Genomic DNA, 99225 nt, shown 5'->3' on the forward strand with positions numbered 1-99225 from the left:
GGGCACGAACCGGAGATCGACGTGGATAAGCCAGAGCCCCGGCTGGCAGAACACGCACGCCCGCCCGCCGAAACAACTCAACGAAAAGCGAAACGCGGCTCAACCGAATCGCGACGGTGGATCAGGGCTGAGAACGTCCTCAGAGGCGAACAGGTACTTGAGTGCCCCGGCTTCGTCGTCGCGACGCGTCGGGATGCGGTAGTTTTCCAGATCGAGCAGGAGCTTGTTGAGATCAACCTCAACAATCGGTAGCTGTTCGTATGCCATTCCAGTCCTTCGCTCCATTGACCCGCCTGGCGGTGACACTCCCGAGAAGATCAGGTGAGAGACCGCACTCAGGGTAACCATAGCTAGAGCTTGCGGCGATCCCGATCAGACACGACGTGATCGCCGAGCTAATCGGTAGGTGCCGAGTCGGAGCGGTCCGCATTGCGTATGCCATCGTCCTGCCAGCCAGCCCACCAACGCCAGGCTAGAAGGATGCAGAACAATCATCAGCGAATGAACTCTGACGACCATGGCATGTCGTCCGTACCCGTACGAGATGAGGTGCGAGGTGGGTAGACCCCGGACACCAATCGGCACCTTCGGGAAGATCAGCCACCGCATGACCCAGAACGGATTGCGCGAGGCGCGAGCGCGATACCGCGACTGGGATGGAAGGCTCAGAATAGTCCAGCGCACAGGTGTGACGAAGGCAGCTGCAGAGCTTGCGCTCAAGCGTAAGCTCTCGGAACGATCCCTTTATCAGCCAGGGTTCGCTGGGCTCTGTGCTGACAGCAAGTTCTCCGCGCTCGTGGAGTACTGGCTCGAAGACATGGAGGCCGAGGACAGGCTCACGCTCACGACCCGTCAACTTTACGAACGGAACATGCGCACGCTCGTTGCCCCGATGTTCGCCGAACTCACACTGCGCGAGATCGGTGTCGCTAGGTGCGACTACTTCTTGAAACAGCTCGCTAAGCAGAGCTACAACCGTGCCCGTCAAGCCCGAGTTGTCCTCCGTCTGGCGCTTGGGCTCGCAGTCCGGCACGAGGTGATCCCTCGCAATCCGATGGATCACGTCTCACGGCTGCGCCGGCCCGCTCGGGTGCCCGATGCGTTCAAGGACTCGGATGTCGACTTGATCCGGGAAGCGGTGCGCGCGTGGGAGGAACGCAAGGTCGTTGCTGGTCCCAAGCCCGACGGGCAACTTGGGCAGATCGTCGAGGTACTCCTCGGCACTTCGGTACGGATCGGAGGAGTTCTCGCGATCCGCATCCGTGACGTGGATCTCCGGAGCACGATCCCGACCGTGAGGATCTCGGGCACAATCGTCAGCAACACGGGCCAGCCGACTCGACGGCAAGATCATCCGAAGACCTCGCGGTCGGTGCGCACGATCGCGCTGCCGAAGTTCGTGATCGTGGCGATTAGGGGACGGCTCAAGTCGCGTCTGTCGATCGACCCGGATGCGCTGTTGTTCTGCAATCGCAACGGCGATCCCTTGACGACGAACAACGTGCGTCGTCGGCTTCGCGATGTGATGGACAAGGCTGGCTTGAAAGGTGTGACGCCGCATCGCTTCCGTTGAACGGGAGCGACGGCGATCAACGAAGCGGGCGGCATCGATCTCGCCGCCGAGCTCCTCGGCCACACCGATTCGAGGATCACCGCCCAGCACTACATCGCGCGCAACGACTTGGTGAACCCTGCCACCGCGAGGATGCTGGAAGCACGTTTCGGCAGCACCGGATAGGACATGACGAAGCCCTCGGAGCGGTCGCCTGGAAGTCACCACAAACACGGTTCGGGGGTCGCTCCCGTATAGGTAACAAGTGGGCCAATCTAGTGGTCAACGTCCCTGCAACGCATACAAACCTGACGCGCTCTGCAACGTATGGAACGGGAAAAAGCCCGGTTCCATGTCCAAAACGGCAGTTCCGCCTACCTGGGGGTCAGGGGGTCGCAGGTTCAAATCCTGTCAGCCCGACCACAAAGGGAAGGGCATCTGCTTCGAGCAGGTGCCCTTCCCTTTTCCTTTCCCCAGATTTCGCGCAGCCCATAGCCGGTAGGCTGGTGGAGGAGTGTCGGGAAGCCTGGTCGACGTCTGCGTCGGCCGACCCTGGACGATGCAGATCGACCAGAGGAGAGCTCCTTGAGTGCACTGTCACGAATCTCGACCGCGCGGAATCGCGCCCGCCGCTGGGTCACCGCGGAGACGACCAGCGGCATCCTCCTCATGGTCGCCGCGGCCGTGGCGTTGCTGTGGGCGAACTCGCCCTGGCGCGACAGCTACCGGGCGCTCTCCGAGATCACGATCGGACCCGCGGCCATACACCTCGACCTGAGCCTCGCGACCTGGGCAGCGGACGGCCTGCTCGCGGTGTTCTTCTTCGTCGTCGGAGTCGAGCTCAAGCACGAGATCGTCGCGGGCAGCCTGCGGAACGTGAAGCACGCCGCCGTCCCTGTGCTCGCGGCGGTGGGAGGCATGGTCGTCCCCGCCCTGATCTTCCTCACGGTGATCGTGTTCGCCGGCGACCGCACCGCGGCGCACGGTTGGGCGATCCCCACCGCCACGGATATCGCGTTCGCCCTCGCGGTGCTGGCGATCTTCGGGCGCGGGCTTCCCCGCGCGCTGCGGACGTTCCTTCTCACTCTCGCCGTCGTGGACGACCTCCTCGCGATCATCGTCATCGCCGTGTTCTACACCACCGACATCAACCCGCTCATGCTGCTGCTGGCGCTGGCCTGCGTCGCCGTGTTCGCCGTGCTCGCACGCATGCGCACACCGCGCTGGTGGCTCCTCGTGCCCGTGGCGGTCGTCGCGTGGGTGCTCGTCCACGAATCCGGCGTCCACGCCACGATCGCCGGAGTGCTCCTCGGCTTCACGATCCCCGCGCGCAGGATCCACGGTGAGACCGAGTCGCGGACCCACCGCTTCGACGCCGCGATCCGGCCCTTCTCGTCCGGTGTCGCGCTGCCGATCTTCGCCTTCTTCGCCGCCGGCGTCACGCTCGTCGGCGGGGACGGCGCGGGATCCATCCTGCTGCAACCCGTCGTCCTCGCCATCGTCGCGGGCCTCGTCGTCGGCAAGGTCCTGGGCGTCCTCGGCGTGACCGCGCTCGTCACCCGGCTCACCCCGCTGCGACTTCCCGACGCGATCGGGATCCGCGACCTCCTCCCCGTCGGGCTGCTCACGGGGATCGGGTTCACCGTGTCACTGCTGATCGCCGAACTCTCCTTCGCCGACAGCGAGCACACCGCCGGCGCGAAGGTGGCCGTGCTCATCGGCACCGTGCTCGCCGCGACCCTCGCCGCGATCCTGCTCCGATGGGACGCCCGCAAGGCGCGGTCCGCGGACATGAACGACGACGGCGCCGCGGACGTCGACACAGCACGCATCGGCGACGACACCTGAGGCCGCCTGCGCCGGTCGGTCACCGCCCGTGCGGGAAGCGACCGTAGGAGCTCGCTCACCGCGCGTCAGAGGGAGCCGTCGTCGATCCCGCATCGCCCTTCACCGCGGCGCGGAGTTCGCGGAGGAGGTCAAGCTGGAGACGGTTGATCTCCATGAGCTCCTCGATCTCCTTCTTCGCGGCGAGGTTCGTGTCGTAGTCGTGCTGGGCGAGAGCAGCGGCGATCGCATCCTGACGCTTCGCGGCGATCAGCAGGATCGCTCCCTGGAGCCCGGCGAGCATGCTCAGGAAAAGGTTGAGCAGGATGAACGGGTAAGGATCCCACGTGCTCGCGGTGGTGTTCAACACTGCCCAGGCAGCCATGAACACCACGAACCCGGCGATGAAGGGCCACGACCCCATCCCGTTGCGCAGCCGATCGGCCGCGCGCTGCCCGGTGGTGAGATGCTCGGCTTGAGCCGTGTGCCAGTTGGTGAGCGGTCGCGTCATCGGGCCATGCTACGCCGCGCATCGCCGCACTCGGGTGACCGCTCAGACCGCTCAGACCGCCGCGGTCGCGGTCGCGGTCGCGGCCGTGCGGTTCGCCCGCAGGATCAGGCGCCAGCCGAGCGTTCCCATCAGGGCGGACACCACAGCGATGCCGAGCATCAGCGCACCGAAGCCGTCCTGGTAGGCGGCGACCGCCGCATCGAACACCGCCGCGTCGGGGCGCGTGCCGTCTTTCGCGAAGGCGCCCACGTCGGCCAGCGCCGCCGCGACCTGGGCATCGGACATGCCCGCGTCATGGAGCCGCGCGCTGATCCCCACGATCGTGAGCTGCGTGACCACGACCGTCGAGAGCGCCGTGCCGAGTGAGTAGAACAGCTGGCCGAACGTCGTCCGCGAGCTCGTGACCGGCCCGTAGTACTCGGCCGGCGCCTCGCTGAGCACGAGGGTCCCATAGGGGAGCGCTGCCGCCGTCGCCCCCAACGCGATCAGGATGCCGGCCGGCACGAACGCCAGAGGAGACATCGCCTCCCGCGCGAGCGCTGCCGCCACGAACCCCGCAGCCGAGAACAACCCGCCCAGCAGCAGCGAGGTCTGCGCGCTCATGCCCTTCGTCATCAGACGTCCGAGCACGACGGCGCCCGCGATCGAGGTGACCGTGATCGGCAGCTGCCACAGCGCGACGGCGCTCGGGGTGAGACCCAGCACGTACTGCCACAGGTTCGTGAGCTGCAGGAACGAGGCCGCGACCCCGAAGTTGAACACGAATCCGGCGCACAACGCGGCGAGGAACAGCGGACGGCGGAACAACGCGATCGGGAAGAACGGATGCCGGACCCACGTCTGCGACCACGCGAAGCCCGCGAGCAGCACGGCGCCGGAGAGCATGATGCCCCAGGTGACCGGACTCGACAGCGACGTCGCCAATTGCGACACCCCGTACAGGAACGCCACCATGCCCGCGATGAGCAACAGCTGCCCCCACACATCGCGCTTCTCGGTGACGCTCGGAGGCACAACCGGGAGGACGGCGAGCACCGCGACGATCGCGAGAGCCGACAGTACGGGTACCAGGAGGAACGCGGCGCGCCAGTCGACACTCGCGAGCATGCCGCCGGAGAACGTGATGAGCACAGCGGATGCGCCCGACACCGCCGCGAACGCGGCAACGGCGGCGGGGAGTCGGCCCGGCTTCGCGAGCACCTGGATGTACGCGAACGCGGCGGCGTAGACCGCGCCGAGCCCGACGCCGGACATGGCCTGCCCGACCACATATACCGCGGCGCTCGGCGCGGCCGCGACCACCAGCTGCCCGACGATTCCCGTCACCAGCGCGACAACCAGCATCCGCCGTCGTCCGATGCGATCCGCGAGCAGGCCCGTGGTGATGACCGACGCCGCGATCGCAAGAGTCTGCATGGATGCCGCGAGCGCCTGCGCGCCGCCCACCAGGTCGAGGCCGCGGCTGGCGCCGACGAGTGCCGTCGCGGCGATGTTGGGCGCGGAGCCCTGGATCGCCGCGAGCACCCCGAGCAGCGGGATCGCGAGACGGGAGGTCGCCCGGGGAACGGCGGTCGTGGTGTGCATCGGGATCCTTCGACGGCGAGAGGGGGAGGGAGGGGGACGAGCGGGGCTCAGGCCGAGAAGGCGGAGACGCCGCCCACGACCGTCTCCTGCACGGAGATGCGATCCCACCCCGCCGGATCGCTCGTCCACGGGTCGATGTCGACGACGGCGTAGTCCGCGCACATTCCGACACGCAGCATCCCGCGGTCGTCGGCGTGCGACTGCCACGCGGCATGGGTCGTGATCGCGGCGAGCGCCTGGGCGGGGGTGGCGCTGTCGGTCGCGCCGAGCACGGTCCCGTCGGCGTCGAGGCGTCGCAGCACGGCGGTCTGGGCACTGCGCAGCGGCCGCACCGTGGTGACGTTGTAGTCGGAGTGCAGACTCGGACGCAGCCCGGCACGATACGCGGAGGCGACGCGGTCGAGGCGCCCCGCGCGATCCGGACCGAGGATCGTGTCGCGGAAGGCCGCACCCCAGTAGCGCACATGGTCCATGAGGAAGCTCGGGGAGACCCCGACCGCCGCCATGCGCCGCAGCTGCTCGTCGGACGTGACGGAGGCATGCTCGAAGCGGTGACGGAGTCCGGGAGGCGCGCTGGGCAGGAGCTCTTCCGCGGCGTCCAGGGCGAGATCGATCGCCGCGTCGCCATTGGTGTGGATCATGAGCTGCCAGCCGTCGTCGAGCCCCGCGCGCATGACTTCCCGGAGACCCTCCGGCGTCCAGTTCGGGTGCCCGCCGTCAGCCTGGCCGAGGTACGGCTCGCGGAAGTAGCCCGACCGGCCCTGGTTCGACCCGTCGGCGACCAGCTTCCACGCGTCGGCGCGCACCATGTCGTCGCCGCTGAACGGCGTCACTCCGGCTTCCCGCCACGCCGCGGCAGCCTCGGCCGGAGTCGCGCACCCCTGGAGGGTGGAGAACTGCGCGGTCGACACGCGTACCGGCAGCCGCTGGGCGCCGTTGAGCCGGTGCAGCAGCGCGACCTCGCTCACGCCCGCGATCGTGCCGGTCATCGCCTCCCGCATCGAGGTGACGCCCTGACTGGCGAACTCGGTCAGGATCTGACGCACGCCGCGGGCGATATCGGCCGCATCGGGGCGGGGCAGGTTCGCCAGCAGAAGCGTGACCGCGGGAGCCTCGCCGACGACACCCGTGAGACGACCGTCGACCTTCTGCAACGTGCCACCGGCGGGGGCCGGCGTGCGATCGGTGAGGTGTGCGGCATCCAGCGCCGCCGAGTTCGCGTAGGCGAAGTGCATGGACGCGTTGAGCACCACGACGGGGTTGTCGGGCGCGACCCGGTCGAGGATGTCGCGCGTGAGCCCCGGCTCGCCCGGGTAGAGGCTCGGGTCGAACAGCTTGGCGAGGACGTACTGTCCGGCGGGGGTCGTGGCTGCCGCGTGCTTCACCGCGACGACGACATCGTCGAACGTCGGGCAGGTGTCGTGCGACACATCGACCCAGTCGAGCGTGAGCAGCGACACCCAGACGTGGGCGTGGGGCTCGATCAGTCCCGGGATCACCACGCCGTCCGGTGCCACCCGTGTCGTGGAGGGCCCGATGAGACCGTCCACGTCGGCGAGCGAGCCGAGTCCGATGATCCGTCCGCCGGAGATCGCCATCGCCTGCGCGGTCGGGGCATCCGGGTCGCCGGTGGAGATGCGGCCGGCCACGAGCAGGTCCGCGCGGCCTCCGGGCGATGGCGCGCCCTGGTGCCCGACCGGCGTGATGTCGGTGCCGGCGGCGCCGATCGCGGGTGCGAGGTGCGCCCGCATGGTGTCGGTGCCGGCGCAGCAGTCGTCGGACATGGTGATGCTCCTCGAAGGGGATGGCGGATGGATCAGCGGAAGTCGAGGACCTCGTCGCCCCAGGCGGCGCGTAACGGACCGTCGAGATCGGGGACGAGCGTGTCCTGCCGCTCGATCACAAGCGTCTGGCGGGACTCGTGTGCGGCATCGACGGAGTAGGCGGCCCACGCGGGAGCATCCGTGGCGTCGGGTGTGCGACCGTGCGCGAAGGCGGTCCACCGTTCCTGCATCCGCACCGAGATCTCCTGTGCCGCGCGACGGCCACCGAGCCGGAACGTGGGATCCTTCGGCCCGCTGGACAGGTTTCCCCACAGGTACGGGAGCTCGGTCGCATGCGTCGCCCCCAGGCCGATCAGCCGGAGGAACGGGGCGGCATGATCGAAGCGGTACAGCCACACCTCGGCGACGGTGCTGTGTCCTTCCGCGATCCACAGCGTCGGCATCCGGAACCCGATATCGCGCGCGATCCCGAGCCCCACGGTGCGCTGCCGCACGTTCTCGTATGCCGTCTGCACCTGCGCGACCGAGGGGAGCTCGATGGTCGGGTTGTCCTCGGCCATGTCGGTGAACATCTGCCGGATGCGGTCGTCGGTGATGGGGATCAGCGGCGACTTCATGAACTTGAACAACGACGCCTCGTCCTTGTTCGTCCCGATCATGAGAGGAACGCGGATGCCGCGGCCCTCGCGGAGCACGCTCACGGGCGCTTCCGGCAGCAGGTCGCCGTCGATGACGGGTGCGAAGGCGAGAGTACCCGGTGCCTCATCCGGCACGGCAGCGTAGATGGTCATCCCCGCCGTCACGATGTCATCGACGGATGCCGCGCGCAGTGCCCCCGCGGCTGCCGCAGCATCCGTCGAATCGATGCCCAGCTCATGCACGAATCGCGCCGCGACGTCACGCGCCCGCTCGATCCCGTACATGCTCGAGGCGGGGGAGGACTGCGCGATGGCGCGGGCGAACAGGCCTTCGGCCGAAGGCGTCGCCAGCAGCGTCGTCACGAGCCCGCCTCCCGCGGACTCCCCGAACACCGTCACCCTGTCCGCGTCGCCCCCGAACGCGGCGATGTTCCGCTGCACCCAGCGCAGGGCCAGCAGCACATCCTTGAGGGCGAGGTTGCGATCGAAGTCGCCGTCCGGCAGGAGACCCATGAGGTCCAGGAAACCGAACGCGCCGAGACGGTAGTTGACGGTCACCACCACGACATCCCCGCGCGCGGCGAGCGAGGTCGCGTCGAACAGCGGCTGACTCGACGACCCGAACGTGTAGGCGCCGCCGTGCAGCCACACCATCACCGGACGCGGGGTCTCACGCGCCTCCTGCGGCACCCACACGTTCAGGACGAGGCAGTCCTCGTCCATCACGGCGTCGTCGCCGAGCGGCACTGCCGGGTTGGCCTTCTGCGGACACACGTTCCCGTAGGAGGTCGCGTCGACCTCTCCGGCGACGGTCGGGGCGGCGACCGGGTCACGCCAGCGCAGCGGTCCGACCGGAGCCTGCGCGTAGCGGATGCCGCGCCAGGCATGCACGCCGTCAGCGGTGCGTCCGCGGAACGTGCCGGCGGGGGCGGTGGCGAGGGGTGGGGTGGTGAGTGGGGACATGGCGGCTCCTGACGAGGTCACGAGGAAGAGGAGACGAGGTGGTGGAGGACCTGTGCGGCCTCGTTCGCGGCGAGGATGGCGAACAGCACGGTCATCATCGCGGCGTTGTGCGTGATCATCTCGGTCTTGAGGCGTCTGAGCGCCGCGGCCACTCGTGGCGATCCGCCCGTGGCGACCGCGGTGGGGAGGATGAGGAGCAGGGATCCGGCGACGGCGAGTGCGAGGCACAGTCCGACCGCGGCGATGAGGGGGAGGTGGGCCTCGCCGATCAGCGCACCGCCCTTGAGTGCGAGCGGGATGTTCTTGGTGTTGGTGAGGGCCATGACCAGCCCGAGGGCCGCCGCCTTGGCGGGGGTGACGGTGTCGATCGCGGCCAGCCAGCTCGGCGCCTTCGGCTGCTGGCCGTGTTGTGGTCGCGACAGCCAGCTGGCGACCGCGAGCACGGTGAACCCCAGCGCGAGCACGATCGCCAGGACGAACGACACCGTCCGGGCCGTGCCGGTCGGAGATGCCGACGAGGCAGCCGCAGACGACAGCGCCCCGACCACGATGAACACGAGGGACACGGCGGTGAAGGCCAGCGTGTAGACCGGGGCGGCGGCGCGACCGCGCGGTGCCAGCACGATCGCGACGATCGCGACGATGGGCAGCGGGGAGAGGAGCATCCCCACGGCCAGCGGGAGCAGATCGTGCAGCTGGTTCACGTCGGTCCGTTCGTCATCGGCCCCGGGTGGGGCGATGACGACGTTACGGCGGGGTGCGTCGAGCTCAGCCGCGATGTTCGGCTGACGCGACAGCCCGAGCGGCAGCGACGGGGAAGGATGCTTCGAGCGTCATGCCTTCCGCACCGGGGAGAAGCCGTGCGCCGAGCTCGTGCATCCGGGAGGAGGGGCGCAGCACGGCGCTCGGCGCGACGGCACCGGGCGACCACACCCGCACGCGCACCTGAGGTCCGGCACCCGTCGCGACCTGCCGCAACGACACCTCCGCCTGTCGACCGCTGCCGTGCTTCGCGACGTTCAGCAGCCCTTCCGCGACCACGTCGTACGTGTCCCTGGCGATCCACGGCACCGCGCCCAAGGCCGCACGCGACGCATCGTCGATGTCGATGCGGAGGGCGATGACGTGCGCCCAGGTGTCGAACAGGCCGGTCAGCGACACCTGGCCGCCGGGGCCGGGAGCGGCGGAGAAGGTCTGCGGCAGGCGGTCGATGACGGTGTGGAGATCGTGTCGCAGACGCTGCAGTTCGTCCGTGGTCGGTGCCGGGTGGGCGAGGGCGAACACGATGCAGGCGCCCTGCCCGTCGCGGTGCAGCAGTTCGGCCGCGCCACGCAGCCCCTCGCGCGTGGGGCGGGTGCCGGCCCGTGCCGCATGCTGCGCGTCGGCGACCGCACCGGACAGCCGCCGCCGTTCTCGGCGCAGGTCGTGCAGTGCCCCCGCGCAGAAGCTCGCGGCGAGCGCGAACCCGAGGTAGGCGACCGCCGACACGGCGGCCAGGAGCGGGCGCACGCCTTGGGCGATCGCGAGTGCGGAGAGCGCAAGCCCGAGGCCGGCGGACAGGAGGAGGAAGAGCCCGGTCGCGCGGCCAGGGTTTCGGGAGATTCGCCGGTGGCGGGGGAGCGCATCCACGACCGCACCCCCGACGACGAGCACCACTACTCCGGTAAGCAGGTCGATCGGTTCCTGGGTCCGCGCCGCGTAGGGCAGCAGGCTGGCCGCGTACACGACCGTGACGACCGCGCGAGGGGGGACCCGCACGGAAAGGCGGCGGGGCAGCGGCTCGGAGCGGCGGGTCGCGCCAGGGCCGTCGCCCGCGCGGAGCACGCCCCCCTCCTCGGCAAAGGAGGCGAGACGGTGGCTCCACGACCGCAGCTGCTCCGCACCGAGTCGCCGCACGCCGGCGGACGACCCGGGCACGTCATCGATGGCCGCATCGAGTGCGACGACAGCTTCCGCGACGAGGTCGCGCGCCTCCTGCGCGAACGCTGCGGCGCGCGTCTGCGCCTGCGTCAGTGCGGTGGCGACGGATCGGAGCAGCGCGTTCGTGCGCCGCAGCGCGTGGAGGGAGCCTTCGATCACCGCGATCACGCTCAGTACCAGCAGCCAGACCACGAGGTTGGTGACGATGCGGAACGGCAGCTGGTCGACGAGTGGCGTGTCGATCCCGGCGAGGCGGAGCCAGGCATCCTGCACGACTGGGCGCAGGGCGCCGCAGAGCACGATCCCCGTGAGCACCACGGCGGCCCTCACGCTCGTGGTGAGACGGCGGCGCTCCCGCAGCGCGATGGCCGTGAGCCCCGCGGCGAAGCACAGCCAGGTGGCGAGCAGAGCGGGCAGGGACTCGATGCCGACCCCGACCGGCGCCATCACCGTCAGCGACAGCGGGAGAGTGATCGCGATCGACCACACCGTCAGGAACCGCCCGCTGCCCACCGCGGCGACGACCGCGCGGGCGAGTGCCCTCATCGGGCGGGGCCGAACGCGGAGAGGTACATCGCGGCCGCGGCCACACGCGGGTTGACGGTCGCATCGTTGGTCACGTCGAGCCGACCGAACAGACGACTGATGGACCGCTCGACGGCCCGCACCGTGCCTCCCGTCTCCACCGCGATGCGATCGTTCGACCATCCGCGCGCGATCATCGCGAGGATCTCCAGCTGATGCCGGGTCAATGCCCCCAACGGGTCGGGGGAGTCCGCCACCGACGCCGCGGGGACCGGATGCGTGGACAGGGCCTGCTCGAGCGCTGCCAGCAGCGTCGCCGGCGAGTCGAGGTTCTGCTTCGCGACGAACACGGCCTGCGCGATGCCCATGGCGGTGGTGCCGGCCGCTGCACGCGGGTAGCTGCTGAGGAAGACGACCGCGATGTGCGGCGCCAGCTCGACGAGCATCGCCGCCAGTTCCGCACCGGACGGGCGGGAGCCGAGGTCGATGTCGGTCAGCAGCGCGTCCGGGTCGAACTCCGTGAACAGGCGCGTCGCCTCGGCGGCATTCGCCGCCGCAGCGGTCTGGAAACCGTGCCGCTCGAGGAGGTCGCACACCAGCATGCGCAGCGCGCCCTGATCCTCGACGACGAGCACCCGTCTCGTCCACTCCGCGCCCACGTTGTCACCCTAGTGGAGCGGGTGCAGGGTGTGACGGGGCGACCGGCCGGTCGGTGTGCGGGGGCTGCCACCGACCGGCCGTCGCGTTCAGTCGGTCAGCGCACCGCGGCGGCGGCGGGCGACGACCAGTGCGGCGCCGGCGAGGACGGCGAGCGCGGCGGCGGACGCCAGGGCGATCGGCAGCGCCCCACCCGTTGCGGCGAGTGCGGCACCGGTGCCCGTGCCGCCACCGGTTCCCGTGCCGTTGCCGCCCGAGGAGCCCGATGCCGTGGGGCCGCCGACGACGACCGGGGCAGCAGCGACCGCGACGGTCTGGCTCGCATCGTCGATGTCGGCGTGCGTGGCGATCGGGGTACCGGTGGTCGTCGCGCCGACGTACAGGTACTCGAACGCCACGAGGCTCTGACCCGCGTAGCCGGACGGCACCGTGAACGTCACGTCCACCGTTCCGTCGGCAGACGTGGGGGTGAAGGTGGTCGAGCCGACGATGCCGGTCGCCGAGGCGTCGCTCTTGCGCATCAGCTCGCCCGCCACGGTGTACTCGGTCCCCGGGGTGAGTCCGGTGTAGGCGATGGCGTCGACGAGCGTGCCACCCGTCGATGCCAGCACCTTGTCGTCGTCGGCGGCATCGGTCAGCGTCGTACCGATCGCGGGGACGGCGGCTGCCGCCCAGATGACCTCTGCCGAGGAGTCGGTCGTGGCGTCCTGTGCGGCCACCACGCCGATCGTCTGCGCGTGGACGCCCGGGGTGGTCGAGGGGACGGTGACGACCATCCCGGTCCCGGTGGCGCCGTCGACGGTCGCGGTCACCGTGGTGGACCCGGCTGCCGCGACGCTGCGCAGGTCGAGGTACAGCTCCTGACCGTCGACGACGGCGTTCGCGTCGATGGCCATGCCGGTCGCATCCGTGATCGTGTACGCGGGATCCGCCGACACCCGTGCCGTCGGCTGATCCGTGGACACGAGGAACGGGCCGACCAGCGTGCCGGCCGTGGCCGCCGCGGAGGGGCCGGTCACCGATACCGAGACGGTCTGCGCGGCGGGCGGCGTCGAGCCGGCGCCCGCGAGCGCCCCGTCGACCAGGTAGTGGTATACGGCTTCGGAGTTCGGGGTCTCCCACGACCAACCGGTGCCGGGGTCGGACCACAGGTCGGTGAAGTTCCAGATCGCGTACTGAGCCGCCTCGATCGCATCGTTGCGCGACAGCCCGGTGATGCCCGCCGCGACCTCGAGGTCGGCGAGGCTCGCCGCAGGGTAGGCGTGCGTGAGCGTCCAGTGCACGCGGGCCTGGATGACCGGGTCGGTGAAGTTGTTGCTCCCGGGGAAGGCGGCGTACTCGCCGAGCACACCCTCCACGCTTGTGCGGGCGGAGACGTCGTGCTCGATGCAGTAGGCCCAGAGGTCCGGCTCGCCGGGGTTGGAGACATCGGCGGGGGTCTCGGCATACAGCGGGAAGATTCCCGTGCCCGAGTAGCCCTGTCGCGCCCCGATCCACACCGAGTCACCCGACTCCACGGCTGCGGCGGGCGCGGCGAGCGACGCCGGGACCACAGCGGCGATGGCGAGCACGACGGCGGCGATCCCGCGTCCGGCTCTCTGGCGACGAGTCGATTCTGTCGTCTTCACGATCGGTGCAGCATCTTTCTCTCGGCGTATGCGCGGCGGACCTCGGGAATGACGTGCGCCGCGATGGACCCCCACGGTCCCGGCTCATTATCGGACCGCACGGCAGAGCCGTTAGCGGGGGTGTCGCTTTTGACCCACGACGGGTGTCAAAACGGCGAAACCGCGTCATGATCAGCCCGCGACCGTGGTGAGGGGCGGCCGCTCGACCGCGAGGTGATCGATGTCGGGGTCGGCATATCCCTCCGCCCAGGCGATGCGGGCCAACTGGAGCTTCGAGCGTGCGGGCCATCCGGCATCCGTGAACTTGTCCCGCACCCTGGTCAGATACTTGCGCGCGGTGTCGTGGCGCACACCGATGCGCACGGCGACCTCGGCGATCGTGAACCCGGAGGCGTAGAGCGCGAGCACCCGCTCCTCCTGGAGGCTGAGGCGCGGACCCTGTGCGTGGCGCTGCATGTCGACCTGCGCGCGCGGTGTGGTGACCGCATGTCCGGTGAGCACCCGTCCGGCGGCATGGACGAAGTCCGATTCGGCGTCGGTCGTGGAGACGAAGCCCTCGATGCCGTCCGTCATCAGGCGGCGGGAGATGCGGCGCGAGGGAGCCGACGTCACCGCCAGCACCCGGATGCCGGCGGACCGCAGCGCGCTCACGGCCTGCGCGAAGGGGGCCGCCTCGCCCTGCGAGGGCACGCCGAGCACCAGCAGGTGCGGCCACTGCGTCTGATCGACTCCGCGCAGCCATTCCAGCAGCGGACGGATGCCCGCACCGGACTGCACCACGTCGAGCCGCAGCTCCTGGGACAGCAGCTGGCCGACTCGACTGCGCTGCAGCACGGATTCCTCCGCGACCGCCGCACGCCGTCCGTGCCGGGCGCCTTCACGCACTTCGAACACTCGATCACCTTCCCTTCATGAGGGAGTGCGCGGATTGCGCGAAAAGTGTCGCGAGATTCTTCGTGACCTCCGAACGGGGGTCACGGGATGCGCCTCGCGGTGCAGACGGATCCGGCCTCCCGCAGCACCGCTACAGTGAGATCGTCCGACTCCGGGGCCATCGCGATCCACGGCGCACGAGGAGGGCTGCTGCACTGAGGCCGCTTCCGAAGGAGCACCCGCGCTGTGACGACGCCCCGCACGACATCGCCTGATGCGCCGCAGGATCGTGTGGCGAACTCCCTGTCGGAATGGTCGGATGACGACCTCGTCGTCGCGTTGCGCGAGGGTGACGCCGCCGCGTACGAGCAGCTCTGGGTGCGCCATGTCGGCGCGGCCGCGCTGGTCGCCCGGCGCTGGGCGCCGACGCAGGCCGACGACCTGGTCTCCGAAGCCTTCCTGACCGTCTACGACCAGATCCGGCACCAGGGCAAAGGGCCGACGAGCTCGTTCCGCGGCTATCTGTTCGCGGTGATCCGCAACATCGCCGCCCGCTGGTACCGCGAGGGCTCTCGTCTCGTCTACGACCCCGACGCCGATCTCGTCGTGGAGGACGAGCCCCTCGGCGCGCTCGAGCGGGCAGACGAATACGTCATGCTGCTGCACGCGTTTCAGGAGCTCCCTGCGCGCTGGCAGCGCATCCTCTGGCTGACCGATGTCGAGAACGCCGACCGCCCGCTCATCGCCGGCGACCTCGGCATCCGTCCGAATGCGGTGTCGTCGTTGCATCGGCGCGCGCGGCAGGGGTTGCGGCTGCACTGGCTGCGGCAGCATGTGCCGGCGGATCTGCGGGAGGATCCCGCGCATGTGGCCGCCGATCTTCCGCACGCGATCCTGCGCGGACCGTTGCCGCTGAGTCCGCGGATGGTGCAGCACCTCGCCGCGTGCCCGCGTTGCCGCGCGGTCGACGGCGAGCTCCGGGCGTCGTACCGCGACGGGCGGAAGGCAGCGGCATCGGTCGGCGGGCTCGCGGCCCTCGGCGTCGTGCTTCCGGCGGCTTCGGCCTGGTGGGTGGCCCCGGTCACGATCACGGCGGCGGCGGGCATCGGACCGCTGGGCGTCGCCGTCGCGCTCGGACTGCTGGCTGCAGGCATCGGCGCCGCCACCCTGTCGACGATCCAGCCCCCGGCCACACCCGCTGCGGCCGTGTCGGAGTCCGAAGTCGCACCCGAGAGCAGTGGGCTCGCCGGGCCTCCTCGAGAGATCGACCCGTCGCCCGCACCCATCGCTGCGCCGCCATCCGTGCCGGCGCAGTCGTCGACGGGTGCAGCGACGCCGGAGATCCCCATCCGCTTCGACCCGAATGGGACCTTCGGCTTCCCGGCGCGCCCGACACCCACCGCGCCCGCCGCACCGGGAACCGTGCTGTTGCCGGGAACGGGACCTGCGAGTCCGGCCGCACCCGCCGTCGCCTCGGCGACGCCCTCGTCCACCTACTTCGCTCCGGTGTTCAGCGGGGTCGTGTCGCCGGGCGCGACCGTCGCGATGCAGGTGGCCGAGAACACCTACAGCGCCGCGCCCGATGCTGCCGGGGTATGGGCTTTCGACCTGCGCTCGCTGCAGCTCCCGGCCGGATCGCATACCGCGACGGTGTGGACCGTGGCCGAGGGTGTGGCATCGCAGCCGACCTCGATGACCTTCACGATCGAGGAGATCGTGCTGGACGGCTTCGCCGATGAGAACCCTTCCGTGACTCTGCGCGACGGCATGGGCGGCGGCTTGCCGTTCATGATGACGGGAGCGCCCAGCGGGTCGGTCTGCATCGAGTCCGATACCGGTCAATCCGCCGTCGTCCCGTTGGATGCCGCGGGAACGGCATCCCGGGTGCTCCGGTTCTACAACTACGGCATCTACGTCCTGCGCATGTCGGCGTGCGACGGCACCCGTTTCGGTCCCGAGATCCGCCGCGTGGTCACGGTGACGACGGGGCTCTTCGACCCGTACGTGCTCGACGACGAGATGAGCTGGGACATCAGCGAGTTCTGATCCCGGCACCGACCGCATCTTCCCGTGCGCTCTCGTTCGCGGCCGCGATCACCGCGGACAGGGTCGCTGTGAGCACGGATCGTCCTCGCCCCGCCGACCAGCTGCTGCCGTCCGCGGTGCGGTGCTCGATCAGGGTGAGTGCCTCGCTGTCGTTGCCGGAACCCATGCTGGCCTGGTGCAGGTTCACGATGTCGACGGCGATGCCGTGCCCCGAGAGCGCCGAGGTGAGGGCTTCGACGGGCCCGCCGGCCGTGTGGGTGCTGTGCGACTCGCGCCCCGCGATGCGAAGGGTGATGCCGGTGCGCCCGGCTCCGTCCGACTCTGAGGTGCCGTAGGAGACGAGGGCGACGTCCCGAGCGTCGGCACCCCCGAGGTACGCCTGTTCGAACACCTCCCACAGCTCGGGGGCCGTCACCTCCGCGCCGGTGGCGTCCGTGTGCCGCTGCACGTGGCGGGCGAAGTCGATCTGCAGGCGCCGTGGCAGCTCGATCCCGTACTCCGACTCCAGCAGGTAGGCGATGCCACCCTTGCCGGATTGGGAGTTCACGCGGATCACGGCGTCGTAGTCGCGGCCGATGTCGGCCGGATCGATCGGCAGGTAGGGGACGCGCCAATCCACCTCGCGCTCCGCGCGCCCTTCGGCGGCGGCCCTGGCCCGATGCTCCGCGAAGCCCTTCCGTATCGCATCCTGGTGCGTGCCGCTGAAGGCCGTGTGCACCAGGTCCCCCACGTAGGGGTGTCGCGGGTGCACCTCGATGCGGTTGCAGAACTCCACGGTGCGGCGGATCTCATCGATGTCGGAGAAGTCGATCATCGGGTCGATGCCCTGTGCGTGCAGGTTCAGGGCGAGCGTGATGATGTCGACGTTGCCCGTGCGCTCCCCGTTGCCGAACAGGCAGCCCTCCACGCGCTGCGCGCCGGCCAGCACGGCGAGCTCCGCGCAGGCGATCCCGGTGCCGCGGTCGTTGTGCGGATGCACCGAGAGGATCACGGCATCGCGACGGGCGAGGGAGCGGTGCATGTACTCGATCTGGTCGGCGTACACGTTGGGAGTGGCGATCTCGACGGTGGCGGGCAGGTTCAGGATCACCGGTCGCTCCGGCGTCGCCTGCCACAGCTCGGTCATGGCGTCGCAGACGTCGAGCACGTACTCGGGCTCGGTGAGGTTGAAGACCTCGGGTGAGAACTCGAATCGCACGTGCGGCAGGTGCCCGGCGAGTTCCCACACGTCGCGGCCGGCGGCGAGGATGAGCTCCTTCAGCTCGTCGCGGTCGTGGCCCAGGACGGTCTGGCGCCAGGTGGGCGCGGTCGCGGTGTACAGGTGGATCACGACGGGATTCGTGATGCCCTCGATGGAGGCGACCGTGCGCTCGATCAGGTCGCGTCGTGCGGCGGTGAACACGACGATCGTGACGTCGTCCGGCGCGATGTCACTGTCGGCGATCAGCCGCACGAAGTCGTAGTCGGTCTGCGAGGCGGAGGGGTATCCGACCTCGATCTCCTTGTATCCCATGGTGACCATGAGGTCGAAGAGGCGGCGCTTGCGCGCGGGATCCATCGGCTCGGCGAGCGCCTGGTTGCCGTCGCGCAGGTCGACGGGCACCCAGAGCGGGGCGGTGGTCAGGCGGTTCGTCGGCCACTCCCGTGCGGTGAGCGGCACCTCGACGCGCGAGTAGACGTCGCGGTAGCGGTGGGAGGGCATCTGCGAGTGCCGCTGCCGGTTCCACGACGGGGCGTGATCGGGAACGGGGCCGGCGGGGGTGGCGATGCGGGGGAACGCGGTGGTGTGAAAGGGCGCGGCGGTGTGAGATGACGCGGTGGTGCTCATGGCGATGCTGCTTTCTTCTTCATCTTCGGGAGAAGACCGGCGCGTGAGGCGGCTCCACGACGGGGAGCCGGTCCGGCTAGGCCCCGCCGTGGCGGCGAAGAAGAAGGAGCTCGTGCGAGAGCATGGCTAGACTGTAGCACGACTCCTCAGACAAGTAGACGAGAGAACGGAGCTGGGATGGCGCAGGTGACGCGGGAACCGCTGGCGGACCAGGCGGCGGAGCTGCTGCTCGACCGCATCAGGGCAGGAGAGTGGGGACTGGGGGAGAAGCTCCCCGGCGAGACGACCCTCGCGCCCCAACTCGGCGTCGGCCGTTCCACGCTCCGGGAGGCGATCCGCCAGCTCGCTGGCCGTGGCGTGCTCGCCTCCCGCCAGGGAGCCGGCGTGTTCGTCACCGCGCTCGACGCGCCCGAGGACTGGGACACCGTGCTCCGGCGCGCCGGCATCGTCGCGGTGATCGAGGCACGCATCGCGATCGAGACCGAAGCGGCCGCGCTCGCCGCAGCGCGTCGTACTCCCGGCGATCTCCGTGCCATCCGTCGCGCCCTCGCCGAACGCGCCGCGCATCGGTCCGATATCGAGAGCCATGTCGACGCCGACACCGCGTTCCACCGCACGATCGTCGCCGCCGCGCACAACCCGGTGCTCCTCGACCTGTTCGACAGCTTCACGCCGCGTCTGCGCGAGGCGATGATCGAGATGCTCCGCATCCGGCGCGAGTTCGGAGACGACGCGGATCACGACGCCCACGTCGAACAGGCCGATGCGATCGCCGCGCGTGACGAGCAGGCCGCCACCGCTCACAGCCGCGCGCATCTGCTGACTCTGCGCGAGGCGCTGGCATGACCGCGCCCGCCGAGGTGCTGCGCCTGCACGCGGTCGACGTGGTGCGCAGCGCGCGACAGATCCTCACCGGCATCGACCTCACCGTGCGTGCAGGGGAGCACTGGGCGCTGATCGGTCCCAACGGTGCGGGCAAGAGCACCATCCTGAGCATGTGCGGCGCGGAGGCGCATCCCACCCGCGGGGCCGTCGAGGTGCTGGGGCAGCGCCTCGGCCGGGTCGAGATCCGTCGGCTCCGGGAGTCGATCGGCCACGTCAACCCGCGCCACCCGCTGCGCTCGCCCCTGACCGTGCGACAGGTGGTGCTCACGGGGGCCACCGGGACGACGGAGATGATGAACCGGTGGGAGCCGTCGACGGAGGTCGTCGAGCGGGCGGATCACCTGATCGGGATGCTCGGACTCGACGCGCTGCAGGGGGCGACGTGGCCGACCATGTCGCAGGGGGAGCGCGGCAGAGCGCTCATCGCCCGGTCGCTGCTGCCCGATCCCGCCCTGCTGCTGCTCGACGAACCGTCCACGGGGCTCGACGTCGCGGCGCGTGAGCAGTTCCTCGAGACGGTCGACCTGCTGCACGACTCGCAGCCCGAACTCGCCACCGTCCTCGTCACGCACCACCTCGAAGAGCTGCCGCGTTCGACCACGCACGCCGCCCTCGTCGCGCACGGCAGGATCGTCGCTCAGGGAGCTGCGGACGAGGTGCTCACCACCGAGCTCGTCACCGCGGCGTTCGACTACCCGATCCGCATCGAGCACCGGGAAGGGCGGTGGCAGGCCCGCGCCGGTCGCGTGCTGGTCGGCTGAAGCCCCGGTGGGTTGCGCTGGTCATTGCAGCACGACGAGCTCGCGGGTGGTCCTGGTCATCGCCACGTAGCGGTCCACGGCTCCGGTCACGTCGTCGCCGAACTGCTCCGGATCCACGAGCACGACCAGATCGAACTCGAGACCCTTCGCCCCCTCCGGACTGAGCGAGCGCACGCGCGTGGACGGGGCGAACGAGGGCGCGCCGATCACGCACGCCACGCCCTCCGGATGCGCGTCGAGCCAGGTCGCCACCACCGTGTCGAGCTCCGCGACCTCGCGGTACCGCACCGGGACGCCGCTCTCCCGCACCGAAGTCGGCACGTTCGCGTCGGGGATCGCCGCGCGGATGGTCGGCGCCGCCGCGGCCATCACCTCCGCGGGCGTGCGGTAGTTGACCCCGAGGTGCGCGATCCGCACGTCGCGCAGCCCCACGCGGGCGAGCCGTTCGGCCCAGCTCTCGGTGAAACCGGTACGGGCCTGGGCGCGGTCGCCGACGATCGTGAAGCTGCGGGAAGGGCAGCGGGCGATCAGCATCCGCCACTCGGCGTCGGTGAGCTCCTGCGCCTCGTCGACGACGATGTGGCCGAACGGGCCGGCCAGCTCGTCCGGAGTGAGCGCGGGCGGGGCATCGACCCCGATCAGCACGTTCCTGGCGTCCTGGCCGCGCAGGATCGACATCACCTTCATCTCGCTGTCATCGTCTTCGATGAGGTGGTCGACCACGTGCGACATCTGCTCCTGCGCGGACGCGATCACGGCCTGACGGCGGTGCTCGTCGCGCACCCGATCCGGGTCGCCGATCCGACGTCGCGCCGCATCGAGGAACGGCAGGTCGGCGACGGTCCACGCCGAGGAAGGGCCGCGCCGGAGGAGGGCGATGTCGTCGTCGGACAGCGCGGGTGAGCACCGTCGCAGCAGTTCGGGTGAAGACCACAGCCGCTGCACCACGCCGGCGGGGGACAGCAGCGGCCAGGCACGGACGAACGTCCCGGTCAGCTCGTCGTCCTGGCGCAGCCACCGCCGGATGACGTGCGGGGGCACCTCGTCGTCGTCCACCTGATCGACGAGCAGTTCCAGGAGCTCCTCCCACACCTCGTCACGTGCCTCGTTGTGCGAGGCGGCGGGATCGGCGGCCGCGAACAGCTCCGTCCACTCCTCGCGACTCACCCAGAGGTCGGCCCAGGGCGATTCGAGGCGCAGGGCGTGGGCGGGTGGTCGTTCGAAGGCCCGCGCTGCGGCGTCGAGCAGCGCCTGCGGATCGAGCGCTGCCTTCCGCGCTGCGACCGCGGAGTCGGCCTCGTCGACCGCCGTCGCCCCCTCCGGGACGAGATCGCGCAGGGTGCTCAGCCGCACCGTGTCCTCGCCGAGGCTCGGCAGCACGTCCCCCACATATGCGAGGTAGTGCGCGTGCGGGCCGATCAGCAGCATCCCGCCGGCGCTCTGCGTGAGCCGCGGCTCGGCGTGCAGCAGGTGGGCGGCGCGGTGCAGGGCCACGACCGTCTTCCCGGTACCGGGGCCTCCGTCCACCACGAGGGCACCGGGCGAGGGGGCGCGGATGATGGCGTCCTGATCGGCTTGGATAGTGGCGAGCACATCCCGCATCCGCGGTGTCCGATGCGTGCCCAGGCTGGCGATGAACGCGGACTGGTCGTCGAGCGACGCCGCGCCGTCGAAGGCGTCGGCGGTGAGGGCCTCGTCCCAGTAGTCGCTGATCCGACCGCCGCTCCATCGATACCGTCGGCGCGAGACGATGCCGTGCGGGTCTTCCATCGTGGCGGCGAAATACGGCTCGGCGGCTGGTGCGCGCCAGTCCACGAGGAGCCGGGTGCCGTCGTCGGCGGCCAGACCGATGCGTCCGATGTAGACGGGCTCGCCGTCGGCGGGTGTCATCCGGCCCAGGCAGATGTCGATGTCGAAGCGCTCCAGCATCCGCAGGCTCCCGCTCAGGCGACGGATCTCGAGGTCGCGGTCCACCGCGTCGCCACCCGAGCCTGCGTCCTGGCGGCGCGCTTCGGTCAGGCGTCGCGTGAGTTCGGCCCGCTGTGCGGCGAGCGATGCGGCGATGCGGGCGAGCTGTGCGCGATCGGCGTCGAGGAGGGCCGGGGTGGCTTTGGCGTGCAGGGTGGCGGCGAGGTGGAACGGGTCGAGGGGCATGGATCTCCTTCTCGTCCGTGCGCGATTCGCACGAGCGAGGGTCGATTCTGCCCCAGGGTGGGGGCCTTGCGGCAAGCCCCCACCTCGGCGATATCCTGGAAATGCGGGAGGGGACTACGCCTCGTGCACCGTACGGCCCGCGATCACGGTCCGCACCACCACGGCCGTCAGCAGCAGAGCCGGGTCCGTGTCGAACGGGTCCGCGTCGAGCACGACGAAGTCGGCGGCGTGATCGGCGGCGATCCGTCCGCGCCAACTGCCGTCGCCCATCGATGCCGCGGCATCGCGAGTGGCGTGTGCGACCGCGCGTTCGAGCGGGAGCGCCTGCTCCGGATGCACCGCAGCGACACCGGGGGCCAACGCCGAAGCGCGCGTGGCGGCGACGTACATGTTCGCGAGCGCCTCATGTGGCGCGGTCGGCGCATCGGTCGAGAACGCCAGGAGCGCCCCGGCCTGCTCGTACTCGGTCCATGCGAAGGCCCGGTCCGCCCGATGGTCACCGACCTGCGCCGCCCAGTTCGCGAAGATCGCCGGGTCCGCGTGCACCGGTTGCATGGACGCGGTCACACCGAGACGGGACATCCGCTCCGCCGTGCCCGGTGCGGTGTACTCGAGGTGCTCGATGCGGTGGCGCCTCGGTCGGTCGCCGTTCACCGCGATCGCGTGCTCGATCGCGTCCAGGGCGAGCGTGCTCGCGGCGTCGCCGATCGCGTGGAGGGCGATCTGCAGGCCCGCGGCGTCGGCCGCCGCGACCACCGGCAGCAGCCGTTCGGCAGGCCAGATCGGGGCCGCGTTCGTGCCGTCCGCATAGGGTGCGCCCATGGCAGCGGTGCACGCGTCGATGGTGCCGTCGAGCACGAGCTTGATCCCGAGCACCCGCACGCCCGCGGTCGTCGCCGACGCGTGCGCGGCGGCCTGGGCGACCTGCGCGAGGTTCGCCTCATCGTCACCGGTGTTGACGATGAACCAGTGCGCCGCGATGCGCAGGGGCAGCGCGTCACGGTCTGCGGCCCGTCCGAGTGCGGCGAGCCCGAGCTCATCGAAAGCCATGTCCACCGCGCTCGTCACGCCTGCCGCGAGGTAGGCGGCCACGACCCGGTCGACCGCCTGATCTCGCTGTGCGTCGGTCGTGCTCGCATCGCGCTGCGCCCATGCGTGGAGCTGTGCCGCGGTCTCGTAGAGCATCCCGCTGGGCTCGCCGTCGGCGTCACGGGCGATGCGACCGCCGAGAGGATCGGGGGTGTCGCGGGTGATCCCGAGCTCGACGAGGGCGGCCGTGTTCACCCAGCACGAGTGGTAGTCGTTCGCGTCGAGGTAGACGGGGATGTCGGCGACGACCGCGTCGATCATCGCGGCGGTGGGCTCGCCCCCGGGGATCGCGTCGAACAGCCAGCCGCGGCCGCGGAGCACGTCGGTCGCATCGCCCCGTGCCGCTCGCAGCCGCCGTTGGATCTCCTCGAGGGAGGCGGCATCCGTGAGTCCGACCTGCCCGAGCGCCTCTCCCATCATGAGCAGATGCGTGTGCGCGTCGGTGAATCCGGGCAACACGACGCGGCCGCCGAGGTCCACGGTCTCTTCCGTGGGCGCAGCGTCGTCCTCGGTGCCCACGTGGGTGAAGGTGTCGCCGTCGACGACGAGGGCTTCGGCCCAGCGCGACTCGTCGCCGGTGAAGATGCGGGCGTTGCGGTACAGCGTGCGGGTCATGCGGCATTCTCCTGTGCGGTCAGACGTTCCAGACGGGTCGAGACGAGAGCGATCGCGCCTGCCGGGATGGCGAGCACGAAGCTCGCGATGCCGAGGGCGACCGCGAATCCCTGGTACCCGAGGGCGCCGACGAGCGCGGCGCCGATGACCGGGGTGAGGGCCGAGCCGACCAGGTAGACGGCGAGCAGCGGTCCGGACCAGCGGCCGTCCGCGTCCAGGGCGGCAGACGTCGACACGAAGTACATGAACGCGATGGCATACACCGAGTTCCAGGCGATGAAGACGATGATGAACGCGGTCGGGTCGGTCACGAAACCCTCGACGATCTTGAGTGCTCCGCCGGCGAGCAGCAGGACCACGAGCGGGACGGCGCGACCGAATCGGGCGCCGACGATCATCAGCAGCAGCGATCCGAGGAGTCCGCCGGCTGTCGCACCGCTGAGCGCGAGTCCGAGTCCCTCGGGTGTCAGCGCCGCCTGCTCCGCGCCCATCACGCCGGCCATGGCCCAGAGGGAGTCCTCGCTCGCTGCCCAGAGGGCGAAGACGACGAGCAGCCCGAAGCCGGCGATCGTGACGGTGCGCGAGCTCGGCGGGGAGACCCGGAGCGTGCCCGTGGGCGGGATCTCGATCGGCATGGCCTCGGCGGTGGCGGCCCCCGCCTGCGGTGCGATCACGGGCGCAGCGGGCAGCCAGGCGGTGGCGACGAGTCCGATCAGGCTGAACAGTGCCAGGGCCCCGAAGACGTCGATCGGTGCGAGACCGATGAGGGGGATGACGGCGAGGACGATCGTGATCACGCCGCGGTTCGCCAGTCCGTTGAACCCGGCGACCCGGTCCGGGTTGCGGAACGCCGCGAGGGCGGCGCCGGAGGCGGCGACCGCTCCACCCGCGCCGGCCCCGCCGAGGAGCAGCCCGGGCAGCATGGCCGCGGGGGCGAGTGCGGCGGTGGTGAAGCCGAGGAGCGCGAGTCCGAGGCCGGCGCGGGCGACGGTGCGGCGATGCGCTCCGGCGCACAGCGGCGCGATCGCCAGTCCGGTCACTGCGGTCAGCAACAGCGTGGCGGTCACCAGCCAGCTGGCGGTGAGCACGTCGATGCCGAGTCCGGTCTGCGCGGCGGAGATCATGTAGGGCGACAGGTTGACGCCGAGGTAGCCCGCGATGCCGATCGCGAACGTCGCGGATGCTGTCGGGAAGCGGAGGGGGATCCTGGTGCGGAGGTCGAGCGTGGTCATGGGACTCCAGGGATGGGAGGACACGGCATTGTGCCCGGAGAGAAAGTGGTGGATGCGCCTCGGGTGGGGCGCGATGTCGTAAACGAATGGTGTTCGTAAACGAATGGTGTTCATTATTATGCACAGGAGAGGGTTTCCACGGAACCCCCATTCCGTGCCACGTCTCCTCCAGAAAGAGAGTCCCCGATGCCGAGGCCTTCCTCCCCGCTGCTGTCTCCGGAGATCATCGGTGCGGCGGGGCTCGCTCTGGTGAAGGCCGGTGAGCCGTTCGGGGTGAATGCGATCGCCCGTGAGTTGGGCGTGCGACCGTCGTCGCTCTACAACCACGCGGACGGCATGGAGGGGATCGTCGAGCTCATGCGTGGACAGCTCGTCCAGGAGTACCTGGTGCAGTCGAGCGGGGAGCCGTGGGACGAGTTCGTGGTCGCTGTGCTGCGCACTCAGCGCCGGATGTATGCGGATCACCCGCTGCTCGTGCCGCTGCTGGTCGGCAAGACCATCACGCATCCGGCCGTCATCGCGGCATACGACGACCTGGCCACGGTGCTCGTCAGCGGAGGGTTCCCCGAAGACGAGGTGCTCTCGGTCATCGCGGTCATCGATGCGTTCGCGATCGGCTTCGGCCTGGATCTCGCGTCGCCGGACGAGGTCTGGCAGCCCGAGGAGGAGACACGCACCCTCGGGCGTCTCATCGACCGGGCCGAGCGCGGGAGCGCGCGCTCGGATCGTACGTTCGAGTTGGGCGTGGGACTGCTCATCGACTCGCTGCGCGCGCGTCTCGGCCGCTGAACCCTGTGGCGCGAAGAGGGTGCGGCGATATCCTCCCAGTGGAAGGACGCGGGGACCACGCGCGAGCTTCGGGCGATCACACCTCCCCGCGGAGCAGACCATGACGCATCGCATCGGCTATCTCATCGGGAGTCTCGCCCAGGACTCGATCAACCGCGTGCTCTCGAAGGCGCTCGTGCGGCTCGCTCCGCCGAGTCTCGACCTCGTCGAGATCCCGATCCGCGATCTTCCGCTGTACAACCGCGACGATGAGCTCGACCCGGTCCCCGCCGTCACCGAGTTCAAGCGCGCCGTCGAGAGCGCGGAAGGGCTGCTCATCATCTCGCCCGAGTACAACCGCTCAATCCCCGGAGCGCTCAAGAACGCGATCGACTGGGGATCCCGCCCGTGGGGGCACAACTCCTTCGCGCGCAAGCCCACCGGCATCATCGGCGCCTCGACGGGGGCGATCGGGACGGCTGTCATGCAGTCGTCGATGCGCAGTGTGCTGAGCTTCCTCAACGCGCCGCAGCTGAACGCGCCCGAGGCCTACATCACGTTCACACCCGAGGTCTTCGGAGCGGACGGCGAGGTCAAGGACGCCGGCACCGAGGAGTTCCTGCGGCACTACATGCGCGAGTTCGACGCTTTCGTCGAGCGGGTGCTGTCGCTCACGGCGCCCGGGCACGTCGGCGACCAGGGCTGACGCACGAGGAGGAGTGGTGTTCGGGGGAGGTACGCCCTCCCGAACGACCCGCCCCAGACGGTGTCGCCGAGAGGGCTCACCGTCCTTCCCGGACGGTTGGGGAGGCGGCGAAGATCTCGCTGCGCTCGTCGGCTGATTCCCCAGTCCTTCAGCCGTGTAGCCCCCGCTACGGGAGCAGAATATCGCTTAATCGGCTTGTCCGCCATTTGGGGGACAAACATTTTCTCGGAAGATGCCGCGACGAGCTGTCTGTTGTCTTCCCGGCGGCGGTGCCTAGGGTGTACTCATGGACAGATTGCTCGTGCTCACGGCTCAGGTCGCCATCCCTCACGGCCACCGTGTCGAGGTGACCGAGCAGGTCGATCCGCTCGGTGAAGACCCGGTGGTGCTCGCCATCGTCGACCTCGACACGGGCATCCGCTACCGCCGTCCGGAGGAGCCTCGCGGCGACTTCTCCCGCTGGATCGGACGCGTGCTCGAGTGCACCGTCACCTTCGGCGGCAGCGGTGTGCTGACGACCGCGCTGCTGATCGACCCCGTCAGCCACGGTGCCACGGGGGCCAAGGTGGCGCTGCGGGATGCGGATGCCGCGGTCGATGCAGCCAAGGCGGAGGCCGATCGCTGGGGCGGCACCGACCGACCTCCCGCGGAGGAGCCCGAACGCTTCTGGTGAGCGCCCACTTCCGCGGTGGTCGCCGGACCTCGCTCATCAGCGGAAGTCCCTGGATCGATGGGTGAGTCCTGTGCGCAGATCCTCGAATCCGTCGGCGAGGACGTTGACCACGCCTTCCGCGGATCGCTCCAGGATGCCGCGGATGATGAGTGCCGGTGAGTCCCTGGCCACACGGCGATAACGATTCCACACCCCGGCCGAGCACACGACGTTGACGAGGCCGCTCTCATCCTCGAGATTCACGAACGTGATCCCGGCCGCGGTCGCCGGACGCTGTCGGTGGGTGACGAGACCGGCGACCTCGATGCGACGACCGACCTCGTGCGCCTGCAGATCGGCGGCGGTCAGCACGCCGCGAGTGTGCAGCGCCTCACGGAAATGTGCCATCGGATGGTCGTCGGTCGAGACCCCGGTCGCCCAGAGGTCGGCCGAGAGGCGCTCATAGCTGGTCTGATCCGCGAACAGCGGTGGTTGCACGGCGACGGTCGTCCCGGGGAGGAAGCGGGAGCGGTCGTCCGCCGCGGCGCCCGCCATCCAGATGGCCTCTCGACGCTCCAGCCCCAGGCAGTCGAAGGCACCGGCCGTGGCGAGCGCCTCCACCTGAGCGGCGGTGGCATCCGTCCGCCGCACCAGATCGTTCAGGTCGCGGTAGAGCCCGTGTGCCGCTCGCTCGGCGACGATCCGCTCCGCCAGCGGCACCCCGATCCCGCGGATGCCGCTGAGCCCGAGCCGGACCACGAATCCACCGTCTCGGCGATGTGCAGCGGTCTCGTCCGGCGCATCCCGGTCGAAACGGAGGGTGGGTGGCTGCGGGTCGGCGAGGCACTCGTCCCGACCGGTCGGCCCGCTCGCCGCGCCGTCGTCGATCGGCTCCAGCGTCTCCGTCGCACCGGAGAGGTGCAGATCGGGGCGACGGACCTCCACCCCATGCCGTCGTGCGTCCGCCGTGAGGGTCGCGGCGGAGTAGAAGCCCATCGGCTGCGATCGCAGCAGACCGGCGAGGAACGCGGCGGGGTAGTGCAGCTTCAGCCACGAGCTGGCATAGACGAGCAGGGCGAACGACAGCGAATGCGACTCCGCGAAGCCGAAGTTCGAGAACGCCTGGATCTGCGCGTAGATGCGGTCGGCGGCGTCGCCGGTGAGTCCGCGCCTCGCCATCCCGGCGTACAGCTTGCCCCGGACCTTCTCGATCTTCTCCAGCCCGCGCTTCGAGCCCATGGCCCGGCGCAGCAGGTCGGCCTCGTCGGCCGTGCAGTCGCCGATGGCCGTCGCCATCTGGATGAGCTGCTCCTGGAAGATCGGGATGCCCAGCGTGCGCTTCAGGATGTCCTCCAGATCGCTGTGCGGGTAGGGGATCGTGAACCCCACCGGCTCCTCGCCGCGGGCCGCGCGCTCCCGGTTCTCCTCGTCGACGCGGTCCTTGGCCATCTTGCGCCGCACGAACGGGTGCACCGCCCCGCCCTGGATGGGGCCGGGGCGGATGAGGGCGATCTGGATGGCGAGGTCGTAGAAGCACCGGGGCTGCAGTCGGGGGAGCAGGCCGATCTGCGCTCGGGACTCCACCTGGAAGACACCGATCGAGTCCGCGCGGCAGAGCATGTCGTAGACCCCGGGTTCCTCCTTGGGGATCGTCTCGAGCCGCCACTCCTCGCCCGTGGTCTGGCGGATCAGATCGAAGCAGTGCTGCAGTGCCGCGAGCATCCCGAGCCCCAGCAGGTCGAACTTCACCAACCCCATGTAGGCGGAGTCGTCCTTGTCCCACTGGATGACCGTGCGGTTCTCCATGCGGGCATGCTCCACCGGCACGACCTCGCCGACCGGGCGGGCGGTGAGCACCATGCCACCCGAATGGATGCCGAGGTGCCGGGGAGCCTTCAGCAGCTCGCCCGCGTATGCGAGCACGTTGTCCGGGATGTCGTGTCCCTCCACGGCTTCCAGACCTGCGCCCCAGCCGTCGACCTGACGGGACCAGGCGTCCTGCTGGCCGGGGGAATGCCCGAGGGCCCTGGCCATGTCGCGCACCGCGTTCTTCGGGCGGTACTGGATGACGTTCGCCACCTGCGCCGCCCGCTCCCTGCCGTACTCGGCGTAGACCCACTGGATGATCTCCTCGCGGCGGTCGGAGTCGAAGTCCACGTCGATGTCGGGCTCCTCCGAGCGTGTGGTCGCCAGGAATCGTTCGAACGGGAGCCGGTAGAGGATCGGGTCGACCGCGGTGATCCCGAGCAGATAGCAGACCGCGCTTGCCGCCGCCGAGCCCCGTCCCTGACAGAGGATGTCGCGTCGGCGCGCCTCGGTGACGATGCCGTGCACGATCAGGAAGTATCCCGGGAAGTCCTTCTCCTCGATCACGTCCAGCTCGCGCGCGATCCGGTGACGGCCGGCCTCGTCCAGCCGCGGATACTTCGACGGCGCGGCCTCCCAGACCAGGTGGCGCAGCCAGGTCATAGGAGTGTGCCCCTTCGGAACCTTCTGCTGGGGCAGTGCCGGGCGGGCGAGCCGCAGGGGGAAGGCGGATGCCGCCGCCAGCTCCAGCCCGTACGAGATCGCTCCGGGGTACCGCTGGAAGCGGGCCGACATCTCCGCGCCGCTGCGCAGATGCGCGCTGCCGTGAGCGGGCAGCCACCCGTCGAGCTCATCCATGCTGCGCACCGCGCGCACTGCGGCGACGGCTTCGGCGAGCGGGGCCTGGGCCGGGGTGGCGTAGTGCACGTTGTTCGTCGCCACCACCGGCAGCCGCATCCGTCTGGCGCGTTCGGCGAGCGCGTCGTTGCGGCGGGTGTCCTGTGGATCTCCGTGGTCGAAGAGCTCGACCGCGATGTTGTCGCTTCCGAACAGATCGACGAGTGAGCGCAGCGGGGTGGCGGCGTCGCCGGCTTCGAGCCCGCGGCGCACCGCGCCTTTGCGGCATCCGGTCAGGATCGTCCAGTGGCCGCCCGCTCGCGCGGCGAGATCGTCGAGGTCGTACACCGGGCGCCCCTTCTCGCCGCCGCGCAGCTGTGCCGCGGTGATCGCGCCGGAGAGGCGGTGGTATCCCTCCATGCCCCGAGCGAGGACCAGCAGATGCTCGCCCGCGGGGTCGGGACTGCCCCGCTGCGGCGCGGGCAGGTCGAGGGAGAGCTCGGCGCCGAACACCGTCTGCAGCCGGGTCTCCATGAGGTCGGCGACCTCGGCGAAGCGGGCGGCTCCGTAGAAGCCGTCGTGATCGGTGAGGGCGAGTGCGGTCAGGCCCAGCCGCTCGGCTTCGGCGAGGAGGTCTTCGGGGGAGGAGGCGCCGTCGAGGAAGGAGTACGACGAGTGTGCGTGCAGTTCGGCGTAGGGCACCGCCTCTTCGGGTCGTGCGACGGCGGGCGGGGTGCGCGCGCGACGACGGCTCACCGGCCCGGGGTCGGTCCGCTGTCCGCGAGGTTCTGCTCCGGGCGGTGTCGGCGGCGATTCCTCGCCGCTGAGAGTGCGTTCGAGATCGTTCCAGGACAGGGGCGGATTGTGCCAGCCCATCAGCGGTACCTCCCCTCGGCCCACCAGCGCTCCCCGCTGTGGAAGACCAGCCAGGCGCGGTCGCGGTCGTCGACGATCTGCAGGCGGTGTCCTCGTCGGCCGCCGTCCGCCGCCCAGCGCCGCTCGTGCACGGGCCACGGGCCTGCCCAGGCCTGCACGGCCGCTCCGTCGATGCGGGCCGGGGCATGCGTGAGCGCCCCGCGTTCATCGATCTCGACCGTGCTCTCGTCTGCGGCGAGCACACGGAGGGGACGGGGAGGGCGGAACACCTCGGCGGGCAGCGGGTCGGGAAGGCTGCCCGGCCAGGGGGATCCTGCGTCGCGCGGGGGGACCGTGCGCTCGCCCCAGGGGGTGAGCACCTGACGGTCGGCGAGCCAGCGACCACCAGAGACGGCGGCGGTGACCACGCCCTCGTGGCCCAGCATGGTCTGCACGCGCGAGACCGCGTGATGCAGACGCTCATCCGTCCCGGAGCCGAAGAGGCCGGGCTGATGATGGGCGGCGTCGTCGACCGCCGCGGGAATGATGCGCACCTCTGTGATGCCGCCGAACGCCCGTGCCTCGTCGACCGGATCCTTCGCGGTCTCCGCGGCCAGAGCCTCCAGCTGCCAGCGCACCCGGTCGACGAGGTCGGACGCATCGAAGCAGGTCGGATGCAGCCAGGGGCGGGAGAAGACCACCCCGTTGTCGTCGGTCAGGTCGATCCGCACCTCGGTGCAGACCACCGAGGCGTCGCCGAGGGCCAGCATCACCGCGTCCGCCGTCTGCCGCACCGCGAAGGCCACCTGATCCGTTCCCGCCAGAGGGGATTCGAACTCAATGCTCCGCACCAGCTCGGGATCGGGCGGACGCGGTGTCAGCGCGCGCGAGTCCGCCCCGGCGGCGAGGGCGTGCAGACGGGCGCCGTGCTCGCCGAAGCGGTCGCGGACGTCGAGCGGGGCGAGGGCGGTGAACTCACCGAGCGTGCGCACGCCGAGCCGGACGAGGAGGCCGGCGATCTGCTCGTCGCGCAGCACCTGCACGGGGTACGGGGACAGGAACTCCCGAGATCCTCCCGGCGGTACGACGGTGCAGGGGGCCGGGCCGCGTGCGGCGATCTCGGCGGTGAACGGGCCGTCCGCGACGCCGATGCGCACCTCGGGGTAGCCGGCTTCCCCGAGAATGGCGGCGAGTGCCGATGCCGCCTCCGCCTCGCCTCCGTGATAGCGGGAGATTCCTCTGGCACGGAGCACCGCGAGTCCGGGGCGCAGCAGCGTGACGCCGGGGGCGTGCTTCTCGATCAGGTGCAGCACCGGCAGGAAGGCCCGCTCGTCCCGGTCGGGGTCGTGGGGGAGCACCCGCAGGGAGGAGAGGTGCCCCTGCGCGACACGACGCCGTTGGCCGGTGCGCACGCCGTGTTCTCTGGCGGACGCGGTGCAGGCGACGATCGTGTTCGCCTGCACCAGGGCGGTGGGTGGATGCGGGGGTGCGCCGCCGAGCGCAGCCCGCATCGGCCAGTCGGGGAACCACAGCACGAGGACACGCAGGGGAGCGTTCATCCCGCCTCCGCCCAGCGCAGGAGTTCCGCGGGAGCGGACTCGTCGGAGTGGGAGGTCTCGGGAACGATCGTGGGCAGTGCGGTGAGCTCCGCCGCGACGGCCTCGATCGTGCCGTGTCCGCCGGGCAGCTGCACGCGCACGCTCGTCGGGCGGGGGCTGTGCCTGGTCTGCGCGGTCACTGTGACCGTGCGCTCGGAGAGCAGCCCCCAGCCGGCGCCCAGACCGTGCCAGTGCGGGTCGTGAAGACGGATCGTTCCTTCGCTCTGAGGCCATCGGCCGGTGTCGGGCGACTCGGTGATCAGGAGCGTGCACCCGCGGTCGCGCAGGCGCGCGCTCAGGCGGGAGACGTCCGCATCCCGGGCGCGCGTGCCGGGGACGACGACGATCAGGGGCACCACTTCGGCCAGGGCGGAGGTGGCCGCGAGCCACCGTTCTCCGGGAGTGGGGACGAGGATCAGTCGAGCGAGGTCGATGCCGTACGCGGCGGCGGCTTCGGCGCCCAGCGTCGGCATGCCGACCACCGCGCACCAGTGCCCCTTCTGCGATGCCGCGCTGAGCAGGGCGAGCACGAGACTCGGCGAGGGGGAGACGGTGTACGAGGTCCCGGTCTGCAGTCCTTCCTCGGGCAGGAGCGCAGCGAAGGCGGGGTCGAGGGGGAGCAGCGCGTGCTCGCTGCGGCGGCGCTGCATCCGGCTGATCTCGCGGCGCAGACGGAGCACCTCTCCCGCGCGGGAGTCGCCGGCCGGAGAGAGCGCGGCCACCGTATCGAGCCCGATCACCATGCATCCATTCTCGAAGATATGTACGAATAAGACAAGTCGTGTGAATGACGATAGTTCGTACATCGGACATCCGGAAGGTTGTCCACAGGGGGGCCAGTGCGGGGTCCCCGGATCTCCTAACCTGCGGGGATGGATCTCCGGCTCGCCCTCATCGCCTTCGTGCACGCCGCCCTGATCGGAATCGGCGGATGGCTGGTCGTGATCGACGCCCGCACCCACCGCCTCCCGAACCGGATCGTGCTGCCGACCCTCGCCGGTCTGATCGCGCTCGCCGCCGTCGACGCCCTGGTCACCGGCCGGGGCACCTCGTTCCTCCGTGCACTCCTGGGAATGCTGATCCTCGGCGCCTTCTACGCGGTGCTGCGGGGGATCAGTCGCGCGGGGATGGGTGGCGGGGATGTGAAGCTCGCCGCCGTCATCGGCCTCGTGCTGGGGTGGCACGGCTGGCAGGCTCTCGCGATCGGCGGGGCGGCTGCCTTCGTGCTGGGCGCCCTCTATGCGTTCGTGCTCGTCCTGCTCCGCCGGGCCGACGGAACGACCCGCATCGCATTCGGCCCGTGGATGATCGCCGGGGCGCTCCTCGGCGTCGTCCTCGGATGACCCCGCTCGCCTCACACCGATCGTGTGGCGTCAGCGCTACCCTGAGCACATGGCACTCGCGCGACTTCACGGCGGCCCGCTGGACGGGCAGATCATCCCCCTCGGCGATGCGGACGACAAGCTGATCGTCCCCTACAGCGAGACGCAGGTGGTGTACAACCGCCGTGGCGAGCTGCAGAACACCGGCCCGTCCGACGGGCCCACCGAGATCGACTACTGGTTCGAGGAGTCCCTCGAGGACCTCACGCTCGACGATGACTGAACCGTCTCGAACCGTCGAAGTCGAGCGCAAGTACGACGTCGACGTCGAGACCCCGCTGCCGACCTGGGGTGACATCCCCGGTGTCGACACGGTCTCCTCCGGTGAGGCACGGGCGCTCGACGCGCAGTACTTCGACACCGCCGACGGGGCACTCGCTCGCGCCGGCGTCGCGCTGCGTCGTCGCACCGGCGGTCCCGACGCGGGCTGGCACGTGAAGGGCCCGCGGCAGGGGGACGGGCGACTCGAACTGGGCTGGCCGCTCGGCGACGGGAACGATCTGCCGGCAGCGGTGGCCGCGACCCTGGCTGAATGGACCACCGCGCCGCTCACCCCGCTCGCCCGCATCGAGAACGATCGCACCGCGTATCTGCTGACCGGCCCCGACGGCGTCGTGGCGGAGTTCGTCGACGACCGGGTGCGCGCCACCGACCTCCGTCAGGGCGTCCAGCGCGAGTGGCGGGAGTGGGAGATGGAGCTCGGTCCCGCGGCGCCGACCGATGACACCGGGCGCAGCGCCTTCTTCGCCGCCGTGGATCGGGCGGTCGAGGCGGCAGGAGGCCGCGAGTCGGCGTCCGGATCCAAGCTCGCCCGCGCGCTCGGTTTCTAGGCAGATCGCCTCGACGGGCGCAACCCCTTCCCCCGGGTGGCGGCGAGTGCTTGAGTGACAGCATGAGTCGACCGCCTGTGCTTCGATCGCTGCAGGCGATCGTTCCCGATACCGTCCTCGTGCAGGAGCAGGTGCGCGATGTCTTCGCGCAGCAGCCCGATCTCGGCCGTCTGGCGCGGCGGATCGTCACGACGTCGTTCAACGTCTCCGGCATCGATACCCGGCACACCGTGATCGACGAGCTGTCGCTGGATTCCGAGGTGGTCGACCCCGTGTTCTTCGACCGTCGGTCGGGGATGCTGCTCGCTCCCGGTACGAAGGCGCGCAACGAGGTCTACGCCCGGGAAGCCGCCAGGCTCTTCGTCGAGGCGGCGCGGCGGGCGCTGGATGCCGATCCCGATCTCGGGCCGGACGATGTGACCCACGTCATCACGGTCTCCTGCACGGGGTTCCACGCTCCCGGCCCCGAGTACGAGATCGTGCGCGCGCTGGGATTGTCGGACGCGGTGCAGCGCTTCCACCTCGGGTTCATGGGCTGTTACGCGTCGATGCCGGCGCTGCGGGCCGCGAGCCAGTTCTGCCTCGCGGACGAGAACGCGGTGGTGCTGGTCGTGAGCGTCGAGCTGTGCACGCTGCACCTGCGGTCCTCGGGGAACCCCGACACGATCGTCGCCTCGTCCCTGTTCGCCGACGGGGCGGCGGCGGGGATCGTCACGGCGCGCGACCTCCCGTCCCCGGTGACGGCTCTGCGACTCGATCGCTTCCACACGGCGATCGCGCCCGAGGGAGAGAAGGACATGGCGTGGACGATCGGCGACAGCGGGTTCGAGATGATCCTCTCGACCTCCGTGCCGCAGATCATCGGGGAGACGATCATCGGCGCGCTCCGTCCTCTGTACGCCGGCGAGAGCGAACTGGCAGCCGCTTTCGAGGAAGGTGCGGTGGGGGAGGTGGTCCGGCACTGGGCCATCCATCCCGGCGGGCGCAGCATCCTGGACAAGGTGCAGGAGCGGATGAACCTCAGCGTCACGCAGCTGCATCCGGCCAGGGAGGTCCTGCGGAAGAACGGCAACATGTCCAGCGCCACGGTGCTGTTCGTGCTCAAGCGCATCCTCGAGGAGGAGGGGGCCGCGGCGGGGGATCGTGTCTCGGCGATGGCGTTCGGTCCCGGCCTCACCGCGGAGAGCGCGCTGATGACCGTCGTGGCGCCGACCGGCTCATGAGCCCGGCCCTCGGGGTGCGCGATACCGAGACGCGTGAGCTGATGGACGACCCGCATGCGGATGCGCGGATGCTGGCGCGCACGTACGGTCGCTTCGGTCTCGTGAACGCACTGGTGTCCCGCCCCGGCACCCTCTACCGGCGGGACATCCGCCCGCGTGCGCGGCGCACCCGGCCGTTGCGGATCCTGGATGTCGGAGCCGGTGGGGGCGACCTGTGCCGGTTGCTCGCCGGGCGGTTGCGTCGCGATGGCCTCCGTGCGGAGATCACAGCGCTGGATGCCGACGAGCGGGCGATCCGCTGGGCATCGGCGCACGATCATGGTGCCGGCATCCGCTATCGCCATGCGTTGACGAGCGATCTGGTGGCGGCCGGTGACACCTACGACGTGGTGCTGTCCAACCACGTGCTGCATCATCTCGACGACGGCGAGCTCGCGGCGGTGCTCGACGACTCCCTACGGCTCGCGGCTCCCGGGGGCGTGGTGGTCCATCGCGACATCGCCCGCAGCCGGACCGCGCAAGTGCTGTTCGCCACGGCCACCTGGCCCCTCGCGCGTACGCTCCTCGCCGATTCGTTCATCCGCGAGGACGGCCTCATCAGCATCCGTCGCTCGTACACGGTCGACGAGCTCGCGGCCGTCGTCCCCGTCGGCTGGGAGGTGCGCGCCGGGGTGCCGTCGCGACTGGAGCTGCGCTGGGAGGACGATCGTGCCCGACCATGACGTGCTCGTGGTCGGGGCGGGGCCGATCGGACTGATGCTGGCGTGCCTCCTCGTGCAGGAGGGCTTGCGGGTGGTGGTCTGCGAACGGCGGACGCTGGCCGACGGTCGCACCAGGGCGATCGGCATCCACCGACCGGGACTGGATGCGTTGGACGCTGCCGGCCTCGGCCCTGCGGTGCGGGCGGAGGCGCTGCGGCTCGAGGGCGGCGAGGTGCGCAGCCGTCGCCGGACGCTGGCGACCCTCACGTTCGATCCGGACCGTCCGGTCCTGATTCTCCCGCAGACCCGGACGGATGCGCTGCTCCGCGACCGTCTGCACGCGCTGTCCGAGGATGCACTGATCGCCGGATGCACCGTGCGCGCGGTCAGGGAGAGAGGCGATGTCGTGCAGGTCTCGGTGGACACCGCGGGCGGTCCGCACGAGTTGACGGCGTCGGCGGTGGTCGTCGCCGATGGGGTCAGGAGCGCTCTCCGAGGAGAGCTCGACATCGCCTGGCGGCGCCGCTCCGGGCGGGCCTCCTACGCGATGCTCGACGTCCTCGATGCGCTGCCGGGGGAGCGCGCGATCCTGCACTGCGAACCGGGAGGCCTCGTCGAGTCCTTCCCTCTTCCGGACGGGCGTCGTCGGTGGGTCGTGCGCGCCACGCCCCACGCCCGACTGGATGCCTCGGCGGAGTTCCGGGCAGCGATCGAGGCGCGCACGGGGATCGTCATCGATCTCGACGACGGCGCGGAGCCGACGTCCTTCCTCGCGGCGCAGCATGCGGCCATGCGGCTGCAGCGGGGCCGGGTGATGCTTCTGGGGGATGCCGCGCACGAGATCAGTCCGATCGGCGGTCAGGGCATGAACCTCGGGTGGCTCGATGCCGCGCGCCTCGCGTCCGAACTCGTGTCGTCGTTGCCGGACCGGATGCCGGATCTGGCGAGGTTCGAGCGCAGAGTGCGCCGTTCCGCATCCCGGGCGCAGCGTCGCTCCGCGTTCTACATGTCGATGGGCGCCCCCGCACCGGCCCCGGTCGTGCAGGCGAGGGAGCAGCTGGTGCGCGTGCTGGGATCGCCGCCGTTGCGCGGCTGGACGTCCGGGCTCCTCACAATGCGCGGCCTGTGATGCACGAAGGCCCGGTCCGCGATGTGCGGACCGGGCCTTCGTGACCAGCGATCAGAAGTTGATCATGTGCCCCGCGAGGCCGTGGAAGCCTTCCTGCAGAGCCTCCGACAGTGTCGGGTGCGTGTGCACGTTGCGGGCCAGCTCGAGTGCGGTGAGGTCCCACTTCTGTGCGAGGGTCAGCTCGGGGAGCAGCTCGGAGACGTCCGGGCCGATCATGTGGGCGCCGATGAGCTCGAGGTGCTCGGCGTCGGCGATCAGCTTGACGAAGCCGACCGGCTCGCCGAGACCGTGCGCCTTGCCGTTGGCCATGAACGGGAAGGTCGCGACCTTGATCTCGCGCCCCTCGTCCTTGGCCTGTTGCTCGGTAAGGCCGAACGAGGCGACCTGCGGGGAGCAGAACGTCGCGCGCGGCATCATGCGATAGTCGCCGAGCGTCTGGGTCTCCGCGCCGCCGATCGTCTCGGCGGCGACGACACCCTGCGCCTCGGCAACGTGTGCGAGCTGCAGCTTGGCGGTCACGTCGCCGATGGCGTAGATGCCCTCGACGTTCGTGCGCATGTGATCGTCGATGTCGATCGCACCACGCTCGGTGAGCTTCACACCGGTGTTCTCGAGGCCGAAGCCCTCGATGTTCGGGGCGAAGCCGACCGACATGAGTACCTTGCCGGCCTCGATCGACGACTGCTGTCCGTCCTTGCCGGTATAGGTGACGGTGACGGAGGAGCCGTTGTCGACGATGGTCTCGACCTTGGTGGAGGTGAGGATGTCGACGCCGTAGTTCTTGTACTGCTTGGTGATCTCCTTCGAGACGTCCGCATCCTCGTTGGGAAGCGCACGGTCGAGGAACTCGATGATCGTGACCTTCACGCCGTAGTTCGTCAGCACGTAGGCGAACTCCATGCCGATCGCGCCGGCGCCGACGATGACGATCGACTCCGGCAGCTCACGGGTCATGATCTGCTCTTCGTAGGTCACGACGTTCTCGCTCAGCTGCACGCCGGGGAGCAGACGGACCTTGGATCCGGTGGCGATGATGACGTTGTCGAAGGTGACCTCTTCGGTCGTGCCGTCCGCCTTGGCGACCGAGATCGCCTTGGGGCCCGTGAACGTGCCGCGACCGTTGTACTCGGTCACCTTGTTCTTCTTCATCAGGAAGTGGATGCCCTTGACGCGTCCCTCGGCGACCTCGCGGCTGCGGTCGAAGGCCTTGCCGAAGTCGATCGTGAACTCGCCCGAGATGCCGAAGAAGTCGGCCTTGTGGTTGAGCGTGTGCGCGAGCTCGGCGTTCTTCAGGAGTGCCTTGGAGGGGATGCAGCCGACGTTGAGGCAGACACCGCCCCAGTACTTCTCCTCGATGATGGCGGTGGAGAGACCGAGCTGCGCGCTGCGAACCGCAGCGACGTATCCGCCAGGACCTGCACCAAGGATGACGACGTCGTAATGTGGCATGCCTTAAGCCTATCGCTCCGACGGGGCGTCGGAATCGGCCGGGGACCCGCCCCGACGACGGCTCATGACGATCCAGACGACCACGCCGGCGACGACCAGGACGGCGAGGATCGACACGATCCAGACCGCGGCTGAGCCGCCGTCCGAGTCGCTCGTGTCGTCCGGTGCGGGGGTCGAGGTCACTGCCGGGCCCGTGGTCTGCTCGGCGGACGGTGCGGTCGTGGTGGGTGCCGCGCTGGGCTCGTCGGTCGCGGCGGCGTCGTCGCCGACGGTCACGGTGAAGGAGTACTCGCCGGAGGTCGGGTGTCCATCGCTCGAGACGACCTTCCAGACCACGTGGTACACCCCGGCGGGGCCGGACCCGCTGAGCGGCTGCGTCGCGATCGCGCCGTCCACGGTCGCCGATCCCTCGGTGACCGAGTTCCCGGCGGGGTCGGTCACGACCACTTCCGTCGCTCCCTCGCCGTCGATGAGCTTCGCGCTGAAGGTGAGCGTCAGTGCGTCCGGAAGGGTCTCGACCGATTCGTCGGCGGCAGGCGACGACGACACGAGTGCATCGTGCGCGGAGGCCGACAGGGGGGAGAAGAGCACGAGGAGTGCGGCGAGCAGAGTCGCGGCGAGGGCGATCGGGGCGGCCGGGTGGCGCAGGGCTTTGGTCTTCACGACTCCACCCTATGAAGGAGCGGTATGCGATGGCTGAGTATGAAAGCCGCCTCCCGCGGGCGGCGCGCCATCCGATAGTCTGGATCATCAGGAGGGCACAGTGACAGACAGCGACAGCCGACCGGCCGGAGAAGCCGCAATCCACCGCTCCGGCGACCAGAAGCACGATGTGACGCAGACGTTCGGACACGATTCCGACCTGTCCTTCGTGCCGTTCGGAGTGGAGCTCACCGACGTCGAGCAGACCGCCATCGCGGCGCTGCCATCAGGATCGGCCCTGCTGCTGGTGCGCTCGGGCGCTCTCGCCGGCGCGCGATACCTCCTCGACACCGACGTGACCACGGTCGGCCGGCACCCCGAGGCAGACATCTTCTTCGATGACGTCACCGTCTCGCGTCGTCACGCCGAGATCACCCGCACGGGCACGACGTTCGAGATCATCGACCAGCGCTCGCTCAACGGCACGTACGTGAACGGAGAACGCGTCGACCGCAGCCCGCTGGTCGACGGCTCCGAGCTGCGCGTCGGCAAGTTCCGGCTGAACTTCTTCGCCTCTCCTCGCGATCGCGCGGCGGCGAACGCCTGATGGCGGCTTCCCCTGCCCGCGAACGTTCCGCGTCCGCGGGCTTGCTGAGTATCGGTCAGGTCCTCGCTCGGCTCACACCGGAGTTCCCCGACCTCACCTCCAGCAAGTTACGCTTCCTCGAGGTGCAGGGCATCGTCACCCCGTCTCGCACGGAGTCCGGCTATCGCAAGTTCTCCGCGGCCGACATCGAGCGGCTGCGACTCGGGCTCACCCTGCAGCGCGACCACTATCTGCCGTTGAGCGTCATCCGCGAGCAGCTCGACGAGACCGAGGCGGCGGGGGACACACCGTCGCTCGTCCCGCCGCCGTCGATCACCCCGACGCCGCGGCGCTACCGCCGCGACGAGCTCCTCGCCGCGGCGGCCGCGGGTCCGCAGCTGCTGAACGACGCCATCAGCACCGGTGTCATCACTGCGCAGGAGAGCTATCCCGAGGCGACGGTGAAGCTGCTGCGCGGTCTCGTCGCGCTGGACCGTCACGGCATCGAGCCGCGTCACCTGCGTTCCCTGCGTCAGGGCGCCGAGCGCGAGGTGGCTCTCATCGAGTCCGCGCTGTCCACGCTGCTGCGCCGGACCGATGCCTCGTCCCGTGCGAAGGCCAGTGAGCTGGGCCCGGAACTGGCCACCCGGATCGACGAAGTGCGTTCGCTCTTCGTCAGGGACGCCCTCTCCCGAGTGCTTTCGTAACGAACTGGTTGCGACACACCTTCGGCGTCGTGCGGATGTGATTGCCGGTGCCCAGGCACTGCTCTACCGTAGGAGATAACCGTTCCAGGGAGGATTTCAGATGAATGCGGATGAGCTAGCAGGCGACCCGCGGTTCGTGCCCGAACTCCTTTTCACGGACGGTCTCCCGGCCATGGACGACGAGGTCGGATACCGCGGTGCGGTCGCTGCTCGTGCCGCTGGCATCACCTATCGTCAGCTCGACTACTGGGCGCGTACCGAGCTCGTGGAGCCCACCGTCCGCGGGGCCAGCGGTTCCGGCTCGCAGCGGCTCTACGGCTTCCGCGACATCCTGGTGCTGAAGCTCGTGAAGAGCCTCCTCGACACCGGGATCTCCCTGCAGCAGATCCGCACGGCTGTGGAGGAACTGCGTCGCGCCGGTATCCGCGACCTCGCCGGCACCACGCTGATGAGCGACGGTGCCTCGGTCTACCTCTGCACGTCCAACGACGAGGTCATCGACCTCGTCAGCCGCGGCCAGGGCGTGTTCGGCATCGCCGTCGGAAAGGTCCTCCGGGAGGTGGAGTCGACGCTCGTCGCTTTCGATGCCACGGCTCCCGATCCCGTCGACGAGCTCTCCGCTCGCCGGACCAAGCGTTCCGCCTGATTCCGCGATCCGGACACGCATAACGGCCACCCTCGAAGAGGATGGCCGTTTCGCTGTGCGCGTCGGGGGTCTCGTCAGCTCTGCGGACCGCTCTCGGGAACGGGGATCCGTCCGGTGCGGATGATCCGGTCGAGGAGCTGGTCGAAGTCGGCCGCGAGCTCCTGTGCGGAGTCGCCCGGCCAGATGTGCAGTGGCTTCGCGGCTCCCTGCGCCTGCTGCAGCGAGGTGCGCTCCGGCAGCTGGGGGGAGAGCACGAGCGGGCCGAACATGTCGCGCAGCTCCTTGATGCGGAACTGGTGCTCGATCGACTGCGGGCGCACCCGGTTCACGACGATGCCGAGAGGCTGGAGGCGAGGGGAGAGTCCGCGACGGATCTCCTCGATCGCGCGGAGGGCGCGGTCGGCGGCGGCGACGGAGAAGAGGCCGGGTTCGGTGACCACCATGACGCGGTCGCTCGCGGCCCAGGCCGTGCGTGTCAGTGCGTTCAGCGAGGGGGCGCAGTCGACGAGCACGAGGTCGTAGTCGGCCTCGACGGCGGCGAGTGCTTCCTCGAGCTTCCAGACATCGCGGACGCTCGGGTGCGGCCCGTCGAAGTTGATGGCGGACGGGCTGCCGATGAGGACATCGATCGTGCCGGGGTGCACCTTCGCCCAGCCGCTGGAGGTGATCGCCTGACGGACGACCTTCTCCTTCGGGTTCGCCAGGACGTCGGCGATGTTGAGGCGCCCGGCGACCTGGATGTCCATCCCGGTGGAGACGTCTGACTGCGGATCGAGGTCGACGACGAGAGTCCGGACGCCTCGGGCGAAGGCCGCTGAGGCCAGTCCGAGTGTCACGGTCGTCTTGCCGACGCCCCCCTTGAGAGAGCTGACGCTGAGTACGTGCACGGACACCACGTTACCTTCCCCTAGGCTGGGGGAACACTCAGCCCCGCCCCATGCGCATCGAAAACGCTGCGCATCGAGCTCCTAGAGGTGTGCATGTTCCAGAAGATCCTTGTGGCGAACCGCGGCGAGATCGCGATCCGCGCCTTCCGTGCGGCAGTCGAAGTGGGGGCGCGCACCGTCGCGGTGTTCCCTCATGAAGACCGCGGCTCCGTACACCGGCTCAAAGCCGATGAGGCGTACGAGATCGGGGAGCGCGGCCATCCGGTGCGCGCGTACCTGAGCGTCGACGAGATCATCCGCGTCGCGCTCGAGTCCGGTGCCGACGCCATCTACCCGGGGTACGGATTCCTCTCCGAGAACCCCGAGCTGGCGGAGAAGGCCGCCGCGAACGGGATCGTGTTCATCGGCCCGCCCTCGAACGTGCTCGAGATGGCGGGCAACAAGGTCGAGGCCAAACGGCACGCCGTCGAGGCGGGCGTCCCGGTGCTCCGCTCCACGGAGGCCTCCGACGACGTCGACGCTCTGGTCGCGCAGGCGGAGGCGATCGGGTTCCCGCTGTTCGCCAAGGCGGTCGCCGGCGGTGGCGGTCGGGGCATGCGACGGGTCGAGACGTTCGGAGAGCTCGCCCCTGCTCTGGCCGAGGCCATGCGGGAGGCTTCCAGCGCCTTCGGCGACGCGCGCATGTTCCTCGAGCAGGCGGTCGTGCGCCCCCGCCACATCGAGGTCCAGATCCTCGCCGACAAGACCGGCGAGACCGTGCACCTGTTCGAGCGCGACTGCTCGGTGCAGCGCCGTCACCAGAAGGTCGTCGAGATCGCTCCGGCACCGAACCTCGATGACAGCATCCGCACCGCTCTGCACGGCTATGCGGTCGCTTTCGCCCGATCGATCGGCTACGAGAACGCCGGTACGGTCGAGTTCCTCCTCGAGACCGCAGGGGAGCGCGCCGGCGAGGTCGTCTTCATCGAGATGAACCCGCGCATCCAGGTCGAGCACACCGTGACCGAGGAGGTCACCGACGTCGACCTCGTGCAGAGTCAGATGCGTATCGCCGCCGGTCAGACGCTGGCCGATCTCGGACTGCAGCAGGAGAACCTGCACCTGCGCGGTGCTGCACTGCAGTGCCGCATCACGACCGAGGACCCCACGCAGGGATTCCGTCCCGATACGGGCAAGATCACCACCTACCGTTCGCCCGGTGGTGCCGGCATCCGGCTCGATGGCGGCACCGTCCACCAGGGCGCGCAGATCAGTCCCCACTTCGACTCGATGCTGGCCAAGCTCACCTGCCGCGGGCGCGACTTCCCGGCCGCCGTCGCGCGTGCCCGTCGCGCTCTCGCCGAGTTCCGCATCCGCGGGGTCTCCACCAACATCCCGTTCCTGCAGGCCCTCCTCGAGGACGACGCGTTCATCGCCGGCGACGTGAGCACGTCGTTCATCGACGAGCGCCCCGAGCTGCTGCGCGGACGTGTCTCGAAGGACCGCGGCACCAAGCTGCTGAACTGGCTCGTGGACGTCACCGTCAACAAGCCGAACGGCGCGCACCCCGGTGTCGTCGACCCGATCACCAAGCTTCCCGCGATCGACCTGACGTCCACGCCGGAGGCGGGTTCGCGTCAGCGTCTCCTCGAGCTCGGGCCGGAAGGCTTCGCCCGCAGCCTGCGTGAGCAGACGGCGCTCGCGATCACCGACACCACGTTCCGTGACGCGCACCAGTCCCTGCTCGCGACGCGGGTCCGCACCAAGGACCTCACCGCGGCGGCTCCGTACCTCGCCAGGCTCACCCCCGGCCTGCTCTCGGTCGAGGCGTGGGGCGGTGCCACCTACGACGTGGCGCTGCGCTTCCTCGGAGAAGACCCGTGGGAGCGCCTCGACAAGCTGCGCGCCGCCCTTCCGAACGTCGCGATCCAGATGCTGCTGCGCGGCCGCAACACGGTCGGGTACACGCCGTACCCGACCGCGGTCACCGAGGCGTTCGTCGCCGAGGCCGCCGCGAGCGGCGTCGACATCTTCCGCATCTTCGACGCCCTCAACGACGTCGAGCAGATGCGCCCGGCGATCGAGGCGGTCCGCAACACCGGCACCGCCGTCGCCGAGGTCGCGCTCTGCTACACCGGCGACCTGCTCGACCCCGCCGAGGAGCTCTACACCCTCGACTACTACCTGGGTCTCGCTGACCAGATCGTGGCCGCGGGCGCGCACATCATCGCGATCAAGGACATGGCGGGTCTGCTGCGTCCGGCAGCGGCGGCGAAGCTCGTCACGGCGCTGCGCGAGCGCTTCGATCTTCCGGTCCACCTGCACACGCACGACACCCCGGGCGGTCAGCTCGCGACCCTCCTCGCCGCCAGTGCGGCGGGCGTGGATGCGGTCGACGCGGCGTCGGCGCCGCTCTCCGGCACCACGAGCCAGCCTTCGCTGTCGTCGCTGGTCGCCGCGCTCGCGCACACCGAGCGCGACAGCGGGATCTCGCTGGCGGGCGTCTCCGATCTCGAGCCGTACTGGGAGGCGGTGCGCCGCCAGTACGCACCGTTCGAGTCGGGTCTCCCAGGACCCACGGGGCGGGTCTACCACCACGAGATCCCGGGCGGGCAGCTCTCCAACCTGCGCCAGCAGGCGAAGGCGCTCGGTCTCGCCGACGACTTCGAGCTGATCGAGGACATGTACGCGGCTGCGAACCGGATCCTCGGTCGCGTCCCGAAGGTCACTCCTTCGTCGAAGGTCGTGGGCGATCTCGCCCTCCACCTCGCCGCGGTCAAGGCCGACCCCGCCGACTTCGAGGCCAACCCGGAGAAGTACGACGTTCCGGACTCTGTCGTCGGCTTCATGGCGGGCGAGCTCGGGGATCTTCCGGGCGGCTGGCCCGAGCCCTTCCGTACCAAGGTGCTCGCCGGCCGTGCTGTGCGCACGGGTCTCACGGCGATCACGAAGGACGATGAGGCGGTACTCGCCGGCACCAGCGCGGAACGCCGTACCCGGCTCAACACGCTGCTGTTCCCGGCCCCGACCGCGGAGTTCGCGGAGCGCCGCGAGCTGTTCGGCGATCTGTCCGTGCTCGACACGAGCGACTACCTCTATGGTCTCGTGGCGGGGCAGGAGCACCAGATCGAGATCGATCGCGGTGTGCGGCTGTACGTCGGTCTCGAAGCCATCGGCGATGCGGACGACCGGGGCATGCGCACGGTCATGACGACCCTGAACGGGCAGCTCCGTCCGGTGTTCGTCCGTGATCGCTCCATCAAGGTGGACGCCCACGAGGTCGAGAAGGCCGACACGTCCGTGCCGGGCCAGGTCGCGGCGCCGTTCTCCGGAGTGGTGACGTTGAAGGCCGAGGTCGGGTCGACCGTCCGCGCCGGCGAGCCCGTCGCGTCGATCGAGGCGATGAAGATGGAAGCGGCCATCACCGCGCCCGTCGACGGCGTCGTCGAGCGCCATGCGATCGCCGAGACCCAGCAGGTCGATGCCGGAGATCTTTTGGTCGTGATCCGCCCCGCGCACTAATCTTGTGCGGGCGAGGGCCGCACATCTCATGTGCACCCGAGGCTCGCGCAGGCTTGGAGCGACATCGTGACCCCGAAGAACACCGCAGACCCTGACGAGAACCCGCTGGGGGTGCTCGACGAAGCCGCGTCCCTCGACACGGCAGGTATCGGCATCCTCGGCGGGATCTCCCAGGTGAGCGTGACATTCCCCCAGGACGAAGACGACGAGCTCGCCGATGACGGCGTCGTGGAAGGCGAGGTCGTCGCCGACCTCGTCGTCGATCCGCCCGTCGTCGTGGCCGCGAAGCCGACGGCGGCATCGAAGGCGAAGCCGCTGTCGAAGCCGGCTCCTGCTCCTCGTTCCGCCACCGCGCCGACGCCCATCCCCGTGGTGGAGTCGATCGTCGAGCCTCCCGCTGTCACGGGTGTGATCGAGGAGTCCGCCCTCGTCGGCTCCGTCGTGATCGACGTTCCCGCGGGTGCACCGGTCTCCTCGGAGGACGTCGTCGATGCGATCGTCGAGGAGGATCCGGCGGTCGAACCGAAGACCGTGGCGGAGCAGCCCGCTGAAGAACCCGATGTCGTGAACGAACGAGCCGCCGAGGAGGTCGCCGCTGCGCGGTTCCTCGCCGGGTCTCGGGCCGAGCTCGCGACGCCTCCGCCCGCACCCGCCTCAGCGGTGCGCCCCTCCGTCGAGAAGGAGACCAGCATCGTGTCCACCCCCGAAGATCGATCGGTCGTGCCGCAGCCTCCGCGTGCAGCAGCGCGCGCGGATGTGACCCTCACCTCCAAGCGGCTCGACGAACTGGGCGAGTCGTCCCGGGAGTCGGCCGACCTGCTCACGGCCGATCGCCTCCTCGATCCGCACCGGATCGCGAAGCCGGAGCCGGAAGGCGCGTGGAGCCACTTCCTCTATTCGATGTCGGGACGCCGCATCAACATCGGCGATGGTCGGCGCGCACGCGAGCGAAAGGCCCTGTCGGCACGGATCGCCGCACCGCTGACCGGGGGAGCCCGGTTCGTCCCGGTGCTCTCGCGCAAGGGTGGCGTCGGCAAGACGACGATCACCGCGCTGCTCGGGATGGCGCTGGCAGACGCGCGGGAGGACCGTGTGATCGCGGTCGACGCGAACCCCGATCGGGGGACGCTCGCCGAGCGCATCGTGCGCGCGCACCACAGCAAGTCGGTGCGCGACCTCGTCCGCATCCATGACGACGTCAAGGGCTACCACGACATCTCCGCCATCGTGGCGCGGGACGCGACGCGCCTCGACGTGCTCGCATCCGACTCCGACCCGCGGATCGCCGAGGCGTTCAGCGACAGCGACTACCGCGATGTCGCGGGCGTGGCCGCGCACTACTACTCGCTCGTGCTCACCGACACCGGGACGGGCATCGTGCACTCGGTCATGTCCGCCACTCTCGACCTCGCCGATCAGATCGTCATCGTGTCGGGTCTCAGCGTCGACGAGGCGCGTCTCGCGTCGGAGACGCTCACCTGGCTCGAGACCAACGGATACGCGGATCAGGCGCGCGAGGCGATCGTCGTGCTCAACCAGTCCACGCCGGGCACCCCCCTCGTGCGTCTGAACGAGTTGCAGGCGCATTTCGCCACACGCGCGCGCAGTGTCGTGCGCGTGCCGTACGACCCGCAGATCGCGGGCGGGGGAACGATCGTGTTCGCGAATCTGCTGCCCGAGACCCGAGTCGCGGCCCGCGAGCTGGCAGCACTGCTGGTCGAGGGCCTGCGGGCCAGGGCCGCCTGATGGCTGTCCGTGAGATCCGCATCTTCGGAGACCCCGTCCTGCGAACCGTGTGCGCGCCGATCGAGGAGATCGACGACGGCGTCCGCGCGCTGGTCGCCGACCTCGTCGACACGGTCGAGCTCCCTGGACGGGCCGGGGTGGCCGCACCGCAGATCGGTGTGGCGGTGCGCGCTTTCAGCTACAACATCGATGGCGACATCGGGTACGTGCTCAACCCGGTCCTCACCGAGGTCCGCGGCGAGCCCGAGCCCACGGGGGAGGGATGCCTGTCGGTACCGGGTCTCTGGCACGATGCACAGCGCCACCCGTGGGCCCGCGTCGAGGGCATCGATCTGGACGGCAACCCGGTCGTGCTCGAGGGCGACGGGCTGCTCGCCCAGGCGCTGCAGCATGAGACCGACCATCTCGACGGCAAGCTCTTCCTGACCCGTCTCGACCCGGAGACCCGCAAGACTGCGATGCGCGAGGTGCGGGAGAGCTCCTGGTTCTGATCGCCGAACCACCCCCGTGCGAACGAACCGGCCCCCTGCGCTCGAGCGCAGGGGGCCGGTTCGTTCGCAAGAGGCCGGTTCGGCCCCGACGTCACCCGCCGATCGGGACGTTGGTCGTCGCGACCGGCTCGTCGTAGATCGCGGCGATCTCGTCCGCGAAGTCGTTCATGATGATGTTGCGCTTGATCGAGAGCTTCGGGGTGAGGTGGCCCGACGCCTCGGTCCACTCGGAGTCGAGGATCGTGAACTTCCGGATGGACTCCGCGCGCGAGACACGGCTGTTCGCGGCATCCACGGCGCGCTGCACCTCGGCGCGCACGGCGGCGTTCTTCGCGGCGTCCGCGAGCGACATCGTGGCCTCGAGCCCGTTGTTCGCGAGCCAGGTGGGGAGCATCTCCGGGTCGAGGGTGACGAGTGCCGAGATGAACGGGCGCTGGTCGCCCACCACGACGACCTGTCCGATGATCGGGTTCGCGCGGATCGGGTCCTCGAGTGCGGCCGGTGCGACGTTCTTGCCGCCGGCCGTGACGATGATCTCCTTCTTGCGGCCGGTGATCGTGAGGAAGCCCTCGGAGTCGAAGCTGCCGATGTCTCCGGTGTGGAACCATCCACCCTCGCTGAAGGCCTCCGCGGTCGCCTCGGGGTTGTTCCAGTACTCCTTGAACACGTTGATGCCGCGGACCTCGATCTCACCGTCGTCGGCGAGACGCACGCCGACACCAGGCAGGGCCGGGCCGACCGTGCCGATCTTCGACTTGTCGGCCAGGTTCACCGTCGCAGGCGCCGTCGTCTCGGTCAGACCGTAGCCTTCGAGGATGACCACGCCGAGGCTGTGGAAGAAGTGGCCGAGGCGCGAGCCCAGGGGAGCGGAGCCCGACACGGCGTAGACGACGTTGCCGCCCATCGCCTCGCGGAGCTTGTTGTAGACGAGCTTGTTGAACAGCGCGAACTTGAGCTTCATCCCGAAGGGGATCTTCTTGCCTTCCTCGAGCAGCTTGGAGTGCTCGATCGCGACGTCGGCGGCGGCGCGGAAGATCTTGCCCTTGCCTCCGGCCTCGGCTTTCTGCTCCGCCGAGTTGTACACCTTCTCGAACACGCGGGGGACCGCGAGGAGGAAGGTGGGCTTGAAGGATCCGAGGGCGGGGAGCAGCTGACGCGTGTCGGGCTGGTGCCCGGTGCGCACGCCGGCGTGGACGTCGAGGATCGAGATGAACCGTGCGAAGACGTGTGCGGTGGTGATGAAGAGGAGGGTGGACGCCCCGGGCGTCTGCACGACCTCGTCGAGCGCCTTGGCCGAGTTGCGGGACAGCTCCACGAAGTTGCTGTGGGTGAGCACGCATCCCTTCGGGCGGCCCGTCGAGCCCGAGGTGTAGATGAGGGTCGCGATGTCCGAGCCCACGGCGAGGTTGCGGCGCCGGGTGATCTCCGCGTCGGTGACGGACGCGCCCTGAGCGGTGAGCGTGTCGATCGCTCCGAGGTGCAGCTGCCAGATCTCGCGGAGCAGGGGCAGGTCACCGCGCACCTCGTCGACGCGGGCGAAGTGCTCGGGCGACTCCACGATCAGCGCGATCGCGCCGGAGTCCTCGAGGATCCACTGGATCTGCGAGGGGGAGCTGGTCTCGTAGATCGGCACCATGACGGCGCCGGCATAGAAGAGCGCGAAGTCCACGAGCGTCCACTCGTAGGTCGTGCGCGCGAGGAATCCGACCTTCTCGCCGGGCTGGATACCGGCGGCGGCGAAGCCCTTCGCGAGGGCGATCACCGCCGTCTGGAAGTCGGCGGCGGAGATGTCGCGCCAGCCGTCGCCGTCCGGCACGGAGAACAGCGCCCGATCGGGGGTGGCCTCGACGCGCTTGACCAGGAGGTCGGCGACGTTCGCGTCGGGGTCGGCGGGGACGATCGCGGGGACTTCAAACTGGACCACGGCAGCTCCTTCGGTACCGGTCGGGCACGGATGTGATTCGAGTCTAGGGTATGGGACCGGGTCGCGTCCGAGCTGAGACTCGGTCGCGACGATGCCCGACTCGACGGGGTCATCCCGGTCGAGGGCGCCACGACGCTAGACTTCACCTCGATGTTCTACTGGCTGATGAAGTTCGTGGTGATCGGCCCCGTGGTCAAGGCGGTGTTCCGCCCGTGGATCGTGGGGCGGAAGAACGTGCCCGCGAGCGGGGCGGCGATCCTCGCCAGCAATCATCTGTCCTTCGCCGATTCGATCTTCCTTCCGCTGGTGATCGATCGGCCGATGTCCTTCCTCGCCAAGAGTGACTACTTCACCGGACGCGGTCTCAAGGGCTGGGCCACCAAGTTCTTCATGAAGGCGACCGGGCAGATCCCGATCGACCGCTCGGGCGGCAAGGCCTCGGAGGCCTCGCTGAACACCGGGCTCCAGGTGCTCGGCGGGGGCGATCTGCTCGGCATCTATCCGGAGGGGACGCGCAGTCCCGACGGCACTCTCTACCGCGGTCGCACGGGCATCGCCCGCATGGCGCTGGAGGCGAAGGTCCCGGTCGTGCCCGTGATCATGGTCGACACCGACACGGCGATGCCGATCGGTCGCCGACTGCCGCGCATCGTCCGGGTGGGGATCGTGATCGGGGAGCCCCTCGACTTCTCCCGGTACGCGGGCATGGAGAACGACCGCTACATCCTGCGATCGGTCACGGACGAGATCATGGTCGCCCTGCAGCGACTGGGGGAGCAGCGGTACGAAGACGTCTACGCGTCGACCGTCAAGGACCGGCTTCCCACTCGCGTCACATAGGCTGCGCGCGGATCTCGGCGTTCCCTGCGACCACTAGGCTGGAACGCATGCTCCCGCACCACATCGAAGCCCTTGATGCATGGCGCTCGCTTCCCATCAAGCAGCAGCCGCAGTGGCCCGACGCGGACCGCGTCGCCGACGTCTCCCAGCAGATCGCCACGCTTCCGCCGCTGGTCTTCGCCGGTGAGGTCGACAACCTCCGCGACCGCCTCGCTCGTGCGGCGTCCGGCCAGGCCTTCCTTCTGCAGGGTGGCGACTGCGCCGAGACGTTCGCCGGTGCGACGGCCGAGCAGATCCGCAACCGCATCAAGACGGTGCTGCAGATGGCTGTCGTCCTGACGTACGGCGCATCGATGCCCGTCGTGAAGATGGGTCGCATGGCAGGGCAGTTCGCGAAGCCGCGCTCGAGCGACACCGAGACGCGCGGCGATGTCACGCTTCCCGCCTACCGCGGCGACATCGTGAACGGGTACGACTTCACCGAGGGCTCCCGCACGGCCGACCCCGGTCGCCTGCTGCAGGGATACCACACGGCCGCCTCCACGCTGAACCTCATCCGCGCGTTCACGCAGGGCGGGTTCGCCGATCTCCGCGAGGTGCACTCGTGGAACAAGGGCTTCGCGCAGAACCCGGCCAACCAGCGCTACGAGCGCATGGCTGCCGAGATCGACCGTGCGATCAAGTTCATGGAGGCTGCCGGAGCGGACTTCGACGAGCTCAAGCGCGTCGAGTTCTTCACGGGCCATGAGGGCCTGCTGATGGACTACGAGCGCCCTATGACGCGTATCGACTCGCGCACGGACACCCCGTACAACACGTCGGCGCACTTCCTCTGGATCGGTGAGCGCACGCGCGAGCTCGACGGCGCGCACGTCGACTACTTCTCCAAGATCCGCAACCCCATCGGCGTGAAGCTCGGACCGACCACGTCGCCCGAGACGGCGCTGGCACTGATCGACAAGCTCGACCCCGAGCGCGAGCCCGGACGACTGACGTTCATCACGCGCATGGGCGCGGGCAAGATCCGCGACGCTCTGCCTCCGCTGCTCGAGGCCGTCCGCGACTCGGGTGCGCAGCCGCTCTGGGTCACCGACCCGATGCACGGCAACGGCATCACGACGCCGACCGGATACAAGACCCGCCGTTTCGACGACGTGGTAGACGAGGTGCGCGGCTTCTTCGAGGCGCACCGCGCTGTCGGCACGTTCCCCGGTGGCATCCATGTCGAGCTCACCGGCGACGACGTCACCGAATGCCTCGGTGGATCGGAGCAGATCGACGAGGCGGCGCTGGCCACGCGTTACGAGAGCCTGTGCGACCCGCGTCTGAACCACATGCAGTCGCTGGAGCTCGCCTTCCTCGTGGCCGAGGAGCTCGAGAAGCGCTGACACCCTTCGTCTCCTGACAGAAGAAGCCGCCCCCGGAATCCGGAGGGCGGCTTCTTCGTGTGTCCGGAGTCTCAGCCCCTGAGTTCGATCGAGAGGTTCACGGTGCCGCCGCGCGGCAGGGACTTGTCGGCGCCAGGGTCCTGGCTTGTCACCTTGGCCATGTCGGCGAAGCCGGGGAGATCGCCCCAGGCGGCGTACGTCGCCTTGAAGCCCTTGTCCGAGAGGATCTGCTTGGCGTCCTTCAGGGTCTTGCCGGTGACATCGGGTACCGGGAACAGCTCGGGTCCCTTCGAGACGATGAGCTGCACGTTGTCGCCCGGCCGCCAGTTGCCCGCCTCTGCGCGGTCGGCGACGCCGATGACCTGGTCTTTCGCGACCTTGTCGCTGAACACGTACTGCGGGTCGGACGTGACGACGAGTCCCTTGTCGGTGAGCGTGCTGGTGGCCTCGCCGACCGACATCCCCGCGACGTCGGGGAACTCTCCCGCCGACACATACAGCTGCACGGAGTCGTCTTCGAAGATCTCGCAGCCTTCGCCGCATTCGTAGCCGTCGCGGCCGTCGCGCGGCGTGACGTACGCGTTGATGACGATGCCGGAGTCGGCATCCGAGAACAGGACGAGGGACTTCTCGTCCACGTTGACGTTGACGCTCTCGAGGTAGGTCCTGGCGTCCTGTTCGGCACGACCGTTCAGCGCATCGAGGGTGTGGTTCGCCGGTCCGGCGGAGACGATCACGGCCACCGGGGTGCCCTTGTCGAGACGCGTGCCCTCGGCGGGGTCGGTCTTGATCACGGTGCCCTTGTCGATGTCGATCGAGAACTCGTCCTGCTGCGAAGGCACGAAACCGGCTTCGGTCAACACGGATGCCGCCTGGTCGTAGGTGCCGCCGGCGACACCGGGCACGGCGATGAGCGAGCCGGGGCCGGAGCCGAACCACCAGCCGACGCCGCCCGCCAGCACGGCCAGCAGCAGGACGAGTGCGAGGAGGAAGGCGCCGCGTGCTCGTCGTTTCGATGCACGTCGACGAAGGAGAGTGGCGTTGTCGATCGCGGCAGGAGTGGGGGCCGTCGGATCGGCGATGACCATGGTGCCCGGCATGACCTTGGTGAGGTCGCCCGAGTCGCCCTGGCTGTGCTGCGGGGCAGTGGCTCTGGCTGCGGTCGGGGTGACACCGAGGTCGCGCTCGATCTCCCGGAGTCGCTCGAGCATCTGCTGCGCGTCGTCCGGTCGCTCGTCGGGGGACTTCTCCGTGGCCCAGAGCACGAGTTCGTCGAGCTGTTCCGGCACGGCGGGGTTGCGCACACTCGGACGCGGCACCGACTCGGTGGCGTGCTGGAATGCGATCTGCATGGGCTGCTCGCCCTTGTACGGCTGCTCGCCGACCAGCATCTCGTACAGCATGATGCCGAGGGCGTAGATGTCGCTGCGGGCGTCGGCGGTGCCGCGGGTGACGAGCTCGGGGGCGAGGTAGGCGATCGTGCCCAGCAGCTGCTGCCCGGTCGCGGTGTTCGCCGTGGTCGCCCTGGCGAGACCGAAGTCGCCGATCTTGATGCGGCCGTCTTCTGCGAGGAGCACGTTCTCCGGCTTCACATCGCGGTGCACGATGCCGGCGCGATGCGCGGCCGAGAGGCCGGAGAGGATCGCATCCATGATCGTGATGGTCTGCGGGATCGTGAGGCGCTTCTGCTCGCGGAGCAGCTCGCGCAGCGTGATGCCGGGCAGATACTCCATCACGAGATAGGCGAGCTCGCCGTCCTGCCCCTGGTCGAAGACGTTGACGACGTGCGGGTCGGCGAGACGTGCCGCTGCCCGGGCCTCTTGGATGAAGCGGCTCTGGAAGGCGGAGTCGTCGCTCAGATGCGCATGCATCACCTTCAGGGCGATGCGTCGTTCCAGGCGGAGGTCCGTGGCGACGTAGACCGTGGCCATGCCTCCGCGGGCGATGCGGGCGCGAACCCGGTAGCGGCCGTCGACAAGCCGCCCGATGAGGGGGTCGGCCTGCTGATTGGTCGTCACGTCAGAATTCTATGGAGAACTGCCTGAAAGACAGGGGAGCGCCTCACCCCTCGGGCCTGCGGGTTTTCCCGGATGTCGTCACCCGTAGAGCGCGAGCCAGGCATAGGCTTGCGTCTCCCATTGGCCGTACTTGTCCGGGTAAGCCGAGATCTGCACGGCCTGGGCTGCTGCAGTGAAGGGCATGCTCTCCCAGCCGGGGATGTCGAGCAGGCCGCGCGTGGCCCGGCCGTTCGGGTCGTTCTGACCGCCGTAGAACACGCGGGTGCTGCGGTCGGCGTCGAGGATCTGCGCGGGTGTCCCCCAGCCCGTGCTCGGGCGCTGCTGGAAGAGGCCGAGCGAATCGCGGTCGCCCCAGTCGAGGTTGCGCAAGCTCGACTCCACCATGCCGGTGGCGAGTGCGATGGCGATCGCGCGATCCGAGACGCCGAGTTCGCGGCCGATGCGGATGATGAGTGCGGCATTCCCCGCCTGCTCCGCGGTGAGCGACGCGGACAGCGCGCCGGCGGTCGCGGCTGGCGCAGGAGCAGGAGCCGGTGTCTGCGCTGCGGGGGATCCGCTGATCACGAGGGTCTGGCCGGGGTAGATGATCGATGTGGGGCCGAGACCGTTCGCCGCGAACAGCGCCTGCGTCGTCGTGCCGTGCTTCTGCGCGATGCCGAAGATCGTGTCGCCTGCGACGACGGCGTATGTCGCGGCGGCCACAGGTGCGGGCGCTGGCGCCACGGCCGGAGCCGCCGCCGGAGCCGGCGCGCCGGGTCCGCTCACGACGAGGGTCTGGCCCGGATAGATGACCGAGGCGCGAGTGAGGCCGTTCGCCGACAGCACGGCATCCACCGTGGTCGCATACTTCTGGGCGATCGCGAACACCGTGTCGCCTGCGACGACCTGGTGCGTGGCCGATACCGGCGCTGCCGCGGGCGCCGCGGCCGGGGCGGCGGTAATCGTCGCCTGCAGCGTGAGGGTCTGCCCGGGGTAGATCACCGAGCGCCAGGAGAGCCCGTTCCAGGTCAAGACGTCGACCGTGTTCAGGCCGAACCGCGACGCGATCGCCGAGATGGTGTCTCCCGGCTGCACCACGTAGCTGGCCGGAGCTGCCTGGGTGGGGACGACTCGTGTCGGCGTGACCCGCAGCCGTTCGACAGCAGTCGTGTCCGGCGTGGCAGCTTCGGCCGGTGCGGACACGAGTGTGGTGGCCAGTGTGCCGAGCACCGCAGCGGGTACACCCAGTCGCAGGTGTCGTGTTCGTCGTGTGGCGGTCTTGAAAGTCAAGGCGGGCCCCCTTTTCGAGCACTTCACGCTGACACGGATGTATATAGAAGTCAACAGAAGTGACGCAAGTGAACAGTGTGACTGGTGGGTCGACATGCGCGGCTACTGCAGAGGTGAGATAGTGGGCAACGTGTCTGAGAACGTTGCTGGAACCCCTGCTGCTGCTGTCGAGTGGTTGACGATGCCCGATCTCGTCGAGGCCCTGGATGTGCCCCTCGGGCGTGTCCGCCGCTTGATCGACGAGCACTACCTGGTCGGTTCGCGCCGCAGCGGCGTCTTCGCGGTCCCCGCTGCCTTCATCGTCGACGGACATCCGCTGAGCTCTCTGCGTGGAACCATCATCGTTCTGCAGGATGCCGGCTTCGAGGACGATGAACTCATCGACTGGCTCTTCGAGGAAGAGGAGTCGCTGGGTCGTTCGCCGATCGATGCACTGCTCGCCGGGCACAAGAGCGCCGTCCGTCGCCTGGCCCGCACTCTGGCCTGAGCGGCGCTCGATCTCAGGCGGAGCGCACGGTCGCTGCGCGTGCGAGTTCGCGGAGCTCGCCGACGGCCGCGTTGTCGAGTCGAGCGCCGGACAGGGCGCGATCCGCGTCACGCGCATAGTCGGCGATCAGGGTCTCCACCTGATCCAACGCGCCCGAATCGGTGATCGTCGCCTGGAGCGACGACACCTGCTGCGGTGTCAGCTCGGGGTCGCCGAGCATCTCGTCCAGGAGATTCCTCGCGGAGGGATCCAGAGTCTGCCGGGTGAGCGCGACGAGCACTGTGCGCTTCCCCTCCCGGAGATCGTCTCCCGCGGGCTTCCCCGTGACGGACGCGTCGCCGAACACACCGAGCACGTCATCGCGAAGCTGGAACGCCATGCCGAGGGGATGGCCGAAGCGACGGAGCGCCGCGAGCTGATCCGCATCGGCGCCGCTCAAGGCCCCTCCCAGGACGAGCGGCTGTTCGATGCTGTATCGCGCGGACTTCATCGATGCCACGCGCAGCGCGCGGTCAGCGTGGGTCGCGCCGTCGTTGACGCTCCACGCGGACTCCTCGGCGATGTCGAGGAACTGTCCCGTTGTCACGTCCCGTCGCATCCGCGCGTACTCGGTGCGCACGGCGCGAGCATGAGGGTGGCCATCCAGGGCAGATTCGAGGAGGTCATCGCTCCACGCGACGAGGAGGTCTCCGAGCAGGATGGCGGAAGCACGTCCGAACGAGTCGGCATCGCCCGACCATCCCGCAGCGCGGTGAGACGCCTCGAGCGCGCGATGCGCGGCCGGCCGGCCGCGACGGGTGTCGGAGTTGTCGATCAGGTCGTCGTGGACGAGGGCTGCCGACTGGAAGATCTCGAGTGCGGAGCAGACGTTCCAGAGCGCATCCGTCTCGGTCGCGGTGCGATCGTGGAAGCGGGCGACCGCACGCCATCCGGCGTGGCAGAAACGCGCGCGCAGCCTCTTGCCGCCGTCGAGCGTGCCGGCGGCGGCATCGAGGAACGATGCCGCATCCGGTCCGTACTCGGACGCTTCATCGCGCATCCGTCCGAGGAAGAGGTCGAGGTGCGCGGCGACGGCGTCGGGCACGGGGGAGGAGGGCGGCACGACTCCCAGCATACGTAAAGCAAGGGCACCTCGAACTGCTAGCCCCGGGCCCCCTGGCGCGCGTAGAATGAATGGCACGATACCCGAGGGGGACGAAATGCCACTCTCCGAACAGGAGCAGCGTCTGCTCGACGAGATGGAACGCCATCTCCTTCACAATGATGCCGACGTCGTGACCGCGCCGTCCGGCGATCGCGCATTGAGCTACCGAAATCTGGTCTACGGAGCACTCCTGCTCCTCGCCGGTGTCGGGGGGCTCGTCGCCGGGGTCATCCTCGGCGATGTCTGGGGCATCGTGGTCGGTGTCATCGGGTTCGCTGCGATGCTCGCCGGTGTGATGGTCGCCGTCACCCCGGTCCGGAGGACCAGTCCGACCGAGACGCGAGAGCGATCCAGCTCGAGGCGGCCCGACTCCGCGTCGTTCATGGATCGCATGAACGACCGCTGGGACCGCCGCCAGGACGGTCACTGACCCTCTTCGAAGACTTCACCACTGAAGCCCGGATGCTGAGCATCCGGGCTTCTTTTGTTGTCGCGCGACGCGCAGAGCCGCCACTCGCCCTCCACTGAGCCTCCACTCTCCTCCACCGCGGAATCCCGCGGTTACTCGGCGTACCCGGCGCGATAGCGAGAGGTGATCGGCGGATTGATCGTAGGAATGTGGAGGAAAGTGGAGTAAAGTGGGGCGCACCTCGAGTTGGCCGGACGCAGAGGGGGTGATGGCCGATGTTGCTGGGTACGCACTCACCGAAGCTGGACGACAAAGGACGGGTCATCCTTCCTGCGAAGTTCCGCGAGGACCTCGGCGGCGGCATCGTCGTCACGCGAGGTCAGGAGCGCTGCCTCTACGTGTTCAGCACGGCCGAGTTCGAGGCGATGCACGAGCGGATCCGCCAGGCCCCGCTCGCCAACAAGCAGGCGCGTGACTTCATGCGCCTGTTCCTCTCCGGTGCGAGTGCGGAGATGCCAGACAGCCAGAACCGCATCACCATCCCCGCGCACCTTCGTCAGTACGCAGGACTGCAGAAGGAGCTCATCGTCACCGGAGTCGGCGCCCACGCCGAGATCTGGGATGCCGAGAGCTGGAACGCCTACCTCGCCGCCGGTGAGGAGTCCTACTCCGATCTCGAGCAGGAGGTGATCCCGGGACTCTTCTGACCACGGCTGTGATGCCCCGCCGCTCCCGCCCCGACACACTTCCCCGGTGCCGGGTCGAGAAGCGGAGGGGGATCAGAGCCGAAGGTCACCCCGAGAAAGATCATGAACCTCCGAGACATCCACACCCCCGTCCTGCTCGACCGCTGCGTCGAACTGCTCGCTCCCGCCCTCCAGGAGGACGGAGCGGTGCTCGTCGATGCCACTCTCGGCATGGGCGGCCACTCCGAGGCCCTGCTCGAACGCTTCCCGAACATCCGGCTGATCGGTCTCGACCGCGACACCGACGCGCTGCGCATCGCGGGGGAGCGGCTCGCCCGCTTCAAGGACCGCGTGACGCTGGTGCACACCGTCTACGACGAGATCGGGTTGCACGCCCAGGGGGCCGCCGGGATCCTCTTCGACCTCGGCGTCTCCTCGCTGCAGCTCGACGAAGCAGACCGCGGCTTCGCGTACTCCAAGGATGCTCCGCTGGACATGCGCATGGACCAGACCAAGGGCATCACGGCAGCCGATGTGATCGCCACCTACAGCGAAGGCAACCTGCGCCGGATCTTCGAGAGGTATGGCGAGGAGAAGCTCGCGGGTCGCTACGCGCGCTTCATCATCGATGCGCGGCAGAAGCAGCCGATCACCCGGTCCGAGGAGCTCGTGGAGATCCTCATCGCGGCCACACCCGCCGCGGCCCAGCGCGCCGGCCATCCCGCCAAGCGCGTGTTCCAGGCGCTGCGCATCGAGGTCAACACCGAACTCAACGTCCTCGCCGACGCGATCCCCGCCGCCATGGACGCTCTCGCCGTCGGTGGTCGCATCGTCGTGATGTCTTACCAGTCGCTCGAAGATCGACTGGTCAAGCAGGCGTTCGCCGCGGCAGCCGCGTCGACCGCACCCGCGGGGCTGCCCGTCGAGCTGCCGGAGCACGCTCCGCGATTCCGGATCCTGACCAAGGGCGCGGAACTCGCCTCCGAAGACGAACGAGCACGCAATCCCCGGGCCATCCCGGTGCGGCTGCGAGCCGCCGAGAAGCAGCGGGAGAGCGCATGAGTGCGAACGCCGTCGTCCGCAAGCCGGCGCAGCCGGTCGTCCCCGCTCGCACGCCACAGCGCACGCTCCAGCCCGTCACCCGCCCGGCATCGCGTCGCAAGCCCAAGCTCGCGTACGCGCTCGTCGCCCTGGGCGGCGCGTTGGCGATCGGTGCGGCTCAGGTCGCGCTGTCTCTCGCGATCACCCAGGACTCCTTCACCCTCGCCAGCCTCTCCTCGCAGCAACGTGAACTGAACCTGCAGACCCACGCACTGCAGGAGGAGCTCACCGGCCTCAGCTCGCCGCAACTGCTCGCGAGCAACGCGGCCGGACTTGGCATGGTCGTGGCGGGTTCGCCCTCCTATCTGCGCCTCAGCGACGGGGCGGTGTTCGGCACCGGCGCGGGCGCGGACTGGACGTCCACGGTCAATCCCGATGGCGTCGGGGCTGTGAGCAACGCACTGATCGTCGCGACGCCGCCTCCGGCGACCGAGACCGAAGAGGGCGCGACGGAACAGCCGGTCCAGGATCTTCCGCCGGCGATCACCGACGGACTCCCCAGCCCCACCACGCATTGACCCCACACACGATCGACGGAGAGATCCCATGACGACTCGAGCCACCCGCGGGCCGCGGCGACGCACCGTCGTCGCCCTCGCCGTCATCCTGTGCGTGCTGGCGGCATTCGTCGTGCGACTGGTCGACATCCAGGTGGTGAGCGCCGACGAGCATGTGTCGGAATCGCTCCAGCACATCGGTGCCGGCTCCTCGATCCCCGGTCAGCGCGGTGAGATCGTCGACGCCGACGGCACGGTGCTCGCCTCCAGCGTGATGGTCTACGACGCGCAGCTCAGCCCGAAGGTGATCATGGTCGTGGAGGAGAAGAAGCCGAAGCTGCCGTGGGCGGAAGCGTCCGAGAAGATCGCGGCGATCACGGGCCAGACCGGCGATGAGGTGCGCAAGCTCGTGTCCGACGCACTCGCCGCGAACCCGGACAGCCAGTACGTCGAGCTCAAGCGCGGACTCAACACGGAGCAGTACATCGAGCTGCGCAAGCTCGGTCTGTCCTCGTACCTGAGCATGCCTGCCCGCGAGACACGGGTGTACCCGAACGGGGCCGTCGGCGGCAACCTCCTCGGTTTCCTCGACAACACGGGAGAGGCGCAGGCCGGTGTCGAGCAGCTCGACGACAAGTGTCTCGCGCCCGTCGACGGGCAGGAGACCTACCGCAAGGGCAAGGACGGGGTGGTCATCCCCGGCAGCGAGCGCACGGTGGACGCCGTGAACGGCGGTTCCGTGCAGCTCACGATCAACAGCGACCTCAACTGGTACCTGCAGCAGATGATCGCCGAAGAAGCTCAGGCGAAGGGCGCCAAGGGCGGCACCGTCACGGTCGTGGAGGTGAAGACGGGCAAGATCAGGGCGGCGGCCGAGTGGCCGGCGCTCGACCCCAACAACCTCGATGCGTCGACGCCCGACACTCGTGCGAGCCAGATCTTCCACCGCGACTTCGAGCCCGGATCGACCTTCAAGGCGATCACCGCCGCCGCCGTGATCGAGGGTGCCGGACTGACGCCGCTGAGCACGGTCAGCGCCGCATCCCGGGAGAAGTTCCCCAACGGCGCCGTGATCAACGACGCGTTCAGCCACCCCGCCTACGAGTACACGCTCGCCGGCGGTCTCATCGACTCCTCGAACGTGGCGCTGTCCAAGTTCGGCACGATGGTCAGCCCCGACGTGCGGTACGACTACCTGCAGAAGTTCGGTGTCGGGCAGAAGACGCTCGACTTCCCGTCGGAGGTCGGCGGGATCCTGCACCCGGTCAGCGAGTGGGACAACCAGTCGCTCTACACGACCACGTTCGGTCAGTACTTCACGGTCACGGCCGCGCAGCTCGCAGGTGCCTACCAGGCGATCGCGAACGGCGGCGAGAAGATCGACCTCTCGCTGGTCGAGTCGTGCACGGCCACCGACGGAACGGTCACGACCCCCGCCGACCCGAAGCACGAGCAGATCATCAAGGAGTCGACGGCGGCCGATCTCACGCGGATGCTGGAGAATGTCGCGGTGCAGGGTGGCAACGCCGACCACATCCAGGTGCCGGGCTACCGTGTGACCAGCAAGACCGGTACCGCACAGGTCTCCGACGGCAACGGCGGCTACAAGGCGGGCGTCTACTACACCAGCATGGTGGGCTTCGCCCCGGTGGACGATCCGCAGTACGTCGTCGTGGTCACCCTGGATGAGCCGACTAAGGTTGTATCGTCCGCGGCCACCGCTTCCGCCTTCCAGAAGGCGATGACGCAGGTGATGAAGACCTATCGCGTGATGCCGTCCACTGTCCCGATGGACGCGCTCCTCCCCAAGTTCGGATAGTCGGCGAGAGCCGCGCATGGAGATGACATGATCGCCCTGACGCTCGCTGAGATCACCGCCGCAGTCGGCGGTGATCTGCGCGTTGCCGGAGAAGACACCTCGGAGACCGTCGTCGACGGGATCGTCGACACCGATTCGCGCACGATGGTGCCCGGAGCGATCTTCGTCGCGAAGCCCGGGGCCGACACCGACGGTCACCTCTTCGTGGGTGCGGCGGTCGAGGCCGGCGCCGTGCTCGCGATCGTCGAGCGTGTCGTCGACGTGCCGGTCAGCCAGATCGTGGTGCCGGATGCGGTTGCTGCCCTCGGCCTGCTGGCGAAGGACGTCGTCGCGCGCGTGCGCGCTCGAGGGGATCTCCGGATCGTGGGCATCACCGGGTCGAACGGCAAGACCACGACCAAGAACTTCCTGGCGCGGATCCTCGAGGACGAGGGGGAGACGGTCGCGCCCGTCAAGTCATTCAACAACGAGGTCGGCGCGCCCGTCACCATGCTCCGCGTCACCGAGAGCACGCGTTTCCTCGTGAGCGAGTTCGGTGCCGCCGCGCCCGGCAGCATCGCCCACCTCGCCGGTCTCGTCGAGCCCGACCTCGCTGTCGTGCTGATGGTCGGGATGGCGCACGCGGGAGGATTCGGCGGCATCGAGGCGACCGCGAAGGCGAAGGCGGAGCTCGTGGCCGCCGCGCGCGTGCCGGGGACGGCCGTGCTCAACATCGACGACCCGCGCGTGGCAGCGATGCAGGAGCTCGCTCGAGACCACGGGCTGGACGTCATCGGCTTCGGGCAGGGACCGACGGCGGACGTGCGGGCGCAGGACATCGAGGTGACGGCATCCGGTACCAGCTGCATCATCGAGGTCGCGGGGGAGCGACTCCCGTTGCGGCTGCGAGTGCTCGGTGCACATCATGTGTCGAACGCTCTGGCTGCGATCGCGGCGGCGCTCACCCTCGGCGTCGCCCCGGCCGACGCCATCGCCCGGCTCGAGACGGTGGAGATCGCCGAGCGCTGGCGGATGCAGCCTCTGGGCAACGACCGCATCCGGATCATCAACGACGCCTACAACGCCAGTCCCGACTCGATGGCCGCGGCACTGCGCACGCTCGCGCAGATCACGGGCCCGGACGAGCGGACCGTGGCCGTCCTCGGCGCCATGACCGAGCTCGGCGAGGGCGCCGGCGAAGAGCACGATCGGATCGGTCTGCTCGCGGTGCGCCTCAACATCCAGCGCATCGTCGTGGTCGGGCCCGAGGCGCGACGGCTCTATCTCGCGGCCGTCGGCGAAGGATCGTGGGACAGCGAGGCCGTGCATCTCCCCGATCAGGACGCGGCGTTCGAGTACCTGCGCACCGAACTCCGCGACGGCGACCGTGTGCTCGTCAAGTCATCCAACTCCGTGGGCCTCCGGCATCTCGGCGATCGTCTGGGAGAATTGTTCTCGTGAGATCTCTCATCATGTCGGCGGCGATCTCGCTCGCCTTCACCCTGTTCCTGACCCCCGTCTTCCTCCGGCTGTTCCGGAAGTGGGGCTGGGGGCAGGTCATCCGCACCCCGGAGTCGCTGCACAACCCGAGCCATGAGGCCAAGCGGGGGACGCCCACGATGGGCGGTGTCATCTTCATCCTCGGTTCCATCGTCGGCTACTTCACGGGTGTCCTGGTGAGCGGCGAGGTTCCCGCGCTGTCCGCGCTCCTGGTGATCTGGCTGATGGTCGGCTTCGGCGTGGTGGGCTTCATCGACGACTACATGAAGGTGCGCAGTCAGCGCAGCCTCGGCCTCTCCGGATGGCGGAAGGTGATCGGTCAGCTGCTGGTCATGATCCCCTTCGGCGTCGTCGCGCTGAACTTCCCCAACAAGTGGGGCCAGACTCCCGCGAGCTCCGCGATCTCGCTGTTCCGTGACATCACGTGGCTCAACCTCTTCGCGTTCGGCGTGGTCCTCGGCTGGATCCTGTACCTCGTGTGGATCTCGGTCATCGGCGTCGCCACCTCGAACAGCGTGAACCTCACGGACGGTCTCGACGGACTCGCCGCCGGAGCGGGCGTCATCGTCGTCGGCGCCTACAGCGTGATCGCCTTCTGGCAGTTCAAGCAGTCGTGCATCGGCGTCGGACTCGATGCGGTGGACGGCTGCTACGAAGTGCGCGATCCGTTCAACCTCGCCATCATCGCGGCGTCCGTCGCCGCGAGCCTCATCGGATTCCTGTGGTGGAACGCGCCCAAGGCGAAGGTCTTCATGGGCGATGTCGGGTCCATGGCGATCGGTGGCGTGATCACCGCCATGGCCATCCTGACGCGCACGGAGCTCCTGCTCCTCGTGATCGCCGGTGTCTTCGTGCTGTCGTCCGGTTCGGTCATCCTGCAGCGCGGGTACTTCAAGCTCACCCGTGGCAAGCGACTGTTCCTGATGAGTCCTTTCCACCACCATCTTGAGATGCGCGGCTGGTCCGAGGTCACCATCGTGGTGCGTATGTGGATCATCGCCGGGCTGCTTGCCGTCTCGGCCGTCGGACTCTTCTACGTCGAGTGGCTCACCCGTGTCGACTGATCGCCTCGCCGGCCTGACCAGCTGGAACTCGGACTGGAGGGGTCTGCGCGTCGCCGTGCTCGGACTCTCCATGACCGGATTCTCGGTTGCGGACACGCTCACCGAACTCGGCGCCGAGGTGCTCGTGCTCAGCGAGTCCGCGGAGGAGGAGTACGAGCGCCTGTTGCCCGTGATCGGTGCCCGGCTCGACCTCGGTCCGCTCTCCGAGGTTCCCGCGGCCCTGGTCGACTTCGCCCCCGAGGTCGTGATCGCCTCGCCCGGCTTCGCGCCGTCGCATCCCGTCATCCGATGGGTGCAGGACGCCGGCATCGCGCTCTGGGGCGATGTCGAACTCGCCTGGCGTGTGCGAGACAAGGTCGTGCGGGCGGATGGCACACCCGCGGACTGGGTGCTCATCACCGGGACGAACGGCAAGACCACGACGACCCAGCTGACTGCCACGCTGCTGGTCGAAGGCGGCCTGCGCGCGGCCCCGTGCGGCAACATCGGCGTGCCGGTGCTCGACGCCGTGCGCGACCCGGCCGGATTCGACGTTCTCGTGGTCGAGCTCTCCAGCCACCAGCTCTGGTACCTGGGGCTGTCCGCTCCGGAGGGAGAGCTCTTCCCGTACTCCTCGGTATGCCTCAACCTGGCCGACGATCACCTCGTCTGGCATGGGAGCGCACAGGCCTACCGCGACGCGAAGGCCCTCGTGTATCGGAACACGCGTGTCGCCTGCGTGTACAACAAGGCCGACGAAGCCACGCGCCGGATGGTCGAGGACGCCGAGGTCGTCGACGGCGCCCGAGCGATCGGGTTCGATCTCGGCATCCCCGGTCCCAGCGACGTCGGTGTGGTGGAAGGACTGATCGTCGATCGGGCGTTCCTCGATGACCGCGCCCGCAGCGCCCTCGAGCTCACCACGCTCGCCGACCTCGATGACGCCGGACTGGCAGCACCGCACATCGTGCAGAACATCCTCGCCGCGAGTGCACTCGCCCGCTCCCTGGGAGTCGAGCCCGAGGCGATCAACGCGGCACTGCAGACCTTCCGCCTCGACGCGCACCGGATCCAGGTCATCGCCCGGCATGCGGGCATCACGTGGGTCGACGACTCCAAGGCGACGAACCCTCATGCGGCCGCGTCGTCGCTCCGTGCCTATCCCGGTGCCGTGTGGATCGTGGGCGGGGATCTGAAGGGCGTGGACATCGCCGACCTCGTCGCCGATGTCGGCACCTCCGCCCGCGCAGCCGTGGTGATCGGTGTCGAACGGGCCGCTGTGGTGGCGGCATTCCGACGACACGCGCCGACGGTACCGGTGTTCGAGGTCGACGCTGGCGACACTGGACAGGTCATGAACCGTGTCGTGGAGATCGCGGCGGGGATCGTCGACGACGAGGGCACGGTTCTGCTGGCCCCGGCGGCGGCATCCTTCGACCAGTTCTCCAGTTATGCGGATCGCGGCCATCGCTTCGCCGAGGCGGTGCGGACGTGGATCGACCGGGGGAGCGCCGATGACGCAGGTGTCTCGCCCACCGCGCTCTGAGTCCGGCGGTCTCGCAGCCAGGGTCTCGCTCGGTCGCCGGTTCACGCCGGTGTCGACGGAGTTCCTGCTCATCGCCTCGACCGCCCTGCTGCTCACTCTCTTCGGCCTGGTCATGGTGCTCTCCGCCACGAGCGCGACCGCAGTCTCCCGCGGAGAGAACCCGCTGGACGGGGTGCTCCGCCAGGGGGTGTTCGCTCTGCTCGGCATCCCGCTGATGTTCCTGATCAGCCGCCTGCCGGTCGCGTTCTTGAAGAAGATGGCCTGGCCGGCGTTGTTCGGTGCCGTCGCGCTGCAGATGCTCGTGTTCACACCGCTCGGCATCGAAGACGGCGGCAACCGGAACTGGGTGCGCATCGCGGGGTTCACGCTGCAGCCCTCCGAGTTCCTCAAGCTCGCGCTCGCCCTGTGGATCGCCGCGGTGCTGCTGCGCAAGCGCACGATGCTGGGCACCTGGCACCACGTGTTCATCCCGGTGATCCCGGTCGGTGCGCTCGCGATCGGGACCGTGCTGGCAGGCAAGGACCTCGGTACCGCGATGGTGCTCGTGCTGATCCTGCTCGGATGCCTCTTCTTCTCCGGGGTCAAGCTGCGGCTGTTCATCATCCCGCTCGTGCTGGGCATCATCGCGGTGCTCGCCTACGCGCTGTCGAGTGACGACCGGATGCGGCGCATCACCGCGACGTGCGACGACATGTCGCTCTACTACACCGACTGCTACCAGTCGATCCATGGCATCTGGGGCATGGCCACCGGCGGCATCTTCGGGCTCGGGCTCGGCAACTCCCAGGAGAAGTACGGATGGCTGCCCGCCGCGGGCAACGACTTCATCTTCGCGATCGTGGGTGAAGAGCTCGGTCTGATCGGCTGCATCGTCGTGCTCGCCCTCTTCACGTTCTTCACGATCGGCGCGTTCCACATCATCCGCAAGACGCCGGACCCGTTCATCCGTGTCGCTGCGGGCGGGATCACGGTGTGGATCGTCGGCCAAGCCGTCATGAACGTCGGCGTCGTCATCGGTCTCTTCCCGGTGATGGGTGTCCCGCTCCCGTTCATGTCGCAGGGGGGGACGGCGCTGCTCGCCGTGCTCATCGCCTGCGGTGTGCTGCTCGCCTTCGCACGGACGATCCCGGTCGCGGAGAAGCAGTCAGCCGAGCGGGGTATGGTCGCCAGGTGACCTCGTACCTCCTCGCCGGCGGTGGCACCGCCGGCCATGTCAACCCCCTGCTCGCTGTCGCCGATGCACTCCGCTTGCGCGACGCCGACGCCTCCGTCCTCGTCCTCGGCACCGCTGAGGGTCTGGAGTCCCGTCTGGTCCCGGAGCGCGGCTACGAGCTGCTCATCGTCGACAAGGTGCCCTTCCCGCGGCGGCCGAACCGGCAGGCACTGGCCTTCCCCGGACGCTTCCGTCGCGCGATCGACCAGGTGCGCGAGCACATCCGTCGACACGGCGTGGATGTCGTCGTCGGCTTCGGCGGATACGCGTCCGCCCCCGCCTATGTGGCTGCGCGCCGGGAGGGTGTGCCGTTCGTGGTGCACGAGGCCAACGCGAAACCGGGGCTGGCGAATTTGCTCGGTGCCCGTCGTGCCGCCGCGGTGGGCGTCGCCTTCGACGGCACGCCGCTCCGGGGCGGCGAGGTCGTCGGCATGCCGCTGCGCCAGGAGGTGATCGCACTCGATCGTGCGGCGACCCGCGCAGAGGCGGCCGAGTACTTCGGCCTCGACGCCACACGCCCCGTGCTTCTCGTCTTCGGCGGCTCACTGGGCGCTCAGCGGCTCAACGAGGCCCTCGCCGACTCCTGGCGGGACATCCTCGGCGCGGGATGGCAGCTCCTCCATGTGACGGGCGAGCGCAGCGACCTCACCGACCCCGGTGTCGAGGGGTATGCGCTGCGGCGTTACGTCGATCGCATGGATCTGGCGTTCGCTCTGGCCGACCTGATCGTCTCGCGTTCCGGCGCGGCCACCGTGAGCGAGATCAGTGCATTGGGTATTCCGGCGCTGTACGTGCCGTATTCGGTGGGCAACGGCGAGCAGCGTCTGAATGCCGCGTCGGCGGTCGCAGCGGGAGCCGCCGAACTACTCGATGACGCGACGTTCGACGGCGACGCGGTACGGCGGATCGTCATCCCGCTCCTCGGCGACCGGGAGCGGATCGACCGCATGGCCGCCGCTGCCGAGACCGCAGGCACACGTAATGGCACCGACAACGTGATCGCGTTGATCGACCGCGCGCTCGACGCGGCCTGAGCGGTCGAATCGAACCGAAGAAAAGTAGACTGAACCGGACATGATCAGACCCGACCTCTCCCTCCCCATTCCCGAGACGATCACCTCCGCGCACTTCATCGGCATCGGCGGGTCCGGCATGAGCGGCCTCGCGAAGATGTTCCTCGATGCCGGGATCCGCGTGTCCGGCAGCGATCGCGCCGACAGCGACAACCTTCGCGCGCTGGCCGCTGCAGGGGCGACGGTGCACGTCGGACACGATGCCGCGCACCTCGGCGACGCCGACACGGTCGTGCACACCGGAGCGATCTGGCCGGAGAACCCCGAGTTCGTCCTGGCGAAGGAGCGCGGGCTGGCCGTGATCCACCGTTCGCAGGCGCTGCACTGGCTGATCGGCTCGCGGCGGCTCGTCTCCGTGGCGGGCGCCCACGGCAAGACGACGTCCACCGGCATGATCGTGACCGCGCTGCGCGACCTCGGTGCCGACCCGCATTTCGTCAACGGCGGCGTCATCGAGCAGCTCGGCGTCTCGAGTGCCACGGGCACCGGCGACCTGTTCGTCGTCGAGGCGGACGAGTCCGACGGTACCTTCCTGCTGTATGACACGGCTGTCGCGCTGATCACCAACGTCGACCCCGATCATCTCGATCACTTCGGGTCCGACGAGGCCTTCCACGATGCGTTCGTGCGGTTCGCCGATGCGGCGTCGGAGGCGGTCGTGATATCGAGCGACGACCCTGGCGCGCTTCGCGTCGGCGCCGGCCTGTCCCACCGCAACGTGATCACCTTCGGACAGGCGGAGGGCGCCGACGTGCGGGTCACCGACATCGACGTCTCCGGTCCGGTCGCCGCGACCATCACCAGCGACGGCGAGCACGTGCGGATGCAGCTCGTCGTTCCAGGCGTGCACAACGCGATCAACGCTGCCGGCGCGGTCGCCGTCCTGCGCGCACTCGGGCACCCGCTGGCCGATGCCGTGCGCGCGGTCGAGGGCTTCGCCGGCACCGTGCGGCGTCTGGAACAGCACGGCGTCGAGCGCGGCGTCACGGTGTACGACGACTACTCGCACCACCCGACCGAGGTACGGGCGGCTCTCGAGGCGATGCGCGGCATCGCGGGATCCGGCCGGGTCATCGCGATCCAGCAGCCGCACACGTACTCGCGCACGCAGCAGATGTACCAGGAGTTCGCCGACGTCCTCGAAGAGCTCGCGGATCACACCGTGATGCTCGACGTGTACGGAGCACGCGAGGATCCGGTTCCCGGTGTCACGGGCGAACTGGTGAGCGGGGCCTTCCGCGATCCGTCCCACGTGCACTTCGTGGCCGACTGGCAGGAGGCCGCGGACTACACCGCCTCGGTCGCTCGTGAGGGTGATTTCGTCGTCACGCTCGGCTGCGGCAACGTGTACCAGATCATCCCGCAGGTCCTGGAGTCGCTGCGTCACACCGACGCGGCTTAGCCATGCGTCGGCCCGCACCGCTCCCGGCAGCTCCGGAGAACCCCGGGGAGAAGGACGCTGCGCCGGCGACGAAGGGTCGTCAGCGCCGGCGTGAAGACGAGATGTCCGGGCGCGAGACGACGCCCGAGTCGGCTGCCGTCGATGCGGCGGCGGACGAGACCTCGTCGGAGGATGCGCAGCCGACCTCGACCAGGGATGTGTGGCGCGCGGCACGTGCCAGGCGCAAGGCGCTGCGGGCGGAGATCCGTCGCTTCACGCAGCGGTCGCGCAGGCGGAGGATCGTGTGGCTGAGCAGCATCGGCGCGTTGGTGCTGCTGATCGGCGGCAGTGTCCTGGCCGCGTACAGCCCGCTGTTCGCGGTGGAGAAGATCACCGTGTCCGGTGCGTCGACCCTCGACCCGGCGACGATCGAAGCAGCGCTGGGAGATCAGCTCGGGACGCCCCTCGCACTGGTCGACACGAGCGAGGTGAAGGCCGCGCTCCTCGCGTTCCCGCTCATTGAGAGCTATTCGTTGGAGGCTCGTCCGCCGCACGACCTGACGGTGCGCATCGTCGAGCGCACGCCGGTCGGCGTCGTCCGCTCCGACGCGGGCTACACGCTGTTCGATGCGGCGGGCGTCGCTCTGTCGACCACGTCGGATCAGCCGGCCGGACAGCCGGTGATCGACGTCGCCGGCGGCGTCGACTCGGCGGCGTTCCGCAGCGCCGGTCTCGTCGTGCGATCGCTGCCCGCCGACGTGCGGGCGGCATTGACGGGGGTCCGCGCGACGACTGCGGACGATGTCACTCTGACGCTCAACAGCGGGCTGACGGTCGTCTGGGGGAGTGCGGAGGAGTCGGCGCTGAAGGCGCTCACGCTGTCGGCGACCATGGCCGCGCACCCCGGTGCGGCGTCGATCGACGTCACTTCACCCGACGTCGCCGTCGTCGGCTGACCGCTTTTACGGGGAATGGCGCGACACGCCCGTGTCGGTGCGGGCGCGCGGGCAGGCGGCGCTTACCTTCGATCAAAGAGAACGCAATACCCGGAAACACTTTACACCTCTAGTTGAGGTTTAAGGTTCATCCTTTTCAGGCTCGAATAATCGGAGGCCGGCCATGAGCCAGAACCAGAACTACCTCGCCGTGATCAAGGTCGTCGGCGTCGGCGGTGGCGGCGTCAACGCCGTGAACCGCATGATCGATCTCGGTCTCCGAGGAGTCGAGTTCATCGCCGTGAACACCGACGCGCAGGCGCTGCTCATGAGCGACGCCGACGTGAAGCTCGACGTGGGTCGCGAGCTCACCCGCGGCCTCGGCGCCGGTGCCGATCCCGAGGTGGGCCGTCGCGCCGCCGAGGACCACGCGGAAGAGATCGAGCAGGCGCTCACGGGTGCGGACATGGTCTTCGTGACCGCAGGCGAGGGTGGCGGAACCGGCACCGGTGGTGCTCCCGTCGTGGCTCGCATCGCGAAGTCGATCGGCGCGCTGACCATCGGCGTCGTCACCAAGCCGTTCTCCTTCGAGGGTCGCCGCCGCCAGAGCCAGGCGGAGGCGGGCGTCGCCAAGCTGAAGGAAGAGGTCGACACCCTCATCGTCGTGCCGAACGACCGCCTGCTGGAGATCAGCGACCGCGGCATCTCGATGATCGAGGCGTTCGCCACGGCCGACCAGGTGCTCCTCGCCGGTGTGCAGGGCATCACCGACCTCATCACGACGCCGGGTCTGATCAACCTCGACTTCGCCGACGTGAAGTCGGTCATGCAGGGGGCGGGGTCCGCGCTCATGGGCATCGGTTCCGCACGGGGCGCAGACCGCGCGATCAAGGCGGCCGAGCTGGCTGTCGAGTCCCCGCTGCTCGAGGCGAGCATCGAGGGTGCGCACGGCGTGCTGCTCTCCATCCAGGGTGGATCGAATCTCGGCATCTTCGAGATCCACGACGCGGCCGACCTCGTCAAGGAAGCGGCGCACCCCGAGGCCAACATCATCTTCGGTACCGTCATCGACGACACGCTCGGCGACGAGGTGCGCGTGACGGTGATCGCGGCAGGCTTCGACGGCGGCGAGCCCTCGCTGCGGCTCGACCCGATGGTCGTCTCGCGGCCGTCGACGGCGTCGCTGCCCGAGGTCGCCCTGACGGAGGACGCAGAGACCTCCGACGAGACCCCGAAGCCTGAGCCTGTGCAGCAGCGGGTTCCCACGACCAGCATCGAGCCGGCGTTCGCGGACGACGACATCGACATCCCCGAATTCCTGAAGTGACGACCCCGGTCGACGCTTCGGAGCCGTCAGGCCTCGCGGCGCGGCTGTCCGCGATCGATGCGCGGATCGCCGCGGCCGCAGAGGCCGCTGGTCGAGATGCGGCGGAGATCACCCGCATCGTGGTGACGAAGTTCCATCCCGCGTCGCTCGTCCGGGACCTGCATCAGCTCGGCGTGCGCGACGTGGGGGAGAACCGTCAGCAGGAGTTGTCCGCGAAGGAAGCGGAGCTCACGGGGCTCGATCTGCGCTGGCACTTCATCGGTCAGGGGCAGACCAACAAGGCGGCCGCGATCCGCAGAAGTGCGGACGTCGTGCACTCGGTCGATCGCTCCCGATTCGCGGACGCGCTGCACCGGGCGGCGGATGGAGACGATGTCCTCGACGTGCTCGTGCAGATCAATCTCACCGATGACGCCGGTCGCGGGGGAGCAGCGCCCGCGGACGCCCTCGCGCTCGCGGAGCACGTCCTGACGTTGCCCTCTCTGCGTCTGCGCGGCGTGATGGCCGTCGCACCGCTCGACGAGGAGCCCGCCTCCGCGTTCGCGCGACTGCGTGAGGTCGCGGATGGCGTCCGCACGGTCGCTCCGTCGGCGTCGTGGGTATCCGCGGGGATGACCGGCGACTTCGTCGAGGCGATCGCCGCCGGCGCGACACACCTACGGATCGGGTCCGCAATCACCGGACCCCGCCCCGACCGGGGTTAACCTGTGAAAAGACCAGCCCCAAACGTTCGAACCGGAGGACACGATGGGTAACCCGCTGAAGAAGACCATGGTGTATCTCGGCCTCGCTGACGAAGAAGAGGTCTACGAGGAGGAGACGCAGGCTCCTGCCCGCTCCCACCGTGAGCGCGATCGCGATCGTGACCGCGAGGAGCCCGCGCCGGCCCCCGTCACGCCGCTCCGCCGTCCCGTCGCCGTCCGCCAGCCGTCTGCAGGAGCCGTGAACGAGATCCTCACCGTCCACCCGAAGCAGTACCGTGACGCCCAGCTGATCGCGGAGAGCTTCCGCGAGGGTGTGCCGGTCATCATCAACCTCTCCCAGATGAGCGACGCCGATGCGCGTCGCCTCATCGACTTCGCGAGCGGGCTCTCCCTCGGCCTCTACGGCCGCATCGAGCGCGTCACGTCGAAGGTCTTCCTGCTCTCGCCGGAGAACATCGCGGTGTCGGGCCACGGGGGAATCGCGCACGCAGACGCCGAGTCTGCGGGCTTCGACCAGTCGTAGCCCGTGCAGCTGGTCTCGGTCTTCGCGAGCATCGTCCATTTGGTGCTGCTGCTCTACGTCTTCGTGCTCTTCGCGCGCCTGATCCTCGACTACATCCCGATGTTCAATCGGGAATGGCGTCCGAAAGGCTTCGGCCTGGTCGCCGCCGAGGCGGTCTACACGGTGACCGATCCGCCGATCCGGTTCTTCCGGCGGATCATCCCCCCGCTGCGGATCGGGTCGCTGTCCTTGGACTTCGGCTTCGCGCTGACGCTGCTCATCGTGCTGATCCTGATGAACGTCGTGGGACTGTTCATCCGCTGACGTCGCGGCTGCCCCCGCGGAGAAGCCGCCGCGAGTTCACGCACTCTGGGTGTCGTGACATCGCGGCGCCAATGTGCGGGGGCTATGCTGGCACCGAGGTGCGCGCCCCGGGTTCGCGCCACATCACGACCACGCCATACATCGATACTGGCAATCGAACTCATCGAAAGAGGAGCCACCCATGGCACTTACCCCGGATGACGTCGTCACCAAGCAGTTCCAGCACGTCCGCTTCAAGGACGGCTTCGACCCGGACGAGGTGGATGACTTCCTCGACGAGATCGTCATCGAGTGGCGCAAGGCCCTCGAGGAGAACGCCGAGCTGAAGGCGAAGCTGGCCGCGTACGAGTCGGGTGCTGCCCCGGCGGCCGCCGAGACTGCCGCACCCGCCGTCGTCGAGGCGCCCGCTCCTGTCGCCGAGGTTCCCGCAGAGCCTGCTCCGACCGGTTCCGCGACCGCGACCGCCGGCATCATCGAGCTCGCGCAGCGTCTGCACGACGAGCACGTCGCCGAGGGCGAGGCGAAGCGCAACGCGCTCATCGCCGAGGCCGAGACCGAGGTCGCTCGCATCCGCACCGAGGCCGAGGCCAAGCAGCGCGAGGAGTCGGCCCGTCTGGAGCGCGAGCGCAACACGCTCGAGGCCCGCATCACGGAGCTCCGCAACTTCGAGCGCGACTACCGCTCCCAGCTGCGCGGGTACATCGAGGGCCAGCTCCGCGAACTCGACGAGAAGTCCGCATCCACGGACTCCACGCCCGTTTCCGCGATCGGTCTGTAAGGCGCCCTCTTGTCAGGACGCCGTCCCCTTCGTCGGTCGGCGGCCGGTGCGGTCGTTGCGATTCTCGCAGCGCTCGTACTGGCCGCCGATCAGTTTGTGAAGTACCTCACGATCGAGAACCTTCCGTATCAGGAGCCGGTTCCGGTGCTGGGTGAGTTCCTTCAGCTGTACTACGTCCGCAACCCCGGAGCGGCGTTCTCGCTAGGTTCCGAGGTCACCTGGATCTTCACGATCGCTCTCGCGGTCGTCGCCGGTGTGATCGTCTGGAAGGCGTTCGGCCTCAAGTCGCGGCTGTGGGCTGTCGTCCTCGGGTGTCTGCTGGGCGGCGTGCTCGGCAACCTCAGCGACCGACTGTTCCGTGACCCCGGATTCCCCGTCGGGCACGTGGTCGACATGATCTCGATGCCGTGGATGATGCCGGCGATCTTCAACGTCGCCGACATCTTCATCGTGACCGGCATGATCTCGGTCGCGTTGCTCGTGGTGTTCGGGCTGCGCTTCGACGGTACCCGCGAACGTGACCATGCGGTGGTCGAGACCGAGGAAGAAGCCGAGGCGGCAGCTGTCGCCGCCGCGTCCGCGACCGAGACCGACGCGGAGTCCGTGGATGCGGACGGCACGGTCCCCGAGGTGCCAGGCTCGTCGCGGTCCACCGATGACGACGCGCCCTCGGAGGATGCGGCACCCGCATCAGGAGGACGGTGACCGTGGAGTCCCGGTCGCTGCCGGTTCCGGATGGGCTCGACGGCACTCGCGTCGACGCGGCGCTGGCGAAGCTGATGGGGTTCTCCCGCACGTTCGCCGCCGACGTCGCCGCAGCGGGAGGCGTGCGTCTGGACGGCGTCACGCTCGACAAATCCGACCGTCTGCGCGGTGGCGGCTGGCTCGACGTGGAATGGCAGCCCAAGGAGGCGCCGAAGATCGTTCCGATCGCCGTGCCCGAACTCGGCGTCGTCTACGACGATGACGACATCATCGTGGTCGACAAGCCGACCGGCGTCGCCGCCCACCCCTCGTTGGGATGGGAAGGTCCGACGGTCGTCGGCGCCCTCGCCGCGGCCGGGTTCAGGATCGCCACCAGTGGTGCCGCAGAGCGTCAGGGCGTCGTCCACCGCCTCGACGTCGGCACCAGCGGCCTCATGGTCGTCGCCAAGAGCGAACATGCCTACACGGTGCTGAAGCAGGCCTTCAAGGACCGCACCGTCGAGAAGATCTACCACGCGGTGGTGCAGGGGCATCCGGACCCCTTGGTCGGTACCATCGATGCTCCCATCGGACGTCACCCGAACCACTCGTGGAAGTTCGCCGTCGTCCCGGACGGGAAGCCGTCGGTCACGCACTACGAGACACTCGAGGCGTTCCCCGGTGCCTCGCTCCTCGAGATCCACCTCGAGACGGGACGTACGCATCAGATCCGCGTGCACATGGCGGCGCACCGGCACCCGTGTGTCGGCGATCCGCTGTACGGGGCCGACCCGACGATGTCCGCGCGACTGGGACTCACCCGGCAGTGGCTGCATGCGCATCAGCTGGCGTTCGTGCACCCGACGACGGGGGACTGGGTGCAGTTCGAGTCGCCGTATCCGGAGGACTTCCAGCACGCACTGGAGGTGCTGCGCGGCGAGTAGCCGCTCCATCGTTCGACACGATGTCGGCGCCGTGCGCGACACTGTCCGCATGGACATCGTTGTTCGCCCCGCGACCGTGTTCGACGACGTCGCGACGCTGGTGGGGCCGAAGAAGCCGACCTCGAACGTGTGCTTCTGTCTGAGCTACCGCATCGGGAGCAAGGAGAACCTTGCGCTGAAAGGACCAGCGCGTGCCGATCGCGTGCGCGAGCTGTGCCACGAGGATCCTCCGCCCGGCGTGATCGCTTATCTCGATGAGGAACCGGTCGGGTGGGCCGCGCTGCATCCGCGGCGGGAGACCAGCTTCGCCCGCAACAGACTGATCCCCGTCGTCGACGACCTCGACGTGTGGTCGCTGTGGTGCTTCCGCGTGCGACCCGGGTACCGGAAGCAAGGGATATCCCATGCCTTGATCGAGGGTGCCGTCGCCTACGCGCGAGAGCAGGGCGCCCCGGCTGTCGAGGGATACCCGGTCGACAACCGCGGGGAGAAGGTGAATCTGACGATGGCCTACGTCGGGACTCGGGCGCTGTTCGAGAGCGCCGGCTTCGCGAAGGCTGCCGACACCGGATCGGTGCTCGACGGATTCCCTCGGGTGCTGATGCGACTCGAGTTCGGCGCTCCGTGAAGCCGTCGAGGAGGGCACCGGAGACCCGCACCGGACGCTCCGTGCCGACCTCCGGTGTCGGACCCCCGCCGTAGACTCGAAGGCATGGCATCCGACTCCTTCGTCCACCTGCACGTGCACAGCGAGTACTCGATGCTGGACGGTGCGGCGAAGATCAATGCGATGACCCAGGCGGCCGCCGAATACGGCATGCCGGCCATCGCGGTGACCGATCACGGCAACACGTTCGCGGCCTTCGAGTTCTACAACGCGGCGCGGAATGCGGGCATCAAGCCCATCATCGGTCTCGAGGCCTACATGACCCCGGGCACGCACCGCAGCGACAAGACGCGTGTGCAATGGGGGTCGCCCGATCAGAAGAGCGACGACGTGTCCGGCTCGGGTGCGTACACGCACATGACGATGTGGAGCCAGAGCACGGAGGGCATGCACAACCTCTTCCGGATCAGTTCCCGGTCGAGCATGGAGGGCTACTACTTCAAGCCCCGCATGGACCGCGAGCTGCTCCAGACGTACGGCAAGGGGATCATCGCCACGACCGGGTGCCCGTCGGGCGAGGTGCAGACACGGCTGCGGCTGGGACAGTACGACGCCGCCCGCGCGGCTGCCGCGGAATTCCAGGACATCTTCGGCAAGGAGAACTTCTTCGCCGAGATCATGGACCACGGACTCTCCATCGAGCGACGGGTGATGACCGATCTGCTCCGCCTCGCGAAAGACCTGAACATCCCGCTCGTCGCCACCAACGACTCGCACTACACGCATCAGCACGAGGCCGATGCGCACGAGGCGCTCCTGTGTGTGCAGTCGGGGTCCACCATGGACGACCCGAACAGGTTCAAGTTCGACGGCGACGGCTACTACATCAAGACCGCGGCCGAGATGCGGCAGCTGTTCCGCGATCACCCTGAGGCGTGCGACAACACGCTGCTGATCGCCGAGCGCTGCGAGGTCGAGTTCGACACCGGGGCGAACTACATGCCACGCTTCCCGGTCCCGGATGGCGAGACCGAAGACAGCTGGCTCATCAAGGAGGTCGAAGCGGGCCTGCACTACCGGTACCCCGGCGGCATTCCCGACAAGGTGCGCAAGCAGGCCGAGTACGAGACCGGCATCATCCTGCAGATGGGCTTCCCCGGGTACTTCCTCGTCGTCGCCGACTTCATCAACTGGGCGAAAGACAACGGCATCCGCGTCGGTCCCGGTCGAGGCTCCGGCGCCGGATCCATGGTCGCCTACGCCATGAAGATCACCGACCTCGACCCGCTCGAGCACGGTCTGATCTTCGAGCGGTTCCTGAACCCGGACCGCGTCTCGATGCCCGACTTCGACGTCGACTTCGATGACCGGCGTCGTGGCGAGGTCATCGACTACGTCACGGAGAAGTACGGGTCGGAGCGCGTCGCTCAGATCGTCACGTACGGCACCATCAAGTCGAAGCAGGCGCTGAAAGACGCGGGCCGTGTGCTCGGGTTCCCGTTCAGCATGGGGGAGCGCCTGACCAAGGCCATGCCGCCTGCCGTGATGGGCAAGGACATGCCGCTGGACGGCATGTTCGACTCGGCGCACCCCCGGTACAAGGAGGCGAGCGAGTTCCGCGCGCTGATCGAGACCGACCCGGAGGCGAAGACGGTCTTCGACCGCGCGCTCGGCCTCGAAGGACTGAAGCGTCAATGGGGCGTGCACGCTGCTGGTGTGATCATGTCGTCCGATCCACTGCTCGACATCATCCCGATCATGCGGCGGGAGCAGGACGGGCAGATCGTCACCCAGTTCGACTACCCGTCGTGCGAGTCGCTCGGACTCATCAAGATGGACTTCCTGGGGCTCCGCAACCTCACGATCATCTCTGACGCGCTCGACAACATCCGCACGAACCGTGGCGAGGAACTCGACCTCGAGCACCTCGGGCTCGATGACCCGGGTGTCTACCAGCTGCTCGCCCGCGGAGACACGCTGGGCGTCTTCCAGCTCGACAGCCCGCCGCTGCGCTCGCTCATGCGACTGATGAAGCCCGACAACTTCGGCGACATCTCGGCCCTCATCGCCCTGTACCGGCCGGGCCCCATGGGCGCGAACTCCCACACCAACTACGCCCTGCGAAAGAACGGCGCCCAGGAGATCACGCCGATCCATCCCGAGCTTGAAGCTCCGCTCGCGGAGATCCTGGAGGAGTCCTACGGGCTCATCATCTACCAGGAGCAGGTCATGGCGATCGCTCAGGCGGTCGCCGGATTCAGCCTCGGTCAAGCAGACATCCTGCGTCGAGCGATGGGAAAGAAGAAGAAGTCCGAGCTCGACAAGCAGTACGAGGGCTTCGCAGGCGGGATGACGGAACGCGGCTTCGGTGAGGCGGCGATCAAGGCGCTGTGGGACATCCTGCTGCCGTTCTCCGACTACGCCTTCAACAAAGCGCACTCCGCCGCGTACGGATTGGTCTCCTACTGGACTGCGTATCTCAAGGCGCACTATCCCGCCGAGTACATGGCAGCGCTGCTCACCAGCGTCGGCGACTCCAAGGACAAGATGGCGCTGTACCTGAACGAGTGTCGGCGCATGGGCATCAAGGTCCTGCCCCCCGACGTCTCCGACTCGATCAACTTCTTCGCCGCCGTCGGCGACGACATCCGCTTCGGCCTCGGGGCGGTTCGCAACGTCGGCAGCAACGTCGTCGAGGGCATCGTCCAAGCCCGCAAGGACGAGCGCTTCACCTCATTCCACGACTTCCTCGACAAGGTGCCGCTGCACGTGTCGAACAAACGCACGGTGGAGTCCCTGATCAAGGCCGGTGCGTTCGACTCGCTCGGAGACACGCGCCGTGCGCTCATGGAGGTGCACGAAGACGCGGTCGAGGCGGCCGTTGATCGCAAGCGCAACGAGGCCCAGGGAGCCATCGGGTTCGACTTCGACAGCCTCTACGACGGCATGGAGGAGGCGGCTCCGGCCAAGGTGCCCGTGCGCCCGGAGTGGATCAAGAAGGACAAGCTCGCCTTCGAGCGCGAGATGCTCGGCCTCTACGTATCGGATCATCCGCTGGCCGGGCTCGAGGTGCCGCTCGCCAAGCACGCCTCGATCTCGATCCACGACCTGAACAACTCGGAAGACCTGCAGGACGGCGACCAGGTGACGGTGGCCGGACTCGTCACCAGCGTGCAGCACCGGGTGGCGAAGGCCAGCGGCAATCCGTACGGCATGATCACTGTCGAGGACTTCAACGGCGAGGTCACCGTGATGTTCATGGGAAAGACCTACACCGAGTTCCAGCACACGCTGCAGCAGGATGCGATCCTGGCAGTGCGCGGGCGCGTCTCACGCCGTGACGACGGGCTCAACCTGCACGCGCAGTCGGCTTTCGCACCGGACGTGGGTTCGTTCGATGCCGCCGGTCCGCTGGCTCTCGTGCTCGCTGAGCAGCGCGCCACGGAGCGCGTCATGATGGAGCTGGCGGAGGTGCTGCGACGACATAACGGTGACACCGAGGTGGTGCTTCGCGTGCATCGGGGCGGCACCGCCAAGGTCTTCGAAGTGCCGATGCCGGTCAAGGTGTCCGCCGACCTGTTCGGTGACCTCAAGTCTCTGCTCGGACCCACCTGTCTGGGGTGAGCGGGTAGGATCGTGAGCCGTCGGCAGCACGACGAGCACACCGTCGAGCACTGTGACGAAAGGACCACCCATGAGCACGGATCTTCCCGAAACGGATGCTGAGGACGCGGTGTTCGGCGACGACGACGGCGTCCTCTACGACGAAGAGGTCACGCCCGAGTTCGGCATCCTCGGATTCACCCTTCGTGAACTGCTCATCGTGGGAGTCTGGGTCCTCTCCTTCGTCTTCTCGTTCTTCCCGCTGAGCGGAGGTCTCTCGCTGTGGGGCATCGGCATCCAGTGGATCCTGCCGGTGGCCGTGCCGACGATCGCCGTTTTCCTCCTGGTCCTGCGACGGTTCTCACCTGACGGCATCCGTCGGGTCGGCTCGCTGGGCATCGACCAGTTCGCCTCGGTGGCGTTCTCCGTCGCGGCGACCGTCTGGGCGGGCACACTCTGGCTCGCGATCTCCGCCGCGATCTCGACCGGTTATTGGGGACTCCCGTGGAACGGCGTCGCCATGGTCGTGACCTCGACCGCACTGGTCGTCCTCACCGTTTTCGCCCCGATCATTCCCGGGCTGAAAGAGGACTTCCACGGTCGCCTCGTGACCCTCGCGCACCGGAACGCGAATCCGGTGCGCCCAGTGATCGCGCGGCCGCGGCCTGAGCGTGAGCCTGAGTCGGAGTCCGTGCCCGCGGCTGAGACCGCGGAGGACGAGGTCGACGATCAGACCGCCGTGGTGGACCGCTCCGCCCTCCCGCTCGTCGTGGACCTCGACATCGAGACGTCCGGACGTCAGGCGACCGATGAGATCGCTCGCCTCGACCTGGCCGAGCAGGTTCCGCTCACCGCGCACGCGTCCGGCGGTGGTATCGGCACCGAGCCGGACACCGCCGACGAGACCTACGTCCCCGCGTACTCCCGACGCTCCCGTGGGGAGGAGCCCGAGATCGTGTCCGATACCGGGAGCATCGAGTCGCTGCTGGAGACGGCCGCGACGTATGAGACGGATGTCGTCGCCGACGAGTCCGAGCCGGTGGTCTTGGAACGCAGCTCGGATGAGTCCGACGTGGAGGCGACGAATCCTCGTGAAGCCGTCGCCGCCGCGCAGCCGTTCTGGGTCCTCGCGCCCTCGGAGCGCGATGTGCACGACGAGCGCGGAGAGCCGCTGTTCCGGATCGGCCCGAACGCCTGGGCTCTCGTGATCGAGGACCGTGGGGGTGCGTACGTCGTCCGACATGACGACGGCCGTATCGGCTACCTCCACGACATCTCCGACATCACGAAAGGCTGACATGCGCACGATCGACCTGCGAGGGCGCGAGCTCTCGCCCTCCGACATGCTCGCCGCCGTTCCGCGGGCGACACAGGCACGCGCCGAGGCGCTCGACACCGCGGCGCGCATCGTCGAGGACGTGCGCGAGCGCGGTGAGATCGCACTCCGTGAGCAGGCGGAACGGTTCGATGCCGTGACGGCGCATGAGGTGCGGGTCCCCGAGTCCCACATCGCCGAAGCACTCTCGACGCTCGCGCCCGAGGTGCGAAGCGCGCTCGAGGAGGCGATCCGCCGTGTGCGGCTGGCATCGGCTGCCCAGGTGCCCGAGCCGCGCGTCACCCGGATCGGCGAGGGCGCGGTCATCACGCAGCGCTGGCAGCCAGTGCACCGCGTCGGCGTGTACATCCCTGGAGGCAAGGCGGTGTATCCCTCCAGCGTGATCATGAACGTGGTCCCCGCGCAGGTCGCCGGAGTCGAGCAGATCGCGCTCGCCTCGCCGCCGCAGGCCGATCAGGGCGGGAGGATCCACCCGACGATCCTCGCGGCCGCCGGGCTGCTGGGTGTCACCGAGGTGTACGCGATGGGCGGTGCCGGCGCCATCGGCGCCTTCGCCTACGGCGTGGATTCGCTCGGGCTCGATCCGGTCGATGTCGTGTCCGGGCCGGGCAACAACTACGTCGCGTCTGCGAAGCGCGCGGTCGCCGGAGTGGTCGGGACCGACTCGGAGGCGGGTGCGACGGAGATCCTCGTCGTCGCCGATGCCGCGGCAGACCCTCGCCTGATCGCAGCCGATCTGGTCAGCCAGGCAGAGCACGACGAACAGGCCTCCGCGGTCCTCGTCACCGACGCCGCGAAGCTCGCCGAGCAGGTCGCGGTCGAGGTGGAGCGGATCGCCGGGCTCACCCGCCACAGTGAACGCGTCGCCGCAGCCCTGGCCGGTCCGCAATCCGCGATCGTCCTCGTCGACGACCGCGCCATGGCGACCGCATTCAGCAACGCGTACGCCCCGGAGCACCTCGAACTGCACCTCGTCGATGCGGAGGAGGCGGCATCCGCGTTCACCAGCGCCGGTGCCGTCTTCGTCGGTGATCAGACGCCGGTCAGTCTCGGCGACTACATGGCGGGGAGCAACCACGTGCTGCCCACGGGGGGACAGGCCCGGTATGCTCCTGGGCTCGGCGCCTACACGTTCTTGCGCCCGCAGCAGGTCATCTCCTACGACCGTGCCGCGTTGGCACTCGTGCGTGCGGGGGTCGTCGCCCTCGCGGAGTCCGAGGTGCTCCCGGCGCACGGCGAGGCGATCGAGGCGCGCTTCAGCGCGTAGGATCGGTCAGATGCACTGCCCCTTCTGCCGCCACCCTGACTCCCGCGTCATCGATTCCCGCACCAGCGACGACGGGCTCTCGATCAGACGTCGGCGGCAGTGTCCGGAGTGCGGTGGACGCTTCACGACGACCGAGACCGCGAGCCTCAACGTCATCAAGCGTTCCGGCGTGATGGAGCCGTTCAGCCGGGAGAAGGTCATCTCCGGTGTGCGGAAGGCGTGCCAGGGCCGACCCGTGACCGAGGCGGACCTCGCGATCCTCGCACAGCGCGTGGAAGAGGCGGTGCGCCAGACGGGTGTCTCGCAGCTGGACACCAACGAGATCGGACTGGCGATCCTCGGTCCGCTGCGTGATCTCGACGAAGTCGCATTCCTCCGTTTCGCCAGCGTGTACCAGGCGTTCGACTCGCTCGAGGATTTCGAAGCTGCGATCACCGATCTGCGGGCCGACCACGCGAAGCGCGAGTCCGCCGACCGGTAATCTGGCAGTGATGTATCCGCTGCTCTTCCGCGCTGTCCTCTCGCGCTTCGATCCCGAGTTCGCCCACCACGCCGGCATGGCGGTGATCCGCGTGCTCGGTGCCCGACCGTTCTCCTGGGCGACGCGCGCGATGACCCGTCCCGACCCGTCGCTTCGGGTGGAGGCACTCGGGCTCACGTTCCCCTCGCCGTTCGGGGTCGCAGCCGGTTTCGACAAGAACGCGGTCGGCGTACGGGGACTCGCCGCGCTCGGCTTCGGCCATGTCGAGGTCGGGACGGTGACGGCGATTCCTCAGCAGGGGAACCCCAAGCCGCGACTGTTCCGCCTGATCGCCGATCGCGCCGTGATCAACCGGATGGGGTTCAACAACGCCGGAGCGGATGCGGCGGCTCGTCGGCTCGCGCGGCTGCGTCGGGGAGCCCCCGACACCGTGATCGGCGTGAACATCGGAAAGAGCAGGGTCGTCGCTGTCGAGGACGCCACGGCGGACTACGTGGCTTCGGCTACGCGCCTCGCACCGCTCGCGGACTATCTGGCCGTGAATGTCTCGTCGCCGAACACCCCGGGCCTGCGTGGGCTGCAGGCGGTGGAGACGCTCGCGCCGCTGCTGCGTGCGGTGCGCGAGGCTTCCGGCGCGACTCCGCTGCTCGTGAAGATCGCTCCCGACCTGCCGGATGAGGAGATCGCGGCGATCGCGCGGATGGCGGTGGCCGAAGGGCTCGCTGGCATCATCGCGCACAACACGACGATCAGCCGTGACGGCCTGCTCACCGATGCGTCGGTGGTGGAGGCGGCGGGTGCGGGCGGGCTCTCCGGTGCACCCCTGAAGAAGCGGTCGCTCGAGGTGCTCCGCGTGGTGCGCGAGGCCGTCCCTGCGGACTTCTGCGTGATCGCCGTCGGCGGTGTCGAGACTCCGGCCGACGTGCAGGAGCGACTGGATGCCGGAGCCACCCTCGTGCAGGGTTACACGGCGTTCCTGTACCGCGGCCCGTTCTGGGGCCGCGAGATCAACAGGGGACTGATCAGTCGGGGTACTGGCCGCGCTTGACCTGCGGCTTCGGCAGGCGCATGAAGCGCATCTGCAGCGACCGCATGGCGGCGTACCAGCCGAGGCCGCGCTCGAGGCGCTCCTTGCCGAACTTCGCCGCGGCCTTGCGCTTGACGCGCTGGCCGAGCAGGACCATGCCGCCGATCGCGATGACGAGGTATCCCATCATCACGATGTAGGCGTAGAACGAGATGATCGTGTTCGACGGCACGAGCGAGGCGAGGATGACCAGCACCATGACGGCCATCACGAACTCGGCCGGGTGCCAGCCGGCATCGACGTAGTCGCGCACCCAGCGGCGCTGCGGACCCTTGTCGCGGACGGGGAGGTACTTCTCCTCGCCAGCGGCCATCCCTGCCTGCGCACGGGCGCGGCGCTCGTTGAGGTCGGCCTTGGCGGCCGCCTTCGCCTCCTTGGTGTTCGCGACGAGGGGCCGACGGCGCGCAGCCTCCTGCTCCGCACGGGTCGGCGTCGCACGGCCCTTGCCGACGCCGGGCGTCTCGGGGGCGTCGTCGTTCGTGGAAGGGGAGACAGGGGTGGTGGCCACGGAGTTCCTCGGTTCGCTACGGGGGATCACCTTAAGATTACTCGCATGACCTCTCCTGTTCCTCCCAGTGAGTCCGACGCCGCCGTCCTCGAGGCTGTGGCGACCGGCATCCCGTCCGCGCTGTCCGATCTCGGCGACCTGGTGCGCATCCCCGGAATGGCCTGGCCGGCGTTCGATCAGACCCAGCTGGAGCGCAGCGCTGAGGCTGTCGCGGCCCTGGCTGGCGACACCGGCGTCTTCGACGACGTGCGGGTGCTGCGCGCCGCGATCCCCGGTACGGATGAGCAGGGACAGCCTGCAGTCCTGGCGACGCGCGCCGCGCGAAACGGCAAGCCGACGATCCTCCTGTACGCCCACCACGACGTGCAGCCTCCGGGAGACGACGCACTGTGGGAGACCCCGCCGTTCGAGCCGACCGTGCGCGACGGGCGACTGTACGGGCGCGGCGCCGCGGACGACAAGGCCGGGATCATGGCGCACATCGCGTCGATCAGGGCGGTGCACGAGGTGCTCGGCGACGACCTCGACCTCGGTATCGCGATGTTCATCGAGGGGGAGGAGGAGTACGGTTCGCGGTCGTTCGCTCAGTTCCTCTCCGACAACAAGGAGGCGCTCCGCGCGGACGCGATCGTCGTCGCCGACTCCGGCAACTGGGACTCGGTCACCCCGGGGCTCACGGTGTCGCTGCGCGGAAACGCGCGCTTCACGATGCGCGTGCGCACGCTGGATCACGCCTCGCACTCCGGGATGTTCGGCGGCGCCGTGCCCGACGCGATGATGGCGACCGTGACGCTGCTGTCGACGCTGTGGGATGAGAACGGCTCCGTCGCGGTCGAGGGGATGATCGAGCGCGATGCGCCGACCCCCGACTACACGGAGGCGACGCTGCGCGACGAGGCCGGCCTGCTGCCCGGCACGCATCCGATCGGCGATGGCACGATCCTGAGCCGCATCTGGAACAAGCCCGCGGTGACCGTGATCGGCATCGACGCCACGAGTGTGGCAGCGGCGTCCAACACCCTCCTGCCCGAGGTCACCGTGGTGATCAGCGCACGCGTCGCGCCGGGACAGTCCGGACAGGAGGCCTACGAGGCGCTGGAGCGGCACCTCCGCGCCCACGCGCCCTTCGGCGCCGAGCTCACCTTCTCGGACGTCGACCTCGGCAACGGGTTCCTCGTCGACACCAGCGGCTGGGCGGTGGGCCTCACCCGCGACGCCATGCGCGACGGCTACGGCGTACCTCCTGTCGACCTGGGTGTCGGCGGCTCGATCCCGTTCATCGCGGATCTGGTGCGGGAGTTCCCGGCTGCGCAGATCCTCGTCACCGGCGTGGAGGACCCGCATTCCCGCGCGCACAGCCCGAACGAGTCGCTCCACCTCGACACCTTCCGCCACGCGGTCGCGACCGAGGCGCTGCTGCTCTCCCGCATGAATGCGACGGAACTCTGAGCCTCACCGCATCAGCGGCAGTAGAATCTATCGAGAAGCCGTGCATCTGCGGCCCGTCACAAGGAGCGACATGAGCGACACCACCCTCTCCCCGGAGACCACCCGCGCGCACGGCGTCACCCTGACCGATGCTGCCGCGACCAAGGTGAAGAACCTGCTCGAGCAGGAGGGCCGCGACGATCTGCGTCTGCGCGTCGCCGTCCAGCCCGGCGGATGCTCGGGTCTCATCTACCAGCTGTACTTCGACGAGCGATTCCTCGAGGGTGACGAGACGGTCGACTTCGACGGCGTCGAGGTGATCATCGACAACATGAGCGTTCCGTACCTCGATGGTGCGGCGATCGACTTCAAGGACACGATCTCCGAGCAGGGGTTCACGATCGACAACCCCAACGCCGCGGGCAGCTGCGCGTGCGGCGACAGCTTCCACTGATTCACTCCTGCAGGCCACGGCCGCCGTCACCATCGGTGACGGCGGCCGTTCCGCGTCCGGAACCTGCGTGGTTGGCATGAATCAGGTGTGAGCTTGCCCTAGACTTGGGTGTGCTCTGTTCGCGATCTGAAAGGTGCATCGTGCCCTCGAAACGCAGCCTTCGTTGGGCCGCCCTCCCCGTGGGAGTTGCGGCAGCCTTGGCCCTGGCGGGTTGCTCTCCCACCGAGCTGAACGGCTTTCTTCCGGGCTTCGTGGAGGGTGGCCCCGCAGCCACCAATCAGACCGAGCGCGTCTCGTCGCTCTGGGTGAACTCCTGGATCGTGCTGCTCGCCGTCGGCGTCATCACCTGGGGCCTGATGGCCTGGGCCGCGATCGCGTACCGCCGTCGCAAGGGTCAGACCGGTCTCCCGGTGCAGATGCGGTACAACATGCCGATCGAGATCTTCTACACGATCGTGCCGCTCATCCTCGTGCTGGGCATGTTCTTCTTCACCGCCCGTGATCAGACCGCGATCGAGGCCAAGTGGGACGAGCCCGACGTCGAGATCACCGCGATCGCCAAGCAGTGGGCGTGGGACTTCCAGTACGACGGCGATGAGAAGGACAACTCCGACGCCGTCTGGACCATGGGCATCCAGGCCCAGCCCGACAAGGACGGCAACATCGATCAGGCGCAGCTGCCGACGCTGGTGCTGCCGGTCGGTGAGAAGGTCACGATCAACCTGCAGTCCCGCGACGTCATCCACTCGTTCTGGATCATCGACTTCCTCTACAAGAAGGACATGTTCATCGGGAAGGACAACTCCTGGTCGTTCATCCCGACCCGTGAGGGCGAGTACGCCGGCAAGTGCGCCGAGCTCTGCGGCGAGTACCACTCGATGATGCTCTTCAACGTGAAGGTCGTCTCGCCCGAGGAGTACGACGCATACCTCAAGTCGCTCGAGGAGAAGGGCAACACGGGCGACATCACCGACGCTTACGACCGCCTTTCGAACTTCCCGGGCACGACCGCGAAGACCGACACCGAGGAAGGAGGGGAGTAAGTTATGTCGACCACCGAAGCTCCCCGTACCGACGAGACCCCCGGGTCGCGTCCCCGCACCCTGCCCGCCCGCCAGGCCGCTCTCATGAGCTCCTCGCGTGTGGAGCAGAAGGGCAACATCGTCGTCAAGTGGATCACCTCCACCGACCACAAGACCATCGGGTACATGTACCTGATCGCCTCGGTGCTGTTCTTCCTCCTCGGCGGCGTGATGGCTCTGGTCATCCGCGCCGAGCTGTTCGCGCCGGGTATGCAGATCATCCCGACGAAGGAGCAGTACAACCAGCTGTTCACGATGCACGGCACGATCATGCTGCTGATGTTCGCGACGCCGCTGTTCGCGGGCTTCGCGAACGCGATCCTGCCGCTGCAGATCGGTGCGCCCGATGTCGCGTTCCCGCGTCTGAACGCGTTCGCCTTCTGGCTCTTCCTCTTCGGCTCCACGATCGCGGTCGCCGGCTTCCTCACCCCGCAGGGTGCTGCCTCGTTCGGATGGTTCGCCTATCAGCCTCTGGCGGGAGCGTCGTTCTCCCCGGGTGCTGGGGGAAACCTCTGGATGGTCGGTCTCGGCATCTCCGGTTTCGGAACGATCCTCGGCGCGGTGAACTTCATCACCACGATCATCACGATGCGCGCTCCCGGTATGACGATGTGGCGTATGCCGATCTTCTCCTGGAACACGCTCATCACGAGCCTGCTGATCCTCATGGCGTTCCCGGTGCTCGCAGCGGCCATCTTCGCCGCCGCGGCCGACCGCATCCTCGGTGCGCACATCTACGACCCGGCCAACGGTGGCGTCCTGCTCTGGCAGCACCTGTTCTGGTTCTTCGGCCACCCTGAGGTGTACATCATCGCGCTGCCGTTCTTCGGCATCGTGTCCGAGATCTTGCCGGTGTTCAGCCGCAAGCCGATCTTCGGCTACAAGACCCTGGTGTACGCGACCATCGCGATCGCCGCGCTCTCGGTGGCCGTGTGGGCGCACCACATGTACGTCACCGGCTCGGTCCTCCTGCCGTTCTTTGCCCTGATGACCATGCTCATCGCGGTCCCGACCGGTGTGAAGATCTTCAACTGGATCGGCACGCTCTGGCGGGGGTCCGTGACCTTCGAGACTCCGATGGTCTTCGCCCTCGGCTTCCTCGTGTCGTTCGTGTTCGGTGGTCTGACCGGCGTCATCCTCGCGGCCCCGCCGCTGGACTTCGCGCTGTCCGACTCGTACTTCGTGGTGGCGCACTTCCACTACGTGGTGTTCGGAACCGTCGTGTTCGCCATGTTCGCCGGCTTCTATTTCTGGTGGCCGAAGTGGACGGGCCGCATGCTCAACGAGCGCCTCGGCTACGTGCACTTCTGGATGCTGTTCATCGGCTTCCACATGACGTTCCTCATCCAGCACTGGCTGGGTGTCGACGGAATGGTCCGTCGCTACGCGGACTACTCCGAAGCCGACGGCTGGACCTGGCAGAACCAGGTCTCGACGATCGGTGCGATCATCCTCGGTGCGTCGATGCTGCCGTTCTTCCTCAACGTATGGATCACGGCCCGCAAGGCGCCGAAGGTCACGGTCAACGACCCGTGGGGCTACGGTGCATCGCTCGAGTGGGCGACGTCGTGCCCGCCGCCGCGTCACAACTTCACCTCGATCCCGCGTATCCGCAGCGAGCGTCCCGCGTTCGATCTGAATCACCCCGAGGCCGCCGAGTTCGCAACCACGGCTCCCGGCGAGCGAGAGGCCCACTAAGTCATGCGCGACAACGTCATTCTCTGGTGGATTCTGACGGCGTTCTTCGCCCTCGTCGGAGTCGTCTACACCGGCTGGCACATCCTTGTCACCCCGGACGACAACTTCGCGATGCGGATCGAATGGGTCGGCACCGTCGCCCTGTTCTTCGCGGCCTTCATGGCAGCGATGATCGCGTTCTACCTCGACCGCACGCACAAGGCGCAGAAGGGTGAGCTTCCCGAAGACATCCTGACCGCCGACATCGATGACGGTGACCCCGAGCTCGGCGAGTTCAGCCCGTGGTCCTGGTGGCCGCTGGTGCTCGCTGCTTCTGCGGGAATCTTCGTCGTCGGGCTCGCTGTCGGGCACTTCCTGCTCCCGATCGGTCTCGCGATCTTCGTCGTCGCGATCGTGGGCTGGGTGTACGAGTACTACCGCGGCAACTTCGCCCGCTGACACAGGAGTATCGAAGAAGGCCCCCGGGATTCGTCCCGGGGGCCTTCTCGTCTGCCAGGTACTTTTCCTATCAGGCGCGCTTGCGCACGCGCGCGATTCCGGTGAGCGGGTCGACGGGGCGTCGGTGGACGCCGTCCGCATCCTCGACCGGGTAGCCCTCGCGCACCCAGTACTCGAAGCCTCCGATCATCTCCCGCACGCGATACCCGAGGCGTGCGAACTCGAGGGCGCCCTTCGCGCCGGCGTTGCATCCGGGGCTCCAGCAGTAGACGACGACCTCCGCATCGACGGGGATCTCGGAGGCCGCGCGTGTGGCGATCTCGCTGTAGTGCATGTGCACGGCCCCGGCAACGCGTCCCTGGGCCCACGCCTCGTCCGAGCGCACATCGATGACATAGACCTCCTCGCCGGCTGTTCTCGCCGCATGCACGTCGCTGGCGTCCGTCTCGAAGGCGAGTCTCGCTGCGTAGTAGTCAGAGCGTTCGATCATCTGCTCAGCCTAGAACGAGGTGTTCGGAGGTGCTCAGCAGAATCCGGTCGTCGTGCGCGTGATTGCTGACACGGCGTACACATCACAGGCGCGCAGTCATCTGCACGCGTGCGCCGTATCGAAACAAGCCGAGCTCGGTCTCCGTCTGAATGAGGCCGCGCAAGGTCGGCGAATCGGGTTCGCTCGGGACGAAGCCGCAGGAGGCATAGAAGGGCGCGTTCCACGGAACATCGGTGTAGGTGCGGAGTGTGATCTGCGAGTGTCCGCGTTCGCGAGCCTCGGCCATGGCCGCTTCGACGAGCTGACGACCGATACCGCGGCGGCCGTGCGCGGGATGCACCGAGAGCTGCTCCAGATGCGCTTGTCCATCGAACTGCAGGACATGCGCGAAGCCGACCACGGGATGCGCATCCTCGCTCGCGTCTTCCGCCACGATGACGAACCCCGGCAGGAGCGCCCTCTCCGAGGACGGGGTCGGGGGAGGCCAGTCCTCCGCCTCGAAGAGTTCGACGAGCAGCGCATCGGCAGCGATCTCGATCTGCTCGATCGCGCGGTCGTCGGTCGGACGAGCGGGGCGGAGGACGACGTCCAACTCACACCTCCGCGACGGCCGCGATCGCTTCGATCTCGACGAGCTGATCGTCGTATCCGAGCACAGTCACGCCCAGGAGCGTACTGGGGACGTCGTGAGGGCCGAACGCGTCGTGCACCACATCCCAGGCCGTGACGAGGTCCGCTTGGGCGGAGGACGCCACGAGGACGCGGGTGCTGATGACGTCCGTGAGGGTGGCACCGGCGACTTCGAGGGCTTGCGTGAGCGTCTCGATGCACCGTGCGGCTTGGCCGGCGTAGTCGCCCGGAGCAGCAGTCGTTCCGTCGTCGTTGAGAGGGCATGCGCCGGCGAGGAAGATCAGTCGAGAGCCAGCGGGTGCAGTCGCGGCGTAGGCATAGGGTGTGGCGGCGAGGGAGGTGGAGCGGATCAGCTGGACGACAGAGGTCATGGACCCATCCTCTCAGTCAGGGGGAGAACGATGAAGGCCCCGTCCGCATGGACGAGGCCTTCATCAGCAGGGGAGTGGCGACTACTCGCCATCCTCCGGCTTGTTCTTGCGGGGCTTCTTCACCGGCTCCGTGGCGATCACCGTGCTCGGAGTGTTCGGCGTCTCGTCGACGTGCGTCTCATCGACCGTGAGCGGGGCGTCAGGGAACCCTGCGCGCTCGTGGGCGCCCTGGATCTCCGCTGCCTCGGTCTCGTCGTTGTGAGCCGTGACGTGGTGCTGGTGTGCGTCTGCCTCGTCGACCTCTGCCTGCGTGAGCGGGGCGAGACGGTCCTCGAAGAACCACCGGGACATCGAGGAGCGGAGGTTCTCCGTCCACGGGATGCGACCCTTGGCGTTCGGGCGGACGACGAGCGGCTCGTATCCGTCGACGTCGATGAGCTTCCAGCGGTCGTACTTGTCGACCGGCTGGTGCACCTCGATGAACTCGCCGCCGGGGAGGCGCACGATGCGTCCGGACTCGAAGCCGTGCAGCGCGATCTCGCGGTCCTTCTTCTGCAGCGCGATGCAGATGCGCTTCGTGACGAAGTATCCGAGGATCGGACCCAGGAACAGCAGCACCTGCAGCGTGTGGATCACGCCCTCCATGGTGAGCATGAAGTGCGTGGCGATGAGGTCGGACGACGCCGCGGCCCAGAGGACGGCGTAGAAGACGACACCGGCCACACCGATCGCGGTGCGCGTCGCCGCGTTGCGGGGGCGCTGGGCGATGTGGTGCTCGCGCTTGTCGCCCGTGACCCACGCCTCGATGAAGGGGTAGATCGCGACGGCGACGATGAACAGGCCGAGCACCAGGACCGGCGCGATGATTCCGAACGACCACGTGTGGTTCAGGAATACGACGTCCCAGTTCGACGGAGCGAGACGCAGCGCTCCATCGGCGAAGCCGATGTACCAGTCCGGCTGCGTGCCGGCGGAGACGGGGGAGGGGTCGTACGGGCCGTAGTTCCAGATCGGGTTGATCTGGAAGAAGGTCGCGATCAACACGATGGTGCCGAAGACGATGAACAGGTAGCCGCCCATCTTCGACATGTACACGGGCATCATCGGGTAGCCGACAACGTTGTCGTTCGTACGGCCGGGGCCGGCGAACTGCGTGTGCTTGTTGATGATCATCAGCATGAGGTGCACGACGATCAGCGCGATCACCAGCATCGGCAGCAGCAGGATGTGCAGCGTGTACAGGCGTCCGACGATGTCCGTACCCGGGAACTCGCCGCCGAAGAGGAGGAACGAGGTCCAGGTGCCGATCAGGGGGAGACCCTTGATCATGCCGTCGATGATGCGCAGGCCGTTGCCGGAGAGCAGGTCGTCGGGCAGCGAGTATCCGGTGAAGCCCTCGGCCATCGCGAGGATGAAGAGGATGAAACCGATCACCCAGTTCAACTCGCGCGGCTTGCGGAACGCACCGGTGAAGAACACGCGGAGCATGTGCACGCCGATGCCGGCGATGAACACCAGAGCCGCCCAGTGGTGGATCTGGCGGACCAGCAGGCCACCGCGCAGGTCGAACGAGATGTGCAGCGACGACTCGAGCGCGGCCGACATCTCGATGCCCCGCATCGGCGCGTAGGCACCGGTGTAGTGCGTCTCGACCATCGACGCCTGGAAGAAGAACGTCAGGAAGGTTCCGGAGAGGAACACCACCACGAAGCTCCACAGCGCGATCTCGCCGAGCATGAACGACCAGTGGTCGGGGAAGATCTTGCGTCCCAGCTCCTTGACGAAGCCGGAGAGGCTGGTGCGCTCATCGATGTAGTTCGACGCGGCACCGACGAAGCGACCGCCGAGGGGCGCCTTGGTGTCCTTGTCCTCTTTGGACAGCGTTGCGGTGCTCAATGGCGCTCCCAGAAGCTCGGGCCGACGGGTTCCGTGAAGTCGCTGCGTGCGACCAGGTAGCCCTCGTCATCGACGGTGATGGGCAGCTGCGGCAGCGGACGAGCCGCCGGGCCGAAGATGACCTTTGCGTGGTCCGTGACGTCGAACTGCGACTGGTGGCACGGGCACAGGAGGTGGTGCGTCTGCTGCTCGTAGAGTGCCACCGGGCATCCGACGTGCGTGCAGACCTTGGAATAGGCGACGATGCCGTCGTAGGACCAGTCCTTGCGGTCCTCGGCCTCGATCAGCTGCTCGGGGCGCAGGCGCATCATCAGCACGATGGCCTTGGCCTTCTCTTCGAGGTAGCCGTCGTGGTGGCTGAGCGTCGCCAGCTCCTCGGGGATCACGTGGAAGGCGGAACCCAGCGTCACGTCGGCGGCGCGGATGGGCGTGCCATCGGGATCGCGGACGAGACGGGCACCCTTCTCCCACATCGTGTGCTTGAGCAGCGCGACCGGGTCGCCCGCAGTGGGGTCGTCCGGCGTGGAGTGCGGTGCAAGGCCGCGGAACAGCGTCACGCCCGGGATGATCGATGCGACGATCGCGGCGAACAGCGAGTTGCGGATCATCGTGCGGCGTCCGAAGCCGGATTCCTCGTTCGCGTCGGCGAAGGCCTTGATGGCCGCCTCGCGGGTCGAGTCCTTTCCGCGCGTCGGGTGGCGGTGCTCGATGTGCTCCTTGTCGGACATCAGGGCCTTGGACCAGTGGATGGCACCGATGCCGAGGGCCAGCAGCGCGAGTGCGATGCCGAGTCCGATGAAGAGGTTGTTCTGTCGGATGTCGATGAGCGCGCCGCTCTCGATCGGGAAGAGCATGTAGGCGGCGACCGCCCAGATGCTTCCCGCCAGCGAGAGGTAGAACAGCGTGTAGACGGTGCGGACAGCGGCCTTCTCAGCTCGCGGGTCCTTGTCGGTCATCCGCTCGCGGTGCGGCGGAAGACCGGGGTTCTGCACGGGATCGCTGACTGCGACACCCAGCCCCGGAGAGGGCTGGTAGGCCCTGTCAAGAGCCTGCGAGTCGTCGTCGTGTGCCATGGTGCTCCTCGTACGTTCCTCTTCGATGAATAAGCGTCAGTTGGACTTCGCCGTGATCCACACGGTGACGGCGACGAGTGCGCCGATGCCGAAGATCCAGACGAACAGGCCCTCGGAGACCGGTCCGAGAGATCCGAGCGAGAATCCGCCGATCTGCACGGACTGCTGCTGGAAGAGCAGCGCCGAGATGATGTCGCGCTTGTCCTCGTCGGACAGGTTCATGTCGCCGAAGACCGGCATGTTCTGCGGGCCGGTGACCATCGCCGCGTAGATGTGCAGGGCGCTCGTGTTGGTCAGAGCGGGGGCGTACTTGCCCTCGGTCAGAGCACCACCGGCTGCTGCCACGTTGTGGCACATCGCGCAGTTCACGCGGAACAGCTCTGCGCCGTGGGCGACGTCGCCCTTTCCGTCGAGCAGACGCTCTTCGGGGAAGGTCGGGCCGGGGGCCTCCGACTGCACGAAGGACGAGATCGCGAGGATCTGGTCCTCGGTGAACTGCGGCTCCTTCTGGGGCGCCTGCGGTCCCTGCATCTGCAGAGGCATGCGTCCGGTCGACAGCTGGAACTCGGTGGCCAGCTCGCCGACGCCGTAGAGGCTGGGGCCGTTGGCCGTTCCCTGCAGGTCGAGACCGTGACACGTGGCGCAGTTGGCGGTGAACAGCTTCTTGCCGTCCTCGACCGTCAACTGGGTGCTCGCGGACTGGGTGTCGGATGCAGCGAACGCAGCGGACGCACCGGCGTACACGGCGCCGGTGATCATGAGTCCTGCGCCGATGAGCGCGGCCGCCGCCAAAGGGCTGCGACGACCGCTGGAACGGCGCTTCTTCTCTCGTGCCATCTCGGGGATCAGCTCCGCTCTTATTTCAGGAAGTAGATAACGAGGAACAGCACGATCCAGACGACGTCGACGAAGTGCCAGTAGTAGGACACCACGATCGAGGACGTCGCCTCCTTGTGCCGGAAGTTCTTGACGGCGTATGCGCGCCCGATGACGAGCAGGAACGCGACGAGGCCACCGGTGACGTGCAGGGCGTGGAAGCCGGTCGTCAGGTAGAACGCGGATGCGTAGGAGTCGGCGCTGATCGGCATGCCTTCAGCCACCAGCTGCGCGTACTCCCAGACCTGGCCGGAGACGAAGATCGCGCCGAGGGCGAAGGTGAGGAAGAACCACTCGACCATTCCCCAGCCGAACAGACGACGGCGGCCGGCGCCGTTCTTCTGCCCCTTGCCGATCTTGTAGGGCTGCAGGTCTTCTGCCGCGAACACGCCCATCTGGCACGTGAACGAGGAGAGCACCAGAATCGCAGTGTTCACTGCGGCGAACGGGACGTTCAGCAGCTCGGTCCGGTCGGCCCACAGCTCCGGTGAGGTGCTGCGGAGGGTGAAGTAGATCGCGAAGAGTCCCGCGAAGAACATCACCTCACTGCCGAGCCACACAATGGTTCCGACAGCTACCGGGTTGGGCCGCTTAATCGTTCTCGCCGCCGGGGCATACGTCGCTGAGGTCGTCACCCCTCCATTATGGCCGATCCTCGGGCGTGATTCTTGCACCGACGGCCCTCGATTCGCCGGGTTGCGACTTAGGGGACCCTAAGAAAACACTGCGAATTCCTGGTGAATCCGCGGGAAACAGAGGACCGGCGTCGGATGCACGGACGTGAGGATGCATCTGCATGTTTTCTCCGCGCCGATAGGATCGCACACATGGCTGAATCGCTGACCTGGTCCGACATGCTCACCACCCTCCTGGAGCGTCGCGACCTCAGCGTGTGGGAGTCGACCTGGGCGATGCGGCAGATCATGCAGGGGAGTGTCACCGAGGCGCAGCTCGCCGGCTTCCTCATCGCCTTGCGTGCGAAGGGCGAGACGATCGACGAGATCGTCGGATTCCGGGATGCGATCCTCGAGGCGGCCGTTCCGCTGCCGGTGTCTCCCGACGTGCTGGACATCGTCGGCACGGGCGGGGATCGCGTCGGCACGGTCAACGTATCGACGACGGCCGCGATCATCATCGGCGCGACCGGGGTCCCCGTCGTCAAACACGGAAACCGCGCGGCGAGCTCGGCCTCCGGCTCCTCCGATGTGCTCGGCGCCCTCGGCCTCGAACTCTCGCTCGATCCTGCTGCCGTGGCATCCATCCTCGATCGCACCGGCATCACCTTCGCGTGGGCCGGTGCGTTCCACCCGGGGTTCAAGCACGCCGGTCCGGTTCGGGCGGAGCTGGGTGTGCCGACCGTCTTCAACATGCTCGGACCGCTCTGTAACCCGGCCCGTGCGGAAGCCAACGCCGTGGGCGTCGCTCAGATCGAACGCGTGCCGCTGATCACCGGCGTGTTCCGCACCCGTGGCGCGACGGCGCTCGTGTTCCGAGGTGATGACGGGCTGGACGAGCTCACCACGACCGGGCACAGCCGCATCTGGGAGGTGACCCGTGGCGACATCCACGAGCACGACCTCGATCCGCGCGACCTCGGCATCCCGATCGCCGACCTCGCGGACCTGCTCGGCGGCTCTCCGCAGCACAACGCAGAGGTGCTCCGGCGGACGCTCGCCGGCGAGACCGGAGCGGTGCGTGACATCGTGCTGCTCAACGCCGCGGCCGGGATCGTGGCCTTCGAGCTCTCGCAGGACGCTGGCCAGGTGCAGCGTCCGATCCTCGAGCGACTGCGCGACGCGTACGCCAAGGCATCGGCTGCCGTGGACGACGGTCGCGCGCTGGCGAAGCTCGACCAGTGGATCAGCGTGAGTCGCGAACTGGCGACGCCGAAGGACTGACCATGGAGCCCGTCGACGCGCTGCTGGAGATCGCCTCGCTCCTGGAGCGTGAGCGCGCGTCGCGGTATCGGGCCAAGGCGTTCCGTCAGGCGGCGGCGACGCTGCAGGATCTGCCGGAGGACGTCAAGACCGATCCGACGAGGTTGCGCGCGGCCAAGGGCATCGGGGAGTCGACGTTCGCGGTGATCCGCCAGGCGCAGGCCGGCCAGATCCCCGAGTATCTGGTGGAGCTCCGCGGTGACGTCGAACCCGAGCGGGTGTCCGAGTTGCGCACGAAGCTCCGTGGCGATCTCCACGCGCACACCGACTGGTCGGACGGAACGACATCGATCTCGGTGATGGCCGCCGCGGCGCGGGCACAGGGGCACGAGTATCAAGCCATCACAGACCACTCGCCACGCCTGCGGGTCGCGCGGGGATTGTCGGCGGAACGTCTTCGTGAGCAGATCCCGCTGGTGCGTGCGGAGTCCGGCGACGGCTTCACCCTGCTTGCCGGGATCGAGGTCGACATCCTCGAAGACGGTGCTCTCGACCAGGACGACGCGCTGCTCGCCGAGCTCGACATCGTGGTCGCGTCGGTCCACTCGAAGCTGCGCATGGACGCGCGTTCGATGACAGCTCGGATGCTGGCGGCGGTGGCTCATCCGCGTGTGAACGTGCTCGGGCATTGCACCGGGCGGCTCGTGCAGGGCGAGCGCGGGACACGTCCGCCGTCGGAGTTCGACGCGGCAGCCGTGTTCGCGGCGTGTGCGGAGAACGGTGTCGCCGTCGAGATCAACTCTCGTCCGGAGCGCCAGGACCCGCCGGACGAGCTCATCACGATCGCACTCGAAGCCGGATGCCTGTTCTCGATCGACTCGGACGCACACGCGCCGGGGCAGCTCTCGCTGCTCGATCACGGTGCCGAGCGTGCGGAACGCGCGGGGGTGCCGGCGTCGCGGATCGTGACGACCTGGGGTCTGTCGCGTCTGCTCGCCTGGGCGGAGTGAGCCGGATCGGAGCCGGTTATCAGGTGGAGGGGAGCGCCGCGTGGGACACGGCTGCGATCGCCCTGGTCATGGAGCCGCCGAGGTTCCACTTCTCGGCGAGGGCGGATGCTGCGTCGGCCTCCGCGGGATCGGGGACGCGGAGCCGGATCTCCGGCGCACTGATCGGCAGCGTGGTCGCCACGGCGACGACGGTCGGTGCGACGTCGAGATAGTCGGATGCCGCGAGGATCTTCGCGCGCACGCCGGCGCTCATGCCTTCGCCGGCATCGGCTGCGGCCCTGATGCCTTCCAGATCGCTATGGGTCTGCAACAGAGTCGCCGCGGTCTTCTCGCCGACGCCTGCCACGCCCGGCAGGCCATCGGAGGCATCGCCGCGCATCGTGGCGAAGTCCGCGTACTGCGAGGGGAGCACGCCGTACTTCGCGACGACGGTGGCATCGGTCACGATCTCGAGATTGCTCATGCCGCGCGCGGTGTAGATGACGCGGACGTCGCGGGCATCATCGACGAGCTGGAAGAGATCGCGGTCGCCGGTGACGATGTCGACCGGGATCGTGGAATCTGTCGCGAGAGTGCCGATCACATCATCCGCTTCGTGCTCCGCGACGCCGATGATCGGGATGCCGAGCGCGGCGAGCGTCTCGCGGATGAGCGGGATCTGCGCCTCGAGCGGATCGGGCACCTCTTCGATGTCGGGACCGCTGGCGACGACCTCGACCACCCGATGCGTCTTGTAGCTCGGGATGAGGTCGACCCGCCACTGTGGACGCCAGTCGTCGTCCCAGCAGGCGATCACGTGCGTGGGCTCGTACAGCGTGACGAGCTTGGCGATGATGTCGAGGAGGCCACGGGCCGCGTTGATGGGTGAGCCGTCGGGCGCGGTGACCTTGTCCGGCACCCCGTAGAAGGCACGGAAGTAGAGGCTGGCGGTGTCGAGCAGCATGAGGCGATCGGTCACACACGACAGTCTGACACGGAGGCGCGACATGAGCAGGCGGTCGCCGGAGCATCGGGTGCGATGCTCCGCGCGTTGGTCAGCAGCCGGGGGCGGTGGGGTGTTCGGTGCAGGTGTGGTCGACGAGTGCGGTGCGTGCTTGGTAGATGTGGATCTGTTGTGGGGGTCCGGTGATGGTGAGTTGTCCGGTGAGGGGGAACCAGCCGTTGCCGATGTCGACCTCGGCGGTGTAGTGGATGCTGGTGTGGGCCGTGTAGGTGCCGCGGTCGCGGTAGGCGTGGCTGGTCGGGGTGGTCGTGAATGTGGCTTGGCCGAGTGCGGTCCAGGTGCGG

88 protein-coding genes and 1 pseudogene are annotated in these 99225 nt (G+C 68.7%); 56 read left to right on the top strand and 33 right to left on the bottom strand.

What is annotated here, in order from left to right; translation table 11 throughout:
- The 3 genes from WFM69_RS16220 to nhaA form a co-directional block, all read left to right on the top strand.
- On the top strand, positions 1–252 hold a 252-nt coding region (locus WFM69_RS16220; protein ID WP_337006512.1), incomplete at its 5' end, for a hypothetical protein.
- Between the two features lie 355 nt (positions 253–607).
- Positions 608–1573 carry a tyrosine-type recombinase/integrase gene (locus WFM69_RS16225; protein WP_337006514.1) on the top strand — a complete coding sequence of 322 codons (966 nt, stop codon included), beginning with the start codon at positions 608–610 and terminating at the stop codon, positions 1571–1573.
- A gap of 564 nt (positions 1574–2137) precedes the next feature.
- Entirely contained in the window at positions 2138–3400 is a 1263-nt protein-coding gene (gene nhaA, locus WFM69_RS16230; RefSeq protein ID WP_337006516.1) for a Na+/H+ antiporter NhaA, read from the top strand.
- Between the two features lie 55 nt (positions 3401–3455).
- Here the strand turns inward: nhaA and WFM69_RS16235 are convergent, their stop codons facing one another.
- From WFM69_RS16235 to WFM69_RS16275, 9 genes are all read right to left on the bottom strand, one after another.
- Complete coding sequence (locus tag WFM69_RS16235) at positions 3456–3887, bottom strand: DUF1003 domain-containing protein (protein WP_337006518.1); 432 nt, start codon at positions 3885–3887, stop codon at positions 3456–3458.
- Positions 3888–3938: 51 nt separating this feature from the next.
- On the bottom strand, positions 3939–5471 hold the full coding sequence (locus tag WFM69_RS16240; protein ID WP_337006520.1) for an MFS transporter: 1533 nt from the start codon (positions 5469–5471) through the stop codon (positions 3939–3941).
- Positions 5472–5518: 47 nt separating this feature from the next.
- Positions 5519–7255: an amidohydrolase gene (locus WFM69_RS16245; RefSeq protein WP_337006522.1), complete on the bottom strand. Its 1737-nt coding sequence runs from the start codon at positions 7253–7255 to the stop codon at positions 5519–5521.
- A gap of 32 nt (positions 7256–7287) precedes the next feature.
- Positions 7288–8856, bottom strand: a complete 1569-nt coding sequence (locus WFM69_RS16250) for a carboxylesterase/lipase family protein (protein WP_337006524.1) — start codon at positions 8854–8856, stop codon at positions 7288–7290.
- A 17-nt stretch (positions 8857–8873) separates the two neighbouring features.
- On the bottom strand, positions 8874–9560 hold the full coding sequence (locus tag WFM69_RS16255) for a GAP family protein (RefSeq protein ID WP_337006525.1): 687 nt from the start codon (positions 9558–9560) through the stop codon (positions 8874–8876).
- Positions 9561–9624: 64 nt separating this feature from the next.
- Positions 9625–11322, bottom strand: coding sequence for a hypothetical protein (locus WFM69_RS16260; protein ID WP_337006527.1), 1698 nt, complete (start codon positions 11320–11322; stop codon positions 9625–9627).
- Entirely contained in the window at positions 11319–11960 is a 642-nt protein-coding gene (locus WFM69_RS16265; RefSeq protein ID WP_337006529.1) for a response regulator, read from the bottom strand. Before WFM69_RS16265 ends, WFM69_RS16260 begins: the two co-directional genes overlap by 4 nt.
- An 87-nt stretch (positions 11961–12047) precedes the next feature.
- The gene (locus tag WFM69_RS16270; RefSeq protein WP_337006531.1) at positions 12048–13586 is read right to left on the bottom strand and encodes a VaFE repeat-containing surface-anchored protein; all 1539 of its coding nucleotides are present in this window, start codon (positions 13584–13586) and stop codon (positions 12048–12050) included.
- Between the two features lie 171 nt (positions 13587–13757).
- A complete protein-coding gene (locus WFM69_RS16275; protein WP_337006533.1) occupies positions 13758–14480 on the bottom strand; it encodes a helix-turn-helix transcriptional regulator in 723 nt (240 codons plus the stop codon).
- A 225-nt stretch (positions 14481–14705) separates the two neighbouring features.
- Between WFM69_RS16275 and WFM69_RS16280 the strand changes: the two genes are divergently transcribed.
- Positions 14706–16505 carry a sigma-70 family RNA polymerase sigma factor gene (locus WFM69_RS16280; protein WP_337006535.1) on the top strand — a complete coding sequence of 600 codons (1800 nt, stop codon included), beginning with the start codon at positions 14706–14708 and terminating at the stop codon, positions 16503–16505.
- Here the strand turns inward: WFM69_RS16280 and WFM69_RS16285 are convergent.
- Entirely contained in the window at positions 16492–18333 is a 1842-nt protein-coding gene (locus WFM69_RS16285) for a 2-isopropylmalate synthase (protein WP_442928402.1), read from the bottom strand. The genes WFM69_RS16280 and WFM69_RS16285 overlap by 14 nt on opposite strands.
- 177 nt (positions 18334–18510) lie before the next feature.
- Here WFM69_RS16285 and WFM69_RS16290 point away from each other — a divergent pair, with 177 nt between their 5' ends.
- Both WFM69_RS16290 and WFM69_RS16295 read left to right on the top strand, forming a co-directional pair.
- On the top strand, positions 18511–19179 hold the full coding sequence (locus WFM69_RS16290) for a FadR/GntR family transcriptional regulator (RefSeq protein WP_337006536.1): 669 nt from the start codon (positions 18511–18513) through the stop codon (positions 19177–19179).
- Positions 19176–19979 (top strand): ABC transporter ATP-binding protein, encoded by an 804-nt coding sequence (locus tag WFM69_RS16295; protein WP_337006537.1) that lies wholly within the window; start codon positions 19176–19178, stop codon positions 19977–19979. The genes WFM69_RS16290 and WFM69_RS16295 overlap by 4 nt, the downstream gene beginning before the upstream one ends.
- 21 nt (positions 19980–20000) lie before the next feature.
- Here the strand turns inward: WFM69_RS16295 and helR are convergent, their stop codons facing one another.
- The 3 genes from helR to WFM69_RS16310 form a co-directional block, all read right to left on the bottom strand.
- On the bottom strand, positions 20001–22133 hold the full coding sequence (gene helR, locus WFM69_RS16300) for an RNA polymerase recycling motor ATPase HelR (protein ID WP_337006538.1): 2133 nt from the start codon (positions 22131–22133) through the stop codon (positions 20001–20003).
- 114 nt (positions 22134–22247) lie between these two features.
- On the bottom strand, positions 22248–23837 hold the full coding sequence (locus tag WFM69_RS16305; protein ID WP_337006540.1) for an amidohydrolase: 1590 nt from the start codon (positions 23835–23837) through the stop codon (positions 22248–22250).
- The gene (locus tag WFM69_RS16310; protein WP_337006542.1) at positions 23834–25069 is read right to left on the bottom strand and encodes an MFS transporter; all 1236 of its coding nucleotides are present in this window, start codon (positions 25067–25069) and stop codon (positions 23834–23836) included. Before WFM69_RS16310 ends, WFM69_RS16305 begins: the two co-directional genes overlap by 4 nt.
- A 186-nt stretch (positions 25070–25255) precedes the next feature.
- On the opposite strand from WFM69_RS16310, the gene WFM69_RS16315 reads away from it, so the two are divergent.
- The 3 genes from WFM69_RS16315 to WFM69_RS16325 all read left to right on the top strand — a co-directional run bounded on the left by WFM69_RS16315 (position 25256) and on the right by WFM69_RS16325 (position 27216).
- On the top strand, positions 25256–25858 hold the full coding sequence (locus WFM69_RS16315; RefSeq protein ID WP_337006544.1) for a TetR/AcrR family transcriptional regulator C-terminal domain-containing protein: 603 nt from the start codon (positions 25256–25258) through the stop codon (positions 25856–25858).
- Between the two features lie 100 nt (positions 25859–25958).
- Positions 25959–26543 (top strand): NADPH-dependent FMN reductase, encoded by a 585-nt coding sequence (locus WFM69_RS16320; protein WP_337006546.1) that lies wholly within the window; start codon positions 25959–25961, stop codon positions 26541–26543.
- Positions 26544–26829: 286 nt separating this feature from the next.
- Complete coding sequence (locus WFM69_RS16325; protein ID WP_337006547.1) at positions 26830–27216, top strand: hypothetical protein; 387 nt, start codon at positions 26830–26832, stop codon at positions 27214–27216.
- A gap of 36 nt (positions 27217–27252) precedes the next feature.
- Here the strand turns inward: WFM69_RS16325 and WFM69_RS16330 are convergent, their stop codons facing one another.
- Genes WFM69_RS16330 through WFM69_RS16340 form a run of 3 tightly spaced genes read right to left on the bottom strand, consistent with a single transcriptional unit; the run spans position 27253 to position 33034 of the window.
- A complete protein-coding gene (locus WFM69_RS16330) occupies positions 27253–30714 on the bottom strand; it encodes an error-prone DNA polymerase (RefSeq protein ID WP_337006549.1) in 3462 nt (1153 codons plus the stop codon).
- The gene (locus WFM69_RS16335) at positions 30714–32252 is read right to left on the bottom strand and encodes a DNA polymerase Y family protein (RefSeq protein WP_337006551.1); all 1539 of its coding nucleotides are present in this window, start codon (positions 32250–32252) and stop codon (positions 30714–30716) included. Before WFM69_RS16335 ends, WFM69_RS16330 begins: the two co-directional genes overlap by 1 nt.
- Positions 32249–33034: a hypothetical protein gene (locus WFM69_RS16340; protein WP_337006552.1), complete on the bottom strand. Its 786-nt coding sequence runs from the start codon at positions 33032–33034 to the stop codon at positions 32249–32251. The genes WFM69_RS16335 and WFM69_RS16340 overlap by 4 nt, the downstream gene beginning before the upstream one ends.
- Positions 33035–33163: 129 nt before the next feature.
- On the opposite strand from WFM69_RS16340, the gene WFM69_RS16345 reads away from it, so the two are divergent.
- From WFM69_RS16345 to WFM69_RS16370, 6 genes are all read left to right on the top strand, one after another.
- Positions 33164–33634 carry an A24 family peptidase gene (locus WFM69_RS16345; RefSeq protein WP_337006554.1) on the top strand — a complete coding sequence of 157 codons (471 nt, stop codon included), beginning with the start codon at positions 33164–33166 and terminating at the stop codon, positions 33632–33634.
- A 49-nt stretch (positions 33635–33683) separates the two neighbouring features.
- On the top strand, positions 33684–33896 hold the full coding sequence (locus tag WFM69_RS16350) for a response regulator (RefSeq protein WP_337006555.1): 213 nt from the start codon (positions 33684–33686) through the stop codon (positions 33894–33896).
- Entirely contained in the window at positions 33889–34503 is a 615-nt protein-coding gene (locus tag WFM69_RS16355) for a CYTH domain-containing protein (protein ID WP_337006556.1), read from the top strand. The genes WFM69_RS16350 and WFM69_RS16355 overlap by 8 nt, the downstream gene beginning before the upstream one ends.
- Positions 34504–34565: 62 nt before the next feature.
- Entirely contained in the window at positions 34566–35726 is a 1161-nt protein-coding gene (locus tag WFM69_RS16360; protein WP_337006558.1) for a type III polyketide synthase, read from the top strand.
- The gene (locus WFM69_RS16365) at positions 35723–36448 is read left to right on the top strand and encodes a methyltransferase domain-containing protein (RefSeq protein WP_337006560.1); all 726 of its coding nucleotides are present in this window, start codon (positions 35723–35725) and stop codon (positions 36446–36448) included. The genes WFM69_RS16360 and WFM69_RS16365 overlap by 4 nt, the downstream gene beginning before the upstream one ends.
- Entirely contained in the window at positions 36435–37556 is a 1122-nt protein-coding gene (locus WFM69_RS16370; protein ID WP_337006562.1) for an FAD-dependent oxidoreductase, read from the top strand. The genes WFM69_RS16365 and WFM69_RS16370 overlap by 14 nt, the downstream gene beginning before the upstream one ends.
- Positions 37557–37607: 51 nt before the next feature.
- Here WFM69_RS16370 and lpdA read toward each other — a convergent pair whose 3' ends face one another.
- Both lpdA and WFM69_RS16380 read right to left on the bottom strand, forming a co-directional pair.
- Positions 37608–39005 carry a dihydrolipoyl dehydrogenase gene (gene lpdA, locus WFM69_RS16375; protein WP_337006564.1) on the bottom strand — a complete coding sequence of 466 codons (1398 nt, stop codon included), beginning with the start codon at positions 39003–39005 and terminating at the stop codon, positions 37608–37610.
- A 9-nt stretch (positions 39006–39014) separates the two neighbouring features.
- Complete coding sequence (locus WFM69_RS16380; protein WP_337006566.1) at positions 39015–39668, bottom strand: copper resistance CopC family protein; 654 nt, start codon at positions 39666–39668, stop codon at positions 39015–39017.
- Positions 39669–39768: 100 nt separating this feature from the next.
- Here WFM69_RS16380 and WFM69_RS16385 point away from each other — a divergent pair, with 100 nt between their 5' ends.
- From WFM69_RS16385 to WFM69_RS16395, 3 genes are all read left to right on the top strand, one after another.
- Positions 39769–40254: an FHA domain-containing protein gene (locus WFM69_RS16385; protein WP_337006568.1), complete on the top strand. Its 486-nt coding sequence runs from the start codon at positions 39769–39771 to the stop codon at positions 40252–40254.
- Positions 40254–40940: a transcriptional regulator FtsR gene (gene ftsR / locus WFM69_RS16390; protein WP_337006570.1), complete on the top strand. Its 687-nt coding sequence runs from the start codon at positions 40254–40256 to the stop codon at positions 40938–40940. The genes WFM69_RS16385 and ftsR overlap by 1 nt, the downstream gene beginning before the upstream one ends.
- Positions 40941–41040: 100 nt before the next feature.
- The gene (locus WFM69_RS16395) at positions 41041–41586 is read left to right on the top strand and encodes a MerR family transcriptional regulator (RefSeq protein ID WP_337006572.1); all 546 of its coding nucleotides are present in this window, start codon (positions 41041–41043) and stop codon (positions 41584–41586) included.
- Between the two features lie 74 nt (positions 41587–41660).
- On the opposite strand, the gene WFM69_RS16400 is transcribed toward WFM69_RS16395, so the two are convergent.
- Positions 41661–42473, bottom strand: a complete 813-nt coding sequence (locus WFM69_RS16400; protein ID WP_337006672.1) for a ParA family protein — start codon at positions 42471–42473, stop codon at positions 41661–41663.
- A gap of 93 nt (positions 42474–42566) precedes the next feature.
- Between WFM69_RS16400 and WFM69_RS16405 the strand changes: the two genes are divergently transcribed.
- The 3 genes from WFM69_RS16405 (at position 42567) to def (ending at position 48211) form a co-directional block, all read left to right on the top strand.
- Positions 42567–45974: a pyruvate carboxylase gene (locus WFM69_RS16405; protein ID WP_337006574.1), complete on the top strand. Its 3408-nt coding sequence runs from the start codon at positions 42567–42569 to the stop codon at positions 45972–45974.
- Between the two features lie 66 nt (positions 45975–46040).
- Positions 46041–47720 carry a MinD/ParA family ATP-binding protein gene (locus WFM69_RS16410; protein WP_337006576.1) on the top strand — a complete coding sequence of 560 codons (1680 nt, stop codon included), beginning with the start codon at positions 46041–46043 and terminating at the stop codon, positions 47718–47720.
- A complete protein-coding gene (def, locus tag WFM69_RS16415; RefSeq protein ID WP_337006578.1) occupies positions 47720–48211 on the top strand; it encodes a peptide deformylase in 492 nt (163 codons plus the stop codon). The genes WFM69_RS16410 and def overlap by 1 nt, the downstream gene beginning before the upstream one ends.
- Positions 48212–48302: 91 nt before the next feature.
- On the opposite strand, the gene WFM69_RS16420 is transcribed toward def, so the two are convergent.
- Positions 48303–50135 (bottom strand): AMP-dependent synthetase/ligase, encoded by a 1833-nt coding sequence (locus WFM69_RS16420; RefSeq protein WP_337006580.1) that lies wholly within the window; start codon positions 50133–50135, stop codon positions 48303–48305.
- A gap of 150 nt (positions 50136–50285) precedes the next feature.
- Between WFM69_RS16420 and WFM69_RS16425 the strand changes: the two genes are divergently transcribed.
- Both WFM69_RS16425 and WFM69_RS16430 read left to right on the top strand, forming a co-directional pair.
- Positions 50286–50975, top strand: a complete 690-nt coding sequence (locus WFM69_RS16425) for a lysophospholipid acyltransferase family protein (protein ID WP_337006582.1) — start codon at positions 50286–50288, stop codon at positions 50973–50975.
- 47 nt (positions 50976–51022) lie between these two features.
- Positions 51023–52363 carry a class II 3-deoxy-7-phosphoheptulonate synthase gene (locus WFM69_RS16430; protein ID WP_337006585.1) on the top strand — a complete coding sequence of 447 codons (1341 nt, stop codon included), beginning with the start codon at positions 51023–51025 and terminating at the stop codon, positions 52361–52363.
- Between the two features lie 71 nt (positions 52364–52434).
- On the opposite strand, the gene pknB is transcribed toward WFM69_RS16430, so the two are convergent.
- Both pknB and WFM69_RS16440 read right to left on the bottom strand, forming a co-directional pair.
- The gene (gene pknB, locus WFM69_RS16435; protein WP_337006587.1) at positions 52435–54381 is read right to left on the bottom strand and encodes a Stk1 family PASTA domain-containing Ser/Thr kinase; all 1947 of its coding nucleotides are present in this window, start codon (positions 54379–54381) and stop codon (positions 52435–52437) included.
- Positions 54382–54459: 78 nt separating this feature from the next.
- Entirely contained in the window at positions 54460–55650 is a 1191-nt protein-coding gene (locus WFM69_RS16440; protein WP_337006589.1) for a lytic transglycosylase, read from the bottom strand.
- A 121-nt stretch (positions 55651–55771) separates the two neighbouring features.
- On the opposite strand from WFM69_RS16440, the gene WFM69_RS16445 reads away from it, so the two are divergent.
- The gene (locus WFM69_RS16445; protein WP_337006591.1) at positions 55772–56137 is read left to right on the top strand and encodes an Rv2175c family DNA-binding protein; all 366 of its coding nucleotides are present in this window, start codon (positions 55772–55774) and stop codon (positions 56135–56137) included.
- A 13-nt stretch (positions 56138–56150) separates the two neighbouring features.
- Here the strand turns inward: WFM69_RS16445 and WFM69_RS16450 are convergent, their stop codons facing one another.
- The gene (locus WFM69_RS16450; RefSeq protein WP_337006593.1) at positions 56151–57239 is read right to left on the bottom strand and encodes a polyprenyl synthetase family protein; all 1089 of its coding nucleotides are present in this window, start codon (positions 57237–57239) and stop codon (positions 56151–56153) included.
- A gap of 97 nt (positions 57240–57336) precedes the next feature.
- Between WFM69_RS16450 and WFM69_RS16455 the strand changes: the two genes are divergently transcribed.
- The 25 genes from WFM69_RS16455 (at position 57337) to WFM69_RS16575 (ending at position 84068) form a co-directional block, all read left to right on the top strand.
- Positions 57337–57711, top strand: a complete 375-nt coding sequence (locus WFM69_RS16455) for a DUF3040 domain-containing protein (RefSeq protein ID WP_337006595.1) — start codon at positions 57337–57339, stop codon at positions 57709–57711.
- A gap of 254 nt (positions 57712–57965) precedes the next feature.
- Positions 57966–58397, top strand: coding sequence for a division/cell wall cluster transcriptional repressor MraZ (gene mraZ / locus WFM69_RS16460; RefSeq protein ID WP_337006596.1), 432 nt, complete (start codon positions 57966–57968; stop codon positions 58395–58397).
- 102 nt (positions 58398–58499) lie between these two features.
- Positions 58500–59438, top strand: coding sequence for a 16S rRNA (cytosine(1402)-N(4))-methyltransferase RsmH (gene rsmH, locus WFM69_RS16465; protein ID WP_337006598.1), 939 nt, complete (start codon positions 58500–58502; stop codon positions 59436–59438).
- The gene (locus tag WFM69_RS16470) at positions 59435–59995 is read left to right on the top strand and encodes a hypothetical protein (protein ID WP_337006600.1); all 561 of its coding nucleotides are present in this window, start codon (positions 59435–59437) and stop codon (positions 59993–59995) included. Before rsmH ends, WFM69_RS16470 begins: the two co-directional genes overlap by 4 nt.
- 28 nt (positions 59996–60023) lie before the next feature.
- Complete coding sequence (locus WFM69_RS16475) at positions 60024–61793, top strand: peptidoglycan D,D-transpeptidase FtsI family protein (RefSeq protein ID WP_337006602.1); 1770 nt, start codon at positions 60024–60026, stop codon at positions 61791–61793.
- A gap of 27 nt (positions 61794–61820) precedes the next feature.
- Positions 61821–63233 carry a UDP-N-acetylmuramoyl-tripeptide--D-alanyl-D-alanine ligase gene (locus WFM69_RS16480; protein WP_337006604.1) on the top strand — a complete coding sequence of 471 codons (1413 nt, stop codon included), beginning with the start codon at positions 61821–61823 and terminating at the stop codon, positions 63231–63233.
- On the top strand, positions 63230–64336 hold the full coding sequence (gene mraY, locus WFM69_RS16485) for a phospho-N-acetylmuramoyl-pentapeptide-transferase (RefSeq protein WP_337006606.1): 1107 nt from the start codon (positions 63230–63232) through the stop codon (positions 64334–64336). The genes WFM69_RS16480 and mraY overlap by 4 nt, the downstream gene beginning before the upstream one ends.
- A complete protein-coding gene (gene murD / locus WFM69_RS16490) occupies positions 64326–65861 on the top strand; it encodes a UDP-N-acetylmuramoyl-L-alanine--D-glutamate ligase (protein WP_337006608.1) in 1536 nt (511 codons plus the stop codon). The genes mraY and murD overlap by 11 nt, the downstream gene beginning before the upstream one ends.
- On the top strand, positions 65830–67035 hold the full coding sequence (ftsW, locus tag WFM69_RS16495) for a putative lipid II flippase FtsW (protein ID WP_337006610.1): 1206 nt from the start codon (positions 65830–65832) through the stop codon (positions 67033–67035). Before murD ends, ftsW begins: the two co-directional genes overlap by 32 nt.
- The gene (locus tag WFM69_RS16500; protein ID WP_337006612.1) at positions 67032–68108 is read left to right on the top strand and encodes a UDP-N-acetylglucosamine--N-acetylmuramyl-(pentapeptide) pyrophosphoryl-undecaprenol N-acetylglucosamine transferase; all 1077 of its coding nucleotides are present in this window, start codon (positions 67032–67034) and stop codon (positions 68106–68108) included. Before ftsW ends, WFM69_RS16500 begins: the two co-directional genes overlap by 4 nt.
- Positions 68109–68148: 40 nt before the next feature.
- Positions 68149–69549: a UDP-N-acetylmuramate--L-alanine ligase gene (gene murC, locus WFM69_RS16505; RefSeq protein ID WP_337006614.1), complete on the top strand. Its 1401-nt coding sequence runs from the start codon at positions 68149–68151 to the stop codon at positions 69547–69549.
- A 2-nt stretch (positions 69550–69551) separates the two neighbouring features.
- Positions 69552–70484: an FtsQ-type POTRA domain-containing protein gene (locus WFM69_RS16510; RefSeq protein ID WP_337006616.1), complete on the top strand. Its 933-nt coding sequence runs from the start codon at positions 69552–69554 to the stop codon at positions 70482–70484.
- A gap of 163 nt (positions 70485–70647) precedes the next feature.
- The gene (gene ftsZ, locus WFM69_RS16515) at positions 70648–71790 is read left to right on the top strand and encodes a cell division protein FtsZ (RefSeq protein ID WP_337006618.1); all 1143 of its coding nucleotides are present in this window, start codon (positions 70648–70650) and stop codon (positions 71788–71790) included.
- On the top strand, positions 71787–72494 hold the full coding sequence (locus tag WFM69_RS16520; RefSeq protein ID WP_337006620.1) for a YggS family pyridoxal phosphate-dependent enzyme: 708 nt from the start codon (positions 71787–71789) through the stop codon (positions 72492–72494). Before ftsZ ends, WFM69_RS16520 begins: the two co-directional genes overlap by 4 nt.
- 43 nt (positions 72495–72537) lie before the next feature.
- A complete protein-coding gene (locus WFM69_RS16525; protein WP_337006622.1) occupies positions 72538–73017 on the top strand; it encodes a cell division protein SepF in 480 nt (159 codons plus the stop codon).
- 3 nt (positions 73018–73020) lie between these two features.
- Complete coding sequence (locus tag WFM69_RS16530) at positions 73021–73320, top strand: YggT family protein (RefSeq protein WP_337006624.1); 300 nt, start codon at positions 73021–73023, stop codon at positions 73318–73320.
- Positions 73321–73501: 181 nt separating this feature from the next.
- Entirely contained in the window at positions 73502–74098 is a 597-nt protein-coding gene (locus WFM69_RS16535) for a DivIVA domain-containing protein (RefSeq protein ID WP_337006626.1), read from the top strand.
- A 9-nt stretch (positions 74099–74107) separates the two neighbouring features.
- Positions 74108–74803: a signal peptidase II gene (gene lspA, locus WFM69_RS16540; RefSeq protein WP_442928439.1), complete on the top strand. Its 696-nt coding sequence runs from the start codon at positions 74108–74110 to the stop codon at positions 74801–74803.
- A 2-nt stretch (positions 74804–74805) separates the two neighbouring features.
- Positions 74806–75726, top strand: a complete 921-nt coding sequence (locus WFM69_RS16545; protein ID WP_337006676.1) for an RluA family pseudouridine synthase — start codon at positions 74806–74808, stop codon at positions 75724–75726.
- A gap of 49 nt (positions 75727–75775) precedes the next feature.
- Positions 75776–76354 carry a GNAT family N-acetyltransferase gene (locus tag WFM69_RS16550; protein ID WP_337006628.1) on the top strand — a complete coding sequence of 193 codons (579 nt, stop codon included), beginning with the start codon at positions 75776–75778 and terminating at the stop codon, positions 76352–76354.
- 84 nt (positions 76355–76438) lie between these two features.
- Positions 76439–79957: a DNA polymerase III subunit alpha gene (gene dnaE / locus WFM69_RS16555; protein WP_337006630.1), complete on the top strand. Its 3519-nt coding sequence runs from the start codon at positions 76439–76441 to the stop codon at positions 79955–79957.
- 70 nt (positions 79958–80027) lie between these two features.
- The gene (locus WFM69_RS16560) at positions 80028–81233 is read left to right on the top strand and encodes a hypothetical protein (RefSeq protein WP_337006632.1); all 1206 of its coding nucleotides are present in this window, start codon (positions 80028–80030) and stop codon (positions 81231–81233) included.
- Position 81234: 1 nt separating this feature from the next.
- Complete coding sequence (gene hisD, locus WFM69_RS16565) at positions 81235–82539, top strand: histidinol dehydrogenase (protein WP_337006634.1); 1305 nt, start codon at positions 81235–81237, stop codon at positions 82537–82539.
- Between the two features lie 10 nt (positions 82540–82549).
- Positions 82550–83020: a transcriptional regulator NrdR gene (nrdR, locus tag WFM69_RS16570; protein WP_337006636.1), complete on the top strand. Its 471-nt coding sequence runs from the start codon at positions 82550–82552 to the stop codon at positions 83018–83020.
- Positions 83021–83030: 10 nt separating this feature from the next.
- Positions 83031–84068, top strand: a complete 1038-nt coding sequence (locus tag WFM69_RS16575; protein ID WP_337006638.1) for a quinone-dependent dihydroorotate dehydrogenase — start codon at positions 83031–83033, stop codon at positions 84066–84068.
- Here the strand turns inward: WFM69_RS16575 and WFM69_RS16580 are convergent.
- The gene (locus tag WFM69_RS16580; protein WP_337006640.1) at positions 84043–84615 is read right to left on the bottom strand and encodes a DUF3043 domain-containing protein; all 573 of its coding nucleotides are present in this window, start codon (positions 84613–84615) and stop codon (positions 84043–84045) included. The two genes, WFM69_RS16575 and WFM69_RS16580, sit on opposite strands and share 26 nt — an antisense overlap.
- Before the next feature lie 45 nt (positions 84616–84660).
- Between WFM69_RS16580 and WFM69_RS16585 the strand changes: the two genes are divergently transcribed.
- The 5 genes from WFM69_RS16585 to ctaF all read left to right on the top strand — a co-directional run bounded on the left by WFM69_RS16585 (position 84661) and on the right by ctaF (position 89715).
- Positions 84661–86064 carry a dipeptidase gene (locus WFM69_RS16585; protein ID WP_337006642.1) on the top strand — a complete coding sequence of 468 codons (1404 nt, stop codon included), beginning with the start codon at positions 84661–84663 and terminating at the stop codon, positions 86062–86064.
- Between the two features lie 70 nt (positions 86065–86134).
- Complete coding sequence (gene erpA, locus WFM69_RS16590) at positions 86135–86497, top strand: iron-sulfur cluster insertion protein ErpA (protein WP_337006644.1); 363 nt, start codon at positions 86135–86137, stop codon at positions 86495–86497.
- Positions 86498–86637: 140 nt separating this feature from the next.
- On the top strand, positions 86638–87540 hold the full coding sequence (ctaC, locus tag WFM69_RS16595; RefSeq protein ID WP_337006646.1) for an aa3-type cytochrome oxidase subunit II: 903 nt from the start codon (positions 86638–86640) through the stop codon (positions 87538–87540).
- Positions 87541–87543: 3 nt separating this feature from the next.
- Positions 87544–89277 (top strand): aa3-type cytochrome oxidase subunit I, encoded by a 1734-nt coding sequence (gene ctaD, locus WFM69_RS16600; RefSeq protein WP_337006648.1) that lies wholly within the window; start codon positions 87544–87546, stop codon positions 89275–89277.
- 3 nt (positions 89278–89280) lie between these two features.
- Positions 89281–89715, top strand: a complete 435-nt coding sequence (ctaF, locus tag WFM69_RS16605) for an aa3-type cytochrome oxidase subunit IV (protein ID WP_337006650.1) — start codon at positions 89281–89283, stop codon at positions 89713–89715.
- Positions 89716–89785: 70 nt separating this feature from the next.
- Here ctaF and WFM69_RS16610 read toward each other — a convergent pair whose 3' ends face one another.
- The 7 genes from WFM69_RS16610 to ctaE form a co-directional block, all read right to left on the bottom strand.
- On the bottom strand, positions 89786–90205 hold the full coding sequence (locus WFM69_RS16610; RefSeq protein WP_337006652.1) for a rhodanese-like domain-containing protein: 420 nt from the start codon (positions 90203–90205) through the stop codon (positions 89786–89788).
- An 82-nt stretch (positions 90206–90287) separates the two neighbouring features.
- Complete coding sequence (locus tag WFM69_RS16615) at positions 90288–90797, bottom strand: GNAT family N-acetyltransferase (protein ID WP_337006654.1); 510 nt, start codon at positions 90795–90797, stop codon at positions 90288–90290.
- 1 nt (position 90798) lies between these two features.
- Positions 90799–91206 (bottom strand): RidA family protein, encoded by a 408-nt coding sequence (locus WFM69_RS16620; RefSeq protein WP_337006656.1) that lies wholly within the window; start codon positions 91204–91206, stop codon positions 90799–90801.
- Positions 91207–91287: 81 nt separating this feature from the next.
- Positions 91288–93102 (bottom strand): cytochrome bc1 complex cytochrome b subunit, encoded by a 1815-nt coding sequence (gene qcrB, locus WFM69_RS16625; protein WP_337006658.1) that lies wholly within the window; start codon positions 93100–93102, stop codon positions 91288–91290.
- Positions 93099–94175 (bottom strand): cytochrome bc1 complex Rieske iron-sulfur subunit, encoded by a 1077-nt coding sequence (qcrA, locus tag WFM69_RS16630; RefSeq protein ID WP_337006660.1) that lies wholly within the window; start codon positions 94173–94175, stop codon positions 93099–93101. Before qcrA ends, qcrB begins: the two co-directional genes overlap by 4 nt.
- Before the next feature lie 36 nt (positions 94176–94211).
- On the bottom strand, positions 94212–95012 hold the full coding sequence (qcrC, locus tag WFM69_RS16635; protein WP_337006662.1) for a cytochrome bc1 complex diheme cytochrome c subunit: 801 nt from the start codon (positions 95010–95012) through the stop codon (positions 94212–94214).
- A 20-nt stretch (positions 95013–95032) separates the two neighbouring features.
- Complete coding sequence (gene ctaE, locus WFM69_RS16640) at positions 95033–95686, bottom strand: aa3-type cytochrome oxidase subunit III (protein ID WP_031206006.1); 654 nt, start codon at positions 95684–95686, stop codon at positions 95033–95035.
- Between the two features lie 192 nt (positions 95687–95878).
- Here ctaE and trpD point away from each other — a divergent pair, with 192 nt between their 5' ends.
- Together trpD and WFM69_RS16650 are read left to right on the top strand one after the other, a co-directional pair.
- Complete coding sequence (gene trpD, locus WFM69_RS16645; RefSeq protein ID WP_337006664.1) at positions 95879–96949, top strand: anthranilate phosphoribosyltransferase; 1071 nt, start codon at positions 95879–95881, stop codon at positions 96947–96949.
- A 2-nt stretch (positions 96950–96951) separates the two neighbouring features.
- Positions 96952–97938 (top strand): PHP domain-containing protein, encoded by a 987-nt coding sequence (locus WFM69_RS16650; RefSeq protein ID WP_337006666.1) that lies wholly within the window; start codon positions 96952–96954, stop codon positions 97936–97938.
- Between the two features lie 19 nt (positions 97939–97957).
- Here the strand turns inward: WFM69_RS16650 and WFM69_RS16655 are convergent, their stop codons facing one another.
- Positions 97958–98896 (bottom strand): 5'-3' exonuclease, encoded by a 939-nt coding sequence (locus WFM69_RS16655; RefSeq protein WP_337006668.1) that lies wholly within the window; start codon positions 98894–98896, stop codon positions 97958–97960.
- Between the two features lie 76 nt (positions 98897–98972).
- A pseudogene (locus WFM69_RS16660) lies at positions 98973–99225 on the bottom strand (hypothetical protein); the annotation flags it as partial.

Source organism: Microbacterium sp. LB12, assembly GCF_037150835.1.
Taxonomy (GTDB): domain Bacteria; phylum Actinomycetota; class Actinomycetes; order Actinomycetales; family Microbacteriaceae; genus Microbacterium.

Excerpts from the sequence above, each read along its gene's own strand:
- WFM69_RS16225 (WP_337006514.1), top strand. The coding sequence starts at position 608 with ATGACCCAGAACGGATTGCGCGAGGCGCGAGCGCGATACCGCGACTGG.
- WFM69_RS16235 (WP_337006518.1), bottom strand. The coding sequence starts at position 3,887 with ATGACGCGACCGCTCACCAACTGGCACACGGCTCAAGCCGAGCATCTC.
- WFM69_RS16240 (WP_337006520.1), bottom strand. The coding sequence starts at position 5,471 with ATGCACACCACGACCGCCGTTCCCCGGGCGACCTCCCGTCTCGCGATC.
- WFM69_RS16245 (WP_337006522.1), bottom strand. The coding sequence starts at position 7,255 with ATGTCCGACGACTGCTGCGCCGGCACCGACACCATGCGGGCGCACCTC.
- WFM69_RS16250 (WP_337006524.1), bottom strand. The coding sequence starts at position 8,856 with ATGTCCCCACTCACCACCCCACCCCTCGCCACCGCCCCCGCCGGCACG.
- WFM69_RS16260 (WP_337006527.1), bottom strand. The coding sequence starts at position 11,322 with ATGAGGGCACTCGCCCGCGCGGTCGTCGCCGCGGTGGGCAGCGGGCGG.
- WFM69_RS16285 (WP_442928402.1), bottom strand. The coding sequence starts at position 18,333 with ATGAGCACCACCGCGTCATCTCACACCGCCGCGCCCTTTCACACCACC.
- WFM69_RS16290 (WP_337006536.1), top strand. The coding sequence starts at position 18,511 with ATGGCGCAGGTGACGCGGGAACCGCTGGCGGACCAGGCGGCGGAGCTG.
- WFM69_RS16295 (WP_337006537.1), top strand. The coding sequence starts at position 19,176 with ATGACCGCGCCCGCCGAGGTGCTGCGCCTGCACGCGGTCGACGTGGTG.
- helR (WP_337006538.1), bottom strand. The coding sequence starts at position 22,133 with ATGCCCCTCGACCCGTTCCACCTCGCCGCCACCCTGCACGCCAAAGCC.
- WFM69_RS16305 (WP_337006540.1), bottom strand. The coding sequence starts at position 23,837 with ATGACCCGCACGCTGTACCGCAACGCCCGCATCTTCACCGGCGACGAG.
- WFM69_RS16310 (WP_337006542.1), bottom strand. The coding sequence starts at position 25,069 with ATGACCACGCTCGACCTCCGCACCAGGATCCCCCTCCGCTTCCCGACA.
- WFM69_RS16315 (WP_337006544.1), top strand. The coding sequence starts at position 25,256 with ATGCCGAGGCCTTCCTCCCCGCTGCTGTCTCCGGAGATCATCGGTGCG.
- WFM69_RS16320 (WP_337006546.1), top strand. The coding sequence starts at position 25,959 with ATGACGCATCGCATCGGCTATCTCATCGGGAGTCTCGCCCAGGACTCG.
- WFM69_RS16325 (WP_337006547.1), top strand. The coding sequence starts at position 26,830 with ATGGACAGATTGCTCGTGCTCACGGCTCAGGTCGCCATCCCTCACGGC.
- WFM69_RS16330 (WP_337006549.1), bottom strand. The coding sequence starts at position 30,714 with ATGGGCTGGCACAATCCGCCCCTGTCCTGGAACGATCTCGAACGCACT.
- WFM69_RS16335 (WP_337006551.1), bottom strand. The coding sequence starts at position 32,252 with ATGAACGCTCCCCTGCGTGTCCTCGTGCTGTGGTTCCCCGACTGGCCG.
- WFM69_RS16340 (WP_337006552.1), bottom strand. The coding sequence starts at position 33,034 with ATGGTGATCGGGCTCGATACGGTGGCCGCGCTCTCTCCGGCCGGCGAC.
- WFM69_RS16345 (WP_337006554.1), top strand. The coding sequence starts at position 33,164 with ATGGATCTCCGGCTCGCCCTCATCGCCTTCGTGCACGCCGCCCTGATC.
- WFM69_RS16350 (WP_337006555.1), top strand. The coding sequence starts at position 33,684 with ATGGCACTCGCGCGACTTCACGGCGGCCCGCTGGACGGGCAGATCATC.
- WFM69_RS16355 (WP_337006556.1), top strand. The coding sequence starts at position 33,889 with ATGACTGAACCGTCTCGAACCGTCGAAGTCGAGCGCAAGTACGACGTC.
- WFM69_RS16360 (WP_337006558.1), top strand. The coding sequence starts at position 34,566 with ATGAGTCGACCGCCTGTGCTTCGATCGCTGCAGGCGATCGTTCCCGAT.
- WFM69_RS16365 (WP_337006560.1), top strand. The coding sequence starts at position 35,723 with ATGAGCCCGGCCCTCGGGGTGCGCGATACCGAGACGCGTGAGCTGATG.
- lpdA (WP_337006564.1), bottom strand. The coding sequence starts at position 39,005 with ATGCCACATTACGACGTCGTCATCCTTGGTGCAGGTCCTGGCGGATAC.
- ftsR (WP_337006570.1), top strand. The coding sequence starts at position 40,254 with ATGGCGGCTTCCCCTGCCCGCGAACGTTCCGCGTCCGCGGGCTTGCTG.
- WFM69_RS16395 (WP_337006572.1), top strand. The coding sequence starts at position 41,041 with ATGAATGCGGATGAGCTAGCAGGCGACCCGCGGTTCGTGCCCGAACTC.
- WFM69_RS16405 (WP_337006574.1), top strand. The coding sequence starts at position 42,567 with ATGTTCCAGAAGATCCTTGTGGCGAACCGCGGCGAGATCGCGATCCGC.
- def (WP_337006578.1), top strand. The coding sequence starts at position 47,720 with ATGGCTGTCCGTGAGATCCGCATCTTCGGAGACCCCGTCCTGCGAACC.
- WFM69_RS16425 (WP_337006582.1), top strand. The coding sequence starts at position 50,286 with ATGTTCTACTGGCTGATGAAGTTCGTGGTGATCGGCCCCGTGGTCAAG.
- WFM69_RS16430 (WP_337006585.1), top strand. The coding sequence starts at position 51,023 with ATGCTCCCGCACCACATCGAAGCCCTTGATGCATGGCGCTCGCTTCCC.
- WFM69_RS16455 (WP_337006595.1), top strand. The coding sequence starts at position 57,337 with ATGCCACTCTCCGAACAGGAGCAGCGTCTGCTCGACGAGATGGAACGC.
- mraZ (WP_337006596.1), top strand. The coding sequence starts at position 57,966 with ATGTTGCTGGGTACGCACTCACCGAAGCTGGACGACAAAGGACGGGTC.
- rsmH (WP_337006598.1), top strand. The coding sequence starts at position 58,500 with ATGAACCTCCGAGACATCCACACCCCCGTCCTGCTCGACCGCTGCGTC.
- WFM69_RS16470 (WP_337006600.1), top strand. The coding sequence starts at position 59,435 with ATGAGTGCGAACGCCGTCGTCCGCAAGCCGGCGCAGCCGGTCGTCCCC.
- WFM69_RS16475 (WP_337006602.1), top strand. The coding sequence starts at position 60,024 with ATGACGACTCGAGCCACCCGCGGGCCGCGGCGACGCACCGTCGTCGCC.
- WFM69_RS16480 (WP_337006604.1), top strand. The coding sequence starts at position 61,821 with ATGATCGCCCTGACGCTCGCTGAGATCACCGCCGCAGTCGGCGGTGAT.
- ftsW (WP_337006610.1), top strand. The coding sequence starts at position 65,830 with ATGACGCAGGTGTCTCGCCCACCGCGCTCTGAGTCCGGCGGTCTCGCA.
- murC (WP_337006614.1), top strand. The coding sequence starts at position 68,149 with ATGATCAGACCCGACCTCTCCCTCCCCATTCCCGAGACGATCACCTCC.
- WFM69_RS16510 (WP_337006616.1), top strand. The coding sequence starts at position 69,552 with ATGCGTCGGCCCGCACCGCTCCCGGCAGCTCCGGAGAACCCCGGGGAG.
- ftsZ (WP_337006618.1), top strand. The coding sequence starts at position 70,648 with ATGAGCCAGAACCAGAACTACCTCGCCGTGATCAAGGTCGTCGGCGTC.
- WFM69_RS16525 (WP_337006622.1), top strand. The coding sequence starts at position 72,538 with ATGGGTAACCCGCTGAAGAAGACCATGGTGTATCTCGGCCTCGCTGAC.
- WFM69_RS16535 (WP_337006626.1), top strand. The coding sequence starts at position 73,502 with ATGGCACTTACCCCGGATGACGTCGTCACCAAGCAGTTCCAGCACGTC.
- WFM69_RS16550 (WP_337006628.1), top strand. The coding sequence starts at position 75,776 with ATGGACATCGTTGTTCGCCCCGCGACCGTGTTCGACGACGTCGCGACG.
- dnaE (WP_337006630.1), top strand. The coding sequence starts at position 76,439 with ATGGCATCCGACTCCTTCGTCCACCTGCACGTGCACAGCGAGTACTCG.
- WFM69_RS16560 (WP_337006632.1), top strand. The coding sequence starts at position 80,028 with ATGAGCACGGATCTTCCCGAAACGGATGCTGAGGACGCGGTGTTCGGC.
- hisD (WP_337006634.1), top strand. The coding sequence starts at position 81,235 with ATGCGCACGATCGACCTGCGAGGGCGCGAGCTCTCGCCCTCCGACATG.
- nrdR (WP_337006636.1), top strand. The coding sequence starts at position 82,550 with ATGCACTGCCCCTTCTGCCGCCACCCTGACTCCCGCGTCATCGATTCC.
- WFM69_RS16575 (WP_337006638.1), top strand. The coding sequence starts at position 83,031 with ATGTATCCGCTGCTCTTCCGCGCTGTCCTCTCGCGCTTCGATCCCGAG.
- WFM69_RS16585 (WP_337006642.1), top strand. The coding sequence starts at position 84,661 with ATGACCTCTCCTGTTCCTCCCAGTGAGTCCGACGCCGCCGTCCTCGAG.
- erpA (WP_337006644.1), top strand. The coding sequence starts at position 86,135 with ATGAGCGACACCACCCTCTCCCCGGAGACCACCCGCGCGCACGGCGTC.
- ctaD (WP_337006648.1), top strand. The coding sequence starts at position 87,544 with ATGTCGACCACCGAAGCTCCCCGTACCGACGAGACCCCCGGGTCGCGT.
- ctaF (WP_337006650.1), top strand. The coding sequence starts at position 89,281 with ATGCGCGACAACGTCATTCTCTGGTGGATTCTGACGGCGTTCTTCGCC.
- WFM69_RS16610 (WP_337006652.1), bottom strand. The coding sequence starts at position 90,205 with ATGATCGAACGCTCTGACTACTACGCAGCGAGACTCGCCTTCGAGACG.
- WFM69_RS16620 (WP_337006656.1), bottom strand. The coding sequence starts at position 91,206 with ATGACCTCTGTCGTCCAGCTGATCCGCTCCACCTCCCTCGCCGCCACA.
- qcrA (WP_337006660.1), bottom strand. The coding sequence starts at position 94,175 with ATGGCACACGACGACGACTCGCAGGCTCTTGACAGGGCCTACCAGCCC.
- qcrC (WP_337006662.1), bottom strand. The coding sequence starts at position 95,012 with ATGGCACGAGAGAAGAAGCGCCGTTCCAGCGGTCGTCGCAGCCCTTTG.
- trpD (WP_337006664.1), top strand. The coding sequence starts at position 95,879 with ATGGCTGAATCGCTGACCTGGTCCGACATGCTCACCACCCTCCTGGAG.
- WFM69_RS16650 (WP_337006666.1), top strand. The coding sequence starts at position 96,952 with ATGGAGCCCGTCGACGCGCTGCTGGAGATCGCCTCGCTCCTGGAGCGT.